Origin of the sequence: Bacillus sp. UNC437CL72CviS29 (genome assembly GCF_000482345.1) — a bacterium.
Lineage (GTDB): Bacteria > Bacillota > Bacilli > Bacillales > Bacillaceae_G > Bacillus_A > Bacillus_A arachidis.
The window spans coordinates 1-115,343 of record NZ_AXVB01000003.1 but is presented as its reverse complement, the minus strand read 5'-3'; the positions used below and the strand labels follow the sequence as shown (position 1 = coordinate 115,343).

Sequence of the window (115,343 nt, the reverse complement as noted above, 5' to 3'; positions counted from 1 at the left end):
TAACAGTAGGTCTTTTATAACATAGATTGTGAAAAGCTTTTCAGGTCAAGCTTTTCCCAGTATTTTTTTCCATTCCTATCTATTTGCCTATATAATGAACGAAGAGGTGATACATATGGCAAATATAAAACAAATTGCGAAAATCGCTGGGGTATCTATCACGACGGTTTCGCGCGTGCTAAATGACCATCCCTACGTCAGCGATGAAAAGCGAAAACGCGTTTTAGATGCGGTTGAAGAATTAAATTATGCAAAAAATATAAATGCAGTTCATTTATTAAGAGGGAAAACATTTACAGTGGGGGTAATGCTTCCTTTTATCAACTTACCCTATTTCAGTACCATTATTGAAGGGATTGGAAATGAAGCATTGGCTGCGGGCTATCATATTAATCTTTGTCAAACCAACTATGATAGTAAGGAGGAACTTCGTGTTCTAGAAATGATGAAAATGAAGCAATTTGATGGCATGATTATTTGCTCACGTACAAGCTCATGGGAGACAATTGAACCTTATGCAAAATTTGCTCCTATTATTTCTTGTGAAAAGATGATGCATCCACTTATTTCATCTGTTTATGTTAATCATTATGAAGGATTTCGTATTGGTACAGAATACTTATTACACAAAGGACATAGTCACATCGGTGTTTGTCTAGCTCGTGAAAATAGTGCCAACACAATGCAAAGAAAACAAGCATTTTTTGATGCACTCCATTCATCTGGAAAAATGGTACATAAAAACTGGATGTTCTATCAATGCTACACGATGAAAGACGGTTCCAAAGTTATGCAAAACATATTAAAAATGAAGGAACGCCCAACTGCTATCTTTGCTGCAAACGATCAAGTTGCAGCTGGTTTATTAACGGAAGCAAAAAAACAAGGTCTACGCGTTCCAGATGATATCGCAATACTAGGATTTGATAACCACGAAGTTTCTGAAGCACTAGAAATTACAACTATTGAACATCCGGGATTAAGTATGGGATTTCATGCATTTTCAATGTTTTATAAACAAATACAAAATGAACAAATGACTATTGATTCAAAAGAGCTCTCTTTCCGATTAATTGAGCGTCAAACCGTGTAAAGAGTACCAAATTAGGTGCTCTTTTTAGAGTTTTCCTTATTGACTTTATTTTTTCTTTCTTTTATACTCAAACTAACGAACGGTAGGTAGGGGATGAAGATGACAGCAAACCGCATTAAAGCTGTAGCACTTTCTCATTTCGCACGCTATGGCTATGAAGGGACTTCATTAGCAAATATTGCTCAAGAGGTCGGGATTAAAAAACCATCAATTTACGCACACTTTAAAGGAAAAGAAGAATTATATTTCACCTGCTTAGAAGCAGCCTTGCAAAAAGATTTACAATGCTTTACAGATGATATGGAAAATTTTTCAGAATCATCTACTGAAGCATTACTTGTAAACTTATTGAAAGGTTACGCAAAGCGATTTGGTGAAAGTGAAGAATCAATGTTTTGGTTACGCACTTCTTATTTTCCGCCGGATGCATTTCGCGAACAAATTATTGAAAAAGCAAATGCTCACATTGAAAACATCAGAGAACTTTTATTTCCTGTATTCAAACGAGCAAACGAACAAGGTGAACTGCATAACATTGAAATAAAAGACGCTTTAGAGGCTTATTTATGCTTAATTGACGGTCTTATGGTTGAACTACTATTCGCAGGTTTAAATCGCTTTAAGACCCGCTTAAACGCCTCTTGGAAAGTATTTTGGAATGGTCTTTCAAAATGACGGATTGCTTACTTAGCAATGCGTCGTTTTTCAGCCCTTTACCTAACGACTGGTAGGAAGGAGAAATAATATATGGCATGGATTTATGTAATTTTAGCTGGCATTATTGAAATTTTTTGGGTGATTGGACTAAAGCACGCAACAACACCAATTGAATGGATCGGTGTTGCTCTTTTAATCGCAATAAGTTTCGTCCTATTGTTTAAAGCTTATAAAGATTTACCTGTAGGAACTGTATATGCTGTGTTTACAGGAATCGGGGCTGGCGGAATCGTTCTTACAGAGATTTTTATTTTCGGAGAACCTTTTTCAATTATAAAAGTTTTATTAATTGGTTTAATTTTCTTTGGAGTAATTGGTTTAAAACGAGTAACAGGTGAACAAGAAGAGAAGGAGGCTGCATAAAATGGCATGGGTATTTTTAATTATTGCTGGTATTTGTGAGATTGTTGGTGTACTGTTTATGAAAGTAGCCACTGAAAAGAAAGGCTGGGCACCAAAACTTATTTTAATTGCTAACTTCGGCGTAAGCTTCTTCTTCTTATCACTAGCAATGAACTCGTTACCGATGGGAACAGCTTACGCGATTTGGACTGGAATTGGGACTGCCGGAAGTGCGCTGCTAGGCATTCTTTTATTCCGCGAATCAGCTGATTGGCGTCGCCTTGCCTTTTTAAGCTGCATTTTATGCGGGGCAGTTGGCTTAAAATTAATGAGCTAACGTGGGGTGATCGTCATGTGGAAAGCAAAAGGAAAACAAATCCTAACTGGGATTATACTCGGAATCGTTATTCTACTGCAAATAAGCTTTCATATTATAGAATGGCTATTTCATAAAGCAATTTCTGTTCTTACATTCCTTCCGAACATGGCGCTTGAAATTGCATCCATCGTTTGGTCGATAATTGCCTCTATTACAATTCTTATCATTTGGAGTATCGCCAAGATTTGGGGCAAATTAAGTAAAAAAGACAGTTCTTCCGAAAAGTGAAGTGACTGTCTTTTTTCACCCTTAATGATTCCTATATTTTGGATTTTTAAAGAAATTCGATACAATAAGGCATAGTATTCCAAGAATAAAAACACTAGTACCGATAATATTATTCACCTTTTTAAAATATCAATATCCGAGTAAAAATCAAGCATACTAAGATTTAAGGAAAGAACAATGCAGATTTCATTAATATTCTCCCTTTTAACCTCTGTTTCCTCATTACATGTCTCTTCCCCATTTTTTCAAATCTAACTATATCTTCACTCCTTTAGGGCATACTACACAAAAAGGAGCTGATTACATGCAAAATTCCATACATAAACATATCCTATTGTTATTTTTCTTATTTCTTTTCTTTGTTATATGTTTCAGCCTCATATTACATGCGCCAAAAGATATGCCGAGCACCGTTTCTGTTTATAAGTTACTTCTGTGTTATTTCTCTTATTGAAAAAAGGTGTCTTATAATGAGACACCTTTTTATAAAATCCCATCCAAAAACAACGCATATACATATAATTACATCAGCTATAGTAACAAACTCCTTATTTTGGACAAGAAAAAAAGACCAACAATTCCCTGTTGGTCTTCCATATATGTATCACTTCTCAAAGCGATCTAACATTTCGTCTCTCATCCCAAAACTAACAACCGCAATTCCTATGTACATAAAAATAAGAAATGCCGGATGCACCGCATTGTACCAGCTGCTATCAACAATTAAATATACCGTTAATGCCACAACAAGTACAAACGCTAAAATAAACATATAAAAGTGTCTTGTACTACCCATAATAAGCTCCTCTCTTCTCACTTCACCATTCAACAGTATATTTTATCGAATAATTCGATATGACTCAAGGTTAACTTTCTTTTATATAATCAAGTTCTACCTTTACAATGTCATCACAAGCTATTGAAATAATTGTTCCTTGTTTATCAATCGCCGTCACTTCTTCGTTATCCATTACACGATGTGCTACACGTTCTAACATTTTCCCATGATCTCGATAACAAAATTCCTTTATATCTTTAATCGTTTTACCGTTTTCTAAATGATACACCATCCTGTAACACTTATAGCCCATTTCCTCACCCCAAATTGTTCGTTTTTTCACATATACATAAAAATGAGTTATGTCTCTCTCATTACGCCCTCTTAATTTCAATAAAATTCTAACAAAAATACACAATTTTATCAAACCGACTTTTTCAACAAAAAAGCCTAAAAAACAACTTTCCTCTACACTGTTACATAAAACATAAAAATTATTTACATTATTTTCATAATTTCTGCACAGATTCTCCACAAAAAAAAGAACCCGCGTATAGCGAGTTCTTTTCATTTCACATGTACTCAAACTTGTACAGGAGCTGGCTTTTGATAACGTAACACTGGTTTACGAGCAGCCATTGTTTCATCAAGACGTTTAATTACTGTTGTATGTGGTGCTTCTTGTACAACTTCTGGATTTTCTTCTGCTTCTTTTGCGATTTGAATCATCTTATCAATGAATCCATCTAATGTTTCTTTTGATTCTGTTTCTGTTGGCTCAATCATAATACATTCTTCCACGTTTAACGGGAAGTAAATTGTTGGTGGATGGTAGCCAAAATCAAGCAGACGTTTTGCGATATCTAACGTACGTACGCCAAGTTTCTTTTGACGACGTCCTGATAATACAAATTCATGCTTACAATGTCTATCAAATGGAAGATCGTAGAATGGTGCTAATCTTCTCATCATATAGTTTGCATTTAATACAGCATATTCTGTTACTGCACGTAGACCATCTGGACCCATAGAACGAATATACGTATAAGCACGAACGTTGATACCAAAGTTTCCATAGAATGGTTTCACGCGTCCAATCGCTTGTGGACGATCGTAGTTAAAGTGATAGCCATTTTCTGTTTTCTCTAAAATTGGTTTTGGTAAGAACGGAATTAAATCTTCTTTTACACCTACTGGGCCAGAGCCCGGACCACCGCCACCATGTGGACCTGTAAATGTTTTATGAAGGTTTAAATGTACAACGTCAAATCCCATATCGCCAGGACGTGCTTGGCTTAATACTGCATTTAAGTTCGCACCATCATAATACAATTTCCCACCCGCATTATGAACGATTTCTGCCATTTCTAAAATATTTTCTTCAAATAAACCAAGTGTATTTGGATTTGTTAACATAAGTGCTGCTGTCTCTTCATTCACAACACGTTTTAAATCTTCTAAGTCAACAAGGCCATTTTCATTTGATTTAACTGTAATTGTTTCAAAACCTGCTACTGTTGCAGATGCTGGATTTGTTCCGTGCGCAGAGTCAGGAACAATAACTTTTGTACGGTTATAATCACCATTTGCTTCATGATATGCACGGATTAGCATTAATCCTGTCCATTCCCCATGTGCACCAGCTGCTGGTTGAAGTGTAACAGTATCCATTCCTGTGATTTCAATTAAATGTTCTTGTAAGTCATACATTAATTCCATTGCACCTTGCACTGTTTTTTCATCTTGAAGCGGATGAATGTGTGCAAATCCTGGGAAACGTGCCACGTTTTCGTTAATTTTTGGATTGTACTTCATCGTACAAGATCCTAATGGATAGAATCCAGAATCAACACCGTGATTACGGTTTGAAAGCGCTGTGTAATGACGCATAATGTCTAGTTCAGATACTTCTGGAAGCTCTGCATCTTCTGAACGAATATAATCGTTCTCAAACACATCTTCTAATTTCACTTCTTCTACATCTAATTGGGGTAAGCTATATCCTACGCGTCCTTTTCTACTCATTTCAAAAATAAGTGCTTGGTCTTGGTTCTTCATTGGATAGCCCCCATTTCGTTTACAAGTGTGTCAATTTCTTCTTTTGTACGAAGTTCTGTTACAGCTAGTAGCATATGATTCTCTAATTCTTTATAATCACGGCCTAGGTCGTAACCACCGATAATATTCTTTTGTACTAATGCATCATTTACTTCTTGTACTGGACGCTTGCAATCTACAACAAACTCATTGAAGAATGGTCCGGCAAATATTACAGTAAATCCTTTTTCTTCAAATTGGCGTTTTGCGTATTGTGCCTTCGAAATGTTTTGGCGTGCCATTTCTTTCACACCTTGTCTTCCAAGCGCTGTCATTGCTACAGATGCCGCTAATGCATTTAGTGCTTGGTTTGAACAAATGTTAGATGTCGCTTTATCACGACGAATATGTTGCTCACGAGCTTGTAATGTTAGTACGAAGCCACGTTTGCCATCTGAATCCACAGTTTGTCCTACAAGACGTCCTGGAATTTTACGCATAAATGTTTTCGTTGTTGCAAAATAACCGCAGTGTGGTCCACCAAACTGTGTTGGGATACCAAATGGTTGTGCATCACCGATGACAATATCAGCACCCAATTTCCCTGGTGGTGTTAAAGCACCTAATGATAATGGGTTTGAAGAAACGATAAATAATGATTTTTGCTGATGAACGATTTTTTCAATAGCAGCTAATTTTTCCACTTGTCCGAAGAAGTTAGGATATTGAACAATTACACAAGCTACTGTATCGTCCACTTCACTTTGTAATACGTCTAAATCTGTTACACCGTTTTTATAATCAATTTCAACAACTTCAAGATGTTGACCTTTTGCATATGTTTCAAGTACCGCTCTTGATTCTGGATGAACTGCTTTAGAAACAAGAATTCTCTTTTTACGAGTATGACCTGCAGCTAGCATCGCTGCTTCTGCTAATGCCGTACCTCCGTCATACATAGAGGAGTTTGCTACATCCATTCCTGTTAATTCACAAATCATTGTTTGAAATTCAAAAATTGCTTGTAATTCTCCTTGTGAAATTTCAGGTTGGTATGGCGTATACGCTGTATAAAATTCTGAACGAGAAAGAACATGATCAACAATTACTGGAGCATAATGATCGTATACACCTGCTCCTAAGAAAGATGCATATTCTTTTAAGTTGGCATTTTTACGAGCCATATCAGACAGTTCTTTTAAAAGTTCTGGTTCTGACTTTGCTTGTTTAATGTTTAAATCCCCTTTGAAACGAACACTTTCTGGAATATCAGAAAATAATTCATCGATCGTTTGAACACCGATCGTTTGTAACATTTCTTTTTTGTCTTCTTCTGTCATTGGAAGATAACGATGCAACATGAAATCTACCCCTCTCCCCGTTACTTTGAACGTTTGTAAAATGGTGTTGGAACAACTACTGCTTTAACACGTTTATTACGAATCTCAATTTCTACTTCTGTATCAACTGCTGCGTATTTTACATCAACTAATGCTAAACCAATACTTTTCTTTAACGTTGGAGATTGTGTACCACTTGTAACTTCCCCGATTTTTTCTTCGCCTACATATACAGGATAATGTGTACGAGGAATACCGCGTTCAATTACTTCAATGCCGACTAATTTACGAGGTGCACCGTTTTCTTTGTATTCTTTTAATGTTTCTTTTCCAAAGAAATCTACTTCCTTATTTGTTTTTACTGCAAAGCCAATTCCAGCTTCAATTGGTGTAATATCTTTTGATAGTTCTTGACCATAAAGTGGAAGCGTTGCTTCAAAACGAAGTGTATCACGAGCTCCTAAACCACATGGTTTTAAGCCGTCTTCTTCTCCAACTTCAAGAAGTTTCTCCCAAAGTTTTGCAGCGTCTTCACTCTTGCAGTAAATTTCAAATCCATCTTCACCTGTATAACCAGTGCGAGATACAAGTGCAGGGGTACCGTCTACAAGAACTTCGTTTTTAAATTTAAAGAACTTAATCTCTTTTAAATCTTCTGACACAACTTTTTGTAAAATGCCTTCTGCTTTTGGTCCTTGAATTGCAAGCTGTGCAATTTCACTAGAAACATTGACTACCTTCGTATCGCCAATTACATGACTTGCTAACCATTCGTAATCTTTCTCGATATTCGATGCGTTGATTACTAATAAATAGTCTTCTTCACCACGCTTGTAGATTAATAAATCATCTACAGTGCCACCATTTTCGTAACACATTGCTGTATATTGTGCTCCTCCTACCTTTAAGGTAGAAACATCATTTGTAACAACACGTTGTAAAAATGCTAAACTATCTGTACCTGTGACTTCAACTTCTCCCATGTGAGACACATCAAACAGACCCGCTGCTGTACGAACAGCCTCGTGCTCTTCTTTAATGCTTGAAAATTGAACTGGTAATTCCCAACCACCAAAGTCGATTGTTTTCCCACCATACTTCGCGTAAACATCAAATAGCGGTGTACGTTGTAATGTAATCATGTTCTTTCCCCCTTATGCTGTCTATGACAAATCATTAAAAGTTGGCTTCCCGTATCTAAACATTTTTTATTCAGAAAAGATGGGATATACGGAATCTCAATGTATTTTTTTATGAAAGCGTAAATAAAAAAGTACTTTCTTGGATAAAATACGAAAGATTCCACACATTTCACAACATTATCCTAACATTTTTCGATCTATTTCATCAATATTCTAGCATAAAAAATAATTTGGAATTTTTTAATCTTACACTTACGAAAATGACTTCACCTAAAAACGCTAGAAATTAACGTTCTGGTGAAGGGTATAACAATAACCGTTTTAGTTTACAGAAGGTGGGAGAGTTTTAATGAATGTCGATATTTCCGTAGATCGGACTTGGAAAAATAATTTTTTAAAACGAATTGATGAGGACGGTCCTTGGACAAATTGGGAACTGTATAATTTAGCTTATGAAACAGAAAGATCGTTGCTTGTCCCTACATTTGATGGCTTGCAAGCACCAAAACATTTATCCCACTTCACACCGCTTCCTCATCAGTTGGAAGTCGCACAAACTGTGATTGAACAAATGAATGGAAAGGCAATACTAGCAGATGAGGTTGGACTTGGAAAAACAATTGAAGCGGGTCTGATTTTAAAAGAATATATGGTGCGAGGTCTTGTAAAAAAAGTATTAATACTCGTTCCTGCTTCCCTTGTTTCACAGTGGGCATATGAGTTGAATACAAAATTTTTTATCCCCGCTGTTGCTCAGAGGAAAAGTTATTCATGGGAGCAAGCTGATGTTATTGTTTCATCAATTGATACAGCAAAACGTTCACCTCATCGTGACATCGTTTTAAACTTAGAATATGACCTTATTATTATTGATGAAGCACACAAACTTAAAAATAACAAAACAAAAAACTATGAATTTGCACAACGACTGAAAAAGAAGTTTTGCTTATTACTAACTGCAACACCTGTTCAAAACAAAATTGATGAAATTTTCAATCTCGTTTCCTTATTAAAACCAGGACATTTAGGCAATCAATCTAACTTCGAGGAATATTATGCATCGAAAAATCGCTCAGCAGAGTCAGATGAAGATTTAAAAGCGCTCATTAATAAAGTGATGGTAAGAAATCGGCGAAATGGTACAGGTATCGAATGGCCGAAAAGGCATGTTCGCACAATATTTATTGATTTTAATGAGGAAGAGCAAGCGTTATATAATGCAATTGAAAATTGGAAAGGACAAGACGCTTTTACCTCTGCCTTTTCATCATTAACTTTGAAACGAGAAGTATGTAGTAGCCGTGAAGCAGTTTATTATTCACTCAAAAAACACGTGGAAAAAAGGAAAAAAGAAAATGTGAATTATATATCAGACCCATATATCGATGTTTTAATGGACAAAATCAACCATATTCCTTTTAATTCAAAAGCAAATCAAGCACTAGAGCTTATAAAAGAAATTAATGATAAAGTCGTCATCTTTACAGAATACAGAGCAACGCAAATGTATTTACAATGGTTTTTAAAACAGCATGGTATTTCATCGGTTCCCTTTCGAGGTGGATTCAAACGAGGAAAAAAAGATTGGATGAAAGAACTCTTCCAAAATCATGCGCAAGTGTTAATCGCAACTGAAGCAGGCGGTGAAGGGATTAACCTACAATTTTGTAGCCATATGATTAACTATGACTTGCCTTGGAATCCGATGCGGCTTGAACAGCGCATTGGACGTATTCATAGGCTTGGTCAAAAAAATGATGTTCATATTTATAACTTAGCAACGAAACATACAGTTGAAGAACATATTTTAAAACTTCTATATGAAAAAATTAATTTATTTGAGCGAGTCATCGGTGAACTTGATGAGATTTTAACAAGAATCAATATGAAAAATATCGATGCACATATTCAAGAAATTTTTGCAGGGTCAAAGAGCGAAGGAGAAATTCGAATCAAGATGGAAAATTTAACATCTATCATCGACTTCGCGAAGAGAAACGAAGCTGAGGTGCAAGGTTATGCAGCAACATGAAATTCATAATTACTTATGGGATTTTTTCGAAGCAAACGACTGTGAGATTTCCCAGCGTTCCCCTCATCTACTAGATGTACAATTAACAATTGAGATGGATAAACTATTGATGAATCGACCTTTTTATTGGCATTACCTCGAGAAAACAGGTGGTATCCCAAATCCGATGAAACTTACTCTCATTACAAACCCAGAGAGTGACAGTGAGGAAGGTGAGCTTATTCACTATGGCTCCCCTCGTCTACATCAAATTTTTCAAACAACAAAAGAACTCGGTTCATACATACGCTTATTCGAAGAAGTGAATTTAGGTAGTACAACTCATACACCACTTCACCCATGGCTTGGCGTCAATGTAAAAGTATGTTATCAATGCGATCGAAAGAAAGACATGCTTCATTCCATCGGGATTCATCTTATTTCTGGAACGATGATTACAAACTTTCATGAAACATTAGCGAAAATTCGGCTCACACCAAAAATACCGGATTTCAGTTTTACACTCACTCCAATTATTAAACCGCAAAGTGGACTACAGCGAATAGAAGATGCATTAAAAAACTTCATCGCAGCAGATGATCATACATGGGCTGAAGAAGCACGGGTACGTTGGAACCATGATTTATCGCTTCTTAATCGCTTTTATGAGGGAAGTGAAGAGCTTCCCGAAAGCTATGAAATAGAAAAGCAAGCCTTACAAGAACAATACGAACCGCGGATTACAATGCAAATTATAAATGGCGGACTCTTCTATGTAACCGCTAAACATTTTTTTCATGAGAAAAGCCCCTTCATATGAGAAGGAGCTTTTCTTATATTTTCCCATTATACTTCCGGCCATCATTATGTTCTTGTTGCTGTTTTTCTGTCATTCGCTTTTGATATTCCCTATCTTTTGCACTCACATGGTTTGCATCTGTTGGAAGATTCTTTTTTGAACGTCCTACGCCATTACTCATTTTTTTCACCCCTTATGTTTTTCAAATTCATTCTTATTGTCAGCTAGTGGTGCAATCCTTATACAAAAATAAGAGAAGCTTTTCGCTCCTCTTATTCCTTCACATATTTTTGAAACATATCGTGTAAGCCTTGATTTACAAGATAAGAGATCTGTTCGTCAGATTTATGCGGATAACGATCACGCAACCTGATAGATGCTTTCACCATTAAATTTTCTAATACAGAACGGCCACCTTCACCATAAATAATTTCAGCATATTCTACAAGCCTTCCATCTTCTATTGTTGCTGGATTATGATTGAAGAAAAATTTACTCATTGTCTCCACCTCTCTCTTTGATAACGTTTACATTTATATAGATTATTTATGTTATTTATTTCACAATATTGTATGCATGTATAGATGATTAGTTTCATTATAAAACAACATGACGATAGGAATAACTTAAGTTTTCGTCAATTTTGTGAACAAACCCTTAAAAATGAAAGCGTTTTAATTATTATATACTAAAAAAGATTACCACGCTAGGGGCAATCTTTTTTATTTCTACTAAATTATGACTTTTGCTTCATTTCGTACACGCTCAAAACGTTTCCGAAACATTAACCTATCACTTGTATACAAGTTCTCAAATTAAAATCACCACCGCGAAGAAGGGAAGATGATTTCACGTGTTTGCTTCTTTTTCTGTTTTTACTTGACATGAGGTAGGAATAAACTCTAATTACTTCTATGCATCGCTAAATCCTCTCTTTCAACTAAAAAGAAGTGGGATATCGTTTATTAACTTTAATTATCAACTAATCCTGTACAATATTCAGAAATTATATTGTAAAATATATCTATTACTTAAGGAGGTCTATAATGAATCAAAATAAGAAAGCCATATTCGATATTGTCTTTTACCTCGTCTTCCCTTTTGTCATTTGGAAATTTGCAAAAGCACATATTGATCCTTATTATGCAATGCTTATTTCCTCGGTACCGGGAATTCTTTATACACTGTACTGCTTTAAGAAAGAAAAACAGTTCAACGTTACAGGGTTCTTTATTTTGATTACCCTCATTGCTAACACGACAGTAGACATACTATCTGGCTCTGCTGCGCGAATGCTTTGGAACGACGCATATTATCATATCGTACTCGGCTGCATTGTCATCTGTACAATCTTTATTAAAAAACCGCTCATGTTATATTTCGCTGCTGATATCGCAGTCTTGCAAGGACATGACCGAGATAAAAGTCGCGCTCTTTACCGTGACAAACGTATATATCCGGCCTTGAAATATTTAACACTATTTTTCGGTCTCCAATTCATTTTAAAAAGCTTTTTAAAAATCTATTTCATTTCTGTTTTTGGTGTAGAAGGATATGGTGAAATGCGAGCAATCATGACCGCTGTTGGCTGGGGGATCTCCATATGTATTGGAATAGGATTTGTATGGGTTAATAATAAAATATACGCAGTAACTGAACAAACAGAATCTACACAATAAGTTGGAAACTATCAAAAGAAATAATAAAAATTCCCCAGTGCAATATTGCACTGGGGAATTTTTATTATGTCTCTCTGTTGAATCAATGACAAGTATACACCCATCGCCAAAATTGCCCTATACCGCCCTAGTATATTTACTAGTGGTAAATCATTCCACTCATTTATTAACTTGATTGCTTTCTTTTCTTCTTTACGTTTTGATAAAACAAAGCAGCACTAAGTGGTATCATACCAAACCATCTGTTTAAAAATGGTGCTTTTTCAGAGCGGCGTTGTTGTTTTTTCTGCTTTCGATCCTCTTTTGGAGCATCCATATATGATACAAATTGTTGCGTTACAAAACGCACATAATCATTAGTAGACATATTATCACCTCTACTTGATTAGTATGTCCATTTTTTTATTCATTAATCTTTTTCTCTAGTTCTTCCATAATCTCTTTCACACTTTTATTTGTTGTATCAATATGTATATCTGCTTCTTCATAATATACTCGGCGTTTTTCAAACTTCTCTACAAACGCCTCTATATTCTCTTTTTGAAATAATGGACGCGTTGTATCCCCGCGAAGACGTTCTGCAATAACATACGGATCACAATATAAATACACAATCGTTCCATTCTCTTTCATCCACTGACGATTCTCAGCTCGCTCAACGATCCCTCCACCACTTGTAATAATTAAGTCACTCGTCGGTAAAGAGCGCAGCATTTCGCTTTCATATTTGCGGAAAGAGCCCTCCCCTTCTTCCGCAAATATATCGCGAATCACCTTCCCTTGCTTCTCTTCAATTTTTTGATCTGTATCTACAACTGGAATATGCAGTTTCTCACTTAGCATTCTCCCAATTGTTGTTTTTCCGGCCCCCATATAGCCTGTTATATATATGGCCCTCATTTTGTTACCTCTTTTCTACCAAGTTGGTCCTTGTTTAATTATTTGTATTATAACGAAAGATGAGCTGATGTGGTTTATTTTATATACTACTTGCACAAATTACTAAAAAAACGTTTTGTCCTCAATCTTGTATCAAGAACAAAACGTACTTGTAATTCAACTTCCATTTCCTCGCTCTTCCGTCCAATTCATAACCTTTTTATTTGTTTTATCGTACTGAAAGTTCACCTTATAAGAACGGCGCTCTTTCGTCATACACTGCAAGGTAACAAAGATAATGTCATTCTCAAATACATATCTCCCACTCACTTCACCATTTTCATATTGAAAGGCAAACACATCATTTTGTTCTTTCTCCTGCAAATCTGCCTTTATCGAGATGATCGCTTGATCTGTAATCTCTTCTAACAAAAATTTCTGCTGCGCCTCTTTATAAAATCTTTGATCAGATTGCAACATATTTATCTCATATATAAAGAATGAAAACAGTAAGAAAAGGAGAATTAATGTACTGGGCAAAGCAAAACCATCTTGATTTCTCATGACTTCATCTCAGGGAGTGTGTATCGCGTTACTACCCCATGATACTTTTTTCCACTTATATCTTGCACATGTATGGATAGCATATATGGTGTTAAGTTATAAGAAACTGAACTTACTTTTTGTAATATAATTTCCCTTCCTAGTGTATTTACTTTTCTCACAATATTATTTCCTAACATTTCATATGTGATATTATCACCATTACTCATTTGAAAAAGTATTATATTTCCTTCGTCCCCTAACTGAACATTACTCCTCAGTTGAAATTCTCGAAACTCTAATTGTACTTGCTCCATGAACACATCCCATTCCCAACTGTTTATCTGCTTCGAATATGGTTTCTCAATAAATAAACTATGAAGGCGCGGCACAAGAAGAAAGAAAATAGATAAAAACAATAAACATAACATCATTTCTAATAAAGTAAACCCTGCTTCTATCTTTTTATTTTTTAACATGGCGACATTGTTCTATTCTCCTTTGTTTCGTATCTCTCCAAATTGTACAAGCCTCTTCTCCTCGCAAATAGGTCACATACATAACGCCATCTATCATCTCCTCTTTTTGCTGCTTCAACTGATTTTGATGCATATATAATGCCGCTTCCCTTTTCAGCAATACATATGCTTTATATCGAAGTTGAATATTTTTTCTTTCTTGCATGATGAGAAGTGTTTGGGGAAGCACTAACGACACAGCCAACATCAATAAACTTAACGATACGATCATTTCGATCATAACTGACCCTTTTTGGCACTTCACGATAGGTAAATCTCCCTCTTCCAAGTTGAAATACAATTTCATAAGTGCGTGCACGATAAAAAAGTAGAATTGTACCACCTTGGTTTATATTTCCGTTTGCATTATAAGTCATTGGGTTCGGAAAAGTATTTAAATCAACCTTTATATCACGTTCATATTCCCGGAGCATAAGGGCACGTGCATCTCCTGATTCCCAAATACTGTACATATGTTTCTCAGGGACCCACCGCAACATATACAGATTCCGGTGGTTTATAGCTAACTGCTGCATATACAAAATATCTTGTGAGAATTGTCTAAAAAAACGTTCGACCTTTTGCCTCTCATATAACGGAGCAACGTTAAAATAAGTAACAATGCTTAATATAGAAATGATAGATAAGACGAGAAGCATCTCTAAAAATGTAAAGCCCTTTTGTTTCACGATTTACCAACCGATACTGTACCGTCCTCACTGGAAATACTAATTGGCTCCCCTTTTGGACACGTTGTAGAAGTAATGTATTTTTCGTTTATTAAATCATCTATTGTTGGTATCTTATTCTTTTCTAACTGGTACGCTTGTACTTGCGCTTCAACAGACTTCACATAAGCGTCACAACCTTTTCCTTGTACAGAAGAACGTTGTTTAATGACATTTGGAATAATTAATAACAGCAATACCGAGATAACAACCATCACTAATAACATTTCTAAAAGAGTAAATCCTTTTTCATTCTTCATGTAAACTACCTCCTAAATAGAATTCATCATTTGAAACATCGGCATAATCATCGCTAAATACATAAGAAGAACAATTATGCCAATACATGTAAACAAAAGCGGCTGAATAATAACTAAAATACGTTGAATCTTTTCTTCCATTTTTTCAATCGTTAATTCACTATAATCACCTAATTCTGTCGCTAAGTTTCCGTTTGCTTGTCCATGCGCAATAACGTAAGACAGTTCACGCTCATAATAACTGCTCTTCATAATAATAGAATCCAACTGTTCTCCCGCAATTAACAACTCTTCAATCCGAGTGGCTTCACATTGAAAAAACGAATGATGTTTTTGTTCCATCATTAATGTTAGAGCTTCAAGTACCGATAATCCTCCTTGTAGTAAGCCGCTTAATTGAACAGAGAAATAATGAGAATTTGTTAAAATAAGAAATGTATTTATAAGGGGAATACGCACCATAATATTTACCCTTTGAATCGGAGGAAGCTTTCGTAGATAAAACACGTATACACATACTCCAAGTGCAATAACAAGAAAAAATCCGCTCATTATACATGGAAGTATTTGGATAAAATTAATAATCTGATCAGTAAAAGAAGCAGAGGTTGCACGTAAAGAACTGTACAATGTCTCAAATTGAGGAAGCAAAACAAGGTTAAATACAGCAAGAATTCCTAGTAAAAAAAGAGATAAAAAAATCGGATAACGGAGAACTTTCATCATATCCTTTTGATGCTTCTCCTTTCTATGAAGGAGTACACTTCCTTGCTTTAAAGCAAAAGAAACATCACCGTGTTGCTGCGCATAAAATAAATAACTTAATATGTCTGGATGAAACATCATTTGATGAAAAGCATCGTGTAAACTTTGTCCATTTTTTAATTCTTCGATAATATGCTGCAGTTGTAGCCGTTTTGTAGAGGACAATTGAAACTGTAAAAATTCTAGCGCTTGTAAGAGAGGATAGCCTTTTTCTAACAATTCTCCAAGTCTTCTTAATAACAAGACTTGTTCATGTAATCGCCATCCTTTTCGCTCAAACATAAACATCCTCTTCTAAAAAACCTAGGGCATATCCTTTTCTTATACATGATTGCAATGTTTCATAATGATAAGTTACACGCTCTCCATTTGCTTCACGAATAGCCTGTTTCAATTCATGGCCATATAACAACTCGTAAATACTAGCTTGCCGTACCTGCCTCATCGCTTTACATAATGGCGAACATTTTCCTTTGCAAAATGGACACTTCAATTCCACAAGACGCTGCGCTGCCACTGCAAGCAATGATTGTTCAATTTCTTGCCGCGTAATCCCATAATCCATCAAACGTAGCACAGCCCCTTTTGCATCGTTTGTATGCAACGTTGTCATTACTAAATGACCTGTTAAACTCGCACGCACAGCTACTTTTGCTGTTTCTTCATCACGAATTTCACCGACTAAAATAATATCAGGATCATGGCGCAGAATCGCTTTTAAACCTGTTGTATATGTGATACCGGCCTTTTCATTAATTTGAATTTGTAATAAACCATCCTTTCGCTTTTCGATTGGATCCTCAAGTGTAACAATACGCCGCGTTTGTCCCTTTTTCGCTACCTCTAGCAAAGCATACATTGTCGTTGTTTTCCCAGATCCTGTCGGACCAGTAAACACGAGTAATCCATGAGAATGATGTAAAAAAGAGAGAAGTGTTTTTGCCGAACTTGGAAATAAAGAGAGATGGGAAAGTGGTTGAATCGATGCTTGCAAATGCAAACGAATAACGAGACTTTCTAAATTCATAGTTGGCAGTGTAGAGAGACGCAGGTGAACTTCTTGTCCATCAATTTGTAAATACAATGATCCATTTTGTGGCTTACGTCTTTCCCCTATATCCATAGACGCTAAAAATTTAAAATGTGAAACAAGTCTTTCCCCAAATTCTTTTCTAATACAATGCTTCGTTACCAAATCTTTTCCAATTCGCAATTGTATAACTGCATCTTCTTGCCGCGGCACAATATGTAAATCAGATGCCTGTAATGTACATGCTTCTTTCATAATTGTATTGGCAAAATGTTCAACACCATTCATCGTTATCCCTCCTCACAATGTATATATCACAAAGGAAAATATAAGAAAAATCGTAACTTTACCTTTTTCTCTACTAGAAAAAGGTAAAATATGTTTGTGAAATTATGAACAATTTCTGAATTATTGACTAAAATCACCTATATGCAACTTTATCTGTATTATAATGTTAATATCTTGGATAAAGTGATAAAGGTGGAGATCCTCATGGAACAAGCTTTAAAAATTACAGGTGTACTATCTGATCCAACTCGTTATTATATTTATAAATACATTTCTCAAAAGCATAGTTACGTAACCGTACAAGAAATTGCAGATGAATTTAATATCCATCCAAACGTAGCACGTCTACATTTATCAAAATTAGAAGATGTTAATATGTTGAAATCTGAAACGAAGAAAACAGGAAAAGGCGGAAGACCAAGCAGATTATATGTATTGTCTGAAGACTTAATTCAATTGCAATTCCCATTTCGCGATTATCAATTATTAGCGAAAATCACTTTTAATTCATTACTAAGCCTCGGTGCAGCCGGTGAAAAGGCACTATATGAAACGGGCAAACAATTTGGTAAAGAATTGATGGAACAACACATGCAGCGTTTAAATGTTAATAAAGATTCATTAACATTAGAACACAAAGTTCAAATTGCAAAAGAAGCGTTATCAACTGCTGGCTTATCCCCTTCCTTTGAATTAAGCACAGATGGCACACAAATTTTCTATGACGTGTACAATTGTCCATTTAAGGAAATTGCCGTTCATCACCCTGAAGAAGTTTGCCATATGCATAGCGATATGATGAAGGGGATTTTTGGAACTTTATTTCCGGACATGGAATTAACACGACATGAGAACTTATTAGATGGATGCAAGTCTTGTAACTACAAAGTCCAACTATAATTGTTTTTATATGAAATTATGTCAAAAAGAAGTCAATTTGATTTGGCTTCTTTTCTTTTTTTCGCAAATATTTACAATAATGAGAAAAATAAATTATAATGAGGAGAGGTTTACTTTTTTAGAAAAGGAGGGAGATTGCATGGAGCGCATGTTTCGCGTTCTCGGCTTTTGGACTGGAATTTTCTCGGTTATGTTTTACTTAGGGGATATGCATACAACTGCACTATTATTTTTAGGACAAACAGGATTTTTCGTACTTTTAAGTTATTTGAAATTAACAGAGCGTATGTATATATACGTATTCGGGGCCTATTTAACGGTTTTCTTCATTGGATTTACATACTACACAACATTTCTACTTGTCCCTGGCGCTGGGCATTAAAAGGATGGCAATTTGCCATCCTTTTTTTATTTTCCTCAATTACCTAGTTGACTTATAGGTTTTGTTGAAATATATTTTATATAACAGATGGAATTAGGGGGAATTATTATGAATACACTGCTAGTCGGAATTAACATAGTGGTCATGCTTATATTAGTTGGCATTTTATATTATATGCAACGTAAGCATGTATCTTTTAATAAACGCGTATTTACTGCTTTAGGGGTCGGAATTGCATTTGGTCTTATTTTACAATTCATTTATGAACCTACTTCTAAAGTTATCGTGGATTCAAATAACTGGTTTAGCTTAATTGGTAGTGGTTATGTGAAATTACTACAAATGATTGTTATGCCACTTGTTTTAGTTTCTATTATCTCAGCATTTACAAAATTAAAATTAACAAGTAACCTTGGTAAAATTAGCGGACTTATTATTGGCATTTTAATCCTTACAACTGGAATCGCTGCCGCTGTTGGTATCGCCGCAAGCGCAGGTTTTGACGTTCAAGCTACTGGTTTACAACAAGGTGATGCAGAAACAGCTCGTTTGAAATTAGTGGAAGAAAAATTTAGTTCAATTGAACAAACACCAATTCCACAAAAATTATTAGAATTATTACCTACAAATCCATTTCTTGATTTAACAGGTGCACGTCCAACATCAACAATTTCTGTCGTAATCTTTGCAGCGTTTATTGGAATCGCCTTTATTGGTGTAAAAAGAAAATATCCAGAACAAGCTGAACTATTTAAAAAGATGCTCGATGCTGTATATGCTATTGTAATGCGTATGGTAACGTTAATTTTACGCCTGACTCCATACGGTGTATTAGCTCTTATGACAAAAACAGTCGCTGGTAGTGATGTGAATGCCATTTTAAAACTCGGTAATTTTGTTTTAGCATCTTACGTAGCACTTATCGTTATGTTTATTATTCACTTATTATTAATCGCTCTATCCGGTTTAAACCCAGTTCAATATTTAAAAAAGGTATTTCCAGTATTAACATTTGCCTTTACTTCTCGTTCTAGCGCAGGTACAATGCCATTAAATATTGAAGCACAAAAAGAAAAACTTGGTGTATCCGAAGGAATTGCAAACTTTGCCGCTTCCTTCGGTGTATCTATCGGTCAAAATGGTTGTGCAGGTATTTATCCAGCTATGCTCGCAATGATGGTCGCTCCAACAGTAGGTATCGATCCATTACAACCACAATTCATTTTAACTTTAATCGCTGTTGTCGCTATTAGCTCTTTCGGAGTTGCCGGTGTAGGTGGCGGCGCAACATTCGCAGCATTAATCGTACTTTCAACAATGAACTTACCAATCGGAATTGTTGCTCTTCTTATTTCTGTTGAACCATTAATCGATATGGGCCGTACAGCTCTTAATGTAAGCGGATCAATGACAGCAGGTCTTATTTCTAGTAAATGGCTTGGTGAATTAGATCATGAGACATATAATCAAGAGGATGTAAAAAGTAAGGAAGTCGCTTCATAAGAAAGAGGGAACTTTCATGAAAAGGAATGCTAATTCATTTGCATTCCTTTTTTATTCCCTATAATCACTATTTTACATAACTAATCTGCTTCTTTTGCCCCAAAAGATCCAATTCCTTCACATTGTTTTCTGGATTTCCCATTAAAATATTTCGTTTCAATATTGCTACAATATTTCATTTCTTCTTTACTAAATAAACGTAAAAAAAGAGGATATACGCTCTTTTTTGAACATAATCCTTCTCAATATTGCCTATTGATGGATGTCAAAACTTCTTTCTATTATTCAAAGCGAACCTTTTCTCTTACAAAATAAAAATTAACGTTTCACTTCACAACCCGTCCTTTTTACAAATAGCCATTTTGCTCGCACCACTCATGAAATTGCCGCACATCTACCCCCACTAAAACAATATCTTTTAGTTCCACATCAACGATTTGTTCGTCAATAACAAGGAAAAAATTCGATCCCTCCTGCTTTCCTTTTTGCTTTACAATTCCAATTCGATTCCGGTACGGTCCGTCTTTTATATATGCTTTTTGCCCTATAATATCAAAATTCAAAATTTTCACCTCTTTTACTACGCTCAACTTCGGAATACTACCTTCTTTTCAGAAATTTCCCTTTCATTGCACTATTTCTGTATATATATGATAAAAAAGTAAAAGAGTCCTTCCTTTATTACAATTATTTTTTCTTTGTTTCATTTTGATAAATTATATGTAAAAAATATGCAAACAAGCAATTGAAAACGCTTTCTTTTGCCATTTTCATGTTATAATAGAAAAGCAGAACTTCGCAAAGAGGGAGAAAAATGGATATAACAATTATTACAAAAGTAATCGAAGCATTAAAATCATATGGATTTCAAGATGTAACATACTGTGAAGAAGCAAAACAATTTCTATTTCATAATCAAACAGATATCATGAGCGGCTATGCAGAAATCACATATAGTAGTCAATTTGAAAAGTTTAACGTGCAAATTCATCCGATTGAAACGCACCACCAAGCAGAGTTACAAGAAGTTGAAAAACACATTCAATCTTGTATACGAAAAGTCGAGTATTTGAATGCACTTCTTACAGGACAAAAAAAATTAACTGACAAAGTAATTATTATGTAAAAAAGAACGTGATCATCTCACGTTCTTTTTTATTTTCATTATTGTATATTCATCTTCTCTTTCAATTGTAAACTCGTCACAGACTCTAATGCATTCATTGCTTCTCCAATTGTCATATCAAAAATTGTCTTATCTTCTATATATGGGAACTGTCTAAAACGCTTTTCGATCATTTTTACTGCATCAGATGTAAATATTGCACTATCTATACCAAATTCTGTTTCAAGGAGAACGATCCAATCTAGAATATGAAATCCTAATCCATTTACAAATGAAATGAGCTTTTCCTCAGGTTGCGAAGATAAGAATACGTGACGTTCCATTTCACTAAAAAGTTCTTCTCCTAAAATCTCTGCAAGCTCTTCATCATGTTCACGATTTACAATTTCGTCATACCCGTAATCGTCTGCAAGTTCTTCTACTTCTTCCCCATCCACACAAAGTAACTGGCTACGCAGCGCACCTTTTTTGAATGCACTTGTTTGTACAACTTCTAAGAAGTTTGTTTCCCATCCTCGTTCTAGTTTCATATTCATAACTCCTTTATTTTTAAATATATCCTTTAATTACTTTTCTCTTTCGCTGTTTAATTACATCTTCTCAAATTCTTGGATAGAAGAGAAGCCTTACACATTAATGGCTATTCCAACAGCTTTCATTGTTCCCAGTTTTGAAATATTTTAAAATTATCGTATATCGTATTCGAAATCTGCGTTATACATCACCTTGATTCATAACGTAGGATACAAATCCCGCCACATCCCCCTCAAAAATCTTTACTTCTGGTAAATGGTAAAACGTTGTTTGTAGCAGATTATTTTTATGATACAGATAGACTTTCTTTTCTAAAGCAATTGCCATACCAAGTTCTATATGGCTACCATTTCCTCCATCTAGTAAAAGCAGAAAAACATCCGCAGCTTGAATTGCCTGTCTTTCTGCTTGACCAATCTTCTGTAATTGTTTCCTATTCGTTGCTCTTTCATTTTGAGTCCAATCATATGTATGGTGCCATCCTATTTCTTTCAGTTTACTCGCTACAAATTGAACAAGATGTTTATTTTGAAAACTCGATGCTATATAGAAATTCACCTTAATTAACCCCTTACCTTTATAAACCTAAAGGGAAACTCTTTTTTAGCGTTCATGATAATAAATATAGAAGGATTTCGCCAAAAGAAATCCCCACCTTTAAAACTTATTTTACGTTTAAGTGGTGGGGCACCTCATGATTTTCTCTTATTTTTTGTTTTTTATCACTTTCATCAGCTAACATTTCTAACTCAGCTGTTATTTCTGATTTCTCTAAGTTTCGTTCTTGTGAAAATTTTCTTGAAATGTAAACAATAACACTACCAACATACAAAACAAAACATATAATCAGAGCAGCATTTTCATAGAGACTCAGCTCCAACACAGTCACTCCTAATCCATTCGTATTTTCACGCTCAAAGAACTGAAATTCCCCTATTAAATCTCTGTTATTGTACCATAAATACAATAATTCTTCGAACCTTTCATTCTATTTAAAAAGGCATGATTTTTTTAAAATCATGCCTCCTCAATATATTTCACAATAGTCTGCACTGCTTCTTTTCCACTATATTTTTTTAATTCTTTTTTATACTTCTCATAATTACGATTTAAACTTTCTATCTGTTTTATAAGAGATGTCACTGTTACATTTTCTTCATATAAAACGGATGCATACCCTTGTCTTTCAAACGATTGTGCATTCAAAATTTGATCACCGCGACTTGCAGTTTTCGGTAGTGGAATTAAAATCATTGGCTTTTGCAATGTTAAAAATTCAAAAATCGCATTTGATCCAGCACGTGAGATGACAAAATCCGTTGCCCCTAATACATCTGGTAATTCATCCTGCACATATTCAAATTGCCTATACCCTTCTATACCTTGTAACTTCCCATCTAAATTTCCTTTTCCACATAGGTGAACAACTTGATAAATTTTAAGGAGCTGTGGCAATGCTTCTCGTACTGCCTCATTGATTTTCTTTGCCCCTAGACTTCCTCCCATAACCGTGATGACCGGTTTTCTAGTATGGAATCCAAGAAAGTTCAATCCTTTTTCACGATTTCCACGTAGCACTTCTTCTCTCACGGGTGAACCTGTATAAACAACCTTTTCTTTCGGCAAATGCTTCGCAGCTTCCTCAAATGTAACAAATATTTTCGAAGCAAAGCGGAGTACAATTTTATTCGCTAACCCTGGTGTCATATCAGACTCGTGTAGCAAAACTGGTACACGATTTAACCACCCACCAATCACTACTGGTACAGATACAAAACCACCCTTTGAAAAAATAACATCCGGTTTTAATTTTCGTATTCGTATATAAGAATCCATGACACCCTTCATAACAAGAAAAGGATCTTTTATATTTTTCAAATCAAAATAACGGCGCAACTTTCCGCTTGCTATCCCATAGTATGGGATTCCTTCGTTCTCTATAATCGCTTTTTCAATTCCTTGATGAGAACCAATATAAGAAATATCCCAATTCTTTTCTTGCAAATGTGGAATAATTGCTAAATTGGGCGTCACATGTCCAGCTGAACCACCGCCTGTAAAGACTATTCTTTTCATACCTCTCCCCCTTCTACACTATAGTACACTAAAATATCGTGCTTCGGGGTGAGCAAATACCATTGCCGTTACAGATGCTTCAGGTTCCATCATAAATCCTTCTGTTAGTGAGATTCCGATTTCCTCTGGCTGAATTAAACGAAATAGTTTTTCTTGATCAGCAAGTTCTGGACAAGCTGGATAACCAAAAGAAACGCGAATCCCTTGATATTTCGTACGAAATCGTTCTTCCATCGTCATCTCCGGTGAATCCGGAATTCCAAAGCGGTCACGAATCAACATATGTGTTTTTTCAGCAAGTCCCTCTGCTAGTTCCAGCGCTAATGATTGAATAGCGTGACTGCGTAAATAATCCCCCTTCTCTTTCCACTCCTCCGCGATTTCTCGAACACCTTGTCCAACTGTAACAGATAAAAAGGCGACATAATCCATTTCATCACCAATAGGACGTAAATAATCTCCTAATGTACGGTACGGTGCTTTTCCTTGTCTTGGGAATGAAAAACGCTCTAGTACACGTGTATGGTCTTCTGGATCATAAATAATAATAGTTTGTCTGTCACTTTGAGCAGGGAAGAATTGATACACAACTTTTGGCTTTAGCCAGGACTGTCCTTCTTGCAATAACTCATCAATTAAATCGTTTAATTCATGTGCCCTCTTATCACCTTCTTTTAATAACTTTTTCACATTTCCTTTTAAACCAAGATGATGACCAATTAACATTTGTCTATTTAAAAATGGTGCAAGGTGTGAAACTGGAATATCACGAAGTACGACCCGCTTTGTTGAGTCTGGCACCCTGACTTTCGCTCGTGGCAACGGTTCAATACCAACTGGTATCTCCACTTTTTTCTCCTCTTGTTTCACAACATGAATACGGCGATTTTTTTTATCCTGCTTCATTTTTTCTCGTTCTTCTTCTTTTTGTAATCGATTGATAAGGTCAAGCCCTATCATTGCATCGCTTGCATATAACACAAGTCCATTATAAGAAGGTGAAATACGATTATCTGTAAACTTTCTCGTCAATGCTGCACCACCTACAACAATTGGAATATCAATATTTGCCGCTTGTAAATCTTCGGCAGTTGCTACCATTTGTTGTGCCGATTTTACTAATAATCCCGAAAGTCCGATAATATCTGGCTTCTTTTCTTTCACTTCTTGAACAATGCGATCGGAGCGTACATTGATTCCTAAATTAACAATTTCATAGCCGTTATTCGATAAAATAATTTCTACAAGGTTTTTGCCAATATCATGTACGTCTCCTTTTACAGTTGCTAACAATACTTTTCCTTTTTTCGCACTATCACTAGATTCCATATAAGTCTCTAAATATGCAACAGCGGCTTTCATACTTTCAGCACTTTGTAATACTTCAGCAACGATAAGCTCATTGTTATTAAATAAACGACCTACTTCATCCATCCCGGTCATAAGTGGACCGTTAATAAGATCAAGTGGTTTTCTTCCTTCTGTTAGCGCAAGACTTAAATCTTCATGTAAGCCCTGCTTCGTTCCTTCTACAATGTAATTTGCTAATCTTTCATCAAGCGTTAATGTTTCTTGTATAATCACTTCTTTTTTCTTGGCAACTCGGTAAAAATTCGTAAATTCTTCTAGAGTTTCTTTCGTTGTTTCGAATAATAGTGCATCTGCTATTTCCTTTTCCTCATCTGGAATTGATGCATAGCGCTCTAGCTTTTCAGTATTCACGATAGCATAATCAAGCCCAGCCTTTGTTGCATGATATAAAAAGACCGAGTTTAACACCTCACGACCCGCTGGCGGTAAACCAAACGATATATTACTTACTCCTAAAATCGTTAAACATTCTGGCAGCGCTTCTTTAATAAGACGAATTCCTTCTATCGTCGCTGCTGCCGATCCAATATATTCTTCATCACCAGTTCCAACTGGAAAAACGAGTGCATCGAAAATAATATCCGAGGGACGTATACCGTATTTCTTCGTTAATAATTCATAACTTCTTTTTGCGATTTCTAACTTTCTTTCTGCACTAACTGCCATGCCCTCTTCATCAATCGTCCCAACTACAATTGCTGCACCATATTTCCGGAGAAGCGGCGTCACTTTCTCAAAACGCTCCTCTCCGTTTTCTAAATTAATAGAGTTAATAACACCCTTGCCTTGTATATACGTAAGAGCTTTTTCCATAACATTCTCATCCGTTGAATCTACCATAATCGGAACTTTTAATACTTTCGTTGCTTCTGCCAAAAAATTCTCCATATCTTCCACTTCATCACGATCTGGATCTGCCATGCAGATATCAATAATATGAGCATTTTTCTTCACTTGCGCCCTCGCAATTTCAGCAGCCTCTTCAAAACTCCCTTCAGCTACTAATCGTTTAAACTTTCTTGATCCAATAACATTTGTTCTCTCTCCAACAAATAACGGCCTCATAGAATCATCATATTGCAATGCTTCTAAACCACTAATCCCATGCCCCTCCCGCTCATGGTTCTCGCGTGGTTTAAGAGACTCGAGTGAAGATTTAATTGCTCTTATATGATTAGGTGTTGTCCCGCAACAACCGCCAATAATATTAATCCACCCTTCTTCAACAAACTGTTTCACCTTTTCTGCAAGTGAAGTCGGTGACTCATGATAATGTCCATCCTCGTCTGGAAGACCAGCATTTGGATAGCAAGAAATATAACACTCCGAAAGATCTGACAAAGAACGGATATGTTCTCGCATAAATTCCGGGCCTGTAGCACAGTTTAATCCGACAGACAATGGTTTCATATGCTCAACTGATAAATAGAATGCCTCTATCGTTTGTCCCGCTAATGTTGTTCCCATCGGTTCAATGGTTCCTGAAATCATAAGAGGAACAGTATAATTCACTTCTGTAAATGCTTGCTGGATCCCTAAATACGCCGCTTTTACATTACGCATATCTTGACTCGTCTCAACAAGCAACACATCAACGCCGCCCCGCAATAATCCTCGTGCTTGTCTCGTATATGCTTCAATTAATTCATTAAATGTTACACCACCCGTTACACTAATTGCTTTTGTCGTTGGTCCCATCGCACCGGCTACATATACTTCTTTACCACTCTCACTTACAGCTTGCTTTGCTAGCTGGGCTGCTCTTTCATTCAACTCTTCATCTAAATGAGATAACTCGTAATCATGTAATACAATATTTGTAGCACCAAACGTATTTGTTTCAATAATATCCGCACCAGCTTCAATATAAGCTTTATGGATACCTAAAATCACATCTGGCCTTGTTTTTACTAAGTATTCATTACACCCTTCATATTCTTCTCCGCCAAAATCTTCAGCAGTTAAATCCGCCTGCTGAATCATCGTTCCCATCGCACCATCTAATATTAAAATATCATGTTGTAATCTCTCTTCTATCAGTCTCATCAATAGATTCCCTCTTTCATTTCTTGCTTTTCTTTCACATACTTCACAAGATTTTCTGTAATTTCATATTTCAAAAATGGTGTAATGAGATAAATGCCGTTAAAGTATTTCATCGCAGCATCAATTAATTCTTGTGAAATGCGAATTCCTTCTTCAACTGCAGCTCCTTGTGTTTCATGCCCATCCATTCGCTGCCTTACTTCCTCAGGTAGAGTAATACCCGGTACTTCAAAATGAAGAAAATCAGCATTTCGTTTGCTCACTAAAGGCATAATTCCAATAAAAATCGGTTGTTCTAAATGTTTTGTTGCCTCATACACCTCTTCAATTAAAGCTACATCGTAAATAGGCTGTGTTAAAAAATATTCTGCACCCGCTGCGATTTTTCTCTCCATCCGCTTCACCGCTGCTTTTAAATGCCTTACATGTGGATTAAAAGCTCCTCCAACAGAAAATCTTGTCGCAGGACCAATAGATTTCCCTAATATGGATCGGCCATCATTCATTTCTTTAATCATTTTTATTAATTCAATAGAAGACAAATCATATACAGAAGTCGCTCCTGGAAAATCCCCAACTCGCGCCGGATCACCCGTTAAGGCTAGCACTTCTTCCATTCCTAAAGCTGATAAACCAAGTAAATGTGATTGTAAACCAATGACATTATGATCACGACACGTTAAATGCATTAGCACCGGAATATCATGCTTCGTTAATAATGCTCCCATTGCCATATTTGAAATACGCGGAGATGCTAACGAATTATCTGCTAACGTAATCACATCTGCTCCTGCTCTTTTCAATGCCCTTGCTCCCTCAAAAAAACGCTGTGTATCCAATGTTTTTGGAGGGTCCAATTCAACAACCACTGTTGTTTGCTTCTTCGCTTTTTCTGCAAGAGTAACATGAGTGCTAGCACGTTTTGTTTGCATATGAACCACTTGTTGTTTTTGAACAATTTGTTTTTCTGTAACAGGCGTTACATTCGCAATCGCACGCTTCATCCTTTCGATATGTGCTGGTGTTGTGCCACAACACCCTCCGAGCAAACGAATACCTTGTTCAATAAATTTCGGTGTCATCTCTTCAAAATAAGCAGGGCTTCCTTCATATACGTATCGTCCTTCTACATAGTTTGGAAGGCCCGCATTTGGATAAGCTGATAAATAACCATTTTTCGGAATCGATATCATTTTAAAAGCTTCCGTCATATGAAGCGGGCCTAACTGACAATTTAATCCGACTACATTCGCACCGTAATCTAAAAGCTGTTTTAATACTTCATTTACATCATTTCCATTTTGTGTTGTTCCTGCTTCATGAAGCGCCAGCTGTGCAATAATTGGAATATCTGTTTGTTTTCGTAGTACTTTTACGGCATGTAACAATTCAAATTCATCATAAAAGGTTTCTAATAATAATCCATCAACCTTTTCTTCTAATAATGCCCCGGCCTGTTCAAGTAGCATAAACTCTCGTTCCATATCAGTCGTTGTGACGGCTCCGATATGCTTCATACCACCAATCGTCCCTAAAATTGCATTCTTGTCTGTCACAGCCGCTTTTGCAAGTTTGACTGCGGCTTTATTAATTTGGGCGACCCGGTTTTCTAAACCATACATACGCAATTTCGCCTCATTTGCACCATATGTATTTGTTTGAATAAGATCTGCTCCAGCAGCTACATATTGTTTATGAATAGATATAATAAGATCTGGATCAGATAAGTTTAGTTCCTCAAAACTACTTTGCAAACCATGAGAATGTAATAATGTGCCAATTGCACCATCACCAATAACAATTCCTTTCGATAATAAATCTAGAATTTTCACCTATCTCCCTCTTTTCTATCAATATAAAAACCCCTCTTCACCTTGAAGAGGGGGACATCATGAATCCTCCTCTTATCATGCAAAACGAATTGTTTTGCAGGTATTAGCACCGTTTCAAACATTTCGTTTGAAGGTTGCCGGGTTTCACAGGGCCAATCCCTCCACCGCTCTCAATAAGAGTTTTTCTTTATTATTAATCTATTTTTAAAGGAAATACGTGTACCTTTTAACAATCTTTGTTAATTTTCTAATAAACTTAGCATGGCATAAACTGAAAGTCAATGTAATTAATTCAAAAATAAAAAATATTTAAAATTAAGTTGCAATTCAATTATCTTTTGTTGTAAAGTAAAAAGCATAATAAAATTTCATACAAACTATTCTTATCTAGAGAGGTAGAGGGACTGGCCCTACGACACCTCAGCAACCATTAACACGTTCGTTAATAAGGTGCTAATTCCAGCAAATTGTAAACAAATTTGAAAGATAAGAAGAAGACTATATTCGCATGAAAGCCTTCTTCTTAGAAGGCTTTTTTATTTTTATCCCGCTGATTAATTTTTCACTTTATAAAGGAGGCATTTCACATGTCAACAATCGAAACAAAACTAGCCCAAATTGGAAATCGAAGCGAAACTACAACAGGAACAGTTAACCCACCCGTTTACTTTTCCACCGCTTATCGCCATGAAGGAATTGGAAAATCAACAGGTTTTGATTATTCACGAACAGGAAATCCAACGCGCGGTCTTTTAGAACGCGCAATTGCTGATTTAGAAGAAGGTCAACAAGGCTATGCCTGTAGCTCTGGAATGGCAGCTGTTCTTCTTATTCTTTCCTTATTCCGCTCTGGAGATGAACTTATCATATCAGAAGATTTATATGGAGGAACCTATCGTTTATTTTCGGAACATGAAGAAAAATGGAATATTCGATGTAGATACGTAGATACACAATCTATAAAACAGATAGAAAAAGCTATCTCTTCTCAAACAAAAGCTATTTTCATAGAAACACCAACCAATCCATTAATGCAAGTAACCGACATTGCAGCTGTCGCAGCCGTTGCAAAACAACATGGGGTCCTTTTGATTGTTGATAATACTTTTTATACACCCTACATACAACAACCATTGACGAAAGGCGCAGACATCGTACTTCACAGTGCGACAAAGTATTTAGGTGGTCATAATGATGTACTAAGTGGCCTTGTTGTTGCAAAAGGTCAGGCACTTTGCGAAGAACTTGCCCACTATCATAACGCCTCTGGTGCTGTATTAAGCCCATTTGATTCGTGGTTATTAATTCGTGGTATGAAAACGTTGGCTCTTCGTATGAAACAACATGAAGAAAACGCAAAGAAAATCGTTTCTTATTTAAACGACGAAGAGGGTGTAACCGATGTTTTTTATCCAGGAAGAGGCGGCATGATTTCGTTTCGTCTTCTTGATGAGAAATGGATAAATTCTTTCTTACAATCTTTATCATTAATTACATTTGCAGAAAGTCTTGGCGGGGTTGAAAGTTTAATGACATATCCAGCAACACAAACACATGCAGATATCCCAGAGGAAGTACGTACAGCACGTGGTGTATGTAATCGTCTCCTCCGTTTCTCCGTCGGCATCGAAAACGGAGATGATTTAATTCAAGACTTGAAACAAGCTATTAAACATGTAAAAGAAGGTGTGAGAATATGAGTTATTCATTAGATACACTCTTACTTCATAACCAATATAAACATGATTCACAAACAGGAGCTGTTAACGTTCCTATTTATAATACATCAACATTTCATCAATTTGATGTAGATACCTTTGGAAAATACGACTACAGTCGCTCTGGGAATCCAACTCGTGATGCACTTGAAGACATCATTGCTTTATTAGAAGGGGGAACAAAAGGATTTGCCTTCGCATCTGGAATTGCAGCGATTTCTACTGCTTTTCTACTTCTCTCACAAGGCGATCATGTTCTCATTTCAGAAGATGTATATGGAGGAACGTATCGTATTGTAACAGAGGTCCTCTCTCGTTACGGTGTTTCACATACATTCGTTGACATGACAAATTTAGAGGCAGTCAAACAAAATATTAAACCGAATACAAAAGTATTTTACATTGAAACACCATCCAATCCTTTATTAAAAGTAACTAACATTCGTGCGGTTTGTGAATTAGCGAAATCTGCTGGGGCTCTTACTTTTGTTGATAACACATTTTTAACACCACTATTTCAAAAACCACTTGAACTCGGAGCAGATATTGTACTCCACAGCGCGACAAAGTTTATTGCTGGGCATAGTGATGTTACAGCTGGGTTAGCAGTTGTTAAAGATGAAGAACTCGCTAAAAAACTGGGCTTCTTGCAAAATGCATTTGGTGCTATATTAGGACCACAAGATTGCTCTCTCGTTCTTCGTGGTTTGAAAACATTACACGTACGTCTTGAACACTCAGCAACAAATGCCAATAAAATTGCTCATTACTTACAAAAGCACTCAAAAATTCAGAATGTGTATTATCCTGGATTAGAATCACACCTAGGCTATGACATACAACAGTCACAAGCACAATCTGCCGGTGCTGTTTTATCTTTCACGCTGCAATCTGAAGATGCTTTGCGACAATTCTTATCCCAAGTCAAACTGCCTGTATTTGCAGTAAGTTTAGGAGCTGTAGAATCCATCCTCTCCTATCCCGCAAAAATGTCACATGCCGCATTATCACAAAAAGCACGTGATGAAAGAGGTATTTCTAATTCATTGCTCCGTTTATCAGTTGGCCTTGAAAATATAGATGATTTAATTGCCGATTTTGACAACGCTCTTTCTTATGTAGAAGAACCTGTGAATGCATAAGAAATTTTTATTCAAACAGTTTTCATTCAACATTGAAATAAAGAAAAGGATAGATCAAGCATATCACAGCCACTTGGTCTATCCTTTTATATTTATTATTATGATACCAATGATTTACAAATTAAGATAATACACCATTCATATATCATCACCACTTATCGTTTTAAGTAAACCTCTAGGGAAATGAAAATGTTTTTTTAAACTATGTTATTCTATACCTTCATTTCATCCAGAATTACATTCTATAAAAACATACAAAATCCTTTTTCTTATTATTTTAAAAATTTTGTATATTCATTTGAAAGAACAAAAAATTCATGATAAAATCGTGTTATAAATGTATCTGTATCTTCAAACATATTGTGATTTTCAACAAAAAACATCGTGTTACAAAACGTACAAATTTAGCAAAGTTATTTACACCCTGGTCTCTTTTCTTACAATTTCTTTACTGTAGAACATTTTTTTTGCAACAACTATTTTCTTTTCTTTAGATTTTTGGTATGTATAGTATGGGTATAACAGCTCGCATGGAGGTGGAAAAAACATGTTAGAAACCTTTCAAAAGGAATTGGAACTATACGAAAATAATGCAGAATTATTGAAGGTTCTTGCTCATCCTGTTCGTTTATGTATTGTAAAAGGATTAATCGAACGCGGTCCGAGCAATGTTTCGACAATGTACACAGGCTTAAATATGCCACAATCCACAATTTCACAGCATTTAGCAAAATTAAAAAGTGCTAAAATTGTTTCTAGTGAAAGAAAAGGATTGGAAATTTACTACAAAGTAGAGAATGAAACAATCATTCAACTTGTTCGTGTATTACTAGGTTAGAGGTAACCAAACAAAAAGGGCGTATTCTATATTTTCTATCTCATATCTTTAATATAAATATATATCATGAGAGAAAATATACAATACTACATATCCTAAAGTCGTATCAAAAAACAAGACGCAGAATAATTCTGTGTCTTGTTTTTTCTATATATGTAAGTACTGCTTTAAATCAAAATGTGACATTCCTTTTTTTTGTATAACAACATCAAAAGCATCACTCATCCCTCCATGTAAAATCATTGAACGAATCGCCCGATTTTGCTTCTGTTTCTCAGAAAAAGGGTCGGAATCTTGATGAATAGCAAGTTGTTCTAATATACCTGCCGCAAGTAAAAACTCCCTTTGTTTCGTATGCCACACTGTATGCAGAGCACTCTCTTCTCCTATTTCTTTCAATTCATCCCAATGAATATGTGCTGTTATATCCATTTCTCCTGGATACTTCAAAGGATTTCGAATGAGCCTATGGTTATAATACCCCCTTATACTCCCTTCATGGTGAGCAGGATGCATCCACTCCGCCTTCGTATATCCATAATCAACTGTGATAAATAAGCCTTCCTCGAACCATTTTGCAACTTCTTGCAAATAAGTTTCCATTGCTATTGGTACCTCAAATCGCTGCCTATCAGAAAGTTGAATATGACGCCTTTGAAGGTAACTACTTACTCTTTCTTCTATCGGCCTTAATACTTCTGTAAGTTTTCCTTCATCTGTATACGTTATTCGTACTTCATACAAAATACTATCTCGCTTCTCAACTACTTCAACAGGAAATGCATCAAACAATTCATTTGAAAAAACAACTCCTGTAAAAGACTCACCTAACTCCTCATAGGATTTGTACTGCGAAACATTTGAAAATGAATCAAGTTGATGTTTTTGTACTTTTCTATGGAAAGAACTTACTTCAACGATAGAATACCGTAACTCTATAAAAGTCTCTGGAGAGAGGTGTTTCCATTCTTGTAAAACAGCATAAGCAAATCTTCCTGTTCCTCCACCAATTTCACAAATATTTGGAGGGATTTCTCCATTTTCAACAAGACGGATAAAAAAACGTGCAAATGTCTTTGCAAATACAGAAGAAATATTACTACTTGTAAAAAAGTCACCATTCCTTCCGATTTTCTCACGTTCTTTCATATAATATCCGCAATCTTCATCATATAGTGCAAGGTTCATATATGTACTATATGAAATCGAATAATCCTTTTCTTTTTCCATCCATTTTCTTAAAACGAACTCCATCCCCGTATAGCTCCTTATTGTAAAAATGGATTATTTTCTTTTTCGAAACCGATATTTGTTTCTGGTCCATGTCCACATAATACCGCTGTATCATCTGGCAGTACAAATAATTTTTCTTCAATGCTCCCAATTAATTCTGCAAAACTTCCACCTGGTAAATCTGTTCGACCAATACTCATTTGGAATAGTACATCTCCTGAAAATATAGCATTTGCCTCTTTACAATAATATGAAATACTACCCGGAGAATGCCCTGGCGTCTCAAACATTTCAAATGTAAAAGATCCAATTGTTAAAGTTCCTTCTCCTTTAATGATTTGATCAGCAGGTTTTGCTGTAATGCTTCGATTCATCATAAAAATTTGTGAACCATTGACAGTCGCATCTCCTAACCAATCTGCTTCCTCTTTATGTACATATACCGGGATATGAAAAGCCTCCCTCACTTCATCGACTGCACCAATATGATCAAAATGAGCATGCGTTAATAAAACTGCAAGCGGCTTTAATTGTTCTTCTTGTAAATACGTTACAAGCTTCTCTCCTTCACTACCTGGATCAAAAATAATACACTCTTTTTGATCATTGATTAAAATATAGGCATTTGTTTGTAATGGTCCTAACGGCATTTGTATCCATTTCATTTTTAAATCTCCTCCAGTTGTTAAACTTACTTTTATGATACAACATTTCTTCCCCTCAGGAAAAGAAACGGTGCTATCTCGACAATCATTTCTAAAACATGTACAATAAAAAAGAACAAATATTTCAAAAACTCAAACGAAAGAATGAGAGAGCAGAGGGGGATCATATATGGGTCTTGTTATTATTTTTGCGCTAGTCACTCTGTTAGCTGTATTCGCCACCCTTAGAACGTTACGTGAAAAAAATCTACTTGCAGGCGGCTTCGCTGTTGCAACTGTACTTGTTTTCGGATGGTTTACGTTTATGACTGTCCTTAATAGCGGATACCCACCAGCTCATTAATTCACTTACAGTTCTATTCTCCATCAAGATTTTGCATAAAAAGAGGAAGGGACTCCCCCTTCCTCTTCTCATTACCATATAAACATCAGTAGCCTCATCTTAATTTTCATTCAGCCTCACTGATTCTATTCTTTATTTCATAACTTCATATTTATACTTCTTCACAAGCCAGGCTCCGCCGATTACACCAGCATCATTACCAAGCCTTGCGATCGCTAACTTCGTGCTCTTAGCAGCACGTGAAAATGCATACTGTTTAAAATAGCGCTGAATTGGTTGTAACAATGCATCACCAGCTTTAGATACACCGCCGCCAATTACAATCTTTTCTGGATTTAACGTACTAGAAAGATTCGCTACAGCTAATCCTAAATAAGAAGCTACTTTTTCTACAACTTGTTCCGCTAAAGCATCACCTTTTCCAAGTGCTTCAAATACATCTTTAGATGTAATACGTCCCTCTTCTTCTAACATTGAGCGAAGTACACTTGGTTCATCTGTATTTTGTAATTTTTGCATAGCAACACGTACGATACCTGTTGCTGAAGCCACTGTTTCTAAACATCCAGATTTTCCACAGTTACAAGGAAATGCATTTTCTGTTACGACTGTAATATGTCCGATCTCACCAGCAGCACCACTTACACCGTGCACAATTTCACCGTTTGCAATTACACCGCCGCCAACGCCAGTTCCAAGTGTCATACAAACAAGATCTTTCGCTCCCTCACCGGCACCTTTCCACATTTCACCAAGCGCTGCTAAATTTGCATCATTATCAACTACAACAGGTAAGCCTGTTTCTACTTCTAATAAATCTTTTAATGGATAGTTTTTCCAACCTAAATTAACTGCTTCATAAATCATACCAGAAGCGACATGCACTGGCCCAGGCGCACCCATACCAATACCAATTAACTTGCTCTTTAATTCTTCTAATTCTTCTAACTTTTTATCAATTGCTTTCGCTACATCTAATGTAATATGTTTGCCTTGCTCACTTGTATTCGTTGGGATTTCCCACTTATGTAAAATTTCACCGTACACATTAATAAATGCTAATTTAATCGTTGTCCCACCAAGGTCAACACCAACTAACCACTTTTCTTCCATATTTGCTAACCTACCTTTATCTAATTCTTGCTCATTTCTTTTTGAATCTCTTGCTTCAATAAAAATAAAGCTGTTTGATAGTCTTTTGGCTCAATCAGCTGTGATTGATTTAATTCCCGCAACTCATCTTGCATTAATTGTAAATCAGCGATTCGATCACCTGTGTAAATGATTGTTCCAAATTTTTTTAGCAATTGCTGAATATCATAAATTGATATCATTTTATCACCCTCTATGCCCACTTATTATGGAAATATAATAAGAAAACGTTCACATATTTTATTATAATCAACAAGAAAAAGCCTCGTCAATTTTTATTTGTCTATACAAGTTCATTTTGAACAATTGTTTCTTTTTCTGTAATAATTTTTTGTACATTTTGATCAAATGGCTCTGTTGGAATATAACTTACAAGTTGAAAATCAAAAGCTAATGATAGCGTTTTCCCTTCATACTGCAACAAATAGCGATCATAATAACCACCGCCGTATCCAATACGTTCTCCTCGTCTTGTATATGCAACTCCAGGTACAAAAAGAAGATCAATTTCATTTGCTTCTGATTCTACTGTTAGCGCAGGAATGGGTTCACGCAAGTTCATATACACTGTTTCTAATTGATCAAAATTTGTTATTTGACGAAAGATCATTGTTCTTGTCTCTCGATTACACTTTGGAACAACGACTTTTTTTCCTTCTCGCCATGCTTGTTCGATAATTACATATGTATTAACCTCATGTTCCATCGAAAGAGTAATTCCGATTGTTTTCGCTTCTCTCCACTCTTTTTGTTTATATAAAGAAAATACGATTTGTTCTGATAAAGTTTTGTGCTGTTCTTTCGATAAAGAATTCATTTTTTCTACTATTTTCTTACGTAAACGTACCTTCTCCTCTTTCACGCGCTCTTCCCCCTATAAAGTAATCCTTACTCGTTTTTAAATTATCGCAAAATGAATTACGTTCTTGTGAACAGTTTATCATTTTTTTCGTGTATCATCACTTTTCTATAAGAGCTGCCAAAAAAAAGAAACAGTAGGAAATATTCCTACTGTTTACTTTGTTTCACGGTGTAACGTAGACTTCTTGTCACGCTTGCAATACTTTTTAAGCTCAAGGCGCTCCGTGTTGTTACGTTTATTTTTCTTTGAGATATAGTTACGATCTCCGCATTCTGTACATGCTAGAGTAATATTCACACGCATTCTTATTTCCCTCCAGTCACTAATAACTTAAATCAGACTATACTATAATACCACTTTTAAAACAAAAATTCTACACCTTTTGATATTGTCTAATCTTTTCTATAAGAGTTTTCATATTTTCCTTTGCTATTACTGGATTTCTCGCATGTGAATATACAAGAAATTTGGGATGTTTTGCATCAGAAACAATATAAGACCACTCTTTTTCCGTATATTTAAATTGAATTCCCTCTAATACTTCGACCTCCCTTTTTTCCATATCTTGCAATAACATTCCCATTACTTTCCCTTTTTCTTTCCACGAACAAACAACTTCATCACATAATAAGTAAAGGGGTGGCGATTGCTCTAACATCGTCAACAATGTATTTCCTTGACGAGCAATTAGTTCAAATAATTTTCCAATTCGATATAAACTATCTTGCTGCCATCTCATCTGAGATTCACTTTGTTCACCATACATATAAAAAAGAAGATAGCACTCTCCTAATTTTAATGATAATGGATAAACACTTTCTGTTGTCTCAAGTAATAAATCAGGTACGTCGATTTCTTCACAATTCACACTTTGGTAAATCCCACCATGATTGTCGTATAATTCAAAATTATTCCCTTGTTCATAAAACATAAGAGCCATATGAGCCCTACTTGATTTCATTAACAATTTAACATGTTCTTTTTTTTCACTAGCATGAACCCATGTAATTGTACAACCTAGCTTTTGCAAGAAGGATATAAGTAGGGACTGAAACATTTCATCTCTTTTATTAATAAGAAGGTGAAATGTTTGCTTCTGTATCGTTTCGATATCTAAAGACGCTAAAACAGATTCAACATATTTTTCTAAACAAATATGTACCGTTTCATTTCGTCCTATTTCTTTATCATACACGTAATGAAATGCTTCTGACGTATACAAGTGTTCCAATTCTTTTTGTTGTTTATACGATAGCCGTATACCTTCTTTACCATAGAGTTGAATGACAATTCCTTCTTCTTGTTCAAAGTGAATAAAAACGCCCCCGGTACACCCGAACTCATGAATTGCATATCGAAAAGCCGAATCGTTCATCTCTTGACATTCCATCGTATACAAGCCAACCCCATGAATTGCATGTAGAAATAACTTTTTAAAAATATCAATTTCTACATCCCTATATCCTCCAACTAATATGCGCTCCCCTTTCGAAAAAAGAGAACCATATGCCATTGCTACTTTTACAACAAATTGAGGTGTCATTTCTATATTCCCTCTGCCGACCACCCTACTTTTTTGTAACCAAACTGATGTTTTTTCATTTTCAGTGATTCCTGACGAAGCAATAATCGAGTGACTATCAATAACTTTACCCGGCCATAGTTTTCCATTTTGTTGTATCACTGTATTTTTTCCAATCTGACAATGATCTGCTACCACACTTTTCTCAAATAAAGTAACATCATCTTTGATCATTGTGTTTTCTCCAACGGTAGCCTCTAATAGCTCACAACGTTTTCCTACATGCGTATGAGCAAGAATAATACTTTTTTGAAGATTCGCGCGGTCCGATATAGTGCATTGCTTACCGATAATTGAATAAGGATCAATGATCACCCCTGCCCCAATAGTTGCCCCTTCTCCGATAAAAGACGGTCCTTGTATTTTTGTTCCCTTTTCAATCGTTACTCCTTCTCCCATCCAAACCATCGGTAGTACTTCCGTATAAGAAATCGGTACCCGTACTTTCTTTGTAAGTAAGTCAAACTGAGCCTGCCGATATTGATCTAACGTACCAATATCTAACCAATAACCTTCCGCTTCATATCCAAAAAGCCCTTTTTTATTTTCTAACTGTGGAAATACATGCTGACTAAAGTCAAAAAATTGTGCTGATGAAATATAAGAAAAAATTCCGGGGTCCATAATATAAATTCCTGTATTTACAATATTGGAAATCACTTCATTCCAACTTGGCTTTTCCATGTAACGCATAATTTCATGCTCTCTATTCATAACAACTGAACCAAATGACAGTGGGTTTTCCACTTCCTTCACGAACATCGTAACTAGTCTACCCCTACACTTATGAAATTCAATTCCTTTCGACAAGTTAAAATCTGTCAATGCATCTCCACTAATTACAACAAATGGCTCATCTAAAAACGATTCTGCTTGCTTAATACTCCCTGCTGTACCAAGTGGTGGTGAATCTTCGAAGTAGTGTAACTTTACTCCCCATTTACTCCCATCACCAAAATATCTCTTAATAGCCGCACCCATATATTGAACTGTAATTGCAATCTCATGAATACCATGCCGCCTTAGTAACTCAATATTATATTCCATAACTGGTTTTTCAAGTAATGGTAACATCGGCTTTGGAAGATTGCATGTTAACGGTCTAAGACGCTTTCCTTTCCCTCCAGCTAAAATAACCCCCTTCATATACATTCATCCTCCACTTTTATAATGTTGAACGATCTTGTATACCATATGTATGTCACTTATGTAGAAATTAACCTTTTCACTTCATTATAATTAATAGTAAGCGCTTACTTATTAATTTAATAAGAGAAAATCATAAAGCGAAACTTCAATCAATTCTCCTCCTTCACTAATTATTCATCTTCACAAATCGGGCTTTACTAAGTAGTAAGAATTTTACTCTCCTATAACAGCCAAATAAACAAATACCACCTATATTGTTTCATTTTTCCATATCGCATTATGATACATCTTATCATCATAAATAAAACAAGACAACGAGCCTTTTTTGTCATGTTTTGACTAAAAAAGCAAGCGATATCTCATCACTTGCTGATATTTTCTTCCTATTCATTTAACAAATAATGTTTCCCTTTCACCAAATAAAAAACATTCTCGGCAATATTTGTAATGTGATCTGCTACACGCTCAATGTAACGTGCAATAAAAGATAATTGTGTAATTTGCGTAATCGCCTCAGGATGTTCAGGGATAGAGGAAATAAATTCTCGAATCGCTCTCCCGTATATTTCATCAACAGAATCGTCCAATTCCGCAATTTGTTTTGCAAAGGTTAAATTTTCTTCTTGATATGCTTCTAACGATAAATTTAACATATCCGTAGCAATCGTAAACATCTGTTCTAGATTGTGCAAACTGACAGATACATCTTTTTCTCCGAGCCGAATTGTTGATTTAGCAATATTTACGGCATGATCTGCAATACGCTCTAAATCCGTCGCTGTTTTAATCGAAACAAAAATTCTTCGCAAATCGCTTGCAACAGGTTGCTGCTTTGTAATTAACATAAGTGCTAGGTCATTAATTTCTTCTTCTAAATTATCCATGCGATAATCACCATCAATGACTTCCAACGCCGTTTCTACATCTCTCTTCTGAAGCCCTTCCATAGAACGAGAAAGAGCTTCTCCTGCCAATTCTCCAAGTTCAATTACCTTTTGCTGCAATGTTTGTAGATCATAATGAAATTGCTCCCTTACCATGTTTCTTCCCCCTTTATTTATTACATACATAAAAAATGATAAATGCCCCTTTTAAGAGGGGCATTTACTCTTATATAAGCTGCTCTGATCATATTAACCAAATCGTCCTGTAATATAATCTTCTGTTCGTTTATCTGTAGGTGTCGTAAATAATTTGTTTGTATCTGTATATTCAACAACCTCACCACTTAAGAAGAAAGCTGTCTTATCAGAGATACGTGCTGCTTGTTGCATATTATGCGTTACAATGACAATACTAAAATCTTTCTTTAACTCTTGAATTAATTCTTCAACTTTTAGTGTAGAAATCGGATCCAATGCTGATGTCGGTTCATCCATTAAAATTACATCCGGTTCAATTGCTAAACAACGTGCGATACATAAACGCTGTTGTTGTCCACCAGATAAACCATATGCGTTATCATGTAATCGATCTTTTAATTCATCCCAAATCGCGGCACCACGTAAACTTTTTTCAACAATTTCATCAAGTGTTTTCTTATCACGAATACCATGAATCTTTGGACCATAAGCAATATTTTCATAGATAGATTTCGGAAATGGGTTCGGCTTTTGGAATACCATTCCAACATGCGTACGTAGTTCTTCAACGGGATATGACTTATCAAAAATATTTCGATCTCGATATTCAATGACTCCCGTCGTGCGAACGATAGGTACGAGTTCTACCATGCGATTTAATGTTTTTAAATATGTTGATTTTCCACAACCACTCGGCCCAATAATTGCCGTTACTTCATTCTCATGAATACTTAAATTAACATCTTTTAACGCATGATCTTCTCCATACCATAAGTTTAAGTTTTTTGTATCGAATACAATCTTCTTCGCCGCTGATTCAACTTTCGTTTCATTTTTCACCTGTACGTTTACTACTGTTGCTACCATTTTGAATTCCCCTTTCATCCACTACTTACGATTTCGTAACCATAAGACAACCGCATTCATAATAAGCAACAATCCTAATAAAACAATCATACCGGCTGCTGCCACATGCTGAAATTCCTCTTGCGGTCTACTCATCCAATTAAAAATTTGAATTGGTAAAACTGTAAATCTATCAAACATGTTAAGTGGGATATAATTAGCGAAAGCAAGCGCTCCAATGACTAATAGTGGTGCTGCTTCTCCAATTGCTCTCGATAAGGCCAAAACACATCCCGTTAAAATTCCTGGCAAGGCAGTTGGCAATACAATCTTATACATTGTTTGCCATTTTGTAGCACCAATGCCATACGAAGCTTCTAACAGAGAACGCGGCACCATACGAATCGCTTCTTGACTCGATACAACGACAGTTGGTAATACAAGAAGACTCATCGTAAACGCTGCGGTTATTATACTCTCCCCTAACTGAAGACCGTATACAAAAATTGTTAAACCAAGCAATCCAAACACAACCGATGGCACACCTGCTAATGTTTGAATATTTAATTCTACAATTCTTGTGAATACAGATTGCCTTGCATAATGTTCTAAATAAAGAGCTGTACCTACTCCAAATACAAAGGAAACCGGCACTACTATACTCATAAATAAAATTGTTCCTGACAATGCAGCGGCAATACCAGCTTGCTTTGGATTACGTGAAGCAAAGTTCATAAGAAAATCTATCGAAAGGTAACTTACACCTTTTTCAAAGATTTGATACAGTAATAAAATTAGTATGCAAATAGAGAATAGCATTGTCATATAAGAAATTGACTTATATATTTGATCCTTCCAAAAACGTATTACCATATTTTCTTTTATTTTCTCATGATTCAGCATTCGCATCTTATATCGCCTTTCTAAAACGGCGCATAACCTGCTGCGAAATTATATTCATCATGAATGTAAACATGAGTAACGTCGCTCCTACAGCGTACATGCTGTAGTACGTGGTCGTTCCATGGGGAGCATCACCTAAGCTTACTTGCACAATATAAGCCGTTAACGTTTGAATCGAATGCGTCGGATCTATCGATACATTTGGAGTTGAACCTCCAGCAACGACAACAATCATCGTTTCACCAATCGCACGTGAAGCCGCTAATAGGATTGCAGCCATAATACCGGTAAACGCCGCTGGAAACACAACCTTTCGCACAGTTTCAAAACGCGTTGCCCCTAGCCCAAGCGAAGCCTCTTTTATTCCTGTAGATACAGCCCTCATCGCATCTTCAGAAAGCGAAGCGATTGTCGGGACCATCATAATCCCTATAACTATGCCTGGACTAATTGCATTAAAGAACTGTAAATCTGGAATGACACGCTGTAAGGCCGGTGTAACGATTGTTAAAGCAAAAAATCCATATACTATTGTAGGAACACCTGCTAATAGCTCTAAAATAGGCTTTAGTATTTTTCTAACAAAGGGTGAAGCATATTCATTTAAAAATACGGCACATCCTAATCCAATTGGAATAGCTACTATCATCGCAATTGTTGTTACAAGTACGGTCCCACATATAAGGGGAAGTATCCCAAACTTAGGTTCTTCAAAAAATGGTAACCATTCTTTTTCAGTGAAAAAAGAATACAGTGGTATTTCACGAAAAAACATAATCGTTTCATTCGCTAGTGTAACGATAATGCCGATCGTTGTTATAATAGATACACTAGCAATTGCCTTTAATAGTAATGGAACTATTTGATTGATTCGCTGCGTTTTCTTTCTTTTGATTGTATTTCTTTCAATCAAATGTTGCACAGAAAATGTAATTTGACTTTTGTCATTTCGAGCCAAAGATGAAAACCCCTTTCCACCCTGACATTATCTTTTTATTTCTGTTAACATTCGCAGCTGTTCACTATATTTCTTTTGCGGTAACTTAACATATCCGACTTCTTCAGCAAGACTACCCGCATGTTGCATCATAAATGTCATATACTCTGCCACACTACTTCTATTTCGAATCGAAGCATGATTTACATAAGCAAACAGTGACCTAGACAATGGTTTATAAACACCAGATTGAATGGTTTCTTTCGTTGGTAGTACACCGTTTACCTTTATAGCTTTTACCTTATCTCGATTTGCCATATAATACGCGTATCCCACAAATGCAATTGCATTTTTATCATTCATTACCCCTTGCATAATGACTTGATCGTCTTCAGATAAAGAAGTTGTTTTTGCAAGGCGGTTGTCTTGCAGGACAACACTTTGAAAATAATCATAAGTACCCGAATCAACACCCGGTGCATAAAATTGTACCTCTTCATGCGGCCATTTCGGATGAATATGTGACCATCGTTTCGTTTTCCCATTTTCACTCCATAATAGACGTAATTCTTCTATTGTCATATTATCTACCCATGTATTTTGACGATTCACAATGATTGTGAGGCCATCATAAGCAATTTCAAATGGTGTAAACTGGATGGAGTTTTTTCTCATAAAATCTTCTTCTACTTGTTTCATCTTACGTGAAGCATTATTTATATCCACTTCACCTTTTCCAAAACGATGGAATCCTCCTCCTGTCCCAGATATACTAATAGAAATTTTTACACGTGGTTCTTTTTTTGTGTATTCTTCCGCTATCGCTTCCATAATAGGAAAGACGGTTGAGGATCCATCAACTCTCACTTCCCTCACATCATTAGCAGCGGATGAAGTAGACACATCAGAAAACATAAAACATGTCGATATTGATAAAATCTTGATACATTTTCTTGTCCACTTCACGTGTAGTCCTCCTAGAAGTATCCCGAAGTAACAGGATTACAGATATAAGAATACTGCCTAACTATTAATTCGGTTTTAATAATTTGTAAAAGTTTTGTAAAGTTCAACTTAATGTGAAGGATACGATACTCCTTTCTCTTATTTACTTCTTTTCTCAAAAGTAAATATATGACCGGTCATACTATGAGAAAGTTCATTTTTCAGCACCGAATTTTGTATATATGATATGCTCGTCCACAATTACTAAACTCTATGCACAAAATACAAAAAAAAGCACACTATCTTTTGAGATAGTGTGCCAAATTCACATATTTTTATTCTTCTTCTTTATTCTTCGGTGCTTCCCCTGTAACTTCTTGTTTTTTCAATTCAAAGTAAGCATCCATAATTTCACGACCAATGTATCCATTAATACCAGTTTTATCATCATGTACCCATGGAACAACAACAGAGAACGCCACTTCTGGATTATCCAGCGGTGCATAACCTACTAACGTTAAGTTATAAATGATTTTGCGCTGACCATTTGCATCTCTTCCAATTGCTTTATCACCGCCGTAAGGTATCTGAGCTGTTCCAGTTTTTCCAGCAGCTTTATATGGTGCACCAGTAAAGTATCTTGTCCCAGTGCCCCCCTGTTCATTGAACACTTGTCTAAATCCTTCTTGCACACGCTTAATTTGTTCTTCAGGCATATCAACACGATTTAATACTTTCGGTTCCATCGATTCAATTACTTTTCCAACTTCATCTGGTTTTGAGGTTGGTTGACGAATTTCTTTTACAACTTGTGGTTGCATACGATAACCACCGTTTGCAATTGTAGATACATATTGTGCAAGCTGAAGTGGTGTATAGTTATCATACTGTCCAATTGCTAAGTCTAATAAGAAACCAGGCGTATATTCTGGACCTTTAAGTCCTGCTGTTTCATTCGGTAAGTCAATACCTGTTTTTACTCCAAGACCAAACTGACTGAAATAATAACGCATATCCTCAAATGCTTTTTTCTTAATATCTAATGTACCACCTCTAACATATGGTACTCCAGCAATATTCATGGCTGTTTTAAACATGTATACGTTAGATGACATTTTCAAAGCGGTAAGGTCATCAATAGAGCCCATCGTTTTCCAAGAAGATTTTATTGGTGTACCTTTTAATTTAATTGGTTCATCTAGTAATACTGTTCCAGGTTGAATTGCTCCTGTTTGATATCCGGTAAGCACTGTTGCACCTTTTACAGTTGAACCCATCGGATAGGAACTTGTCATTGTTCCTAATGCATAGTCTTTCACTTCTTTTTTTCCATCTTCTTCTACGAGCTGTTTTCCAGCCATAGATAACACTTCGCCATTTTTCGGGTTCATCATCACAACAAATGCACGATCTAAGAGAGGTTCTGCACCTTGATATTTCATTAAGTTCTTTTCAAGAATTTCTTCTACACGTTTTTGCAATTCCATATCAATTGTTAAATTTAGGTCATTTCCTCGTTGCCCTTTAGATACATTTATCGTTTCTAAAATATTTCCGTCTTTATCTGTAATATTTCGCACTTCTGCTTTTGTACCGTGAAGCGTATCCTCATATTGCTGTTCAATATAACTTTTACCGACGCGGTCATTACGGTTATAGTCCCTAACAAGGAAATAATCTAGTCTTTCCCTTGGCAATCCTTCATCTGAGCTTGTTACACCACCAAGTACACTGCGGAACATGTCATCATAAGTGTATTTACGGTCCCAATCAACTGTCGTATCTATACCTGGTAACAACGCTAAATTTTCACTGATAATTGCATATTCTTGTGGTGTTACATCTTTTTTTATAATTTGCGGCGTCATTGCATATCCGCCGTCCATTTTACTCTTAATCGCAAGTATTTCTAAATCTTCCGCTGTTAACTGATTTATTTCTTCCTCTGTCACGCGATTACGCTGACGCTCTGCCATTTCTTTATCATCAATTTTCTTTGCTTTAAATTCCGCTTGGTCTTTCTTTGTAATCTTTTCTTTTGCTTCTTTTTCGTGTAAAGAAAGCCAATAATCTTTTTTATCACGTTCTGTTAATTTATCCGGCGATACTTCTATTAGCTTAGCAAGTTTTTTCGCTGTCTCTAAACGTTCTTCCGAAGTGGATCCTTTCATTCTTGTAAACGTAATTGTACGAACTGGATTATTGTCCACAACCGGTCGACCATATCTGTCAAAGATTTTCCCGCGTGGAACCGGATTACTTACTGTTGAATTTTCTTTTTTTTCAACCTCATTTTTATAATCTTCACCATGTACAATTTGTACCATTCCAAGCTTTACAATAATCGCTGAAAACATTAAAAACACACAAAAAAACAACACGTTAAGCCGGAACGGAACGTGGGTCTTCTTTTTTTTCTTCTTTTTACTCATACGAACCCCCTCTACCAACAGCTATGTAATAGGAAAGGGACACCTTGTTACAGGTGTCCTCACTGCTGTTTTACATGTCTTTTTATTCTAGCATAAAACTCAGAAGAAGTTAACCTTCTCGTTCGGTATGATTTTGTGTTGTTTCAGATGCTGGAACCCTTGTCTTATTTAGATTTCCTTCCCCATATTTGACATTTTTAACAGCAAAATAAATAAGTAAATGTCCAGCGCCGAGAATACATAATAAAACAGGTAAGCTTTTTTCTGGCGCAAAAAATGATACTGCACATAAGAAGCTTAAAATGGAACATATTCTCCCGCCGTTCAGCCATAGTTCTCGTACAACAATATACTCAACACGCCACTCTCTCGCCTGCTTTGCTCTTCCAATTACATCATATGTCATAGAACCGTATGGAACGAGCAAAATTGGATACGCAATAGCGATACATGCTGCATAAATGAGTAATTTTACATATGTAACATGAAAAACAACCAAAAATACAACGGCATACAAAATAATTCCACCAAGTAAAATCGATTTTTTTCTCCATTCCTTTTTTAGCATACGTGCAACTAAGTAATAACATACAAATGAAACAGCGGAATTGACTAAACTATACTTCCCTAATGCAAATTCACTTCCTGATGCTAAATAGACATATACAGAAATAACAAAAATAAACGTTCCTTCCCTTAATCCTTGAAAGAAATGTGCGCGTGTAATCCTTCCCCAGTTTTTATCAATCTTCCGCTCTTTCAAAACTTGAACAATTTCATAACGCCCTTCGCATTCTCTTTTCGATAAAAAGAAGCTTATAACAACAGCAATCGCAAATAAAGTTAATGAAAGAAAAAAGATGACTGTATAGCCGCTCCACTTTTCCATACGTGAAATTGTATATCCTGCTGTTATTGGTCCAATCATTCCTGCGAAAGATGTTAGAAGACCAAGAAAACCGTTAAAAAAATCACGCGTTTCCGGTTCCGTAATCTCAAACGTCAACAAATTGAATGCAAGCCAATAAAAACCATATCCAATTCCAAGAAGACCACCAAGTAATAAAATGTAATGTGAGGCATGCGTTCCTGCAAGCAAAACAACAATAAAAAAAGTCGCTAATGTTCCAACTCCTACTCGCAGTAAAATAGCACGATCTATTCGCTTTGCCAATTTCCCTGCAAAAAGGAATGTTAATGGCTGCAAAACAACGCTTGCTAAATTATACAAACCAAGGTTCACATAGTTTTGTGTCTGCTTCCATAAATAAATGTTAACAAACGTGTTGGATAAAGATATCGCGAGCGTGTATAATCCCCCCATTACAAGTAACAATATTAAATCACGGTTCACCTCGACATCGCCAATTACATGTTTCCACTTCATATATAACTCTCCTTTACTTCATGTTCTAGTCTTCCAAAGACCGACGCAATTATGTAAAAGAAAGCATACAAAAAAGCTAGGAGAATATTCCCCTAGCTTCTTCAATATCGACTTATATGAAACGGAATACGCGATATTATTTAGCTTCTTGGTAACGTTTTTCAGCTGCGTTCCAGTCTACAACGTTCCAGAATGCACCGATGTAGTCAGGACGACGGTTTTGGTAATGTAAGTAATAAGCATGTTCCCAAACGTCTAAACCAATAACTGGAGTTTTACCTTCTGTTAAAGGAGAATCTTGGTTTGGAGTGCTTGTTACTTCTAGCTCACCATTATTTACTACTAACCAAGCCCAACCAGAACCGAAGCGAGTTGCACCAGCTTTTGCGAATTCTTCTTTGAATGCATCGAAGCTACCGAATTTCGCTTCAATTGCTGCTGCAAGTTCACCTACAGGCTGTCCACCACCGTTTGGAGATAGAATTGTCCAGAAGAAAGTGTGGTTCGCATGTCCGCCACCATTGTTACGTACTGCAGTACGAATTGCTTCTGGTACTTCGTTCAAGTTTGCAACTAATTCTTCAACACTTTTGTCAGCTAGTTCTGCATGACCCTCTAATGCAGCGTTTAAGTTTGTTACGTAAGTATTGTGATGTTTTGTATGATGGATGTTCATTGTTTCTTTATCAAAGTGAGGTTCTAAAGCATCATACGCATAAGGTAAATTTGGTAATTCATGTTTCGCCATTGTTACATTCCTCCCATTTTATGTATTGCCTAAAATCACTTGGCATACAACTTCATTTTACCCTATTTACAATAGGGTGAAAACAAATTAAATCACATTGTCTTGCTATCAATAACGTAGCAAAATTCCCATTTCTTTTCAAACAAAATGCTCATATATTTCGTCAAAAAAGCTTCCTTCTATTAAGGAAGCTTCTTGTCTACATGATAAACATGTGAAATGGATATGGACCCTGTAGGACTCGAACCTACGACCGGACGGTTATGAGCCGTCTGCTCTAACCAGCTGAGCTAAGGGTCCAGAATTATGTATACAGCGGTGGCTAAATTTGAGATTGTACCACCAAATCTCCACTGAACATTCATAAAAGCTAAAAATCGTAAGATATATCGATTAAGAAATGTAAGATAAATTTACCATATAAAAAAGAAAAGTGTCAATTGTATTTTTACCTTTTCGAATCTTAAAGAGCTATCTTACTGCAAGCGAATAATTATATGAATCCATTTTGATTTTTCGACATCCCCCCTGCTACGAGATACAAAAAGTAACCTACACTCGTTTTCTCCCTTCGTACAAGGTAAGAAAAGAATGCGATCACCTCTATGCATAGCCGGATGATTTCTCCCATATAAAGAAAAATTTTATTAGTAGTAATTCCTCTCTATATAGCCAAATTACTGAAGTATTAACCTTATTTCGTGTGATATAGCTTGTGATTCTCCAGATTCGTACGTTACAATGATTTTATGCATCAATCTTTCATACATATAGCAAAGGAAGTGGATACATGTCCATATTTACGCAGCTAGTAAAAAGTTTATATTCGCCAAAAGACATGGCACTTTTTCGTTTTCAAAAAATCGGGAAAACAATTCTGTTTATCATGTTATTATGTTTAATTGCAACGATTCCAAAAACTTTTACATTTGGAAATTTCGTACAAGATGTCGTTTCTACTGTACACCAATCAATTGAAAAGGACCTTCCGGATTTTAAAATTGAAAACGGTGAACTTCATGCCGACATCAAAGAACCCATTATAAAAGAAGATGGGAATTTTGTTTTCGTATTTGACCCTAATGCGACAGATACAAATGCATATGCAAATAAACAAGGTGTATTCGTTTTAAAAGATAAAGTTGTATCTACTAATAACAACCAAACACAAATTCAGTCTTATAGCGATTTCGGTAATGGTACATTTGAGAAAAAAGATATACAGAATATTGTATCAGCCATTGATAATATTTATCCGTTTCTCATGTTCGGCGTTGGAATAGCCATTTACTTGATCCAATTATTTATTTCGTTCCTAGGCACAACAATTTTAGCCTTCATTGGTTCAGCCATGGTTGGTCAACGAAAATTATCTTACAAACAAGTTTGGACATTAACAGCTTACAGCTATACAATCCCGACAATTTTCTTTATGATTATGGATTTACTAAAGGTAAATGTACCATGGTCATTCCTTCTATACACTGCTATCATTTTAATTGTTCTGTACTTAACAATTAAAGAAATACCAAAACCTAAAGAAAAACACGAACTATAAAAAAATGCCATTTTGGCATTTTTTTTTTGGACAAGCATATATTTCCTAACAAAGGAGTGAGGAATATGAAGAGACTTAGCGCACTCTTACTTGTGCTTGTTCTCGGTTACGTGTTTTATTATGATATTAAAATTGGTACTTTACCAATGTTAAGTTCATACAAAAAAACAACAGCTACTCAAACTGTAAAAAAAGAAAAAGTAGATACAAAATCCAAAAAAGAAACAAATATACAATATAAAGCAATTGAAGTAAAAACAGGAGATACTGTTTTATCCATTACAGAAGCAATTAACAAGAGAAAGATTCCTTCTATTGAAAATGTAATCGATGATTTTAAACAATTAAATACAAATACATCTTCTACAAAAATTCAAATCGGGAAATCTTACAAATTCCCGTTATATCAGTGAATCATCACTTAATCCTTGTCAATTACATAAAGGCGCTGATACAATAGTAAAAGTGAAACCGAGCATATAGGTTTCTATCGTTCCATATCACATATACTATTTTTGATATGGAAGGAAAAATAAGAAACTTCTTTTATAAGGAGAGCGATCTATTCGTGAATGAAATGACTCATCGTACAAAAACACGTCCTGTTAAAGTCGGTAATTTAACAATTGGCGGTAATAATGAATTAATTATACAAAGTATGACAACAACGAAAACGCATGATGTAGAAGCAACCGTTGCTGAAATCAAACGGTTAGAAGAAGCGGGTTGTCAAATTGTCCGCGTTGCTGTCCCAGACGAACGCGCAGCAAATGCGATTGCTGATATTAAAAAACAAATTAACATCCCACTTGTTGCTGATATTCATTTTGATTATCGTCTTGCTTTAAAAGCAATTGAAGGTGGCATTGATAAGGTACGTATCAATCCAGGAAACATCGGTCGTCGCCATAAAGTAGAAGCTGTTGTAAATGCAGCGAAAGAACGCGGTATTCCAATTCGTATTGGTGTAAATGCTGGCTCATTAGAACGCCACATTTTAGAAAAATATGGCTATCCTACTGCTGATGGTATGGTTGAAAGTGCCTTGCATCACATTAAAATTTTAGAGGACTTAGATTTCCACGATATTATCGTATCGATGAAAGCCTCTGATGTTAACTTAGCTATTGAAGCATACGAAAAAGCAGCTCGTGCTTTTGATTATCCATTACATCTAGGCATTACAGAATCTGGAACACTATTTGCTGGGACAGTAAAAAGCGCCGCTGGTCTGGGTGCGATCTTAAGTAAGGGTATCGGAAATACACTTCGTATTTCATTAAGTGCTGATCCTGTTGAAGAAGTTAAAGTTGCTCGTGAATTGTTAAAATCATTCGGTCTTGCATCGAACGCTGCAACACTTATTTCTTGCCCAACATGCGGTCGCATTGAGATTGACCTTATTAGCATCGCAAATGAAGTAGAAGAATATATCTCTACACTGAAAGTACCGATTAAAGTCGCTGTACTTGGATGCGCAGTAAACGGACCTGGTGAAGCTCGCGAAGCTGATATCGGTATCGCTGGCGCACGTGGAGAAGGTTTATTATTCCGTAAAGGAAAAGTCGTACGTAAAGTACCAGAAGAAACAATGGTAGAAGAACTCAAAAAAGAAATTGATGTAATTGCTGCTGAAATGGCTGCGAATCAAGAAAAAGAAAAACAAGAGCAATAATAAAAAAGGCTGTCTGGATATTACCAGCAGCCTTTTTATTATACCTTAGTAGTGAAACTAAAAATAAAAGCTCGTCAGTTTCAAAACTGACGAGCCTTTATTTTGTACACTTCGGGCAACGACCATATATTTCAAACTTATGCCCCGTTACCTCGTACCCTTTAAAATCTTTATTCATAAAATCCATTGGACAAGAAGTAATTTCTTTTGTCCCACCACAATCCAAACAAATAAAATGATGATGATGTTCCATAATTGAACATGTAAATCGGAAATGTTTCTCCCCATTTAGTTCTGTTTGTTCTAAAACACCAATTTCAGCAAATACTGTTAAATTACGATAGATTGTATCAAAACTTAGTCCTGGATAATCATCCTTCATATGCTCTAAAACGTCCTTTGCGGTTAAATAACGATTATGAGCCGCAAATAACCGCAACATTTCTTCCCTTTTTCCAGTATGTTTATAGCCTTTTTCTTTCATAAGGCGTAAAGCTTCTGTCAGATTCATAACTATCCCTACTTTATGCAGTTTTTTTCTTCTTCCATAAGATTGCACCGATTAAAATAAGAACTGCTAGCATAACAATTGTACCACCTGGAGCTAAATCAAGCTGATAAGAAGTAAACAGTCCACCTATCACAGAAATTTCACCAAATAAAATGGAAAAGAAAATCGCTTGTTTAAATCCTTTTGCGATGCGGATACTTGCGGCAACTGGTAACGTCATTAAAGATGATACAAGAAGAACCCCAACAACTCGCATCGATATCGCTATAACAAGCGCAACTAAAATAATAAAAACAAAGTGGATCCACTTCGCACCAAGCCCTGTTGATACAGCATATTCCTCATCAAATGATAATAAAAATAACTCTTTATATAGTAGAATAATCGTTGCAATAACTACGATTGCTACAATACCAATAAGAATTAAATCTGTGCTTGTTACAGCGCTAACGCTACCAAATAAGTAACTAAATAAATCCGTATTAAATCCATTAGCAAGCGAAATGAAAATAACTCCAATTCCCATCCCAGCTGAAAGAATAATCGGAATCGCTAATTCTTGGTAATGTTTATATACAGTACGTAACTTTTCGATTAATAGCGCTCCACCTATCGAAAAAATCATCCCCATATATAACGGATTTAAAAATCCACCTGTAAAAATGGTTTTTTCAAGCAATAAACTTGCAGCAATTCCCGATAATGTCACATGGCTTAACGCATCTGCAATCAGTGACATACGGCGAATTACAACAAATACACCGATTAATGGGGCAACCAGCCCTATTAAAATACCAGCGTATAAAGAATTACGTAAAAAATCATATTGTAAAAAATCCTGTATCATTATATCCTCCCGTGATGCTCATGATCATGCTCTAAACGATGAACATGATGTCCATATAAAATCGACATTTCTGCATCTTCTAACTCTCGGAATTTCTCAACGTTTCCATGGAAATGTAAATGTTGATTTAAACATGCAACATGCGTCACTTTCTCTGTTACAGCCCCCATATCATGTGTAACGAGTATCAGTGTGATCCCTAGTTTTTTATTTAAATCTTCTAGTATCTCATAAAAACTCTCCACACTCTTTACATCGATACCCACTGTAGGCTCGTCCAAAATCAGTAATTCTGGGTTACTTACAAGCGCACGCGCAATAAATACACGTTGCTGTTGTCCACCGGAAAGCTCTCCGATGTTACGATTTTGAAATTCACGCATCCCTACGTCTGCGATTGCCTTAGCTACTTTCGCTTTATCGTCTTTTGTTAAGAAGCGAAACAATCCTCTTTTAGAAACCAGTCCCATTGAAACAACTTCAAATACAGTCGCTGGAAAACCAGAATTAAAGCTGTTTGCCTTTTGAGATACATAGCCAACCTTGTTCCAATCTTTAAATTTTTTGCTATCAACATCGAATAACCGAACACTTCCCTTTTTCGGTTTCAAAACACCTAATATACATTTTAGCAAGGTCGATTTACCAGATCCATTCGGCCCAACCAAACCTAAAAAAGCTCCCTGCGGAACTTGCAAATTAATATCTTCTAGTACATTTCGCTCTTCATATCGAAATGTCAATCCTTCGATTTCCAATATATTATTCATAGCATCTCACCTATTTTAATTCAGAATGATTCCGATTTATTCCTACTTGAATTATAGTATAGCTTATTATAGTTGTAAACCAATCTGCCCTAAAATAAAGAATATGTTTTAGGGCGACCTTATTATTATAACAAAAAGCAGAGAAAATCTCTCTGCTTTTTAAGACTATTTAAAAACCACAACAAAGATAACTATCACATTTTTTCATATTTCAAAACCGATTAGCTCTCTTTCCTTTTCGTTTTTGAACATCCGCTTTTAATGAATAGCAGATTTAAATTTACCACCATTCGTCTCTTGCGTACTCATAATTGTAATAAAGGCATTTTCATCAATTTCATGAACAATTGATTTTAATTTCGTTACCTCAAGACGTGTAACAACAGCATAAATTACTTCTTTTTCTTTATCCGTATAACCACCCTTAGCAACAAGTTTAGTTGTCCCACGACCAAGGCGGTGTAAAATGGCATTTGATACTTCTTCATACTGATCTGATACAATCAGTACTGCTTTCGTCTCATCCAACCCTTGAATAACCGTATCAATTGTTTTAAATGCAATATAGTATGTCATAACGGAATACATTGCCTGTTCAACACCAAATACAAATGCCGCCCAAGCAAAAACAAATAAATTCACAAACATAACAAATTCACCGACAGAAAACGGTAATTTTTTCGTTAATAAAATCCCCATAATTTCTGTTCCGTCTAATGAGCCACCGTGTCTAATAACAAGCCCTACACCAAGCCCTAAAATAAGCCCTCCAAAAACAGTCGCTAAAATGGGTTCAGTCGTAAATGGTTTAATAGAATGTAATGTTGACTCTATAAAAGCTAAAGCCACAATCGCAAAAGCAGAAGATAACATGAAGGTTTTCCCAATTTGTTTATATCCGGAATACATGAACGGTAAATTGAGGATGACAACTAAAGTAGAGAAACTTAACCACCAAATGTTTGGTGTAAGGTAATCTAGTATGAGGGAAATACCGATAATACCGCCATCAATAATTTTATTCGGTATTAAAAATAATTCAATGGCTACCGCAGCACATGCCGCTCCAAAAACAATCATAACTAAACGATACAATAAATGAATAACACTTTCTTTTCGATGTTGTTTTTTCTCCATACGCCCTCCTTATACATTCTATATGCAGTTTCATTCTTCTATTATAACACACTCCCCTTTTTCTTTTTAAAAAGCAATTAGAGTGTGAATATACACAAGCATCCTACACATATATTTCGGTATAAGAACCACTGAAGGAGGACGACATCATGAACCTTATCAAGCACATTGTAAACAAAAAATTAAATCACATGACCACAAAAGAATTATTAAAATATAGTACAGAATATGGAGTTTCCATTACAACTGAACAAGCTGAACAAATTGTCCCTTTAATAAAAGGAAAAAACATCAATATTTATGATACGGGAGAAAGACTAGAACTTTTGAAAAAGATTGCTAAAGTAACTTCTCCATCTACTGCTCAACAAATCAATACATTATTCCAGAAACTATTAAAATAAGGAGGGAAAATTCCCCTCCTTACTGTTCTTTAACCTTCTCTAGAAGATTTTCATCAAATGAACCATTCTTTAACATTTCAATCTCAAACTTATATGGTGGTTTTTTATCTTTCTTATCTTCACCTACATACGGCGTTTCAAGAATTTTCGGTACATGCTTTAGTTGCGGGTGGTGCACAATGTAGTGCAACGCTTTATATCCAATATGACCGAAACCAATGTTTTCATGACGGTCTTTTCCAGCTCCGCGTACATTTTTACTATCGTTAATATGCAACACTTGCAAGCGGTCAATTCCAACAATCTTATCAAATTCATTTAGTACGCCGTCAAAATCGTTAACAATGTCATAACCTGCATCATGTGTATGACATGTATCGAAGCATACAGATAGTTTTTCGTTATATTTAACGCCTTCGATAATTTTTGCAATTTCTTCAAAACTACGCCCACATTCTGTACCTTTCCCAGCCATTGTTTCTAATGCAATATTCACTGTTTGTTCTGGTGTTAACACTTCATTCAACCCTTTAATAATCTGAGCAATACCAGCATCAGCACCCGCACCAACATGAGCTCCCGGATGAAGTACAATTTGTTTCGCTACCCCTAGCGCTTCCGTTCTTTCAATTTCCAAACGAAGGAAGTCCACACCTAATTGGAATGTTTCAGGTTTTATCGTATTACCGACATTAATAATATAAGGTGCATGGACAATAATTTCTTCGATGCCACTCAGTTCCATATGTCTTCGTCCTGCTTCTATATTCAAATCTTCAATTGGTTTTCTTCTCGTATTTTGCGGTGCACCGGTATAAATCATAAACGTTGTCGCACCGTATGAAACAGCCTCTTCACTTGCTGCTAATAACATTTTCTTACCACTCATAGAAACATGAGATCCAATCTTTAACATCTAATCACCTCTTCAATATACAATAGCTATAATAATAGCATAATTTGTAGAAATATGTAGTGAATTGTTTGCTAGCACAAGAAACCACTATAAAATAAACTTTCCTAGATCACTTCTACTACGAGCGAATAGCAATAAAAAAAGATAAGGGATCCTTATCTTTTTTTATTGCTATATTTTTTCTTCACTTTTTCACGTTCAGTGGCAAGCTTTTTCTTATATCCCGGCTTAACCTTTTTCGGTTTTTTAACAACTTTAGTCGCCATAATATCTAATTCATTATTCGGCTTTTTGCGACTTTGACGACGACGGCGATCGCCTAAGTCCACCCATTCATCTCCACGTAAATCTACATGGTTAAATGTGATATTCCGTTGTTTCTCTAAGCTATCTAATGCTTCTTCATTTGCTGGGTCATAAATCGTCACTGCAATACCTGAATAGCCTGCACGAGCTGTTCTTCCAACGCGGTGAACGAAGAAATCTAAATCAGAAGGAAGTTCGTAGTTAATTACATGACTGATTCCCTCGATATCAATACCACGTGCTGCTAAATCCGTCGCAACAATATATTGGAATTCTAAATCACGAATTTGTTTCATCATTTTTTTACGATCACGCGGAGATAAATCACCATGAATACGTCCAACTTTTAATCCACGCTCCGTTAATCCATTCGCAACTTCTTCTGCCATCTTTTTCGTATTTGTAAAGACAATTGCTAAATACGGCTTAAATTGAAGTAACATTTTGTTCACTAATTCAATCTTATTACGATGTCTAGAAGGAACTAAATAATGCTCAATATTTCCCGCCGCAACTTGTTTCGGATTAATATGAATGTGCTCTGGATTCTCCATGTATTTTTTCATAAACGGTTTTAATTTTTGAGGAATCGTTGCAGAAAAAACGAGCATTTGCAAGTTTTTAGGCATACGTGCTGCAATTTTATCAACATCTTGAATGAATCCCATATCAAGCATCAAATCTGCCTCATCGACAATGATAGTAGAAGCCGTGTGCACAAATAGTGCTTGTTCTTCTACTAAATCTTTAATACGCCCTGGTGTTCCAACAACAACATGAGGTTGCTTCTTAAGCTTTTCAATGGATCGTTGTTTGTCTGTTCCACCAATTAAACAACGCGCTGTAATCATTTGACCTTCTGCACAAAACTTTGTTAACTTTACAATCTCTTGATAAATTTGTTGTGCTAATTCACGAGTAGGCGCTGTAATAACTAATTGTACCTCTTCTCGTTTTGCATCAATTCTGTTTAAAGTTGGAAGTAAGTATGCGTGTGTTTTTCCAGAACCCGTTTGAGACTGTCCAATTACACTCACACCTTTTTTCACAACAGGAAAAATTTTCTTTTGAATTTCTGTCGGCTCCGAAAAGCGTAGTTCACGAACTGCATCTATTAAAAATGGTTGAAAATTATATTGTGTAAATGTTTGTAGTGTCATAAGTTACACCTTCTTTCTAAAATTTCTACTGCGCGCACAAATCAGTCAAGTCTACATTATATCGAAATCTAATAGTAAAATCCATCTTTAGTTTAGGTTTTTACTTCAAAAACTAACCTTCTTTCTTTTCATTGCATATTGTATGTGTATATACCTAACTAAAGAAAGGAGGATTTCTCTTATGTATCCGAAACCCCCTATGGGGCAAATGTATGCAGGACAACAGCAACCATACAGCCCATATCCCATACCTAATTTACCGCCTATGATGCAAAAAAAGAAAGGATTTCTCGCTAGACTATTCAAAAAACACGATCCAACTCAGCCATTTATGCAAATGGCTCCCCCCTATCGACAAATGGAAGGGCAACCGATGATGCATCAACATCAGCAACCCTATATGCAGCAACCTCAACAAATGATGCCGCCTCAAATGAACGATCCGAATGAAATGCGCGGCTCAGCACCGGTAGCACCTAGCGGCGGTATAGGTAGCTTTTTTTCCAATTTAATCTCCAATCCTACAGGCATGTTAAATAATATTGAAAAGGTTGCTCAAGTCGCTCAATCTGTTGGACCTGTCGTGCAACAATACGGTCCCATTGTCCGCAGTATACCGAGCATCGTAAAAATTCTCACTTCTGGAAAAGGTACTGCTGAAGAATCGGCGGAAGAAGTGGAAGTAATCGCTACACCTCCACCACCTTCACAAGGGAAAAAAAAGAAGAGAATAGTTTTGGAGCCAGTTATTGAAAAAGAGCCCATGAAAGAGAATATCCCGCGTACGGCACCAAAACCCAAACTATATGTCTAACAATCCTTTGTTTTCTGTCCGCTCCTCCTTTATAATGGAAAAGACTATGTACAAAAAAGGATCTCTTGTTTAGAAGGAGAGGATTACTCACATGAAGATTGTAAAAATTTCCCCTCGTGGTTATTGCTACGGTGTTGTTGATGCAATGGTCATTGCACGCAATGCCGCACTAGATAAAACATTACCGAGACCAATTTATATTTTAGGTATGATTGTTCACAACAAGCATGTAACCGATGCTTTCGAAGAAGATGGCATTATTACATTAGATGGCCCAAGTCGATTGGAGATTTTAGACAAAATCGATTCTGGTACTGTTATTTTCACAGCGCATGGTGTTTCTCCAGAAGTTAAACAACGTGCAAAAGAAAAAGGATTAACGACAATCGATGCAACATGTCCAGATGTTACGAAAACACATGACCTCATTGAAGCAAAAAAAGCGGAAGGATACCATGTGATTTACATTGGCAAAAAAGGACATCCAGAACCAGAAGGCGCGGTTGGTATCGCACCTGATATCGTTCATCTTATTGAAAAAGCAGCGGATTTAGAGACACTGGAAATCCCAACAGAGAAAATTTTAGTTACAAATCAAACAACAATGAGCCAATGGGACGTTCAGCACCTTATGGAGGACATTCAGAAAAAATTCCCAACAGCTGAATTTCACAAAGAAATTTGCTTAGCAACACAAGTACGTCAAGAAGCTGTTGCTAAGCAAGCTGATGTTGCTGATTTAACGATTGTTGTTGGTGATCCAAAAAGCAACAACTCAAACCGTTTAGCTCAAGTATCCGAGGAAATTGCCGGTACAAGGGCATACCGCGTTGCAGACGTAAGCGAAATTCAATTAGAGTGGCTACAAGGTATTGAAAACGTCGCTATTACCGCAGGTGCATCTACACCAACGCCAATTACAAAAGAAGTAATCGCCTTTTTAGAACAGTACGATCCGATGAATCCAGCAACTTGGGAACGCAAACGGAATGTACCGCTTCAAAAAATCTTGCCGCGTGTAAAAGCAAAAAAACAATAAAAAAAATCCGTTGCTAATGAGCTAGCAACGGATTTTTTTATTTTACTTATACAAAAGTAAACGGATCTGTATGTAACTGAGAAGCATGAATTTGCACAGCAAATTTTTTCTCATCTACCTTTTGTTGTAATTGTTTTTGTACACCTTGTTTCATCACTTTTTCCACATTATGTCCTGGGTCAACAATATTTAATCCAAGCATCATCGCATCGTGTGCAACATGATAATACATATCGCCTGTCACATACACATCTGCTCCTTTATATTTTGCTTGCGTAATATATTTATTCCCATCACCGCCAAGCACTGCTACTTTCCGTACTTTATCGTCTAATTTCCCAACAACTCGCGCTCCGTTTACATCTAATGCCGATTTCACATGTTCAGCAAACTGCCCTAGTGTCATTTCTTCTTGCAAGTATCCAATCTTTCCAAGCCCCAATGTCTCCCCCTTATTATCAAGCGGGTATACATCGTAGGCAACTTCTTCATATGGATGTGTTGTTAACATTGCTTTTACTACTTTTCGCTCCAGTGAAGCTGGAATAATTGTTTCGATCCTTATCTCTTCCACACGCTCTAACTGTCCAGTTTCGCCTATATAAGGATTTGTTCCGTCCTGAGGTATAAATGTACCTATTCCTTCGCTATTAAACGTACAGTGGCTATAGTTACCGATATATCCAGCTCCAGCATTTCCGAGAGCTTTGCGAACATCTTCAGCATGTGTTACAGGCACAAACACAACAATTTTTTTCATTTCTTCCGAGTATGTCGGAACAAGTACTTCTGTATTTTGCAAGCCTAATGCATCTGCAAGTAAATCATTCACCCCACCTTTTGCGACATCGACATTTGTATGCGCCGCATAAACAGCGATATCATTTTTGATGCAAGTTTCAATAATCCGCCCATACGCCTTATCTGTATGGATTGCTTTTAATGGATTAAAAATAAGCGGGTGATGAGCAATAATTACATTTGCTCCTATTTGAATCGCTTCTTCTACAACCGCTTCTGTAACATCCAGTGCAATCAATACATGCCCGACCTGCTTATTTAACGCCCCAATTTGTAAGCCTATCTTGTCACCTTCCATTGCTAGATGTTTTGGATACATGCTTTCAAATAAAGAAATCACTTCATGACCATTTGGAATTTTACTCATGATAAAACCTCCTCTATCATTTTCATTTTCTCGACTACTTCAATCCGTTTCGCTTTTGTATCTTCCGATTCTGTCGCACGTTCCAGCTGCTTCAAGATATTTTGAAAGTTTTTTAGTTCATTTTCCCATTTTTCTACAAACGCATTACTTTTTTCCTTCATCAAAAATGGTCCGATAAATAGCTCAGCTTGTTTGTCTTCATGATAAGGAGTGAGTGGATCACCTTTTTCTCCCACTAAAATCTCATAAATCTTTCCATCTTCTTTTATAATTTTCTCATGGATAAGCTCCCAGCCATTTTCAATAAACCATTCACGAATATGATGCGCTGCAATATTAGGTTGTAAAATCAAGCGAGTTACACCACTTAGCTTCTCTTTTCCACTCTCTAAAATATCACGAATTAACGCTCCACCCATGCCAGCAATTGTAATAACATCGACTTCTCCTGGCGTAATAACAGCTAGACCATTCCCTTTACGAACATCTACTTTTTCTTGCAAGCCGCTCTCAGCTACCGTAGCTTGCGCAGAACGGAACGGTCCATCTACCACTTCTCCTGCTACTGCCTTTGTAGCAATATTATTTATAATTGTATAGCACGGTAAATACGCATGATCAGAACCAATATCCGCAACTGTAGATCCTACTGGAATCTCCCGTACTACTTCTTCTAATCTTTTGGAAAGCTTCACTTCATTCATTTATTTCCATTACTCCTTCTCTTGTCAGTCTGTCTCCATGATAATGAATTTACAGTAGTTGTTGCAAGTAAAGAAATAAAACAATTCCTTTATCTAATCGTATTCTAGAAAGAAAAGACAAGAAAAACAAGCCTTTTGCTATAAGCAAAAGACTTGTTTTTTAAACTTTATTTTTTCTTCGCTAACCAGTCTGCTACTTTAGAAGCTTGATCTGCCGGAATTAAATTCGGTGGCATGTTTCCTTTTCCTTTTGAAATCACTTCTTTAATTTCATCTTTAGAGAGTTTTCCGCCAATTTTTTGTAAATTCGGCCCCACAGCACCTTGCAACTGATCACCATGACAACTCGTACAATTTTGCTTCACAATGTCCTCTGGTTTTGATGCCGCTTGTGTAGTTTTCCCTCCATTTTTTTTCGCTTCAGCTAGTTCTTTTGATTTATACAATCCCTCAAACGAAAATACAAACATAATAACAATTCCTAGTACAGCAATGAGTGCAAACGGAATCAACGGATTACGTTTCATATTTCTTCTCCCCCCTCTATGCCCCCTAATAATTAGATGATTCAGTTATTTCCATTGTACTTGAAAACGCTCTATCAGAAAAGACAAAACTATCAGTTGTTACAAATATTCCATAAATTCAGTTTATTTACTTTCTTCCTTTTATCACATATTATTTTGATAAATATCAACGCTTTTCATCATATTTTTTGTTTTTCTACATATATTTTTGTATAGAATAAACGAAATTAATCGAAAAATCGAAAAATGAGCATTTGCAAATCAAAAGACAATTCTGTAAAATAAATTACAAGAATTGTAATCGTTACTGACAACTAAATTTTAACAAAAATTAACAAAATAAAAAAGTTTACTTCACAAATGTGAAGTAAACTTAGAAAGAACCCTATTCTAAGAAATCTTTTAGACGTTTGCTACGGCTTGGATGTCTTAATTTACGAAGCGCTTTTGCTTCAATTTGACGAATACGCTCTCTCGTTACGCCGAATACTTTTCCAACTTCTTCAAGCGTACGAGTTCGTCCATCATCTAAACCGAAACGAAGACGTAGAACATTTTCTTCACGATCTGTTAATGTATCTAACACATCTTCTAATTGTTCTTTTAGCAGTTCATACGCTGCATGATCTGCAGGTGATGTTGCTTCTTGGTCTTCAATGAAGTCACCTAAATGGGAGTCATCCTCTTCACCAATTGGTGTTTCAAGAGAAACCGGCTCCTGTGCAATCTTTAAAATTTCGCGTACTTTTTCTGGAGCAAGATCCATTTCTTCACCAATTTCTTCTGGAGATGGTTCACGTCCTAAATCTTGTAACAATTGACGCTGTACACGGATTAATTTATTAATTGTTTCAACCATATGAACTGGAATACGAATTGTTCTCGCTTGGTCTGCAATGGCACGTGTAATCGCTTGGCGAATCCACCAAGTTGCATACGTACTAAATTTAAATCCTTTACGATAATCGAACTTTTCAACCGCTTTAATTAGACCCATATTCCCTTCTTGAATTAAGTCTAAGAAAAGCATACCTCGGCCAACATATCGCTTTGCAATACTTACTACCAGACGTAAATTCGCTTCTGCAAGACGGCGCTTCGCTTCTTCATCGCCTTCTTCAATACGCGTTGCAAGTCGAATTTCTTCTTCAGCAGATAGTAAGTCAACGCGGCCGATTTCTTTTAAATACATGCGAACAGGGTCATTGATTTTCACACCAGGTGGTACGCTTAAATCATTTAAGTCAAATTCTTCTTCTGTCTTTGAGATTTGATGAGTATTAGGACCTTCATCGTTGTCGTTGTCACCAACTAGGTCAATCCCTTGTTCACCTAGATATTCATAATATTCATCCATTTGATCGGATTCAATTTCAAATCCACTCATGCGTTCTGCAATCTCTTCATATGTAAGAACGCCACGTTTTTTTCCGAGCTCAGTGAGTTGTTCTTTCACTTGCTCAAGGGTCATTTCAGTTTCAATTTGTTTAGAACGAGCTGGTTTGTCAGCCATCTGTTCCCCTCCTTACGCGAGATACAAACATTCATTATACTAAAATTTTATCGAAAAAGCTATTTTCTTGCTTTTTGATTTTGTAAATATGCTGCATAATATTTAGCAGCCTCTACAGGATCTGTTTTTTCCATTTGCTTTAATTCAAAGATAATTTTCATCTTTTCAAGCTTTTCCTTATGACGTTTTAACGCCTCTAAATGACCTTGTAACACTTCTTCTGTGTATTCTGGATTAATAAATTCATCCGTTGAAATGTTAGTGATAATATTTTTCAACTTTTCATCAGAGAGCCAGCTTAAGAAATTTCCGATTGAAGGTTCATTTCCCTTTTCATAATATGCGTATAGTTCATATAAAATCCCTTTATGTTCTTCTGTATGAAAATCTTCTATATGAGGTTCAATGCGGAAAGCAACTTCTGCACTTTGTAGCATATGGTAAATGAGCTCTCTTTCTGCCCTTTCAAAACCTGAAAATTTCGGTTTCGCCTGAACAATTTGAGTCAGCTTAGAAATTTGCTTCGTTTGTTTTTGCTGTATCTTTTGTTCTTTGCGATATTGGTGCAATTGGCCTAAAAGTGTTTCCATTGAGTAAGCAAATTCTTGTGATAATGATTTTAAATATGACTCCGCTTGCATTGCATCTTGCAATAATGCTAACTCTTTTAAAACACTTTTCACATATTCTTCTTTACCAGACTCATCTTGCAAATTTTTCCCTAAACGCAAGTAATTTATTTTGAATCCAACAAAACTTATACTAGCCTTTACAAGATTTTCAAACGCCGCTGTTCCATATTGTTGCACATATTCATCAGGATCAAGCTTATCTGGCAATGAAGTAACCTTTATTTGACAACCAACTTGTAATAACAATTGGCCTGCTTTCATTGTCGCTTCTCTTCCTGCTTTATCACCATCATAGCAAAGAACAACAGTTTCAACATTACGCCGCAGAAGTTTCGCTTGTTCTTCTGTTAAAGCTGTTCCCATCGTTGCAACTGATTCTTCAACCCCGCTCTTTACAGCAGCTAATACGTCAGCATATCCTTCAAATAGAACAACTTGCCCTCTTTTTCTGATAAACGGCCTTGCTTGATGGAAGTTATACAGCAACTTACTTTTGTAAAAAATAGGTGTTTCTGGGCTGTTTAAATATTTCGGAGTATCATCTCCTAACGCCCTTCCACTAAACGCTGCAACTTTCCCTTGCAGTGTGTGAATTGGAAACATGACCCTTCCACGAAAACGATCATGATGACTGCCATCCCTCTCACTTCTTACAAGAAGACCTGCTTGTTCCATAAGAGACAGCGAAAAACCTCTTTTTTGCAATATTTTCGCTGCATCATCCCAAGCTGGTGATGCATAACCAATTTCAAACTTCTCAATCATCTCTTTTGTAATACCACGTTTTAATAAATACGAAAGAGCTTCATTCCCCTCTTCTGTATTTACCAATAAATGATGATAATACTTTTTCAGAAGTTCATGTGCTTGTAACATGATGGCATTGTCATCAGATATATTTTCTTGTTGCCCTTGCCCTGATGTATACTCTGCAACCGCAACGCCATTTCTTTCTCCAAGCTTTTGCACAGCTTCTATAAAAGAAAGTCCTTCCATTTTCATAAGAAAAGAAAAAACATTTCCACCCTCTCCACATCCGAAACAATGGAAAATTTGCTTGTCGGATGAAACTGAAAACGAGGGAGAATTCTCACCATGAAATGGACAAAGTCCAAAATAATTGCGCCCCTGCTTTCTCAGCTGAACATACTCACCAATCACTTCTACGATATCGGATGATGTCCGAATCTGTTCAACAACTTCTTCGGGAATTCTGTTCCCCATAACTCCATCTCCGTGTCGTATTTTGTATTCGATACAAATTAAAAGATTCCTTTATAATTCGACAATATTTTTTCTAAATTTGTTAGAAAGTACTGTCGATCACGCTTTGTAAATGATTTTGGACCTTTTGTATAAGTCCCTTGTCTGCGTAGCTTCGCAGATACATACCTACTATATAAAATTGTATCCATTTGCTCATCTGTCACAAATGTACCCCGTGGAGATAATACATATACTCCTTTTTTGACAAGAAGACCAGCAAGTCCCATATCCTGTGTGATCACGAGATCCGAAGCTTTGGCATGTTTATAAATATAAAAATCCACCTCATCTTGCTCAGAATCTACATAAATCCAATTCCCTTGCTGTTTTCTCGAACGATGGGCGTAGGATGCGACAAACAAAATTTCGACATGAAATTTTGTTCCCACTCGCACAATTTCATCCTTCACGGGACATGCATCTGCATCAACTAATATCTTACTGATGTTTTGCATATTTCTGTATTCTACATCCCTTCTGTGAATCCTTCCATAATGTGCGTTTTCTTGTTCAGATTTTTGTCGATTTTACGTAAATATATACCTTTTCCGTAAATCCTATCCCTAGTTTATTCTGAAAAATTAAAGTCTAAACGTAAAATGTACGTTTTTATCACAATTTTTTATTATAATATATTTTCTCTAACTTCGCTACATATCCTTTAAAATTTTATTATTCTATTGATAGGCAATAAATTTTCCTATCTAACATGAATACAGAAGAAAAGAATATAGGTTCAATCATTCTAGCGTGAAATAAAAAATACTAAGAATGCATGCCCTTTATTTTGAGCGAAAAAAGCACATTCACCTTTGGTAAATGTGCTAAAACATTCTTTGGTTTTGCACTGCATTCACAATAATATTCGCCGTTTCCTCAATCGCCTTATTAGATACATCAATTACTTGACAGTTTATTCTACTTACTACTTTCTCAAAGTGATCAATTTCTTCTTTAATACGATTGATATTCGCGTATGTTGCTCCATCACTTAACCCAAGTGATTTTAATCGCTCTTTTCGAATATGATTTAACTTATCCGGCGTAATTTTCAAACCAAAACATTTTTCTTTTGCAACTTGATATAATTCTTCAGGCGGATCTACTTCTGGTACAAGAGGTACATTCGCAACCTTCAATCGTTTATTATGAGCTAAATACTGTGAAAGTGGTGTTTTTGATGTACGGGACACCCCAATTAAAACGATATCAGCCTTTAAAATCCCGCGTGCATCTCTACCATCATCATATTTAACAGCAAACTCGATTGCTTCAATCTTTTTAAAATATTCTTCATCTAATCTGCGGACAACACCTGGTTCATACCTTGGAACTTGTCCTGTAATTTCTTCAATTTGATCAATAAGAGGGCCAATAATATCATAGGCCTCTACTCCCTCTTTTGCCGCTTCTGTTAACAAATATTGACGCATGTCAGGTTTTACTAACGTAAAACAAATCAGCGCTTGGTTACTCTTTGCAATTGAAATTACTTCTTTTAATGTCCCCACATCTTCCACATAGGGTACACGTCTAATATCAGGAGCGAATGGAAACTGTCCCATTGCAGCTCGAACAACTAAATCAGCCGTCTCTCCAACAGAATCAGATACGACATATACGATTTTATTATCCATTACATTACCTCACTTTAAACAAATTACATTTAATCATTGTTTACTAAATTTACAAACGCTCGCGTAATATTTGTTTTTGTAATTCTACCAACAACTTCTAATCCTTGTTTTGTGTCTTTTACAACTGGCATCGCATCAATCTGTCTTTCTATTAATTCCATCGCAACATCATATAGAGAGTCCTCCCTACGACACATTGCGATATTTGGCATCCTAGTCATGATAATATTAACCGGAAGTGATGTTAAATCCTGCTTTCCTAAGCTTGCACGTAATAAATCTTTACGAGAAACTACCCCAACTAGAAGCGTTGCTTGCTCTACAATAAACAAAGTACCTACGTCTTCTAAAAACATAGTGCAAATCGCGTCGTATACGGAAATATTTTTATCAACAACTACCGGCCTAGATTGATAATCTTGCACCTTAACTTTCTTAACTGCTTCTGATAATAACTGTCCCCCAGTTTTCCCTGTATAAAAATACCCCACACGCGGACGTGCTTCTAAATAACCTGCCATCGTTAAAATCGCTAAATCAGGTCTTAACGTTGCACGTGTTAAATTTAACTGTGCCGCAATTGATTCCCCTGTAATAGGACCGTGATCTTTTACAATCTGAATGATATGTTCTTGCCGTTTATTCAGTTCTATGATAATCACCACCTTCAATGCAAAACGAAAAAAGTTATACTATCTCTTAAATATTATATACTAAATATGCTTTTCGAAAAAGAAAGTATGTAAAAAGGACCTACATATGGTCCTCGTTATATCCGAAATTTATCAAGTTGCTCCAGAAAACGTCTTGATTTCAAATAGATGCCACAATATTCATCATAATATGTATTTAATACTGTACGCATTTGTCGCTTCGTTCCATCTTTGACAGATACATTGCCAAGGCGAGCTAAATCAAAATGATAAAAGAGACGTAACAATTTATGAACGGCCTCTCCCACTGGAATACGGTACGGATCTTGCTCAGCATGACGCGAGCACAGAAAACCGCCTTCTCGGACAGAGAAGGCGACAAAATCTGTTTCTTGGTGACAAATGGCACATGTATCAAAATATGGATGCATCCCGAGTACAGGGAGCATTTTCGTTTGATAAATTAACGACAATACTTCGGAATCAACACCCTCACACATATAGTGCAACGTTTGATATAACATTTCAAATAAGTACGGATTATGTTTCTTATCTTCAGTTGCTTTATCAGTCAATTCAACGATAAATGATGCATATGCAGTTAAAAATATATCCTCACGAATTTCTTTCATCGATGAAATTATTTCACCTTGCTGCAAAGTCCCAAGTCCAGACCCCATTTGAATCAGAAAGTGACCATGTGTCATAAGTTGCGAAATAGATGCTAACCTACTTTTCGGTTTTTTCGCCCCTCTTGCCATTGCACTTACCTTTCCAAGTTCACGGGAGAATATCGTAACAATTTTATTCGTTTCTCCGTAATCTGTTGTCCGGATGACAATTCCCTCAACTTTTTGAAACATGTTCGTCACCATCCAAGGTTTGAACAAAACGGGTCAAGAAATTGGAGAATCTAGATGCGCTAGCTCCTCTTCATGTTGATCCATCTCATCGTTTACGTCTTTTTCCATTTCCTTCAAAAGCAAATACGTTTCAATGCTTCCTGTCTTGGAGAAAAACTTCCAGGTAAAATCTAGCATAAGAATCCACCTTTCTCAGTAAGAGTAGCATATAAACCAATTTCTTTTGTTGTTATTAAAATGACCCATTTTGTCCATTTTCATGTGAGAAAAATTTTTCCTAATTTTTATTAATACTCATCTTCACGGAAACCAAGATCACGAAGCTGGGACATTTTATTGCGCCAATCTTTTTGCACTTTTACCCATACTTCTAAGAATACTTTTGAACCGAGAAGCGCTTCAATATCAAAACGAGCCCGCTTCCCAACTTCTTTCAGCATCTTCCCTTGTTTTCCAATAATAATCCCTTTTTGTGAAGGGCGCTCTACAATAATTGTCGCGTTCACATAGACCGCTCCGCCTTCACGCTTTTGAATCGCATCGATAACAACCGCTACCGAATGCGGCACTTCCTCACGTGTTAAATGGAGCACCTTTTCGCGAATCAGTTCTGCAATAATAAACCTCTCCGGATGATCTGTTACTTGGTTGTCCGGATAGTATTGCGGCCCTTCTGGTAAATACTTCTTAATCGCTCCAATTAACGATTCAACATTATTACCTTCTAACGCAGAAATCGGTACAATTTCTGCAAAATCATGTAACTTACGATATTGATCAATTAATTCCAGCAATTTCTCTGGATGAACTTGGTCAATTTTATTGATTACTAGAAATACTGGTTGTTTTGTTTCTTGTAGTTTTTCGATAATAAATTCTTCACCACGCCCAAAACCTTCAGCTGCGTTGACCATAAACAGCACAATGTCAACCTCTTTTAATGTCGTTTGTGCCAGTTTCACCATAAAGTCGCCTAGTTTATGCTTCGGCTTATGTATTCCTGGCGTATCAATAAAGATGACTTGTGAATCATTTTCTGTGTATACACCTTGAATTTTATTACGAGTTGTTTGTGGTTTGTCACTCATAATCGCAATTTTTTGACCGATAATACGATTTAAAAATGTAGACTTTCCAACATTCGGTCTTCCGATTATAGAGACAAAACCTGATTTATAACCTTTTCTATTCATGTAAATCCTCCGCTAAAAATGCTCCTGGTAACAATTCCCCGACCGTCGTCTCCTGAATGTCACCATGTAAATTTGATAAGTATACTTTCGTATCCTGTTTACATAATTCTATCATAACTTGACGGCATGCTCCACATGGAGGTACCGGACGGTTCGTATCTGCTACGACCGCTATCGCTACAAATGCTTTATCTCCTTCAGAAATCGCCTTAAATAAAGCGGTTCTTTCTGCACAATTACATAATCCATATGATGCGTTTTCAACATTACATCCTCGGTATACCTTTCCGTCCTCCGTTAATAATGCCGCACCTACTTGAAATTTAGAATATGGTACGTACGCCTGTTTACGCGCTTCGATTGCTTCTTGAATTAATTCTTTGCTGTTCATGCTCTCGCATCCTTTCCGCTTTCAATTGTGAAAAGATAAAATGAAACTTTTATTAATGGTGTTTTGAACGCTACCAAAGCATAACAAAAACTTTGGAATGCAACTATACCATATAAGGTAAAAAGATAATAGCACCAATTATAACAGCGATAACAGTAAATAACAGTACTGATCCAGCAGCAACATCTTTTGCAATTTTAGCAAGTGGTTTAAAATCTTCAGTAGCTAAATCAACCGTTTTTTCAATTGCCGTATTAACCATTTCCAAACTCATTACAATTCCAATTGTAATGAGTAATATGAGCCATTCCGTTATCGTTACATGGAAATAAAAGCCGCAGCATATAACAATAACTGCGGCCCCAAAATGAATTTTCATATTTCTTTCGTGACGAAGACAAAAGTATATGCCAGCTATAGCATATCCGAAACTATTTATAAGCTTTCCTTTTTTCATCGCCCTAATCCAAATACCTCTAAAATTTCCTTTTGCTTTCCAAACATTTCTTTTTCGTCTTCATCTGTCATATGATCATAACCAAGTAAATGTAGGAATCCATGTAACGCTAAAAAACCTAGCTCACGATCAAAGGAATGTCCATATTCTTCAGCCTGTTCTTTCGTTCTTGGGATAGAAATAATAAGATCCCCTAACATACGTGGCATTTCCGCGCCAACGATCTCCATCTCTCCCTCTCCCATATCCTCCATCGCAAAAGAAATAACGTCTGTCGGTTGATCTTTATCACGATAATCACGATTAATTTCTTGAATACGTTTATTATCAACAAATGTAACAGAAAGCTCTGTTCCATCTTCTACGTTCTCCATTCGTGCGGCTTGCTCTAACAAATCGCGAATCATATTCACATATTCTTCTTTCACTTCTTCTGTTTCATCAAAAAAATCTATTAACAAACTCATTCTTTCACCTTTTCTTCCGGCGGCTCCGGATATTTAATACGAGAATGGAAAATACCGTTTAACGTTTCACACAAAGTTTTTCCAACAATTTGTAATTCTTTAAATGTCAAATTACATTCACTAAATTGGCCATCCTGCAAGCGATCTTTTATAATACTTTGTACTAAATTATTAATTTGTTCTGGTGTTGGATGGTTCATGGAACGCACTGCCGCTTCAACGCTGTCAGCAATCCCAACAATCGCAGATTCTTTTGACGTCGCTTTTGATCCTGGATAACGGAACATTTCTTCTGTATATTTCTCTTTATCTTCTTTAATTGCTTTATAGTAAAAATATTTAAGTAATGTTGTTCCATGATGCTGTCCTGCAATATCAATAATTTCTTGTGGAATATGATGTTCTTCTAACATTTTTACTCCATTTGTCACATGAGCAATGATAATATCTCTGCTCGTTTCAGGATCTAATTTATCATGCGGGTTTTCAATCCCCATTTGGTTTTCTATAAAGAAATGAGGTTGCAGCGTTTTTCCGATATCGTGATAATACGCACCAACACGTGCTAAAACTCCATTTGCTCCAACCGCCTCACAAGCTGCCTCAGAAAGATTAGCAACCATAACGCTATGATGATACGTTCCCGGTGCTTCTAATAAAATCTTACGAAGGAGTGGATGATTCGGGCTTGAAAGCTCCATAAGCTTCATACTTGATACAATACCAAGACCACTCTCTAAATACGGTAAAATACCCATAGCTAAAATAGATGAAATGATACCAGAAGCTGCAGCCATTAATAATTGCGAACTAATTTCAAGCGGTGAGAAATTTCCATTTCGTAAAAGTAATAGCGCAGCTAATACAACTACATTCAAAACGGAAACAAGGATACCAGCTTGCAAGATCATTGTACGTCTGTTTTTCTCTCTCAAAAAGATGCTAACAGATAAAGAACTCAGTAAAACGTAAATACCTACACTATAATTCAGTGTACTCGTTACACCTTCATTAAACAGGATACTCCCACATACAGAGAAGATCATACTTGTTATAAAAACAAAACGATCACCAATCATTAATTTTACCAATATTGTTCCCATCGCGACCGGAACAACATACGCGATTCCTGCATATTCCAACTTTTGAAACAAACTAATAATTTTCATCAAGACAACTGTAATTGCTACAATTGTTGTATACGCTAAAATATACGGTTTTTCTTCTCTTTTCAATTTTAAAAACGATTCAAATTGTTTATGCATAAAGAATACGAGTACACCAATAATAATTGCTAATCCTACAAATGGTTGGAATGTATTCCCTTGTTCGAGAAGTCCAACCAATTTTAACTGATCGTATACTTCTCTTGTAATTGTGTCGCCTTCCTTAACCAGAATTTGTCCTTGTAAAATATACACTGGTGCTACCGCATCCATCGCCATTTGCTTTCGTTCTTTTGTAGCAACTGAATCATAGAAATAATTCGCTTCAATTGCATATTTTCCAAGTACATTAAGTGCTTCTTTCAAATCACTATTTACATTAACATTGCGTATTTCATTAACAAATCGTTCTCTCGCATCATTTTCTTCATTCATTTTAATGTGCGTACTCATAATATTATTAATTGCTGTTACCACAGCATCCCTCGCCAATGACAATTGATCTGGCTCAGCATTTACAAACTGCAACAGTACAGAATCAGATAAACTTTTTGTCAAATCAGCCGGCAATTTCTTTTTAAGCTTTTCTAATCGTTCCGCAGCAGAAATCTTTTTCTGTTCATCAGGACCGGCAGGCTTCGTTTCAGCTTCCACTTCTTTTATCGCATCAAAGACAGAATTTACAATATCCACTTTATTTTGCTTATATTCGCTTCGATATGTATATTGATCTTCAATCTTTTGAGCGGCTTCCCTCTTTTTTCTATCTGTCGTTACTTTATCTTCAATTTTGATAGGAGAGTGGATTGTTTGTTTAGAAATAGATAGCATTTTAACATCTAGTTGTTCTGGTTTCACATTGTTCATAAGTGCAAAAAACAGTACCGCTCCTAATAAAATATAAGAAATCCAGCTTAATTTTTTCGAATGTTGTATGTTACGAAACCACCTAGAAATTTCTTGAGATCTTGACATGATTTCAATACCTTCTCCTCTCCAGACATAAAGTGAAACTTTAATTAATCGAGAACTTTCTTCATCTCCACTAATGATTAATCCTCACCAATCAAGCTTTTTACAAGCAGGCTTTTAAATTGTATTGTACACTCACAAATACATAAATCTACTTGTCCATCCTTTAATGATAGTAAAAAATAAGCTATTCGCCAACCCTTTCCTCTATCTCTATCATACAAAAAGAAATGATCCTTACAAATAGGATCATTCCATTTTATCATATGCCTCGATAATCCGCTGCACAAGGGGATGTCTTACAACATCTGATTGTTCTAATATAACAAATGAAAGACCTGATACTCCTGATAAAACGTTTGCAGCAATTGAAAGACCTGACTTTACTCCCTTTGGTAAGTCAACCTGTGATGGATCGCCAGTAACAACCATTTTTGAGCTAAAGCCTAGGCGAGTTAAAAACATTTTAATTTGAGCACCAGTTGTATTTTGGGCTTCATCCAAAATAACGAATGAATCATCCAACGTACGCCCCCTCATATACGCAAGAGGTGCAATTTCAATCGTTCCTCTCTCTAGCATACGCTGCGTATATTCTTGCCCAAGAATATCATGAAGTGCATCGTATAAAGGACGTAAATAAGGGTCTACCTTTTCTTTTAAATCACCTGGTAAAAAACCTAAGCTTTCCCCTGCTTCTACAGCTGGTCTCGTTAAAATAATCTTTTTTACATACCCTTGCTTTAATGCTCGTACAGCCATTACCACAGCTAAATACGTCTTCCCTGTACCAGCAGGCCCTATTCCAAATACAATATCATTCTTCTTCATCGCATGAATGTACTGTCTTTGCCCCATTGTTTTCATACGGATGGATTTACCTTTTGCTGTTTTAAAAAGTTCCTCTTCATATAGCTCTTCAAAATGAGTTATTTTTCCTTGCCGACCAAGCTGAATTGCATATGCAACATCTCGTTCAGAGATTGATACACCTTTACGAATAACAGCAAGTAATTGCTGTAAGATTTTTTCAACAAGCACCACCGCTTCATCTGTTCCAGATACACGGACAGATTCACCTCGCGTTACGATAGATACAGCAAGTTCTCGCTCAATTACTTTCAAATGTGCATCATTCACTCCAAATAGAGCAATTGCTTCATTATGATTTTCCACTTGTTGATTCATTTCTACTAATTGTTCTGCCATTACTCAGTCTCCTTGAATGTCGGATTCAGATATCGGTTGTGGCTCTGCAATATTTTCAATCACTGTATAATGTAATGTCACTCTTAGATGATCTACCTCAACCTCTTTACGCAAAATCTTATCACTTACAATCATAGCATGTTCATCCAATTTTTTCTTTAGTTCTTTTGCAGCCATTTCCTTTGCTACTTGCATCGCTTGTTTTTCTGTATATTCACGGTTCGCTTCTTCCTCTTCACGCACAATTTCCTTCTCATAAGAAATAGGCAATGAAAAACCGAATAGTTTCACATCATGTTTGATATTCTCAGTACGAGGCCGCTTATACTTATCATGCTGAAATCCCCATATTTTTATTTTAACACTTCCAAAACGAAGATAATGCTCATTATATGAATTTCCTGTATACACTTGAAACGTTGTTTTTAAAGGAACTGTCACTTCAGATTCATACCATGTTTCGCCATATACAATTCCTTTAGCAGAAACAATCGTTGGATTATCCTCTTTTCCAAACATTCCTGACACAAGAAGTTGTCCCTTTTGCACATAATCATTTTTCATTACAACTGGTTTTCCAGTTTCCACAAATGTTTTTGTAACTATCGCCTCTTTTTTTGCAACTAAATGTTGTGGCTTTTGCTCTTTCTCCTTCTCCGGCTCATTTTTTTCAACGATTTTAAAATGATATGTTGTTCCCTTTATCTCTAAACCAGCCCACGTAATTGCATTAATATTATCTGTTAAATGACGTTGAACATCCTCTACACTCGGCATTTGAAATTGCAATCTTCCTTTTTTAATGCCCATTTTGTCCAATTCTTTCATAAGAATATATTCTGTTTCTGGTTTCGCCCCTGTAATCTCAATTTTCCAGACCATGTTTGATAAAGCAATCATACCGAAAAAAAAGATAAGAAACCCAATTAGAAAACCACTATTCTTAAGCAATCGCTTATTCCAAAACGGAAAACCGAAACGTCCAATAAAGTATAGCTCGCATTCATTTTTTCGATAAATCGGTCTCAGCCGTTTCACATCACGAAGTAACATAAAAAATACTAATGTATCTTCTGCAATCTTTTTTACATCCCATACAACTAAATTTCTACGCACACATTCATTAATAAAACGCTCCGCTCCTCTACCTTCAATTCGAACCTTCACATATCCAACCCATCGTGTAAACCATTGATTTTTCATCGTCAGCCCCCACTACCTTTCTCAAAAGCACAGGTGTTATGCGACTATTTTCATAGTGCTTTTTTCAACTTTTAACATTCAAATAGCTCGTACGAAGCGAGATAAGAAGAAAAACTTCACTAATGGAAGTTTTATTATGGTGTATCTTTCTTCTCACTTTCTAAAAACATTACTTGTTCAATATTCCCCTCCAACAAAAGTTCTTCTGGAAGAATCGTTTTAATCACAAATGATTGCCCTTTTATTAATAATTGACCATGTTTTAATAACAACCGTACTTCTTTATCTGTAAATACTAATAATCCTCGATGATTTTCTATATAAATATGCACTTGCCCGACAAGAGTAATACGAGGTAGATCCATTAACACATCCACTGGTAGGTCTATTTGCTTCGTTAGCCAATTTTTCATTTGCACTAATTTCTTCATCTCCAAGACCCCCCTCTCATCCCATATGTATGAAAAAAGGGCTTGTAATATCACGTCCAAATAGAAAAAAAGCATAAAAAAACGTCTCATTTCTCATGAGACGCTTTTTTATGCTAATAGCTGTGCAACCAGCTTATTCACTTGTGATCCGTCTGCTTTACCTTTTACTTTCGGCATAACAGCACTCATCACTTTACCCATATCTGCTTTAGAAGCAGCACCAACCTCAGAAATTACTTGCTTAATTACATTCGCTAGCTCTTCTTCTGTTAGTTGTTCAGGTAAATACGTATTTAAAATCTGAATTTCACTTTGCAGTTTATCAACAAGGTCATCACGACCCGCTTTTTTAAATTCAAGGAGGGAGTCCTTACGCTGTTTTACTTCACGAGTTAAAACTGTTAATTCCTCTTCTTCAGTAAGAGTTTGTTGCAGTTTAATTCCTTCATTTTGCAAAGCAGCCTTAACCATACGAATAACGGTTAATTTTTCTTTTTGTTTATTCTTCATCGCTTGTTTCATATCATCGTTTAAACGACCGAGAAGACTCATAACTTACACCCTCTCTTAGAATTTACGCTTTCTTGCCGCTTCAGATTTCTTCTTACGTTTTACACTTGGTTTTTCATAAAACTCGCGCTTTCTTGCTTCAGCAAGTGTACCAGTTTTAGAAACCGATCTTTTAAAACGGCGAAGTGCATCCTCCAAAGACTCGTTTTTACGAACGACTGTTTTTGACATTCTCTTTCCCTCCCTCCGAAACATCACACTTACATACTAACTTCAGCATGCAAAAAGAAACACTTCTTCAGCATGTCTTTTACGATTATAATACATTTTGTCACTTCAGGTCAACTATTTGACAGAATAAAAGAAGAGTATCAGCTTCAATACCCTCCAATTCTGAACGAACAACTTCCACTTTTAAATTAATAATCCGTTGTTGCTGTTTTTCCACTCACTAAAGCTACGCCTGCACTTGTACCGATACGCGTCGCTCCTGCTTCTACCATTCTATCCATATCTTCTCCGTTACGAACACCACCAGAAGCTTTCACACCAATTTCTGGTCCAACTGTTTTTCTCATTAGTGCTACGTCTCCCACTGTTGCTCCACCTGTTGAGAAGCCTGTTGATGTTTTTACAAAATCCACACCTGATTTTACAGATAATTTACAAGCACGAACTTTTTCTTCTTCTGTTAATAGGCACGTTTCAATAATAATTTTCACAAGCGCTTTTCCTTTTGCAGCTTCTACAACCGCACGAACATCACGCTCTACTAATTCATCATTTTTATCTTTTAATGCACCAATGTTAATTACCATATCAACTTCCGTTGCACCTTTTGCAATTGCATCTTTTGTTTCAAACGCTTTTGTTTCTGGTGTATTCGCCCCAAGCGGGAAGCCGATTACTGTACAAACTTTTACATCTGTACCTTTTAATAATTCAGCTGCAGTCTCAACCCAAGTAGGGTTTACACATACAGACGCAAAGTCATGCTTTTTTGCTTCTTCACATAACGTAACAATCGCTTCTTTTTTTGTATCCGGTTTTAATAATGTGTGGTCAATTAATTTTGCATAGTTCATTTTTCATATGCCCCTTTCTTCACTACACGGTCGTCTGACAACCATAACGGTTAGCATTATAGCATGAAATATTACATCTTCATATCTTAACTTCTCCAGCAAAGAAAAAAGCATGCAAACCCTTTTTCGTTTGCATGCTTTCCTATTACGCGCTTGCTGATTCTTTTTTCACATCATCTTCAAGAACACGAACAAATTGCGCTTCGTTATATGGATAACCAGCTTTTGTAATCTTCACTTTTACTAGTTTACCGATTAATTCTTCAGATCCTTCAAACACAACTTTTAAGTAATTATCTGTATAACCTACATATAATCCTTCGCGATCGCCATCTTTGAAAGGCTCTTCTGGAATAATTTCAAGAACTTCCCCTTCAAATTGAGAAGCATACTCTTTCGCCAATTGATTTGATAATTCAATTAGGCGGTGCACACGATCATTTTTGACTTCCTCAGGAATTTGGTCATCCATACGAGCCGCAGGTGTTCCTGTACGTTTCGAATAAGGGAACACGTGTAATTCAGAGAAACGGTTTTCTTTAATGAAATTATATGTTTCCATAAACTCCTCTTCCGTTTCACCAGGGAAACCAACAATTACATCAGATGTAATCGCAAGGCCTGGTAACGCTTCTTTTAAACGATCTAAACGCTCTTGGAAAAACTCCATTGTATACTTACGGCGCATACGTTTTAGTACAGTGTTAGAACCTGATTGCAGCGGAATGTGCAAGTGACGCACAACTACTTCAGATTTATCTAGCACTTCAATTACTTCATCTGAAATTTGACTCGCTTCGATTGAAGAGATACGAAGGCGTTTTAAACCAGTTACCTCTGCTTCCATATCGCGAAGTAATCCAGCTAAGTTATAATCCTTCATGTCTTCACCGTATCCACCTGTATGAATACCAGTTAATACGATTTCTTTATACCCTGCATCAACTAATTGCTGCGCCTGATGAATAACTTCTTTTCCATCACGAGAACGCATTAAACCACGTGCCCAAGGAATGATACAGAACGTACAAAAGTTATTACAACCTTCTTGTATTTTTAAAGATGCACGTGTACGATCAGTGAAATACGGTACATCAAGCTCTTCATATACACGTGTTTTCATAATGTTGCGGACGGCATTGATTGGCTGACGTTCTTTACGGAACTCTTCAATATACCCTAGCATTTTTTCACGATCTTGTGTACCAACTACGATATCTACACCTGGAATCGCCATGATTTCCGCTGGAGATGTTTGTGCGTAACATCCTGTTACACAAATAACAGCGTCCGGATTTTGACGTACCGCACGTCGAATAACTTGACGGCTTTTTTTGTCTCCAGTATTTGTTACTGTACATGTATTGATTACATATACATCAGCTTTCTTTTCATACTCAGTTCTTTCATAACCACCCTGTTTAAATAATTGCCAAATTGCTTCTGTTTCATAGTGGTTTACTTTACAACCTAACGTGTGAAACGCAACAGTTGCCATTAATCATCACTCCATCAATTCAAAATGATAAGAAGCAGCACTTAACGCGTAAAGCGGCGCCGTTTCCGTTCGTAAAATCCTCGGTCCTAAACTACATGGTACAAATTTATGTTCACGAAGCGCAGAAATTTCTTCCTCAGATAGACCACCTTCTGGGCCAAATACAATCAACAGCCTTTGACCGCGTTCAAGTGCTGCTAAAGCCTTCGCAAAATTAGCTTTTTCGCCTTGCTTTGCTTCCTCTTCATACGCAACAAGACAAGCATCATAATCACTACTCATCGCAAGCAATTGTTTAAATGATGCCGGGGCCTGTACATCTGGAATTTCACTTCTATGCGATTGTTCTGCCGCTTCTTTCACAATTTTTTTCAAACGCTCAACTTTTTTATCTGCTTTTTTCGCATCCCATTTTACGATAGAACGAGATGCTTGAAATGGTAAAAATGCAGCTGCTCCAAGCTCAGTTCCTTTTTGGAAAATAAGCTCTAACTTGTCTCCTTTAGGCAGTCCACTTGCAATCGTTACGAACACTGGCAGTTCGCTTGACGCCTCTACCCATTCTACAATAGCACTATCCACAAATTCACTGGTAATTTCAGCAATTGTACACATTGCCGTTTTACCGTTTACACAGCAATAAATGTGATCACCTGCTGACATGCGCATCACTCTTGCGATATGATGTACATCATCGCCTACAATGCGAATACTTGCATTATTTACATATTTTTCTTCTACAAAATAACGTTGCATCTCATCACCTTAGCAAAGTTTCGTTCCTTTCGTAAGTCCATACTTACGAAAAGAACGAAACGTTATCATTTTCATATAACAAACGGCAAGTCCCTCGCTTTATACAGCGAGAGACTTCTACGTTTATTATAAATATAAATTATATATTACGCATTTCGTGCAATGATTGCTACCCAATCTTCCATTCTTAAAACTTCTTCAATTGTAAATCCAGCTTTTTCTAGAGCTTCAGAAATTATTTTTTCTTTTGCTGCAATAATACCAGATGTAATAAATAGTCCGCCCTGCTTTACAACTCTCGCTGCATCTTCAGGGAATAAAAGAATAATTTCCGCAAGTAAATTCGCTACAATTAAATCTACTGGGCCTTCAATACCTTCTAATAAACTATTTTGTCCTACAGATACGACATCGTCCGTTTTATTTAAACGAACATTCATCTCTGCACTTTCAACTGCAACTGGATCTAAGTCATATGCCTGAACAGACGCTGCACCTAATTTTGCTGCTGCAATACTTAATACACCTGAACCTGTTCCAACATCAATTACTGTATTACCTGGCTGAACTGTTTTTTCTAACGCACGAATACACATCGTTGTTGTTGGATGCGTCCCTGTACCAAACGCCATACCTGGATCTAACTCAATAATTTTTTCATTTGGAGAAGAAGGTGTATATTCTTCCCATGTCGGCACAATTGTGAATGTATCAGAAATTTGAACTGGATGATAATATTTTTTCCAAGCAGTCGCCCAGTCTTCCTCATCGACTTCATTAATCGTGATATTTCCTGTACCAATTTCGATGTCGTAAGATGGAAGTACATCAATAGATGATTTTACACTTGCAACTGTTTCATGTAAAGAATCCGTTTGTGGGAAGTATGCTTTTATTATCACGCCATCCTCTGGATATTCAGCTGGATTCAACGCATAAATTTCTCCATACTGTTGCTCACGCTCTTTTGTTAATTCTGCCGGATCTTCAATCGCTACGCCACTAGCACCTGCTTCATGTAAAATATGAGAGACAGCTTCTACTGCTTCCTCTGTTGTATGAATACTAATTTCTGACCATTTCACAATTTACCAACTCCATTTTTTATTTCCATTATTCCCCTTTGAAAGCCCGTTTAAGCTTTCCAAATAAGCTATCATCTTGATCTTCCTGTCCTGCAAATTCACGCAATAATTCTTTTTGATGCGCTGTTAATTTCGTTGGTACAACAACACGAACTACTACGTATTGATCTCCTTGTCCATACCCACGTACATTTGGAGCCCCTTTTCCTTTTAGACGGAATTCCGTTCCAGTTTGTGTACCCGCTGGAATTTTTAGTTTTATTTTCCCATGAACCGTTGGGACTTCCACTTCAGCACCAAGTGCTACTTGTGCGAATGTTAATGGCATTTCACAAATAATATGATCCCCATCACGCTCGAAGAATTCGTGATCTCTTACCTGAACAACAACATATAAGTCCCCAGCTGGGCCTCCGTTCACACCCGCTTCACCTTTACCAGACACACGGATTTGTTGGCCATTATCAATACCTGCTGGAATTTTAACGTTAATTTTTTTACGTTTACGTACTTTTCCAGATCCATGACATGTTGTACATTTCTCTTTAATCATTTGTCCCGTTCCTGAACAATGTTTACACGCTTGACGATTTACAATGCGACCAAACGGCGTATTTTGTTCTACACTCACTTGCCCTGTTCCTGAACAGTGTTTACATGTCTCTTTTGAAGTTCCTGGTTTTGCACCGCTACCATGACATGTATCACAAGGATCTTCCACTGGAATTTCGATATTTAATTCTTTACCAAAAATAGCTTCTTCAAAATTTAAAGTAACTTGATATTGCAAATCAGCGCCTTGGCGTGGTGCATTTGGATCACGACGTCTGCCGCCACCTCCGCCAAAGAATGAGCTAAAGATGTCTTCAAATCCGAATCCACCACCAAAATCTCCACCGCCAAAGCCACCAAAGCCTTGATTTGGATCCGCATGACCAAACTGATCGTATTGCGCACGTTTTTGATCATCACTTAACACTTCATACGCTTCTTGTACTTCTTTAAATTTTTCAATTGCATTTTCTTCTTTACTTACGTCTGGATGATATTTTTTCGCCAAACGACGGTATGCTTTTTTGATTTCATCTTTTGATGCGCCCTTGCTAAGGCCAAGCACCTCATAATAATCTCTTTTATTCATAAATTTGTAACCCCCGAATCTTTCACATAAACGTAATTTTAACACCGAAAGAAAGTGCTTTGCAACAAAGTTTCCTTACTTACAGTATGCAAAAACAAAAACGTAAGACCCTTAACTAAAATACTTAGTTCATACTAAGCCCTTTTCTTATTCGTGAAAAAAGCCAAAGTCAAGGCACGCTTGACTTTGACTTTTTGTCATCTTACTTATTTTGTTTTATTACTTGTCTTCTTTTACTTCTTCAAACTCAGCATCAACTACATTGTCATTTTTTGCACCAGCGTTACCTTGTGCACCTTCTGCTTGCTGAGCACCAGCAGCCGCTTGAGCTTGCTCATACAATTTTACAGTTAGTTGTTGTACGATTTCTTGAAGAGAATCTTTTTTCGTACGGATTTCATCAAGATCATTTTTCTCGATTGCCGCTTTTAATGCATCTTTCGCTTCTGTTGCTTTCGCCACTTCAGCTGCATCTACTTTACCTTCTAAATCTTTTACAACTTTATCTGTTTGGAATACAAGTTGGTCAGCTTCATTACGAAGTTCAACTTCTTCCTTACGTTTTTGGTCTGCATCAGCATTTGATTCTGCTTCTTTTACCATACGCTCTACTTCTTCATCAGAAAGACCTGAAGAAGATTGAATTGTAATTGTTTGTTCTTTGCTTGTTCCTAAGTCTTTTGCACGTACATTAACGATACCGTTCGCATCAATATCGAATGTTACTTCAATTTGTGGAATACCACGTGGTGCTGGTGGGATATCAGTTAATTGGAAGCGACCTAATGTTTTGTTGTCAGCTGACATCGGGCGCTCACCTTGTAGTACGTGAATGTCTACTGCAGGTTGGTTATCAGCAGCAGTTGAGAATACTTGTGACTTACTCGTTGGAATTGTTGTATTACGTTCGATTAATTTTGTAAATACGCCACCCATCGTTTCGATACCTAAAGAAAGTGGAGTTACATCTAATAGTAGAACGCCTTCTACATCACCAGTAAGCACGCCACCTTGAACTGCAGCACCTAATGCTACAACTTCATCAGGGTTAACACCTTTGTATGGTTCTTTACCAGTTTCACGTTTAATAGCTTCTTGTACAGCTGGGATACGAGTAGAACCACCAACAAGGATAACACGATCTAATTCGCTTGCAGATAGACCAGCGTCTTTTAATGCACGACGAGTCGGTTCTAACGTTCTTTCAACAAGGCTTGCTGAAAGCTCTTCGAATTTCGCTCTTGTTAATGTTAATTCTAAGTGTAATGGACCAGCAGCCCCAGCACTAATGAATGGTAATGAAATTTGTGTTTGTGTTACACCAGAAAGATCTTTTTTCGCTTTTTCAGCTGCATCTTTCAGACGTTGAAGCGCCATTTTATCTTGGCTTAAATCAATGTTGTTTTCTTTTTTGAATTCAGCTACTAAGTGATCGATGATAACTTGGTCAAAGTCATCTCCACCAAGACGGTTGTCACCAGCAGTTGAAATAACCTCAAATGTTCCATCAGCTAACTCAAGGATAGATACGTCAAATGTACCGCCACCTAAGTCATATACTAAGATTTTTTGTTCTTCATCTTGTTTTTCCAAACCGTAAGCAAGCGCTGCTGCTGTTGGTTCGTTAATAATACGCTCAACTTCTAAACCAGCAATACGACCAGCATCTTTTGTTGCTTGGCGCTCTGCATCGTTGAAGTATGCAGGTACTGTAATAACAGCTTTCGTTACTGTTTCACCTAAGTATGCTTCAGCAGAAGCTTTTAAGTTTTGTAAAATGATCGCAGAAATTTCTTGAGGCGTATATTCTTTACCCTCAACTTCTACTTTGTAGTCTGTACCCATATGACGTTTAACAGACATGATTGTGTTTGGGTTTGTAATTGCTTGACGTTTCGCAACTTCCCCAACTTGACGCTCTTCATTTTTGAAAGCTACAACAGAAGGCGTTGTACGGTTTCCTTCTGGATTTGGGATAACCTTTGGTTCTCCACCTTCCATAACAGCTACACAAGAGTTTGTTGTACCTAAGTCAATACCGATAATTTTACTCATGGCGAATCCTCCTACTTTTATGTAAATTATTGATTTACTTTTACCATTGATGGGCGAATCACACGGTCTTTTAGTCTATAACCTTTTTGGAATTCTTCCACAACCGCGTTTGATTCAAATTCACTGTCTTCTACTTGCATAACAGCTTGGTGTTCATGAGGATCAAACTGTTTACCAACAGCTTCAATCGCTTCCACACCTTCTTTTGTCATCGCTTCTACCAATTGACGATACACCATTTCCATACCTTGTAATAAGGACTTCATTTGCTCGTCATTTGCTTCCACTTGCATTGCTCTTTCAAAGTTATCAAGAGCTGGCAAGATATCTGAAACAAGACTTTGTGCTCTATATTTTTCAGCAGCCTGTTTATCCATTTGAACACGGCGCTTATAATTTTCAAAATCAGCTTGTAGACGTAGCATGCGCCCTTCCGTTTCCGTCAGTTTCACTTGCAATTCATCTACCTTTTCTTGTAAAAGAGCCGCTTCACTTTTTTCTTCTACCACAGTTTCTTCACTGCTCTTTGCTGTAATAGTTTCTTCATTTTGCGCTTCTTCAACTACTTGTTCGTTACGCTCTTCCACAACTTTCACCTCCTTAAAAGGCACCTGGGCTCATGCTAAGCATGAGCACCCAAGCATATTTTATGTTACACACCAGCAATGATTATGTTCACCGCTTGAGCGAATTTATTATTTTGATTTATACAATCCGTTTAAGCCGTCTGTAAATTGTCTTGTAAACAATTGTAACAGACTAATCACACGAGAGTATTGCATTCTCGTTGGTCCTAAAATTGCAATGGTCCCAATCTGTTCTTCACCAATGGAATAAGTTGCAGAGATTAAACTACAATCCTCCATAGCAATCGAAGAATTTTCTCGACCAATTTTCACTTGAATACCGACTTGTTTATTACGCAAAATATCGTAAAATGCGGCTTCATTATCAATCATAGTTAGCAAGGAACGTACCTTTTGGATGTCATGAAACTCCGGTTGCGAAAGCATATTGGCTTTCCCGCCAAAGTATATTTTTTCCGATAAAGGCACTTGAAATGTACCATCCAACATTTTTATTGCACTATCATAATTATGGACGTAGCCACGCAGAACCGTCACAATCTCTTTGAAAATTTTATTATGCAATTCCGCCATCGGTACACCCGATAGTTTTTCATTTAAAATATTAACCATTTTTTCTAAATCTGATAAATCAACAGATTTCGGAACGGTAATCGTTTTGCTTTGCACATGCCCTGTATCTGTTACAATAATTGCGACTGCTGTTTGATGATCAAGCGGAACGATTTGTACATTTCTCAACTTATTTGTACTCACTTTCGGCCCAAGAACTATCGCCGTATAATTTGTGAGTTCTGATAAAATTTGAGCTGATTGCTGTGCAACCTTCTCTGCTTCAAAAATTCTTTCAGCAAATAAATCTTTAATCTGTACAATCTCCTCGTTTGGTAAATTCTGTGGCGCTAAAAGATGATCTACATAAAATCGGTATCCCTTTTCTGAAGGAACCCTTCCTGAAGAACTGTGTGTTTTTTCAATAAAACCTAGTTCCTCTAAATCAGCCATTTCATTTCGAATAGTAGCGGAGCTAAATGTAATTTCATCTTTTTTAGCCAACGTCCTTGACCCAACAGGCTGCGCTGATCCAATAAAGTCATCAATAATTGTTTGTAAAATTAAGAGCTGACGTTCCGTAAGCATCTCATCATCACCTCTGTTAGCACTCTTTGTCTTCGAGTGCTAAATCTATTAATAACTTACCAAAATTGACATTCAATTGTCAACGGAAACGTCACGAAATATTAAAACTTTTTCATATACATGAAACATCTAAGTTAATCAACTAAAAACGATTGAAACACTTCATTACCTAATAACTTCCCTTGTCTCGTTAAACAAACATGACCATCTTTTTCCTCTAGCAATCCATGCTCTTTGTTATATAGTAACTGTCTCGCAAAGATTTCATCCATCTCCACTCCAAATTTCTGTTGAAATCCTATTCTAGAAACACCTTTTGTTTTTCGAAGTCCTAAGAATAATTCCTCTTCCATTTTTTCTATTTTTGTTACCTCATGGACATCTAAATAAGGAAATCCTGTCTCATCGATTTTTGAAAAATACTGTTTAAGGGGCCCGACATTTTGAATACGCTCACCATTTACATAACTATGAGCACCAGCTCCAAAACCATAATACGTTTCATTATTCCAGTATGTGAGATTATGCCTACTTTCATAGCCTTCTTTTGAAAAATTACTAATTTCATACTGATGGTAACCGTGCTTCTCCATCTCATCCATTACTATTTCATACATTCGTGCCTCATGATCTTCCCCTGGAAGCCTTAATTTCCCCTTATTCATTAAATTATAAAAAACGGTTTTGGGTTCGACAATTAATGAATATGCAGAAAAATGTTGAACTCCAAGCGTAAAAGCAATGTCCAATGTGTCTTTCACGTCTTCTATCGTTTGTCCTGGCAGCGCGTAAATTAAATCAACATTAATATTCGTAAAGCCAACTTCCTGCGCCTCACGAATCGCTACAAATGCATCTTCCCTCGTATGCTTACGTCCAATCTTCTCTAGCAATTCATCTCGAAACGTTTGCACACCAAAACTGATTCGGCTCACGCCACCTTCTAATAATAGGTTTAATTTTTCTTTCGGTAAATCTCCAGGATTCGCTTCAAACGTTAATTCACACTCTGGAGCGAACGGACGTAAATGACGATTAATAATAGCAAGCAACTTTTTAGTCTGCTCCATATTTAATGCTGTTGGTGTCCCGCCCCCAACAAAAATCGTTTTCATATTTTCAAACGGTACCTTTTGAACCGTATTTATTATCTCTTTCTCTAAATACTCCAAATATTGATCAACTGGCTGACGTTCAATAAAAACTTTATTAAAATCACAATAGTGACAAATATGCTGACAAAACGGAATATGAATATATGCAGCTTGCATCAAATTTCACTCCTACCTTTCTAAAAAGAAAACCTCCGCATTTCGGAGGCCCCTTTACTTCTCTAACCCATTACGAATTTGCTTCATCCGCATTTTCCCCCAATCATACATCATTTCGACGATTGGTAAAAGCGACATGCCTAAATCCGTCATAAAATATTCTACGCGCGGAGGCACTTCTGGATATACCGTCCGATCAATAATCCCATCTTCCATTAATTCTTTTAGTTGATTAGACAATACCTTATGAGAAATGTTCGGGAATAAGCGTTGCAACTCACTAAAGCGATGTGGTCCTTCTATACCTAAATGCCACAAGATTACAACCTTCCACTTCCCACTAATAATAGAGAGGGTTAATTCTTTTTCACAATTAAAATCACCATTTTGCATTTTTTCTTGAATATCTTTTCGAATATTTTCAGACATCATTCGTCTCCTAACTCTATAGCAATCCTTACTTTCTTCCTTGTACGAAAGATACAGAAAAAGAAGCCGCACAAACGGCTTCCTTTCTTATTAGTTATCATCCATTTTCAACACAGCCATGAATGCTTCTTGTGGTACTTCTACAGAACCAACAGACTTCATACGTTTTTTACCTTCTTTTTGTTTATCAAGAAGTTTACGCTTACGAGAAATGTCACCACCGTAACATTTTGCAAGTACGTTTTTACGCATCGCTTTAATTGTAGAACGCGCTACAACTTTGTTCCCAATTGTCGCTTGAATTGGCACTTCAAACTGTTGTCTTGGAATTAATTCTTTTAATTTTTCTACGATTACTTTACCACGGTCATACGCTGAATCACGATGTACGATAAATGATAATGCATCAACTTGTTCAGAATTTAAAAGAATATCCATCTTCACAAGTTTAGATGGTTTATAGCCGATTAACTCGTAGTCAAATGACGCATATCCCTTCGTATTTGATTTTAGTTGATCGAAGAAATCATATACGATTTCAGAAAGTGGGATTTCATATGTCAATGTAACACGTGTTTCATCTAAATATTGCATATCAATAAACGTACCACGTTTACCTTGGCAAATTTCCATTACAGCTCCAACATAGTCATTCGGAACCATGATTGCAGCTTTTACAAATGGTTCTTCTACACGGTCAATGGACTGCGGATCTGGCATGTTAGATGGGTTATCGACAATCAAATCTTCACCGCTTGTTAAATATACTTTATAAATAACACTTGGTGCTGTTGTAATTAAATCAATCTTGAATTCACGTTCAATACGTTCTTGAATAATTTCCATATGAAGTAAACCTAAGAATCCACAGCGGAAACCGAAACCTAATGCTTGAGATGTTTCTGGTTCAAACTCAAGTGCAGAATCATTTAATTCCAATTTTTCTAATGCATCACGTAAATCATTATAACGCGCAGAATCAATTGGGTATAAACCACAGAATACCATTGGGTTTAATTTACGGTAACCTGGTAATGGCTCTGCTGCTGGGCGTTTTGCATGTGTGATTGTATCACCAACGCGTGTGTCTCCCACATTTTTAATAGATGCTGCTAAGAATCCTACATCACCTACTGTTAATTCTTCACGCTGCGTTGTTTTCGGTGTGAATACACCTACTTCTGTTACTTCGAACTCTTTACCAGTTGCCATCATACGTACTTTATCGCCAACTTTTACTGTCCCATTTACAACACGGATATACGCAATTACACCGCGGTACGGATCATATAAAGAGTCAAAAATCATACATTGAAGCGGCTCTTCTGGGTCGCCGTCTGGAGCTGGTACTTTTTCAACAATTTGTTCTAAAATGTCTTCAATACCAATACCAGCTTTCGCCGAAGCAAGTACAGCTTCCGATGCATCTAAACCGATTACATCTTCTACTTCTTGACGAACACGTTCTGGATCAGCGCTCGGTAAATCGATTTTATTAATAACTGGTAAAATTTCCAAATTATTATCAAGCGCTAAATATACGTTTGCTAATGTTTGTGCTTCAATACCTTGCGCTGCATCAACAACAAGGATTGCACCTTCACAAGCCGCTAAACTACGAGATACTTCATACGTAAAGTCGACGTGTCCTGGTGTATCGATTAAGTGAAGAATATATTCTTCACCATCTTTTGCTTTATACGTTAATTGAACTGCATTTAATTTAATTGTAATACCACGCTCACGCTCTAAATCCATAGAGTCAAGTAACTGAGCTTTCATTTCACGTTGTGTTAAAGCGTTTGTTTTCTCCAAAATACGGTCTGCTAACGTTGACTTTCCGTGGTCAATATGAGCAATGATGGAGAAGTTACGAATGTTAGACTGCCTTTTTGCTCTTTCTTCTTTATTCATCTATGTTCTCAACTCCTAATAGTCTCGCCAATATACACTAGCACTGATTATATCAATAGAGCAGCAAAGATTCAATGAAAACTAGTGCTGCTTATCAGACAAATCTTTCTCTCTTTATCTTATGCGAGCAAAACATAAGAGACAAACCTTTTTGTAACAAAAAATGGTTGTCTTACAAAATTATAAGACAACCATTTTTTATTCTCCCAATTAATTAAAAATATCTTTTATTTTTCCAACTACTACATCTGTACTAAACTTAGTGATACTTCGCATACATTCCGCAATTCCCATTCCCAACCCTTCTACAACATTAAAGCTTCTGAGATTTTCTAACTGCTTTTGTTTTTCACGTGCCGAAAATATGCCTCCTAAAATTTCAGGATTAACATCCCCACTCCCAGTTCCCGTCATTTGGGCAACTTGTTCATACGTTGGTTGCCGATAACCTTTCATGCTTTTTAAGCCATGATTAGCCATCCCAATTCCCATTATCATAAAAAAAAGAAACAGAATCACACAGCTCATACACTGAAGCGTAAATCGACTCAATTTCGGCCGCCCCTTTTCATCAATGCGTATATGCACCTGTGTTATCTTGATCAATTTGATGATGGAGTGCGGCATTTAAACCACTCGCGATTACATTTGCCATATCTTCAATAAACGCATCTACTTCTTTTGGGGTCACCATTAAATTATGTCCAAGAGGTGATAATACCTCATAAATTAACTTTCGCTTTTCTTCTTCTTCCAATGTACCGACTGCTCCTAAAAACATATTACGGCTTTTTTCATCCGGCATATCTTCCTCTGTTAATTTTTTCTTTTCTCCAAATGTAAAGCCGGCTGGTAATAAAGAACGAGACGGTTTATCGCCTTCTCTCATTTCACGACCAAAATGTTTTAAAATAAAATCAATTGTATCGCTCGTAATGGAAACAGCATCTACAACCGTCGGAACACCAATGGCAATTACCGGGATTCCGAGCGTCTCTTTACTCAGTTCTTTTCGTTTATTTCCTACACCAGACCCAGGATGAATTCCCGTATCTGAAATCTGTACCGTACTATTTACTCGTTCAATAGACCTAGCAGCAAGTGCATCAATCGCAATAACAAAATCTGGTTTTGTTTTTTCAATGATGCCGTAAATGACATCACTCGTTTCAATCCCTGTAATCCCCATTACACCTGGGCGAATTGCACTAACGGGACGATACCCTTCTTCCACGCTTTCAGGCTGTAATTTAAAAAGGTGACGTGTCACAAGCACATTTTCTACAACGATTGGACCGAGCGCATCTGGTGTTACATTCCAATTCCCTAATCCGACGATTAAACAGCTTGCCTCTTTAGAGACTCCAATTTCTTCCAAAAAATGAGAGAATTCTTTTGCAAAAATACGTTCCACTTTTTGTTGTAATTCTGTATCTTGTTGACGAATCCCCTGCACTTCAAGCGTTAAATAATTTCCAGGCTTTTTACCCATCGCTTCCGAAGCACTCTCATCGATGATCACTTTCGTAATCGTAACCCCTTCTTCTTCACGCTCTTTTACAACAACACCTTTAATTCCCGTTTGTTCTTGCTGACGTTCTTGCAACATTTGATGAGCTTCTACCGCAAGGTCTGTTCTAACACTGTATTTACTTAAATCTAATGGTTCTTTCATCGTATCTCCTCCGCAATTCATAGTAAATATAGTTAGATTCCCCAAAATTATATAAGGTCATTCTTTCCTTTACATGAAATTTCATTGATCTCGCTATTGCAATTCTCTTCTTCGTTTGATAGAATATCACTTGTTCTATGTAAGTATCGAGTCACTCGATCGCACCAGGGAGGTGAAAAGTATGGCAAACATTAAATCTGCTATCAAACGCGCTAAACTTAGCGAAGAGCGTCGTGCACATAACGCTTCTATCAAATCTGACATGCGTACAGCTGTTAAAACTGTAGAAGCTTTAGTTACTAATAACGATCTTGAAAATGCTAAAGAAGCTTTCAAAACTGCTTCTAAAAAACTTGACAAAGCAGCTCGTAAAGGTCTTATCCACCAAAACGCTGCAGCTCGTCAAAAGTCTCGCTTAGCGAAACAAGTAAACGCGTAAGGCGTTTAAAAACGATCCATTCGGGTCGTTTTTTTATATACAAAAAAAGTTCACGCAGCAAACGGCATGAACTTTTTTATTTTATCCAGCTACAGCAACTAGAAACTCCAGCCATTTCACACTCTCGGTCGAAGCCAAAAGCGCTTCTCAGTCGAGTGCTCCAATGCCTTACGCTTCTTGGCAAGCTGCCTCCGCTTTTATTTTATCCAGCTACGGCAACTAGAAACTCCAGCCATTTCACACTCTCGGTCGAAGCCAAAAGCGCTTCTCAGTCGAGCGCTCCAATGCCTTACGCTTCTTAGCAAGCTGCCTTCGCTTTTATTTTTTATCCAATATGATTTAAACGCATTAAGAAAAACTCTAAGACAAGTTTCTTATCCATTTTCCCCGTTTTCATACTATAATCAGCTTCAGCTAATTCTAAAATAACCTTTTTTAATTCTTCAAACGAGAAAAGTTTCGTTTGATTCATCGCCAACTTTACTCGGTATGGATGAACACCAATATGCGAAGCAATTTGATTTTGTCCGTATCCGCGTTGCTGCAATTCTTTTACTTGGTATAGCAAACGAAATTGACTTACTAATAATGCCAATAATTTAATCGGTTCCTCTTGCTGCGTAAATAATCCATCTAAAATTTGCATAGCCCCAGCAATATCTTTTTTCACTACCTTTTCTGTTAACGCAAACACATTTTGTTCAACCGATTTTGGTACAAGTTCTGCCACAAGTCCTGTTGTAATTTCTCCTCCCATACCAACATAAAGGGTCAACTTGTCCATTTCCTTTGCTAACATCGTTACATTGCTTCCTACAAGCTCTAACAGCAAACCAACAGCTGTTTCCTCAATATGTACATGCACTTCATCCGCACGAGCCACAATCCATTTACGAACGTCCTGCACTTGCATCGCATTGGCTTCTACCACATCTGCAGTTTTCTTTAATAATTTTGTGATTTTTTTCCGCTCATCTAATTTTTCATAGGGGGCCACAAATACAACAAGCGAAAATGGAGATGGTTCTGCAATATACTCCTCTAAAATCTTTATATTTTGTTCTAATTTCTCTTTTTGTGAAGTTAAAAACAACGGGGATTTAATTAGTAATATTTTACGTTCTCCAAAAAAAGGAAGCGTCCGTGCATCTTCTACTACATCTTCTAAATACGCTTCTTCTAAGTCATACGTTACAACATTAAATTCACGATCTTCTTCAGCTAGCGATTCATTCGTTATAAGCTTTATTGTTTCATTTATAAAATAAGCTTCCGTTCCATATATTAAATACAGCGGCGCAAACTGTTTCTTTTTAATCTTCTTATGTATATCACTCATATTTTTTCCTACTCCCTAACTTGGCAATATATCTATATACTAATGCGGTATCTTTTGTTTTACAAGTACAAAGGAACAGGCTTAAGGCCCGTCCCTTTATCTATATAAAACGCCACGCAATAAGTCCCGGGATTCTTATTGGTGTGCGGTAACCGCTTTACTATTATTATTCGCAACTGCCTGATAAGTATAATTGTTAACTGTTAACATGCATGGAAATCAAATTCCCGCCTTTTACTCACATAAGATTCAACACTTACCTCTACTCATATCTTCTCTATTTCTTTCGCTATTTGCGAGTAAAACCCTCACTCAAAATTTAACGAAAGAAAAGAAGTTAGATACAGGATCAAACGCTCAATTAGTTAAGAGAGATAATGACTAAGGGCGAAAGTATCACTGATTAAAACCTCCCTTTATCTTCATATGGAAATTGTAGATTTTTTTCTGACAATATTTTATACTAAAATGGAATGTTGGGGAGGGATTCTAAATGAATGAATTTGAGCAAAACGTTCAAAGTAAACGCAATGACGCTATTGATTCAGGGGTAGGTTTTATCGTCTCATTTGGTTTTTTCGCAACACTTTTCATTATCGCAACAATTATTAAATTTATTGGTTCTTAAAGGCTGCTACTTGCAGCCTTCTTTTTTCACTTCATCTTTTCTATCATTCATCATATGTCATTTTACTTTGAAACGTTCCCTTTTCACCTTCAAAAACATAGGAAATAGCTCCTTGCTTGTCCGTTCGCCATATTTCAATATCCATTTCTAACAAACGTTCTAACACTTGCTGATGCGGATGACCATATCGATTATGTTCTCCAGCGGAAACAATTGCTTTACGGGGCTGGATGAGTTGCAAAAAAGATGATGAGGTTGATGTCTTACTACCGTGATGCCCAACCTTTAAAATATCAGCTCGCAATTCTGGGTACTGTTCTACAATTCGACGCTCGCCCTTCTCTTCTAGATCTCCAGTAAACAGCCATGCAAGTTCACCTATCTTTGCCCATAACACAATTGAAGAATCGTTATCCCCATTTTCTCTGCCCTCTGGAGATAACACAACAAATTCCGCTTCATCTATTTGCCACCTATCCCCTTCTCCCACGATGTTCGTTCGTATATTCTTTTGTTTTGCCATATGCTTCAATTCTTTTTCTAACACCGTATCCTCTAGCTTCCTTCCAAACACAATTTCTTCTACAGTAATAGATGATACTACTTCTTCTGCCGCTCCCATATGATCTGTATCACCATGTGTCACAATCAACTTATCAATTTTTCGAATACCTTCTTTTTGTAAAAATGGGAGAAGAATATCATGTCCAACAGAAAACTCATGTTTTTTCTTCTGCCACACTTCTTTTTTTACAGGAATCGTCCCTCCTGTATCAACGAGATAAATTCCCTTGTCATATGGAAGACGAATCAAAATTGCATCCCCTTGTCCAACATCAATAAAAGTCACACTTCCGCTAGCACGGAAATAAGGCGAAACATAATGAAAAATACACATAGAGAGGAAAATTCCGGCGACTAGGAACAAATAACGTTTTTTGGCCGCTTTTTCCCAGACAACAAATATACCAATAATACTAAAACAATATAAAACCATAAGAAATAGAGGTGTTTGTCCAAAAGTAAGACGAAGAAGCGGGAGGGTTTCACAATATTGAAGAATCTCATTCGAAAGCGTTAAACAGACTGATAATCCGTGCGCCATCCATGTCGATATAAAAGGAACAAATAACATACAAAGAAACATAACGATGCTACATGGTAACACAATACAAGATAAAAACGGGACATATATAAGATTGAGGAAAATACTGTATGGGGAAAAATAACCAAAATGATATAACAAAATAGGAATACTAGCAAGTTGTGAAATCAATGAAAGATAGATTGTATTTTGAATTAGACCGTTATCCTGTTTTAATAAACGATTCGTTGAAAGCAATAGCGCAAAACTACCAACAAACGAAAATTGAAATCCAATATCAAAAGCCATATAAGGATCATATAAAAACATCAATATAGCCGTCATACTAAGTGCATCTAAACTCGTAACACGGATAGAATGCATGAGTGCTAGCAACAACATAACACCCGTTACAGAAGCTCTCACGACAGATGGAGATGCCCCAGCTAAAAACATATAAAGGGGAATACAAACAATGAGACATATTGTTGTCATTTCCCTAGTTATTCCAATCCTAAGCAAAACAAAGTAGCCAATTGCCGTTAACAGCACAATATGCGACCCCGAAATCGCCAATAAGTGAATAAGGCCAAACTGTTGGTATTGTTCTTCTACTTCAAATGTCATCTGTTGCCGATCACCAAACAACAACGCATTCATAAATGCTCCAGGTTGCCCAGGAAACATTTCTGTAACTATCGACACTGCGTTTTGGCGTAATAAAAAAAACCACTGTGTGAACGTCAAAGATTTTTGGGTACAATTCGAAATCTCTTTTGCTTCAAATAAAAAATGAATCTTTTGCTTATACAAATAGTCACGATAGTCAAATCCATGAAAATTCCTTGCTTCTGATGGTACTTTCATTTCTCCTTTAAATGTACAACTCATACCCGCATGTAATTGCTCCAACTGTTCTTTTTGTTTAGCTGACTGAATTTTGTAAAATAATTGCAACGTATCCCTCTCATTGACCTCTATTTGAAAAGAAAGCCGATCACCATTTATAAGAGGTGTCGTTTGAATTACACCATCTGTCATTTCAAATTCTAACCCTTTTGAAGGCTGATTTTCCAGTTCCATATATGAGGTATAGAGGAAACCACATAAACCTGCCAGTATACAAAAAATGAGGACTTGGTGCGAAGTACGATATATACAGAATAAAATATAACAACCAAACACACTAACAGACAACAACTGAAACGAGGAACAGGAAATTGCAATCCCCATAGCAAACGAGATTGCAACATAGCTCCATTGTCCACGCAACTTATACTCACCCCTTATAGTGGGTGTTCGAAAAGGCCGGTAAAGATGACTATTACATTTCTTCACCTGCACCGCCAGTCCGGTACTCATGTAGTCCCACCTACACTCCGCACTCTCCTAGCTTCCGTGCCTCGAACCACCAGCCTCTCTTTATCCTCCTTTTTGAACACACATCTATATGATCTCTTTTGCTTTAGCGAATACTTGTTGTAATTCATTCATTGTTAAATCATCTTTTTCTAAAGATGAAAACAGTTCTTTTAATTGTACATTACGCTTTTGTTGCTCTATTGATGTAATATCATATTCTAGTGGAACATGTTTCACTTTCACATTTGCTTGCTCAAACAATTCTATAGCGTAAGGGTGATTTTTATAATCTTGTGCATAATAAACAGCTGTAATACCACTTTGAATAATGGCTTTACAACATTGTAAACAAGGAAAGTGCGTGACATACATCTCCGCATCTTCTGTTTTCGCACCAAATTTCGCACATTGCAACAGTGCATTCATTTCAGCATGAATTGTACGAACACAGTGATTATCAATGACGTAACATCCATCATCTATACAATGCACACCACCCTTGATTGAACCGTTATATCCGCCCGCGATAATTCTCTTATCACGGACAATTGTCGCTCCTACCGCAAGCCTTGTACATGTGCTACGCAGTGATAACAAGTGACTTTGCGTCATAAAATATTGATCCCAAGAAATTCGTTCCATATGTTCACCTACTTTTTCATCTACTTGTAGTGTAGCGAAAGAAGAAAAAGTTCGTCAATCCTTACGGAATAATTATTTTATTTTTTATTTTTTCAAGAGACTTCTCTCCGATACCATCTACCTCCAGTAAATCTTCTATTTTTTGAAACGGGCCATGTTCTTCTCGATATTTCATAATATTTTCTGCTTTTCGAGGTCCAATTCCCGTTATTTTTTCGAGTTGCTCTTTTGATGCAACATTAATTTGAACTTTCTCCTCCTGCCCTGAAGGTAGATTGGCTCCCTGAACCTGCTCTCCTTTTTTTGGGACATAAAGTAGCATTTGATCTTGCATACGCTGTGCTAAATTTACTTTTGCACGATCCGCTTCAGGTAAAAAACCACCTGCTTTTTCAATCCCATCTTTTACACGTGCATCCATCTCTACCTCATATACCCCTTCACGGTGCACTGCTCCTTTTATATCAATCATCATTGTTTTTTTCTTTTCTTTTGAATCTGCTAATTTCAATTTTCCTTTTTTCTCTTCACTCTTTATATTTGTGTCAATTTTCACAGCCGATTGCATAGCTTGCTGCTTCGTCTGCCACATAAAAAGGATACCTACAACACCAACAACTCCTAATAAAGCGAGCCACTTCTTTTGAAAATTCCGCATGATTTTAATACCTCCAATTCATAAATTCACAACATGGTTCATATTGTTTAGGAGAAAGATGTTACGAAGGAGGGATGAAACATTGAACATAGGAATTATAGGGACAGGAAACATGGGGAATATACTGATCGATGCATTTTTAGAAACCCATGCTGTCAAACCTTCGTGCCTTACTATTATTAATCGTACGCCTGCCAAAGCATATCATACAAAAGAGAAGTATCCTTCTGTTCATATAGCAAAGACTGTGGAAGAGGTAATTGAACGCTCTCAACTTATTTTTATTTGTGTTAAACCTTTAGACATTTATCCAATTTTAAAAAAACATGCTGACTACTTTACTGATGAAAAATGTTTAATTTCTATTACAAGCCCCATATCAGCAGATCAAGTAGAAAAGGTTGTATCTTGTAACGTCGCACGTATTATTCCGAGCATCACAAACCGAGCGTTCTCTGGCGCCTCACTATTTACATTCGGCAAAAACTGTTCGAAGGAATGGAAACAAAAGTTACTTCGCCTATTTGAAAATATTTCCACACCTATTGTAATTGAAGAAGGTATTACACGGGTTTCATCTGATATCGCAAGCTGCGGGCCTGCATTTTTCAGCTACTTACTACAATGTTTCATTGATGCTGCTGTAGATAAAACAAATATTACCAATGAAGAAGCAACTATTTTAGCAAGTGAAATGATTATCGGGATGGGGAAACTACTAGAGAAAAAAGTTTTCACATTACCAACTCTGCAAGAAAAGGTATGTGTAAAAGGCGGCGTTACAGGAGAGGGTATTCGGGTTTTAGAGGCTCATGTCGGAAATATGTTCCATAAATTATTCGAGCGAACACACGAAAAATATGATGAAGATTTAGAAGGCGTTGAACAACAATTTAAGAAGCACACGTAAATAATACGCCGCAATGATACAAAACCCTCTAAAAAACGATGATCTTTTCTCATCCTATTTTTTATCAAACTTTTATTTTTATATTTTCTAGGTATTACTTTTCTACTTTTCTATAAATAAAATATCATATTCTAAACAAGACAAAAGCAACCTAATCGGTTGCTTTTGTTTTATCTATTCTTTTTCACCATAAAAAAGATACGTTCCGTTTGTTCAGTTACTTCTATTCGTTCAAAATCACCTGTTACACGAAGGGTTGTAAATCCAGCTTCTTCAAGCCATTTTGTTACTAATTCAACTGAATAAGCACGTTGCATATGGCATTCATCAAAGCGATGATATACACCTTCCTCTGGATCCTGTACAAAAAATGACAAGTCATGTTCTACACTATCTGATTCTTCATCAAGGAAGCAGTTCCAAATAAGAGCTATCTCTTCCCCATTAACTGTGTACGTTTCATTTTGAAATACATGATGAATTTTATATAAAGAGTGTATATCAAATAAGAACAAACCATCTTGGCGCAAGTGATGATATACGCGTCTGAAAGTCTCTTGTATCCCTTCTTCTTCCAGTACATAATTCAATGAATCACAAAAGATTGTAATACAATCAAATTCACCTGGAACATCCAGCTCTCTCATATCTTGTTGATAAAAAGGAATAAAAAATCCTTCTCCTCCAAGTTTTTGTTGTGCAACTGTTAACATTTCTTCTGAAAGATCGACACCAATCACGTCATAACCTTTTCGCACAAGCGGAAGTGTTACATTCCCAGTCCCGCATGCTACATCGAGAATCTTCGCCTCTTTCATACCTGCCTGCTGTAAGCTTTCTTCTGTGAATTCTACCCATTTATCATATGGAACATCATTCATAAGTTCATCATACAACAAAGCAAATTGCTCGTACCTCATTGACCTAACTCTTCTGTAATATCTTCACGTGGTACATCGCCCCATAGGCGCTCTAAATTATAATGATCACGCTCATCTTTATGGAATACATGTGCAACTACATCGCCAAGGTCCACTAAAACCCAACGTGCTTCATCAAAACCTTCCATGCGTTGTACGTCGATTTGAAACTCATGTGCCTTCGCTTTAATTTCACGTGCAATTGCTTGTACCTGCTTATCTGAATTTCCGTGACAAATAATAAAATAATCTGCAATTGGTGAAATACCTTGCATGTTTAGTACAACCATATCTTCTGCTCTTTTATCATCAGCTGCTTTTGCTGCTAACACTAATAACTCTTTATCTTTCATTCCGTAATTTCCTCCTTGATAACTGCGTTGTATGTTTGAAATGTTAACGGATAGATCGTTTGATCTTTTTCCATTAAAAATTGAATTGTGCGCTTTAATGCAAATAATAAGGCTTTATTTATATCTTCTCCTGCTAACTTCCGCGCTTCTTCCACACCTGGAAATTTGCGGCCTGGTTCAATATAATCCGCCACATAAATAACTTTATCAAGCATTGTCATCTTTTCATGACCACTTGTATGATATGTAATAGCTTGCAGGATTTCTGGATCCGTAATGCCGACTTCTTTTTCTACTAAGTATGCCCCAACTGGCGCATGCCATAACTCTTTGTTGTAGTGAAGTAAATCTTTTGGCAACTCTTCCTGCTTAATAATATCTTCCATTTCTTGAATCGGTCTACATTTTGCATAATCATGAAATATAGCAGCCATTTCCGCTTTTTTCTCATCCACACCATATAACTTAGCAAGTTTAATTGCCGTTTCCATCACACCAATTGTATGTATATAGCGCTTTTCATGCATTTGTTGTTTTACAATCTTAAGTGCTTTCTCACGATTCATACAACCCATTCCTCTCGATATATACGTGTACTTGTTCTGGAAGCAAATATTTACACGTTTTCTTCTCCTTATATCTCTTTCGTAATAAGGAGGAAGAAACCGCAAATTCCGGAATCTCTACTGTAACGATTTCATAAGGTGTATGTAATGTATATCCCGGTCTTGCAACTCCAACAAAGGTTACAAGCTGCAGTAATTTCTCAATGTTATACCATTTGGGCAAATACTCAACCATATCTCCGCCAATAATAAAATAAAACTCTACATCCGGATGCTTCTTTGTTAATTGTAACATAGTGTCATATGTATAGGATGGGCCCTCTCTTTTTAGCTCTTCTAAACAAACCGAGAAATACTCCTCTTTCCCAATTGCTAACTCTAGCATGTTTAATCGATTTTCCACACTTGTAATATTACGACCCTGTTTATGAGGTGGAATTTGATTCGGCAAAAACCATACTTCATCAAGAGCGAGTGTATCATACACCTCATTTGCAATTAACAAATGTCCATAATGAGGCGGATCAAACGTACCGCCAATGATTCCGATCTTTTTCAAAGGAAACGCCTCCTTTAGTTCACAAGCAGTAATCTTTCCGAAACAACATGAGGAAAGATTACTGCCCGTAAAAGTTCAATTGGTCTAAACCCTATTAACAAGAACAAATCCCGAACATAGCGGGCATAAACTATGGAAACGACCTACACCATTCTAATTACTATTGTGGAAGTTTGATTTGTTTATTTTCTCTTGATTCTTTATATAAAACAATTGTGCTTCCAATTACTTGGACGATTTCTGCTCTCGCACCTTTAGATAGTTCTTCTGCAACTTCACGACGGTCAAATTCACAGTTTTGTAGTACGCTCACTTTAAATAACTCACGAGCTTCTAATGCATCTGCAATTTGTTTTACCATATTTTCATTTACGCCGCCTTTTCCCACTTGAAAAATCGGTGTTAAATGATGTGCTTTTGCACGTAAAAATCTTTTTTGTTTTCCTGTTAACATATAGTTAGCCTCCAAGCTTTCTCATTACTAATTGTTTCATTCTTTCGATATTTGGCATACGTCCTGTCCACATTTCAAATGCAAGTGCCCCTTGATAAACAAACATATCAATTCCATTTTGTACGATTGCTCCTTTTGCCTTCGCCTCTTGCAGAAGCTTTGTCTCAAATGGATTATAAATAATATCCGAAACAATCGTCCCTGGTTTCAAGGATTGAATTTGCAGTGGTGTATTTTGGACATGTGGATGCATACCTATTGTTGTCGTATGAATGATAATATCATAATTGTTTTGTTTTTCTGTTGCTTGCTCCAACGATAGTGCATACGACAGAATTCCCTCTTTACATCCAGCAATTAACTGCTCTGCTTTCTCTATTGTTCGATTAGCAATATCGATTTCTTTTACACCTGCATCTACAAGTGAAAAATAAATACCACGACATGCCCCACCAGCACCAAGTAATAAAATACGCTTTTGATAAAGTGGCTCTTTACTAATTGATTGTAAAGAACGAACATAACCAATTCCGTCTGTATTATAACCAATTAATTTTCCATCTCTATGAACTACCGTATTCACAGCACCAATTTGCATTGCTAACGGATCAATTTCATCTAAGTATTTCATAATCGAGACTTTGTGTGGAGTCGTTACATTAAATCCCGAAACTCCTAATGCCTTTAATCCTTTCACTGCTTCCCCTAGCGTCTCTTCTTCAACAAGAAAAGCATGGTAATGGGCATCTATACTTAAATGCTCAAATGCATCGTTATGCATCAGCGGTGATAATGAATGTCCAATTGGATTTCCGATCACACCATATAATTGTTTCATAAATTCCTCTCCATATTAAATTAAAGATTTACGTAATGAAACACTAACTCCTTTTGGTACATGAGCAACAATCTTTGCCCCAGGCTCATTTACAGTAACCCATCCTAAGCCAGAGAATACAACATCTGTTTTTGGCTCACGAATATTAAATTCGTATTTCACAAACTCAGGCATATTTTCTAGTTCCTCTGGGGTTGGTGGATTTAATAATTCCCCTGCATGTTTTTCATACAATTCATCTGCTTTTTCAAGCTTTGTACGATGAATCGTTAAGCGATTTGAGAAATGGCAAGTGAATGCACGACGACCGCCACTCACGTAATCAAAGCGTGCTAATCCACCAAAGAATAACGTTTGTTCTTCGTTTAATTGGAATACCATCGGCTTAATTTCTTTTGTCGGTGTAATCAGCTTTAAGCTTTGTTTTCCAACATAATGTGCCATTTGATGATGATTAATAATACCTGGTGTATCATATAAAGACGATGTTTCATCTAGCGGAATATCAATCAAATCAAGCGTTGTTCCTGGGAAATGAGACGTTGTAATCACATTCTCAGTTTCTTCACTGAATTCCTTAATCATACGATTAATAAATGTAGATTTACCAACGTTCGTACATCCAACAACATATACATCTTTACCATCACGGTACTCTTCAATTGCCTCAGCTAGTTCACGAATACCTTGTCCCTTTGCTGCACTAATTAAAAAGACATCTTCTGGTTTTAAGCCAAGTTGTTTTGCACTATAGCGCATCCAATGTCTCAGTTTATCGTGTTTCACTGATTTTGGAATTAAATCCGCTTTATTTCCAACAAGCAATACTTTGTTGTTCCCTACAAAACGATGTAAACCTGGTAACCAGCTACCATTGAAGTCAAAAATATCTACAATTTTAACAACAAGCGCATCTGACTGACCAATTCCATTTAAAATACGCAAAAAGTCATCGTCTGTTAACGACACATCTTGAATTTCATTATAATTCTTTAAACGAAAACAACGCTGACAAATCACTTGTTCTTTTTCTAAAGATGAAGCTGGTGCATATCCTACTTCATTTTTATTTTCTGTTTGAATTTCTACACCGCAACCAATACATTTAATTCTTTCAGTCAAACTTTATTCCTCCCAGTTAATCAAGCCTTTTTTCTTCATATTTCTCATAATTCTTCGTTCAATCTTTCGATTAAAGCGCGTTACTAATCCATCTGTTTGCGCTACTGGTACAACTAAAATCGTATGAAGACCAACACGATTTCCACCCAGTACATCTGTTAGCAATTGATCTCCAATTACTACTACCTCATCAGCAGTTAAATTCATTTCTCGTATTGCACGTTTAAAAGCACGAACAAGCGGTTTACGTGCACTATGGATAAAAGGAATACCAAGTGGATCAGCGAAATCCTTTACACGTTGCTCATTGTTATTCGAAACAACCGTTACTTGAATGCCCTGTTCTTTCATTTTTAAAAACCACTGTTCAAGCTTAGGCGTTGCATTCGGACGATCCCATTCAATTAAAGTATTATCTAAGTCAGTAATAATACCTTTAATTCCGCGTTTCTTTAAATCTTCTGGTTGAATATGATATACGTTTTTTACGTATTCATTTGGTAAAAACAATTTCAATTTCTTTCACCTCTTTGAGGAGTTTTCATAAAATTTTTCGACAACATTTTTCGATATCGAGCTTGTGGATAACATTGTACACATTTTCCACATTATTTTTTCAGTCAATTAAGAAATTATTAACATTTCATACACATCTTATCCACGGTGTTATGTGGATAAACAGCCGTTTGTGACTGTCATATTTTTTTGGTACATTAGATGCAACAAAGAACCTATCCTTAATTATCGGAGGTGGCTCACCTTGAAAATGAAACATATGGAACAGTTATCTACTGAGTTACTCACTGAGTCTTATTATAAAGCAAAAGAACTAAAATTAAATCCTGACTTCATTTTACTTATAAAACAAGAAATCATTCGGCGATCATTAGAGGACAAGCTTGCCAAATCGTCTTGAGTACATATAGATGACTACTTCACCTGTAAAAAGAGCCATCTTGAAGATGGCTCTTTTATAAAATGAAACTTCCATCCAGAGGAACTTTTCACCCTGCACATAAGCTCATCTAACTTCTTCGTGCCCTTATAAGTTCGTGATAAAACTTTTACTGTACGTTACCATTAGATAAGCGAGTTGCAATTTTTTCACCAAGGAGAAGTTCTTGGCCACTCGTTAACGTTGAAACAACTTCAACCATTCCTTTTTCAAACAGTAACACGACTGTAGAACCAAATGTAAAGTATGCCATCTCTTCACCTTTTTGAACAGTGTTTCTTTCATGAAGAAGCTCAATACTATTTACAAACATCGCTCCTACTTTTACAAGTGACATATGCTGACCTGCACTATCAACCTCTGTAACAGAACGATAATTCTTTGACAATGGCTCTTTTCCATACTTCATCCCTGCTGCGTTGACTGGATATGATTTTCTTCCAAGTACAAATCGCTCTGTCACAGTACCTGTGAGAGGACTATGAATACGATGATAATGACTTGGACTTAAATAAATAACCATATATGTACCGCCAGCATAGCGGCTTGCTCTCTCTTCATTACCTAGCATGTCCACAATTGAATAACGCTTGCCTTTAATATCAAATGTTTTCGTTTCTTCGATAGGTCCATAATCAGCAAATACTCCATCAACAGGACTAACAATACTTGATGGTGCCGCATCAATTTCTCGCTTTCCTTCTTGTAACTTACGTGTAAATAATTCATGCAGCGTCTTATATTCCTTTAAATCTTTTTCCATCTCATCTTGATTCAATTGAAACACTTTCGCATAAGAGGAAATAATAATGGAACTTAAACGAGACTGTGCAAATTTACGTAGTATATAAGAAGTAAAACGTCCATTTGTAAGTTCGATCATAAGTCGATATAATTTACGTCGCAAACCGCGAAACCTCCTAATAATTCTTCATGTAACAATTAAGTTTAGCTTTCCCTTCTTTTCTTTCTATATCATACAGTAGAACTCCTGAAAATAGTTTTTATATTCAATTATCGTAAACAAAGCTGATGATAAAAAAGAAAAGGTATGTACTATTTCATTCTTAAATTCGTTAGCACCTTTTAATATTACAGATAGAACCCATCATTTTCAACAGTGAACGTATATTTCTTCTTAGAGTTTCTTGTTTTATTCCCTTTTCATTAAAAGAATAACGGCTGCGTTTCAACCGCAGCCGTTTCATGCATCTTTATGCTTTTCCTTTTTTCTCCTTTTCTGCCCGCACAAATTCATGAAACATTTTCATCAGTGCCCGCTTCTCAATCCGTGACACGTAACTTCTTGAAATCCCTAGTGCTTTCGCAATTTCTCGCTGTGTTTTTTCTTTATCCAATCCAAGCCCAAAGCGCTTCACAATGACTTCTTTTTCGCGCTCATCTAAAATATCGATATACTCTTTAATTTTTTCTAATTCCATACTAAGCTGAATCATATCAATGACATCTTCAGACTCAGATTTCAAAATATCGATAAGTGATATTTCATTTCCTTCCTTGTCCTGTCCAATCGGGTCATGAAGTGAAACGTCTTTTTTGGTTTTCTTTAGTACACGCAAATGCATTAAAATTTCGTTTTCAATGCAACGAGCCGCATATGTCGCCAACTTCGTCCCTTTCCCTGCTGAATAACTTTCAATTGCTTTAATAAGCCCAATCGTTCCGATAGAAATTAAATCTTCCGCATCTTCACCTGTGTTTTCAAATTTCTTAACAATATGAGCCACAAGCCGTAAATTATGTTCAATTAACAAATTTCTCGCATGAGCATCACCTTGTTCCATCAGCTCTAAGTACTTTTTTTCATCATCTGATGACAGTGGTTGTGGAAATGCATTGTTTTTAACATAAGAAACAAATATAAACACTTCGCGAATCATGTATCCAATTGCGGCGAACAGACTCAAACTCTTCACCTCCGCAAAAATAATGGTCTTTACTATATGTATGTGGGCGGGTGGTTGTTTGTGTCTGTACCTACTTAAGAATAGCGATGCATAAAAAAATTCTTGTGACATAGCCACAAGAACTTTTAAAAACTTATCCTATGTACTCCAAATCACCTCTCCAGTATGTGCATCAGTATAGCGAATTCCTCGTCCCATGGAAGAAATAAAAAAACAGCTAGATTTCTCTAGCCGCTTTACTTCGTTTCACGATGCAACGTCACTCGCTTTAAACGTGGACAGTATTTTTTTAGTTCAATACGTTCCGGATTATTTCGCTTATTTTTCTTCGTAATATAATTACGATCACCGCATTCTGTACAAGCTAATGTAATATTCACGCGCATATGTAGGCCTCCTTTTCTTAAAAAATCACAACTAAAACGTAATCATTACGATTTATATAATAAATGCTATTATTCTTTTTGTCAATTTCCCTATTATAAACTCTATCCAAATGATTTGTTGAAATCATTCTAAAAAGACAAAAAACTGAAACAATTAGTTCATACGAAATTCACATCAATCTATTATTATTAGAGCTGTACATAATCAATTTACTAACAATCCATTTTATTGATATATGAAATTTAATTAGAAAGGAGATACAGAAATGAAAGCCAAATACCGTTTTATGATCTCATCATTTGCTGCATGTGCTTATATGATCTGGTATTTAGTATAAATAAGCAACCTTATTTGCAAATATGAAAAGGTGTGTATATAAATGAAATATAATCAATCAACCGTTAACTATTGGAAGGCATTTGTATTACCTTATACATTCGCTTTAGAAGAGTTGAAAACAAAATTCGAAATTATGAACCGGGAAGCTCAATTTCTAGAGGACTATAACCCGTTTGAACATATAAAAACAAGATTAAAACAACCTGACAGCATCGTTAAAAAACTCGAGCGCAAAAATTTAGCACCAACTATCGAAAACGCGCAAACGCATTTGCAAGACATTATCGGCATCCGGATTACATGTTGCTTTGTGGAAGATATTTATCACTTAAAGCAAGTCATTGAAAATCGTGAAGATATGGAAATTGTAGAAGTAAAGGACTACATCGATAATCCAAAATCCAATGGCTATAAAAGTTTGCATATGATTATTAAATATCCATTAGCGTTAAATTCTGGTACAAAAGAGGTATTTGCAGAAATTCAATTGCGTACACTCGCAATGGACTTTTGGGCAAGTTTAGAGCATAAACTCTACTATAAATATGAAGGGAATATTCCCGATTATTTAAAAGATGAACTTCACGATGCTGCCATGAAAGCAGAAGAACTAGATAATAAAATGGCGACCATTCGCCAAGATATCGATGAGATTGAAGCATGTTCAAGTCAAATTTTACTCCCATTATAAAGAAAGGTTCTCCTCATATGAGAACCTTTCTTTCTTTATGTCTTTTCTATCGTCCGAACTTCTTCAATTCTCCAATGTTCTTCTTCTTTCCCAAGTGCATACTGTACCTTTTTCTGAAAAGATCTTCCACCATCTATTTCTTTCTCCGCTGTTTCAACAACAACATAATCCCTCTTGAAGTTTTTCACCTGCACATCATTCAACTCAATTTTCTTATTTTCTCTTTGAAATGCAGCTGCCTTTTGTGTTCGTAAGTCTTCAGCACCAACTATTTTGTCCGAAAACAGAGCCATATGTTGATCGAATTTTTTTTCGTTTGTCGTCTGTACAAACGCCTCTATTACATTATGAATTTCTTTTTCTTCTTCTGGTGTTACATGTATCTTCGTTTCTTTTTGTACCATTACTCCTTTCTTCTCTCCATCTATTTTCTTCATTTCCTGCTCTGATTGACATCCCATTAACAATAGTCCCACTATACTAACAAATCCTATTTTCTTAGTGAAATTTCGCATTCAATATTCCTCCCAAAAAGAAAAAGCAAGGCAAAACGCCTCGCTTTACTCCATAACTATTGTCTGCCTTTATTAGGGTCACCGCCACCAACAATATCGAAGACACGTTTTGCTATGTTTGTATTTTCTTGAACGCCTGTGAATAGATATTTACCTGGTCCAAATGCATATACATTCACGTCTTCCCCAGTATGTCCACCTGTTGTCCAGCCTGTAAATGAACGTTTATTGAAGATTTCCTCAATCGCATTATCAATTTTTGTTACATCTTTTGATGACGCAATATCATTCACAGCTTTAATTTCTTCTGGTGTTAATTGTAAATCAATGTATGTTTTCAACGTTTCTTCTACATTTGCACCTTTTGCAATTTCATTTGCCATAAAGTCCGGTGTACGTTTTGCCGCTTTAATTGCATTTGCATCAAAGTTATATTCACCATTTACACCAAGAGAGAACCCACCTGTAGAATGATCAGCTGTTGCAATAACTAATGTATGTTTATCTTTCTTCGCAAATTCAATCGCTGCTTTAAATGCTTTCTCAAAGTCTTCCATTTCACTCATCGCACCAACAACGTCGTTATCATGTCCAGCCCAGTCAATTTGGCTACCTTCTACCATTAAGAAGAAACCTTTATCGTTTTTATTTAAACGATTGATTGCTGCATTTGTCATTTCTTCTAACGAAGGTGCTTTTTCATTACGATCAATCATTTTATCTAAGCCACCTGGTGCGAACAAGCCAAGAATTTGATCACTTTTATCATTCAATAATTGCTCACGATCTGTTACATAACTATAACCTGACTTCTTAAATTCTTCTGTAAGATTACGATCTTTTCTTACAAAGTTATTTACACCACCACCAAGAAGAACATCTACCTTGTGTTTCCCGTTAATTTTCTCATCGAAGTAATCATTTGCAATTGCATCCATATTTTTACGGCTAATATCATGCGCTCCAAAAGCAGCTGGCGTTGCATGTGTAATTTCAGAAGTGGCAACTAAACCTGTTGATTTCCCTTGCGCCTTTGCTTGTTCAAGTACTGTTTTTACTTCTGCCTTATCATTATCCACCGCAATTGCTGCATTGTATGTTTTTACACCTGCCGACATTGCTGTTGCAGCTGATGCAGAATCTGTAATATTTTGATGCTCATCTTCTGGATATGTTTTTTGTGTTCCTACAAGATGTTTATCAAATTCTGTTGACTCCATTTCAAATGTTTTTGGATTATCTTTCATATAACGATGGGCAGTCATATACGAAGGTCCCATGCCATCTCCAATTAAAACAATTACATTTTTAATTTTTGTATCACCTGCTTTTCCATCCGCTTTAATTACATCTGAACGTGTTACGCCCCACGTTACAGCTGAAGTAAGTGCTAACGATGTCACAACCGCAAATGGCCATGCTTTCTTCATAAACTTTTTCACTTTTCATGTCCCCCTAATAGGTTATTAGTTATTAAGTTCCCAATACCCAATTTAAAGGAAGACTATTAAGGAAAAGTTAGCTTCATGTAAACATTTTGTTAAGTTGTGTAAATTTTCGTTCTAATTTGTATATCTTTGTCTTATATTATCTAGTTTGGTCACCTTTACAAAAAAGAAAGGTGATCATGTGTATTTTTCAATACTTTACATTCTCTCTATTTATAATTGAATATTTATTTTTCATGATAAAATATTTCTACTAGATTAGAAATGTGGTGATTCAATATGCAAATACAAAAGCTAAACGACTCAAGTATTCCACAGCTCATTTCTCTTTGCGAAGCTGTTGAATGGTTACAACCCCGATTATTTATGCAAAAACAATTTAAAATGTACCTATCTATCGGAAATTTATTTGGCTATACACATCATGAAAAACTAATTGCTACTTGTGGGGTATTCCCTTCTGAATCTGGATTTTCTTCTATCGGTATGCTAATGGTTCATCCCGATTTTCAAAAACAAGGGCTTGGTCGTACTTTACTCGATATTTGCATGCAGCAAACATCCGCTTCCCTTCCTGTTATGCTCATTGCAACAGATGCTGGTATACCTTTGTACCAAACATGCGGCTTTACGACCGTTACAACAATCCATCGCTTTGAAAAATTTGTTACGAACACACCTACGAACCACTCCCATTTAAAGCAGATTGAGCCATATGATCTTAACTCTCTCATTAAGCTTGATCAAACCGTGACAGGGGCGCATCGTCCAAAGCTCTATTCGATATTACTATCTAGAGCAACACTCGCATTCAAAATTGAAAAAAAACATAGAATCGAAGCTTTTGCACTGTGTATACAAAAAGGAAATACACTCTGCATTACCCCTCTTATAGCTAAGCGTGATGAAGATGCAATCCAATTATTACAATCCATTTGCATGAGCTGGAATGGAACAGTCCGTATAGATGTTCCACACTCACAATTCACATTTCGAGCACACTTGGAATCGAAAGAGTTTCAAGAAACACTTCTTTCGCCGCTTATGATAAAAAATGGAAGTCACCCATCTGGAAATCGCGACCATTTATTTGCTATGATGGATACAGCGTTATGTTAGAAAGGGGACACCTGCTTGAAACGAATGAAGTGTTATATGGTAAGTTGCCTTGCTATTACATTATTAGTGGGTTGCAATGCAGCAGACAAGCCAGTAGAAGCAGTAAAACAAGTTAAAAATACAATTGAAACAAAGCTAACAACAGATGAAAAAATGGTCGAGATAGACGGGCAAACTATTTACTTTAAACAAATTGGGGAAAAGAAACCACCATTACTTATGCTTCATGGGTTTGGCGGTTCATCCAATGGCTTTAGCGATATTTATTCAGACTTAGCAAAAGATCATACAATTATCTCCGTTGATGTTTTAGGATTTGGCCATTCTTCTAAACCAATGGATTTTCCATACTCTTTTCCTAATCACGCCAACCTTTATTATAAGTTAATGAAAAAACTAGGATATGATACTTTTGCAGTACTAGGTCACTCTATGGGCGGGGAAATTTCCCTTAATTTAACATATTTATATCCAAGTGCAGTTACCCATCTCATTTTAACGGATGCTACAGGGGCTATATCATTAACAAATAGAAATGCTTCACCTAAACCACAGTTATCCACTGATTTGAATACTGTATCTTCTATTACGGATTATGATGAAAGCAAAGTGAAATTTAAACGCGATGATACAGAACATTATAACCAAATGAAAATGTGGCCAAGGCGACTTAAGATTAATGCTAGTGAAATCAAACTTCCGACTTTAATTATTTGGGGCAGAAATGATAGTAGTGTATCATGGAAAGAAGGCGAATCTTATCATCAGTTTTTAAAAAACAGCACCTTCCATATTATTGAAAAGGGTTATCATGCCCCATTCCGCCAAGAACCGAAAGAATTTATAGGCTATGTAAAAGAATTCTTTGAAAAGAATCCAATCGAAACAACAAAGCAATAAAAATGGGTATCTCATCTTTGAGATACCCGTTTCATATGTTAAGCAGCTTGCTTCTGTCTTTTTTGCCTTTTTGATCCTAGTAATTTAGGTACAATCCAACCATCCACTCCAAGTTTTCCAGCATTCATGCCAGCAACTAAAACGAACATAGATAAAATAACCATTTGTGGATTTACACCTAGAGACCCACTAAACATATAGGAAAAGTTCATTACAAGGCCAAAAAAGACAGCTGTTTTCGTTAAACAACCTACAATTAAACCTATTCCAACTAGAATTTCTCCCCACATTACAAGCGTGTTAAACATATCAACATTCGGAATTGCGAAGTCTTGCAAGAATGACGCCCACCAAGATTGTACGGCTGGTTGTGCTCCTTTTGACTTTTCAATAGCCCCCTGTAAATAACCTGTCGCATCAAATCCTTTCCCTTGTAACTTTCCGATTCCAGCCATCAACCATGTGTACCCCAGATAAACACGGATAACTGCTAATACAAAAGAAACTGCTTTGTTTTCTCTTAAAAATTGAATAACCATACTCTCCTCCTCAAGATGTAATTAAGTTAGTTACAGGTAATATAATAACATTAGTTACTTATTTTTTAAATATTAATTATGAATAATTTGTGAAGATTACACGAAATGTTAAAAACTAACATTTATATAGTTACTTTTATTCTCCTGTAAAAACTTGAAAATATCATACCATAATTGATAATGATTTTCATTATTTTTCACAAAGAAACTATGCGGTAAATGTGAAACGTGCTTATCCAATATTCGGATAAGTACGTTTCATTCTCTATATAATTCAAATGTCAAAGTCTCATCATCTAATAATTTCGCATCTTGAAATGCATCATCTATTGTTTTTTGATGATTAATAAGCCCGTAAAATAAACGTATTGTAAACATAAGTGCTGCATTTCCATCCACATAATCTGTTGAGCCTATATAAACTTTTACACCACTATTTAAAAATGCTGTTGCAAGTTTTGGATCTCCTAAAGTACACCCGCTATTGATAATATACTTGTTATGCAATTTTGCATATTGTTTAATTTCAGCTACACCAAAGTTCCCTCTTGGTTCATCTTCTTCATATATATCTTCCCCTAATTCCCCCATTACAAATTCGCCTTCTTCACCATGAAAGCAAAAAATAATATAATCCATATCTTCATACAAACTTTTCCCCGAAAGAACATCCATCAAATCTTGCGGTCGACCAATCCAATATGTAATAACTCTTGCTCCAAAATACTCAAGCGTCGCTCGAAGCGATTGTGCTTCTAAATCTGAATTATCGCCAACTACTAATGCAATATTCAAATAAAAAACCTCCATTCATACGTTTATTTCATACACACCTGTTTCTTCTAAAAAATCCTCTCTTGTTAATCTCTGCTTTTGTAAATATTGTCTATATGCTGTAATTGTTCCATCATGGGAAACGATGCAGATCCTTGCAACCTTTAATGTATAACACCAATTGATAAATTCATCTGCTCTATTCTGAAATTCCTTCTCTGAAATCGTATTTATTCCCTGATTCCATAACATATCGTTTGTACTTTCTCTTAAAGAAAAACTAGGAAATAACTCTTGGATTACCTTTGTACTTAACAACCTGTCACATGGTAATGTTCTTGCTCCTTCACGATAAGGAAAAATATGCGGGGAAATATACGGATGTGTTATTTTGCGGCAAACTACTTGTGAGCTCCATATCGCTGCAGTTTGTAATGTTCGAAGCGTAGGGCTTGCGATTAATACATCATTTTCTTGTAGTGGTAAACTGCTTTGAAGTAACAATGCTTGTTTTTCGCCTTCTTCTGTTAAAGGTGGATTTTCTAATTGCAAGCTCATAGGTAAATCTTTTGTATGTTTCCCTTCACCATGTCTTATGAAAATAAGTTTCATAGTTTTATCTCTCCTACTACTAAATGAATATGTATATTTTTTGCTACACTCTCTACTCTTCCATATCTTTTTCTCAATTCCTTCTCCCTTACCTGTAAAAAATCTTTGACATATAACTTGGAAATTATTATGATAATATATGTAAAAAACCTTTTACAACACTTATTTTTAATAAGGAGGAACTTACCAATTATGAATTGGGTAATCTATTTTATTGGAATGATAATATGGGGATACATAAATGGCTTCTTTACAAGCGATAAAGCTTCTACACCTTGGATGAAAGACGATGAACGCGAGACGAAAATTAAACAGAAAGCTATTTCAGCAAGTTGGTCCGCCGTTTTTATGTTTTGTATCATTAGTCTCTTTAATAAACTATTAGGCCTAAGTGGCGGAGGCAAATCTCCTTATTTACCAGATCCTTTAGCAACAATTTTAAAAGAGAATGTAGAATTACAAGTTTTACTCATCCTTTTCCTAATGTACGGAATGTATTATTTATATTATCGAAAAAAAATGAGTGCTTGAATATACGAAAATTAGCGTGATACAAAACGAAGTCTTTCTTACTCGATTTATCTCTAATTCAACCGAGTCAATTATTTTTAAATACAGAAAAAACCATACAACCTTTTAATTTTCAACTTATGATTCCTTCCTAAATGGATATAGTAAAAAAGATAAAACGAAACCTACGGGAGGATTCATTAATGAACAACTCAAACGATTTTTTAGATACAATACACGAAAAACAAGCAAAAGACGAGCAGAATAGAAAGCGTCAAGGGAATGGAAAGCCTGGAAAAAAGAAACCAAACAAAACACATAAATAATTGTGAAAAAGCCACCTAAAAGTATCTTTGAACTGCACCCCAATTATTAGACATAGTCTAACAATTGGAGGTGCAGTTTTTTTATGACAAAATTTACGAAGGATTCAAGGTTAAAGCTCGTTCAAGGATTTAATCCAAAAACAATTTCTCAAGCAAAATATGCAAAACAGATGCATATTACAAAGGCGCAATTTCAATACTGGTTGCGCTTATACGAACTCCATGGAGAAGAAGGTTTACACGAGGTCTATACAAATTACACCGTAGAGTTTAAACTAAACGTACTAAATTTTATGGCTCAATCGGGTATATCGTTAATGGATACAGCGGCTATATTCATGATTCCTTCTTTTACAACGGTTTATCAATGGAAGAAGCAATTTGAATTAGGTGGCTTAGAT

General features: G+C 36.2%; 129 protein-coding genes, 1 tRNA gene, 1 pseudogene and 2 riboswitches. Of the genes and pseudogenes, 33 read left to right on the top strand and 98 right to left on the bottom strand.

What is annotated here, in order from left to right; translation table 11 throughout:
- The first annotated feature begins 115 nt into the window (after nucleotides 1–115).
- The 5 genes from M014_RS0100655 (at nucleotide 116) to M014_RS0100635 (ending at nucleotide 2,759) form a co-directional block, all read left to right on the top strand.
- Nucleotides 116–1,093 carry a LacI family DNA-binding transcriptional regulator gene (locus tag M014_RS0100655; RefSeq protein ID WP_026589963.1) on the top strand — a complete coding sequence of 326 codons (978 nt, stop codon included), beginning with the start codon at nucleotides 116–118 and terminating at the stop codon, nucleotides 1,091–1,093.
- A gap of 93 nt (nucleotides 1,094–1,186) precedes the next feature.
- A complete protein-coding gene (locus tag M014_RS0100650) occupies nucleotides 1,187–1,768 on the top strand; it encodes a TetR/AcrR family transcriptional regulator (protein WP_026589962.1) in 582 nt (193 codons plus the stop codon).
- 72 nt (nucleotides 1,769–1,840) lie between these two features.
- A complete protein-coding gene (locus M014_RS0100645; RefSeq protein WP_026589961.1) occupies nucleotides 1,841–2,173 on the top strand; it encodes a DMT family transporter in 333 nt (110 codons plus the stop codon).
- A 1-nt stretch (nucleotide 2,174) separates the two neighbouring features.
- Nucleotides 2,175–2,489, top strand: a complete 315-nt coding sequence (locus M014_RS0100640) for a DMT family transporter (protein WP_026589960.1) — start codon at nucleotides 2,175–2,177, stop codon at nucleotides 2,487–2,489.
- Between the two features lie 15 nt (nucleotides 2,490–2,504).
- Nucleotides 2,505–2,759 carry a DUF3975 family protein gene (locus M014_RS0100635; protein ID WP_026589959.1) on the top strand — a complete coding sequence of 85 codons (255 nt, stop codon included), beginning with the start codon at nucleotides 2,505–2,507 and terminating at the stop codon, nucleotides 2,757–2,759.
- A 604-nt stretch (nucleotides 2,760–3,363) separates the two neighbouring features.
- Here the strand turns inward: M014_RS0100635 and M014_RS0100630 are convergent.
- From M014_RS0100630 to gcvT, 5 genes are all read right to left on the bottom strand, one after another.
- Nucleotides 3,364–3,555 carry a hypothetical protein gene (locus tag M014_RS0100630; RefSeq protein WP_026589958.1) on the bottom strand — a complete coding sequence of 64 codons (192 nt, stop codon included), beginning with the start codon at nucleotides 3,553–3,555 and terminating at the stop codon, nucleotides 3,364–3,366.
- 70 nt (nucleotides 3,556–3,625) lie between these two features.
- Entirely contained in the window at nucleotides 3,626–3,850 is a 225-nt protein-coding gene (locus M014_RS0100625) for a DUF3929 family protein (RefSeq protein ID WP_026589957.1), read from the bottom strand.
- 269 nt (nucleotides 3,851–4,119) lie between these two features.
- The gene (gene gcvPB / locus M014_RS0100620; RefSeq protein ID WP_026589956.1) at nucleotides 4,120–5,595 is read right to left on the bottom strand and encodes an aminomethyl-transferring glycine dehydrogenase subunit 2; all 1,476 of its coding nucleotides are present in this window, start codon (nucleotides 5,593–5,595) and stop codon (nucleotides 4,120–4,122) included.
- Nucleotides 5,592–6,935, bottom strand: a complete 1,344-nt coding sequence (gcvPA, locus tag M014_RS0100615; protein WP_026589955.1) for an aminomethyl-transferring glycine dehydrogenase subunit 1 — start codon at nucleotides 6,933–6,935, stop codon at nucleotides 5,592–5,594. Before gcvPA ends, gcvPB begins: the two co-directional genes overlap by 4 nt.
- A 20-nt stretch (nucleotides 6,936–6,955) precedes the next feature.
- A complete protein-coding gene (gene gcvT / locus M014_RS0100610; RefSeq protein ID WP_026589954.1) occupies nucleotides 6,956–8,056 on the bottom strand; it encodes a glycine cleavage system aminomethyltransferase GcvT in 1,101 nt (366 codons plus the stop codon).
- 349 nt (nucleotides 8,057–8,405) lie between these two features.
- Here gcvT and M014_RS0100605 point away from each other — a divergent pair, with 349 nt between their 5' ends.
- Nucleotides 8,406–10,088: a DEAD/DEAH box helicase gene (locus tag M014_RS0100605; RefSeq protein WP_026589953.1), complete on the top strand. Its 1,683-nt coding sequence runs from the start codon at nucleotides 8,406–8,408 to the stop codon at nucleotides 10,086–10,088.
- A complete protein-coding gene (locus tag M014_RS0100600) occupies nucleotides 10,075–10,887 on the top strand; it encodes a YqhG family protein (RefSeq protein ID WP_026589952.1) in 813 nt (270 codons plus the stop codon). The genes M014_RS0100605 and M014_RS0100600 overlap by 14 nt, the downstream gene beginning before the upstream one ends.
- A 13-nt stretch (nucleotides 10,888–10,900) precedes the next feature.
- Here M014_RS0100600 and M014_RS29475 read toward each other — a convergent pair whose 3' ends face one another.
- Complete coding sequence (locus M014_RS29475; protein ID WP_000064866.1) at nucleotides 10,901–11,047, bottom strand: hypothetical protein; 147 nt, start codon at nucleotides 11,045–11,047, stop codon at nucleotides 10,901–10,903.
- A gap of 91 nt (nucleotides 11,048–11,138) precedes the next feature.
- Nucleotides 11,139–11,366, bottom strand: coding sequence for a hypothetical protein (locus M014_RS0100590; RefSeq protein WP_026589951.1), 228 nt, complete (start codon nucleotides 11,364–11,366; stop codon nucleotides 11,139–11,141).
- An 84-nt stretch (nucleotides 11,367–11,450) separates the two neighbouring features.
- Between M014_RS0100590 and M014_RS30410 the strand changes: the two genes are divergently transcribed.
- Together M014_RS30410 and M014_RS0100585 are read left to right on the top strand one after the other, a co-directional pair.
- Nucleotides 11,451–11,558, top strand: a complete 108-nt coding sequence (locus M014_RS30410; protein WP_307802265.1) for a GTP pyrophosphokinase — start codon at nucleotides 11,451–11,453, stop codon at nucleotides 11,556–11,558.
- Between the two features lie 354 nt (nucleotides 11,559–11,912).
- Nucleotides 11,913–12,545: a VC0807 family protein gene (locus tag M014_RS0100585; protein WP_026589950.1), complete on the top strand. Its 633-nt coding sequence runs from the start codon at nucleotides 11,913–11,915 to the stop codon at nucleotides 12,543–12,545.
- 166 nt (nucleotides 12,546–12,711) lie between these two features.
- Here the strand turns inward: M014_RS0100585 and M014_RS0100580 are convergent, their stop codons facing one another.
- The 9 genes and pseudogenes from M014_RS0100580 to comGA all read right to left on the bottom strand — a co-directional run bounded on the left by M014_RS0100580 (nucleotide 12,712) and on the right by comGA (nucleotide 17,556).
- Entirely contained in the window at nucleotides 12,712–12,912 is a 201-nt protein-coding gene (locus tag M014_RS0100580) for a YqzE family protein (RefSeq protein WP_026589949.1), read from the bottom strand.
- Between the two features lie 35 nt (nucleotides 12,913–12,947).
- The gene (locus M014_RS0100575) at nucleotides 12,948–13,445 is read right to left on the bottom strand and encodes a shikimate kinase (RefSeq protein WP_026589948.1); all 498 of its coding nucleotides are present in this window, start codon (nucleotides 13,443–13,445) and stop codon (nucleotides 12,948–12,950) included.
- Between the two features lie 156 nt (nucleotides 13,446–13,601).
- Nucleotides 13,602–13,988, bottom strand: coding sequence for a competence type IV pilus minor pilin ComGG (comGG, locus tag M014_RS0100570; RefSeq protein WP_026589947.1), 387 nt, complete (start codon nucleotides 13,986–13,988; stop codon nucleotides 13,602–13,604).
- The gene (comGF, locus tag M014_RS0100565) at nucleotides 13,985–14,446 is read right to left on the bottom strand and encodes a competence type IV pilus minor pilin ComGF (protein WP_026589946.1); all 462 of its coding nucleotides are present in this window, start codon (nucleotides 14,444–14,446) and stop codon (nucleotides 13,985–13,987) included. The genes comGG and comGF overlap by 4 nt, the downstream gene beginning before the upstream one ends.
- Nucleotides 14,433–14,792, bottom strand: coding sequence for a competence type IV pilus minor pilin ComGE (gene comGE / locus M014_RS29835; protein ID WP_231503886.1), 360 nt, complete (start codon nucleotides 14,790–14,792; stop codon nucleotides 14,433–14,435). The genes comGF and comGE overlap by 14 nt, the downstream gene beginning before the upstream one ends.
- A pseudogene (gene comGD, locus M014_RS0100555) lies at nucleotides 14,731–15,174 on the bottom strand (competence type IV pilus minor pilin ComGD); the annotation flags it as partial. The gene comGE and the pseudogene comGD, both read right to left, overlap by 62 nt.
- The gene (comGC, locus tag M014_RS0100550) at nucleotides 15,171–15,473 is read right to left on the bottom strand and encodes a competence type IV pilus major pilin ComGC (protein WP_026589944.1); all 303 of its coding nucleotides are present in this window, start codon (nucleotides 15,471–15,473) and stop codon (nucleotides 15,171–15,173) included. The pseudogene comGD and the gene comGC, both read right to left, overlap by 4 nt.
- A 12-nt stretch (nucleotides 15,474–15,485) precedes the next feature.
- Entirely contained in the window at nucleotides 15,486–16,526 is a 1,041-nt protein-coding gene (gene comGB, locus M014_RS0100545; protein ID WP_026589943.1) for a competence type IV pilus assembly protein ComGB, read from the bottom strand.
- Complete coding sequence (gene comGA, locus M014_RS0100540) at nucleotides 16,513–17,556, bottom strand: competence type IV pilus ATPase ComGA (RefSeq protein ID WP_026589942.1); 1,044 nt, start codon at nucleotides 17,554–17,556, stop codon at nucleotides 16,513–16,515. The genes comGB and comGA overlap by 14 nt, the downstream gene beginning before the upstream one ends.
- Nucleotides 17,557–17,760: 204 nt before the next feature.
- Between comGA and M014_RS0100535 the strand changes: the two genes are divergently transcribed.
- The 3 genes from M014_RS0100535 (at nucleotide 17,761) to M014_RS0100525 (ending at nucleotide 20,341) form a co-directional block, all read left to right on the top strand.
- Nucleotides 17,761–18,456: a helix-turn-helix transcriptional regulator gene (locus M014_RS0100535; RefSeq protein ID WP_026589941.1), complete on the top strand. Its 696-nt coding sequence runs from the start codon at nucleotides 17,761–17,763 to the stop codon at nucleotides 18,454–18,456.
- Between the two features lie 139 nt (nucleotides 18,457–18,595).
- Nucleotides 18,596–18,838 carry a DUF2626 domain-containing protein gene (locus M014_RS0100530; protein WP_026589940.1) on the top strand — a complete coding sequence of 81 codons (243 nt, stop codon included), beginning with the start codon at nucleotides 18,596–18,598 and terminating at the stop codon, nucleotides 18,836–18,838.
- An 87-nt stretch (nucleotides 18,839–18,925) separates the two neighbouring features.
- The gene (locus tag M014_RS0100525) at nucleotides 18,926–20,341 is read left to right on the top strand and encodes an L-cystine transporter (RefSeq protein ID WP_026589939.1); all 1,416 of its coding nucleotides are present in this window, start codon (nucleotides 18,926–18,928) and stop codon (nucleotides 20,339–20,341) included.
- Between the two features lie 347 nt (nucleotides 20,342–20,688).
- Here the strand turns inward: M014_RS0100525 and M014_RS0100515 are convergent, their stop codons facing one another.
- Nucleotides 20,689–20,904, bottom strand: coding sequence for a DUF3912 family protein (locus M014_RS0100515; RefSeq protein ID WP_026589938.1), 216 nt, complete (start codon nucleotides 20,902–20,904; stop codon nucleotides 20,689–20,691).
- 251 nt (nucleotides 20,905–21,155) lie between these two features.
- On the opposite strand from M014_RS0100515, the gene M014_RS0100510 reads away from it, so the two are divergent.
- Nucleotides 21,156–21,467: a hypothetical protein gene (locus M014_RS0100510; RefSeq protein WP_026589937.1), complete on the top strand. Its 312-nt coding sequence runs from the start codon at nucleotides 21,156–21,158 to the stop codon at nucleotides 21,465–21,467.
- 38 nt (nucleotides 21,468–21,505) lie between these two features.
- Here M014_RS0100510 and M014_RS0100505 read toward each other — a convergent pair whose 3' ends face one another.
- The 6 genes from M014_RS0100505 to M014_RS0100480 form a co-directional block, all read right to left on the bottom strand.
- Nucleotides 21,506–21,997, bottom strand: coding sequence for a hypothetical protein (locus tag M014_RS0100505; protein ID WP_026589936.1), 492 nt, complete (start codon nucleotides 21,995–21,997; stop codon nucleotides 21,506–21,508).
- A 184-nt stretch (nucleotides 21,998–22,181) separates the two neighbouring features.
- Entirely contained in the window at nucleotides 22,182–22,559 is a 378-nt protein-coding gene (locus M014_RS0100500; RefSeq protein ID WP_026589935.1) for a nucleoside 2-deoxyribosyltransferase, read from the bottom strand.
- Nucleotides 22,560–22,665: 106 nt separating this feature from the next.
- Entirely contained in the window at nucleotides 22,666–22,968 is a 303-nt protein-coding gene (locus M014_RS0100495) for a DUF3966 domain-containing protein (RefSeq protein ID WP_090687494.1), read from the bottom strand.
- A 50-nt stretch (nucleotides 22,969–23,018) separates the two neighbouring features.
- Nucleotides 23,019–24,077, bottom strand: coding sequence for an undecaprenyldiphospho-muramoylpentapeptide beta-N-acetylglucosaminyltransferase (locus tag M014_RS0100490; protein WP_026589933.1), 1,059 nt, complete (start codon nucleotides 24,075–24,077; stop codon nucleotides 23,019–23,021).
- Between the two features lie 18 nt (nucleotides 24,078–24,095).
- Complete coding sequence (gene metH / locus M014_RS0100485; RefSeq protein ID WP_026589932.1) at nucleotides 24,096–27,494, bottom strand: methionine synthase; 3,399 nt, start codon at nucleotides 27,492–27,494, stop codon at nucleotides 24,096–24,098.
- Nucleotides 27,494–29,326 (bottom strand): bifunctional homocysteine S-methyltransferase/methylenetetrahydrofolate reductase, encoded by a 1,833-nt coding sequence (locus M014_RS0100480; RefSeq protein ID WP_026589931.1) that lies wholly within the window; start codon nucleotides 29,324–29,326, stop codon nucleotides 27,494–27,496. Before M014_RS0100480 ends, metH begins: the two co-directional genes overlap by 1 nt.
- Before the next feature lie 69 nt (nucleotides 29,327–29,395).
- Nucleotides 29,396–29,506, bottom strand: a riboswitch (SAM riboswitch).
- 200 nt (nucleotides 29,507–29,706) lie between these two features.
- A riboswitch (SAM riboswitch) is annotated at nucleotides 29,707–29,819 on the top strand.
- 94 nt (nucleotides 29,820–29,913) lie between these two features.
- Between M014_RS0100480 and M014_RS0100475 the strand changes: the two genes are divergently transcribed.
- The 3 genes from M014_RS0100475 to M014_RS0100465 all read left to right on the top strand — a co-directional run bounded on the left by M014_RS0100475 (nucleotide 29,914) and on the right by M014_RS0100465 (nucleotide 33,024).
- Entirely contained in the window at nucleotides 29,914–31,026 is a 1,113-nt protein-coding gene (locus M014_RS0100475; protein ID WP_026589930.1) for a methionine biosynthesis PLP-dependent protein, read from the top strand.
- Nucleotides 31,023–32,186: a cystathionine beta-lyase gene (metC, locus tag M014_RS0100470; RefSeq protein ID WP_026589929.1), complete on the top strand. Its 1,164-nt coding sequence runs from the start codon at nucleotides 31,023–31,025 to the stop codon at nucleotides 32,184–32,186. Before M014_RS0100475 ends, metC begins: the two co-directional genes overlap by 4 nt.
- A 547-nt stretch (nucleotides 32,187–32,733) precedes the next feature.
- Nucleotides 32,734–33,024 (top strand): ArsR/SmtB family transcription factor, encoded by a 291-nt coding sequence (locus M014_RS0100465; RefSeq protein WP_000894376.1) that lies wholly within the window; start codon nucleotides 32,734–32,736, stop codon nucleotides 33,022–33,024.
- A 147-nt stretch (nucleotides 33,025–33,171) separates the two neighbouring features.
- On the opposite strand, the gene M014_RS0100460 is transcribed toward M014_RS0100465, so the two are convergent.
- On the bottom strand, nucleotides 33,172–34,278 hold the full coding sequence (locus M014_RS0100460; protein WP_026589928.1) for a class I SAM-dependent methyltransferase: 1,107 nt from the start codon (nucleotides 34,276–34,278) through the stop codon (nucleotides 33,172–33,174).
- Between the two features lie 14 nt (nucleotides 34,279–34,292).
- Nucleotides 34,293–34,922 carry an MBL fold metallo-hydrolase gene (locus M014_RS0100455; protein WP_026589927.1) on the bottom strand — a complete coding sequence of 210 codons (630 nt, stop codon included), beginning with the start codon at nucleotides 34,920–34,922 and terminating at the stop codon, nucleotides 34,293–34,295.
- A gap of 169 nt (nucleotides 34,923–35,091) precedes the next feature.
- Between M014_RS0100455 and M014_RS27655 the strand changes: the two genes are divergently transcribed.
- Nucleotides 35,092–35,265, top strand: a complete 174-nt coding sequence (locus M014_RS27655; protein WP_026589926.1) for a DUF2759 domain-containing protein — start codon at nucleotides 35,092–35,094, stop codon at nucleotides 35,263–35,265.
- A gap of 132 nt (nucleotides 35,266–35,397) precedes the next feature.
- Here M014_RS27655 and M014_RS0100445 read toward each other — a convergent pair whose 3' ends face one another.
- From M014_RS0100445 to M014_RS0100380, 14 genes are all read right to left on the bottom strand, one after another.
- Complete coding sequence (locus M014_RS0100445; protein ID WP_026589925.1) at nucleotides 35,398–36,378, bottom strand: ROK family glucokinase; 981 nt, start codon at nucleotides 36,376–36,378, stop codon at nucleotides 35,398–35,400.
- A 20-nt stretch (nucleotides 36,379–36,398) separates the two neighbouring features.
- A complete protein-coding gene (locus M014_RS0100440; protein ID WP_016116335.1) occupies nucleotides 36,399–36,599 on the bottom strand; it encodes a YqgQ family protein in 201 nt (66 codons plus the stop codon).
- A gap of 101 nt (nucleotides 36,600–36,700) precedes the next feature.
- Nucleotides 36,701–37,279, bottom strand: coding sequence for a 5-formyltetrahydrofolate cyclo-ligase (locus tag M014_RS0100435; protein ID WP_026589924.1), 579 nt, complete (start codon nucleotides 37,277–37,279; stop codon nucleotides 36,701–36,703).
- Nucleotides 37,280–37,432: 153 nt separating this feature from the next.
- Nucleotides 37,433–37,582 (bottom strand): 50S ribosomal protein L33, encoded by a 150-nt coding sequence (rpmG, locus tag M014_RS0100430; protein WP_001265618.1) that lies wholly within the window; start codon nucleotides 37,580–37,582, stop codon nucleotides 37,433–37,435.
- A gap of 70 nt (nucleotides 37,583–37,652) precedes the next feature.
- The gene (locus M014_RS0100425; protein WP_026589923.1) at nucleotides 37,653–40,007 is read right to left on the bottom strand and encodes a sugar phosphate nucleotidyltransferase; all 2,355 of its coding nucleotides are present in this window, start codon (nucleotides 40,005–40,007) and stop codon (nucleotides 37,653–37,655) included.
- 386 nt (nucleotides 40,008–40,393) lie between these two features.
- Nucleotides 40,394–41,050 (bottom strand): phosphate signaling complex protein PhoU, encoded by a 657-nt coding sequence (phoU, locus tag M014_RS0100420; RefSeq protein WP_026589922.1) that lies wholly within the window; start codon nucleotides 41,048–41,050, stop codon nucleotides 40,394–40,396.
- Nucleotides 41,051–41,143: 93 nt separating this feature from the next.
- Entirely contained in the window at nucleotides 41,144–41,959 is an 816-nt protein-coding gene (gene pstB / locus M014_RS0100415; protein ID WP_026589921.1) for a phosphate ABC transporter ATP-binding protein, read from the bottom strand.
- A gap of 21 nt (nucleotides 41,960–41,980) precedes the next feature.
- Nucleotides 41,981–42,847 (bottom strand): phosphate ABC transporter permease PstA, encoded by an 867-nt coding sequence (gene pstA, locus M014_RS0100410; protein ID WP_026589920.1) that lies wholly within the window; start codon nucleotides 42,845–42,847, stop codon nucleotides 41,981–41,983.
- A 1-nt stretch (nucleotide 42,848) separates the two neighbouring features.
- Nucleotides 42,849–43,799: a phosphate ABC transporter permease subunit PstC gene (pstC, locus tag M014_RS0100405; protein WP_026589919.1), complete on the bottom strand. Its 951-nt coding sequence runs from the start codon at nucleotides 43,797–43,799 to the stop codon at nucleotides 42,849–42,851.
- A gap of 27 nt (nucleotides 43,800–43,826) precedes the next feature.
- The gene (locus M014_RS0100400) at nucleotides 43,827–44,744 is read right to left on the bottom strand and encodes a PstS family phosphate ABC transporter substrate-binding protein (RefSeq protein ID WP_026589918.1); all 918 of its coding nucleotides are present in this window, start codon (nucleotides 44,742–44,744) and stop codon (nucleotides 43,827–43,829) included.
- Nucleotides 44,745–45,058: 314 nt separating this feature from the next.
- Nucleotides 45,059–47,155 carry a peptidoglycan D,D-transpeptidase FtsI family protein gene (locus tag M014_RS0100395; protein WP_026589917.1) on the bottom strand — a complete coding sequence of 699 codons (2,097 nt, stop codon included), beginning with the start codon at nucleotides 47,153–47,155 and terminating at the stop codon, nucleotides 45,059–45,061.
- A 109-nt stretch (nucleotides 47,156–47,264) separates the two neighbouring features.
- The gene (locus M014_RS0100390) at nucleotides 47,265–48,542 is read right to left on the bottom strand and encodes an MFS transporter (protein ID WP_026589916.1); all 1,278 of its coding nucleotides are present in this window, start codon (nucleotides 48,540–48,542) and stop codon (nucleotides 47,265–47,267) included.
- 136 nt (nucleotides 48,543–48,678) lie between these two features.
- On the bottom strand, nucleotides 48,679–49,290 hold the full coding sequence (gene sodA / locus M014_RS0100385; protein ID WP_026589915.1) for a superoxide dismutase [Mn]: 612 nt from the start codon (nucleotides 49,288–49,290) through the stop codon (nucleotides 48,679–48,681).
- A 226-nt stretch (nucleotides 49,291–49,516) separates the two neighbouring features.
- A tRNA-Ile gene (locus M014_RS0100380) sits at nucleotides 49,517–49,590 on the bottom strand.
- Nucleotides 49,591–50,080: 490 nt separating this feature from the next.
- Between M014_RS0100380 and M014_RS0100375 the strand changes: the two genes are divergently transcribed.
- The 3 genes from M014_RS0100375 (at nucleotide 50,081) to ispG (ending at nucleotide 52,523) form a co-directional block, all read left to right on the top strand.
- Nucleotides 50,081–50,848 carry a DUF1189 domain-containing protein gene (locus M014_RS0100375; RefSeq protein ID WP_026589914.1) on the top strand — a complete coding sequence of 256 codons (768 nt, stop codon included), beginning with the start codon at nucleotides 50,081–50,083 and terminating at the stop codon, nucleotides 50,846–50,848.
- 65 nt (nucleotides 50,849–50,913) lie between these two features.
- Nucleotides 50,914–51,261: a hypothetical protein gene (locus M014_RS0100370; RefSeq protein WP_026589913.1), complete on the top strand. Its 348-nt coding sequence runs from the start codon at nucleotides 50,914–50,916 to the stop codon at nucleotides 51,259–51,261.
- Nucleotides 51,262–51,425: 164 nt separating this feature from the next.
- The gene (gene ispG / locus M014_RS0100365) at nucleotides 51,426–52,523 is read left to right on the top strand and encodes a flavodoxin-dependent (E)-4-hydroxy-3-methylbut-2-enyl-diphosphate synthase (RefSeq protein WP_161785268.1); all 1,098 of its coding nucleotides are present in this window, start codon (nucleotides 51,426–51,428) and stop codon (nucleotides 52,521–52,523) included.
- Nucleotides 52,524–52,620: 97 nt separating this feature from the next.
- Here the strand turns inward: ispG and M014_RS0100360 are convergent, their stop codons facing one another.
- The 4 genes from M014_RS0100360 to M014_RS0100345 form a co-directional block, all read right to left on the bottom strand.
- The gene (locus M014_RS0100360) at nucleotides 52,621–53,034 is read right to left on the bottom strand and encodes a Fur family transcriptional regulator (protein ID WP_026589911.1); all 414 of its coding nucleotides are present in this window, start codon (nucleotides 53,032–53,034) and stop codon (nucleotides 52,621–52,623) included.
- Between the two features lie 13 nt (nucleotides 53,035–53,047).
- Entirely contained in the window at nucleotides 53,048–53,881 is an 834-nt protein-coding gene (locus M014_RS0100355; RefSeq protein WP_026589910.1) for a metal ABC transporter permease, read from the bottom strand.
- On the bottom strand, nucleotides 53,881–54,651 hold the full coding sequence (locus tag M014_RS0100350; RefSeq protein ID WP_026589909.1) for a metal ABC transporter ATP-binding protein: 771 nt from the start codon (nucleotides 54,649–54,651) through the stop codon (nucleotides 53,881–53,883). Before M014_RS0100350 ends, M014_RS0100355 begins: the two co-directional genes overlap by 1 nt.
- Before the next feature lie 258 nt (nucleotides 54,652–54,909).
- Nucleotides 54,910–55,788, bottom strand: a complete 879-nt coding sequence (locus M014_RS0100345) for a YitT family protein (protein ID WP_026589908.1) — start codon at nucleotides 55,786–55,788, stop codon at nucleotides 54,910–54,912.
- Between the two features lie 149 nt (nucleotides 55,789–55,937).
- Here M014_RS0100345 and M014_RS0100340 point away from each other — a divergent pair, with 149 nt between their 5' ends.
- Nucleotides 55,938–56,192, top strand: coding sequence for a DUF2624 domain-containing protein (locus tag M014_RS0100340; protein WP_026589907.1), 255 nt, complete (start codon nucleotides 55,938–55,940; stop codon nucleotides 56,190–56,192).
- Between the two features lie 19 nt (nucleotides 56,193–56,211).
- Here the strand turns inward: M014_RS0100340 and M014_RS0100335 are convergent, their stop codons facing one another.
- Both M014_RS0100335 and M014_RS0100330 read right to left on the bottom strand, forming a co-directional pair.
- Nucleotides 56,212–57,108, bottom strand: a complete 897-nt coding sequence (locus M014_RS0100335) for a deoxyribonuclease IV (protein ID WP_026589906.1) — start codon at nucleotides 57,106–57,108, stop codon at nucleotides 56,212–56,214.
- A gap of 155 nt (nucleotides 57,109–57,263) precedes the next feature.
- Nucleotides 57,264–58,574, bottom strand: coding sequence for a DEAD/DEAH box helicase (locus tag M014_RS0100330; protein WP_026589905.1), 1,311 nt, complete (start codon nucleotides 58,572–58,574; stop codon nucleotides 57,264–57,266).
- A 181-nt stretch (nucleotides 58,575–58,755) separates the two neighbouring features.
- On the opposite strand from M014_RS0100330, the gene vrrA reads away from it, so the two are divergent.
- Both vrrA and M014_RS0100320 read left to right on the top strand, forming a co-directional pair.
- A complete protein-coding gene (gene vrrA / locus M014_RS0100325) occupies nucleotides 58,756–59,388 on the top strand; it encodes a VrrA/YqfQ family protein (RefSeq protein ID WP_026589904.1) in 633 nt (210 codons plus the stop codon).
- Between the two features lie 91 nt (nucleotides 59,389–59,479).
- Nucleotides 59,480–60,427 carry a 4-hydroxy-3-methylbut-2-enyl diphosphate reductase gene (locus M014_RS0100320; RefSeq protein WP_026589903.1) on the top strand — a complete coding sequence of 316 codons (948 nt, stop codon included), beginning with the start codon at nucleotides 59,480–59,482 and terminating at the stop codon, nucleotides 60,425–60,427.
- A gap of 46 nt (nucleotides 60,428–60,473) precedes the next feature.
- On the opposite strand, the gene M014_RS0100315 is transcribed toward M014_RS0100320, so the two are convergent.
- The 33 genes from M014_RS0100315 to gpr form a co-directional block, all read right to left on the bottom strand.
- Nucleotides 60,474–61,595, bottom strand: a complete 1,122-nt coding sequence (locus M014_RS0100315; RefSeq protein WP_026589902.1) for a Nif3-like dinuclear metal center hexameric protein — start codon at nucleotides 61,593–61,595, stop codon at nucleotides 60,474–60,476.
- Nucleotides 61,592–62,299, bottom strand: a complete 708-nt coding sequence (locus tag M014_RS0100310) for a tRNA (adenine(22)-N(1))-methyltransferase (RefSeq protein WP_026589901.1) — start codon at nucleotides 62,297–62,299, stop codon at nucleotides 61,592–61,594. The genes M014_RS0100315 and M014_RS0100310 overlap by 4 nt, the downstream gene beginning before the upstream one ends.
- A gap of 167 nt (nucleotides 62,300–62,466) precedes the next feature.
- Nucleotides 62,467–62,826, bottom strand: coding sequence for a cytochrome c550 (cccA, locus tag M014_RS0100305; RefSeq protein WP_026589900.1), 360 nt, complete (start codon nucleotides 62,824–62,826; stop codon nucleotides 62,467–62,469).
- A 385-nt stretch (nucleotides 62,827–63,211) separates the two neighbouring features.
- Nucleotides 63,212–64,339 (bottom strand): RNA polymerase sigma factor RpoD, encoded by a 1,128-nt coding sequence (rpoD, locus tag M014_RS0100300; RefSeq protein WP_026589899.1) that lies wholly within the window; start codon nucleotides 64,337–64,339, stop codon nucleotides 63,212–63,214.
- Between the two features lie 59 nt (nucleotides 64,340–64,398).
- Complete coding sequence (gene dnaG, locus M014_RS0100295; RefSeq protein ID WP_026589898.1) at nucleotides 64,399–66,195, bottom strand: DNA primase; 1,797 nt, start codon at nucleotides 66,193–66,195, stop codon at nucleotides 64,399–64,401.
- A gap of 38 nt (nucleotides 66,196–66,233) precedes the next feature.
- Nucleotides 66,234–66,692, bottom strand: a complete 459-nt coding sequence (locus M014_RS0100290; protein ID WP_026589897.1) for a YaiI/YqxD family protein — start codon at nucleotides 66,690–66,692, stop codon at nucleotides 66,234–66,236.
- Nucleotides 66,693–67,061: 369 nt separating this feature from the next.
- A complete protein-coding gene (locus M014_RS0100285; RefSeq protein ID WP_026589896.1) occupies nucleotides 67,062–67,874 on the bottom strand; it encodes a pyruvate, water dikinase regulatory protein in 813 nt (270 codons plus the stop codon).
- A 29-nt stretch (nucleotides 67,875–67,903) separates the two neighbouring features.
- The gene (locus tag M014_RS0100280) at nucleotides 67,904–68,536 is read right to left on the bottom strand and encodes a helix-turn-helix transcriptional regulator (protein WP_026589895.1); all 633 of its coding nucleotides are present in this window, start codon (nucleotides 68,534–68,536) and stop codon (nucleotides 67,904–67,906) included.
- Nucleotides 68,537–68,643: 107 nt separating this feature from the next.
- Entirely contained in the window at nucleotides 68,644–69,390 is a 747-nt protein-coding gene (gene recO / locus M014_RS0100275; protein ID WP_026589894.1) for a DNA repair protein RecO, read from the bottom strand.
- 33 nt (nucleotides 69,391–69,423) lie between these two features.
- Nucleotides 69,424–69,567 carry a YqzL family protein gene (locus M014_RS27650; protein WP_000883924.1) on the bottom strand — a complete coding sequence of 48 codons (144 nt, stop codon included), beginning with the start codon at nucleotides 69,565–69,567 and terminating at the stop codon, nucleotides 69,424–69,426.
- A 110-nt stretch (nucleotides 69,568–69,677) separates the two neighbouring features.
- Nucleotides 69,678–70,583, bottom strand: coding sequence for a GTPase Era (gene era / locus M014_RS0100265; RefSeq protein ID WP_026589893.1), 906 nt, complete (start codon nucleotides 70,581–70,583; stop codon nucleotides 69,678–69,680).
- The gene (locus M014_RS0100260; protein ID WP_001085019.1) at nucleotides 70,576–70,974 is read right to left on the bottom strand and encodes a cytidine deaminase; all 399 of its coding nucleotides are present in this window, start codon (nucleotides 70,972–70,974) and stop codon (nucleotides 70,576–70,578) included. Before M014_RS0100260 ends, era begins: the two co-directional genes overlap by 8 nt.
- Nucleotides 70,975–71,077: 103 nt before the next feature.
- Nucleotides 71,078–71,431, bottom strand: a complete 354-nt coding sequence (locus tag M014_RS0100255; protein WP_026589892.1) for a diacylglycerol kinase family protein — start codon at nucleotides 71,429–71,431, stop codon at nucleotides 71,078–71,080.
- The gene (gene ybeY, locus M014_RS0100250; RefSeq protein ID WP_026589891.1) at nucleotides 71,428–71,898 is read right to left on the bottom strand and encodes an rRNA maturation RNase YbeY; all 471 of its coding nucleotides are present in this window, start codon (nucleotides 71,896–71,898) and stop codon (nucleotides 71,428–71,430) included. The genes M014_RS0100255 and ybeY overlap by 4 nt, the downstream gene beginning before the upstream one ends.
- Nucleotides 71,895–74,039 carry an HD family phosphohydrolase gene (locus M014_RS0100245; RefSeq protein WP_026589890.1) on the bottom strand — a complete coding sequence of 715 codons (2,145 nt, stop codon included), beginning with the start codon at nucleotides 74,037–74,039 and terminating at the stop codon, nucleotides 71,895–71,897. Before M014_RS0100245 ends, ybeY begins: the two co-directional genes overlap by 4 nt.
- A gap of 246 nt (nucleotides 74,040–74,285) precedes the next feature.
- Nucleotides 74,286–75,245 carry a PhoH family protein gene (locus M014_RS0100240; RefSeq protein ID WP_026589889.1) on the bottom strand — a complete coding sequence of 320 codons (960 nt, stop codon included), beginning with the start codon at nucleotides 75,243–75,245 and terminating at the stop codon, nucleotides 74,286–74,288.
- A 3-nt stretch (nucleotides 75,246–75,248) separates the two neighbouring features.
- On the bottom strand, nucleotides 75,249–76,448 hold the full coding sequence (yqfD, locus tag M014_RS0100235) for a sporulation protein YqfD (RefSeq protein ID WP_026589888.1): 1,200 nt from the start codon (nucleotides 76,446–76,448) through the stop codon (nucleotides 75,249–75,251).
- A 134-nt stretch (nucleotides 76,449–76,582) separates the two neighbouring features.
- Nucleotides 76,583–76,879: a sporulation protein YqfC gene (gene yqfC / locus M014_RS0100230; RefSeq protein WP_026589887.1), complete on the bottom strand. Its 297-nt coding sequence runs from the start codon at nucleotides 76,877–76,879 to the stop codon at nucleotides 76,583–76,585.
- A gap of 108 nt (nucleotides 76,880–76,987) precedes the next feature.
- Nucleotides 76,988–77,431: a GatB/YqeY domain-containing protein gene (locus M014_RS0100225; RefSeq protein WP_026589886.1), complete on the bottom strand. Its 444-nt coding sequence runs from the start codon at nucleotides 77,429–77,431 to the stop codon at nucleotides 76,988–76,990.
- A gap of 15 nt (nucleotides 77,432–77,446) precedes the next feature.
- On the bottom strand, nucleotides 77,447–77,620 hold the full coding sequence (gene rpsU / locus M014_RS0100220; protein WP_000048061.1) for a 30S ribosomal protein S21: 174 nt from the start codon (nucleotides 77,618–77,620) through the stop codon (nucleotides 77,447–77,449).
- A gap of 188 nt (nucleotides 77,621–77,808) precedes the next feature.
- The gene (deoC, locus tag M014_RS0100215; RefSeq protein ID WP_026589885.1) at nucleotides 77,809–78,474 is read right to left on the bottom strand and encodes a deoxyribose-phosphate aldolase; all 666 of its coding nucleotides are present in this window, start codon (nucleotides 78,472–78,474) and stop codon (nucleotides 77,809–77,811) included.
- 145 nt (nucleotides 78,475–78,619) lie between these two features.
- Nucleotides 78,620–79,972 carry a tRNA (N(6)-L-threonylcarbamoyladenosine(37)-C(2))-methylthiotransferase MtaB gene (mtaB, locus tag M014_RS0100210; RefSeq protein ID WP_026589884.1) on the bottom strand — a complete coding sequence of 451 codons (1,353 nt, stop codon included), beginning with the start codon at nucleotides 79,970–79,972 and terminating at the stop codon, nucleotides 78,620–78,622.
- 6 nt (nucleotides 79,973–79,978) lie between these two features.
- Nucleotides 79,979–80,728, bottom strand: a complete 750-nt coding sequence (locus M014_RS0100205; RefSeq protein WP_026589883.1) for a 16S rRNA (uracil(1498)-N(3))-methyltransferase — start codon at nucleotides 80,726–80,728, stop codon at nucleotides 79,979–79,981.
- A 146-nt stretch (nucleotides 80,729–80,874) separates the two neighbouring features.
- The gene (gene prmA, locus M014_RS0100200) at nucleotides 80,875–81,813 is read right to left on the bottom strand and encodes a 50S ribosomal protein L11 methyltransferase (RefSeq protein ID WP_026589882.1); all 939 of its coding nucleotides are present in this window, start codon (nucleotides 81,811–81,813) and stop codon (nucleotides 80,875–80,877) included.
- 28 nt (nucleotides 81,814–81,841) lie between these two features.
- Nucleotides 81,842–82,954, bottom strand: coding sequence for a chaperone protein DnaJ (dnaJ, locus tag M014_RS0100195; protein WP_026589881.1), 1,113 nt, complete (start codon nucleotides 82,952–82,954; stop codon nucleotides 81,842–81,844).
- A 219-nt stretch (nucleotides 82,955–83,173) separates the two neighbouring features.
- On the bottom strand, nucleotides 83,174–85,009 hold the full coding sequence (gene dnaK / locus M014_RS0100190) for a chaperone protein DnaK (protein ID WP_026589880.1): 1,836 nt from the start codon (nucleotides 85,007–85,009) through the stop codon (nucleotides 83,174–83,176).
- Nucleotides 85,010–85,035: 26 nt separating this feature from the next.
- On the bottom strand, nucleotides 85,036–85,596 hold the full coding sequence (grpE, locus tag M014_RS0100185) for a nucleotide exchange factor GrpE (RefSeq protein ID WP_026589879.1): 561 nt from the start codon (nucleotides 85,594–85,596) through the stop codon (nucleotides 85,036–85,038).
- Nucleotides 85,597–85,704: 108 nt separating this feature from the next.
- Complete coding sequence (hrcA, locus tag M014_RS0100180; protein WP_026589878.1) at nucleotides 85,705–86,736, bottom strand: heat-inducible transcriptional repressor HrcA; 1,032 nt, start codon at nucleotides 86,734–86,736, stop codon at nucleotides 85,705–85,707.
- Nucleotides 86,737–86,870: 134 nt separating this feature from the next.
- Nucleotides 86,871–88,010, bottom strand: coding sequence for a radical SAM family heme chaperone HemW (gene hemW, locus M014_RS0100175; RefSeq protein ID WP_026589877.1), 1,140 nt, complete (start codon nucleotides 88,008–88,010; stop codon nucleotides 86,871–86,873).
- A gap of 51 nt (nucleotides 88,011–88,061) precedes the next feature.
- Nucleotides 88,062–88,436 (bottom strand): winged helix-turn-helix transcriptional regulator, encoded by a 375-nt coding sequence (locus tag M014_RS0100170; RefSeq protein WP_026589876.1) that lies wholly within the window; start codon nucleotides 88,434–88,436, stop codon nucleotides 88,062–88,064.
- Nucleotides 88,437–88,526: 90 nt separating this feature from the next.
- A complete protein-coding gene (gene lepA, locus M014_RS0100165) occupies nucleotides 88,527–90,350 on the bottom strand; it encodes an elongation factor 4 (RefSeq protein WP_026589875.1) in 1,824 nt (607 codons plus the stop codon).
- A gap of 210 nt (nucleotides 90,351–90,560) precedes the next feature.
- Entirely contained in the window at nucleotides 90,561–90,878 is a 318-nt protein-coding gene (locus M014_RS0100160; RefSeq protein WP_081810949.1) for a DUF3679 domain-containing protein, read from the bottom strand.
- A gap of 43 nt (nucleotides 90,879–90,921) precedes the next feature.
- Nucleotides 90,922–92,025, bottom strand: a complete 1,104-nt coding sequence (gene gpr, locus M014_RS0100155) for a GPR endopeptidase (protein ID WP_026589873.1) — start codon at nucleotides 92,023–92,025, stop codon at nucleotides 90,922–90,924.
- 181 nt (nucleotides 92,026–92,206) lie between these two features.
- Between gpr and rpsT the strand changes: the two genes are divergently transcribed.
- Nucleotides 92,207–92,464: a 30S ribosomal protein S20 gene (rpsT, locus tag M014_RS0100150; RefSeq protein WP_001274013.1), complete on the top strand. Its 258-nt coding sequence runs from the start codon at nucleotides 92,207–92,209 to the stop codon at nucleotides 92,462–92,464.
- 325 nt (nucleotides 92,465–92,789) lie between these two features.
- Here the strand turns inward: rpsT and holA are convergent, their stop codons facing one another.
- Nucleotides 92,790–93,803: a DNA polymerase III subunit delta gene (gene holA, locus M014_RS0100145; RefSeq protein ID WP_026589872.1), complete on the bottom strand. Its 1,014-nt coding sequence runs from the start codon at nucleotides 93,801–93,803 to the stop codon at nucleotides 92,790–92,792.
- A gap of 493 nt (nucleotides 93,804–94,296) precedes the next feature.
- On the opposite strand from holA, the gene M014_RS27645 reads away from it, so the two are divergent.
- Nucleotides 94,297–94,431 (top strand): YqzM family protein, encoded by a 135-nt coding sequence (locus tag M014_RS27645; protein WP_001001652.1) that lies wholly within the window; start codon nucleotides 94,297–94,299, stop codon nucleotides 94,429–94,431.
- Nucleotides 94,432–94,474: 43 nt separating this feature from the next.
- On the opposite strand, the gene M014_RS0100135 is transcribed toward M014_RS27645, so the two are convergent.
- From M014_RS0100135 to M014_RS0100125, 3 genes are all read right to left on the bottom strand, one after another.
- Nucleotides 94,475–96,787: a DNA internalization-related competence protein ComEC/Rec2 gene (locus tag M014_RS0100135; protein ID WP_026589871.1), complete on the bottom strand. Its 2,313-nt coding sequence runs from the start codon at nucleotides 96,785–96,787 to the stop codon at nucleotides 94,475–94,477.
- 174 nt (nucleotides 96,788–96,961) lie between these two features.
- Nucleotides 96,962–97,519 carry a ComE operon protein 2 gene (locus M014_RS0100130; protein ID WP_026589870.1) on the bottom strand — a complete coding sequence of 186 codons (558 nt, stop codon included), beginning with the start codon at nucleotides 97,517–97,519 and terminating at the stop codon, nucleotides 96,962–96,964.
- Between the two features lie 61 nt (nucleotides 97,520–97,580).
- Entirely contained in the window at nucleotides 97,581–98,177 is a 597-nt protein-coding gene (locus tag M014_RS0100125) for a helix-hairpin-helix domain-containing protein (RefSeq protein WP_026589869.1), read from the bottom strand.
- A gap of 82 nt (nucleotides 98,178–98,259) precedes the next feature.
- On the opposite strand from M014_RS0100125, the gene comER reads away from it, so the two are divergent.
- Nucleotides 98,260–99,087 carry a late competence protein ComER gene (gene comER / locus M014_RS0100120; protein WP_026589868.1) on the top strand — a complete coding sequence of 276 codons (828 nt, stop codon included), beginning with the start codon at nucleotides 98,260–98,262 and terminating at the stop codon, nucleotides 99,085–99,087.
- 170 nt (nucleotides 99,088–99,257) lie between these two features.
- Here comER and M014_RS0100115 read toward each other — a convergent pair whose 3' ends face one another.
- The 8 genes from M014_RS0100115 to M014_RS0100080 all read right to left on the bottom strand — a co-directional run bounded on the left by M014_RS0100115 (nucleotide 99,258) and on the right by M014_RS0100080 (nucleotide 104,415).
- Nucleotides 99,258–100,007: a methyltransferase domain-containing protein gene (locus M014_RS0100115; RefSeq protein WP_026589867.1), complete on the bottom strand. Its 750-nt coding sequence runs from the start codon at nucleotides 100,005–100,007 to the stop codon at nucleotides 99,258–99,260.
- A complete protein-coding gene (gene rsfS / locus M014_RS0100110) occupies nucleotides 100,004–100,360 on the bottom strand; it encodes a ribosome silencing factor (RefSeq protein WP_026589866.1) in 357 nt (118 codons plus the stop codon). Before rsfS ends, M014_RS0100115 begins: the two co-directional genes overlap by 4 nt.
- Nucleotides 100,357–100,926, bottom strand: a complete 570-nt coding sequence (yqeK, locus tag M014_RS0100105) for a bis(5'-nucleosyl)-tetraphosphatase (symmetrical) YqeK (RefSeq protein WP_026589865.1) — start codon at nucleotides 100,924–100,926, stop codon at nucleotides 100,357–100,359. Before yqeK ends, rsfS begins: the two co-directional genes overlap by 4 nt.
- Nucleotides 100,916–101,485 (bottom strand): nicotinate-nucleotide adenylyltransferase, encoded by a 570-nt coding sequence (locus M014_RS0100100; protein ID WP_026589864.1) that lies wholly within the window; start codon nucleotides 101,483–101,485, stop codon nucleotides 100,916–100,918. Before M014_RS0100100 ends, yqeK begins: the two co-directional genes overlap by 11 nt.
- 160 nt (nucleotides 101,486–101,645) lie before the next feature.
- The gene (yhbY, locus tag M014_RS0100095; protein WP_026589863.1) at nucleotides 101,646–101,939 is read right to left on the bottom strand and encodes a ribosome assembly RNA-binding protein YhbY; all 294 of its coding nucleotides are present in this window, start codon (nucleotides 101,937–101,939) and stop codon (nucleotides 101,646–101,648) included.
- 4 nt (nucleotides 101,940–101,943) lie between these two features.
- A complete protein-coding gene (gene aroE, locus M014_RS0100090; protein WP_026589862.1) occupies nucleotides 101,944–102,777 on the bottom strand; it encodes a shikimate dehydrogenase in 834 nt (277 codons plus the stop codon).
- A gap of 15 nt (nucleotides 102,778–102,792) precedes the next feature.
- Complete coding sequence (gene yqeH / locus M014_RS0100085) at nucleotides 102,793–103,899, bottom strand: ribosome biogenesis GTPase YqeH (RefSeq protein WP_026589861.1); 1,107 nt, start codon at nucleotides 103,897–103,899, stop codon at nucleotides 102,793–102,795.
- A gap of 3 nt (nucleotides 103,900–103,902) precedes the next feature.
- Nucleotides 103,903–104,415 carry a YqeG family HAD IIIA-type phosphatase gene (locus M014_RS0100080; protein WP_026589860.1) on the bottom strand — a complete coding sequence of 171 codons (513 nt, stop codon included), beginning with the start codon at nucleotides 104,413–104,415 and terminating at the stop codon, nucleotides 103,903–103,905.
- 244 nt (nucleotides 104,416–104,659) lie between these two features.
- On the opposite strand from M014_RS0100080, the gene M014_RS0100075 reads away from it, so the two are divergent.
- Entirely contained in the window at nucleotides 104,660–104,815 is a 156-nt protein-coding gene (locus tag M014_RS0100075) for a sporulation histidine kinase inhibitor Sda (RefSeq protein WP_026589859.1), read from the top strand.
- Nucleotides 104,816–104,963: 148 nt separating this feature from the next.
- On the opposite strand, the gene M014_RS0100070 is transcribed toward M014_RS0100075, so the two are convergent.
- The 3 genes from M014_RS0100070 to rpmG (M014_RS0100060) form a co-directional block, all read right to left on the bottom strand.
- On the bottom strand, nucleotides 104,964–105,761 hold the full coding sequence (locus tag M014_RS0100070; protein ID WP_026589858.1) for a phosphatidylserine decarboxylase: 798 nt from the start codon (nucleotides 105,759–105,761) through the stop codon (nucleotides 104,964–104,966).
- 307 nt (nucleotides 105,762–106,068) lie between these two features.
- Nucleotides 106,069–106,782, bottom strand: a complete 714-nt coding sequence (sigK, locus tag M014_RS0100065; protein ID WP_026589857.1) for an RNA polymerase sporulation sigma factor SigK — start codon at nucleotides 106,780–106,782, stop codon at nucleotides 106,069–106,071.
- 236 nt (nucleotides 106,783–107,018) lie between these two features.
- Nucleotides 107,019–107,168 (bottom strand): 50S ribosomal protein L33, encoded by a 150-nt coding sequence (gene rpmG, locus M014_RS0100060; protein ID WP_001265619.1) that lies wholly within the window; start codon nucleotides 107,166–107,168, stop codon nucleotides 107,019–107,021.
- Between the two features lie 380 nt (nucleotides 107,169–107,548).
- Between rpmG (M014_RS0100060) and M014_RS0100055 the strand changes: the two genes are divergently transcribed.
- Nucleotides 107,549–108,199 (top strand): GTP pyrophosphokinase, encoded by a 651-nt coding sequence (locus M014_RS0100055; RefSeq protein ID WP_026589856.1) that lies wholly within the window; start codon nucleotides 107,549–107,551, stop codon nucleotides 108,197–108,199.
- Nucleotides 108,200–108,234: 35 nt separating this feature from the next.
- Here M014_RS0100055 and M014_RS0100050 read toward each other — a convergent pair whose 3' ends face one another.
- Both M014_RS0100050 and M014_RS0100045 read right to left on the bottom strand, forming a co-directional pair.
- On the bottom strand, nucleotides 108,235–108,714 hold the full coding sequence (locus M014_RS0100050) for a hypothetical protein (RefSeq protein WP_026589855.1): 480 nt from the start codon (nucleotides 108,712–108,714) through the stop codon (nucleotides 108,235–108,237).
- 56 nt (nucleotides 108,715–108,770) lie between these two features.
- A complete protein-coding gene (locus M014_RS0100045; RefSeq protein WP_026589854.1) occupies nucleotides 108,771–110,156 on the bottom strand; it encodes an alkaline phosphatase in 1,386 nt (461 codons plus the stop codon).
- Between the two features lie 285 nt (nucleotides 110,157–110,441).
- Between M014_RS0100045 and M014_RS0100040 the strand changes: the two genes are divergently transcribed.
- The gene (locus tag M014_RS0100040) at nucleotides 110,442–111,281 is read left to right on the top strand and encodes a GNAT family N-acetyltransferase (RefSeq protein ID WP_026589853.1); all 840 of its coding nucleotides are present in this window, start codon (nucleotides 110,442–110,444) and stop codon (nucleotides 111,279–111,281) included.
- Between the two features lie 24 nt (nucleotides 111,282–111,305).
- Entirely contained in the window at nucleotides 111,306–112,181 is an 876-nt protein-coding gene (locus M014_RS0100035; RefSeq protein ID WP_372440519.1) for an alpha/beta fold hydrolase, read from the top strand.
- 38 nt (nucleotides 112,182–112,219) lie between these two features.
- Here the strand turns inward: M014_RS0100035 and M014_RS0100030 are convergent, their stop codons facing one another.
- The 3 genes from M014_RS0100030 to M014_RS0100020 all read right to left on the bottom strand — a co-directional run bounded on the left by M014_RS0100030 (nucleotide 112,220) and on the right by M014_RS0100020 (nucleotide 114,106).
- On the bottom strand, nucleotides 112,220–112,720 hold the full coding sequence (locus M014_RS0100030; protein ID WP_026589851.1) for a DoxX family protein: 501 nt from the start codon (nucleotides 112,718–112,720) through the stop codon (nucleotides 112,220–112,222).
- A 258-nt stretch (nucleotides 112,721–112,978) separates the two neighbouring features.
- Complete coding sequence (locus M014_RS0100025) at nucleotides 112,979–113,530, bottom strand: delta-aminolevulinic acid dehydratase (RefSeq protein ID WP_035414319.1); 552 nt, start codon at nucleotides 113,528–113,530, stop codon at nucleotides 112,979–112,981.
- Nucleotides 113,531–114,106: a histidine phosphatase family protein gene (locus M014_RS0100020; protein ID WP_026589849.1), complete on the bottom strand. Its 576-nt coding sequence runs from the start codon at nucleotides 114,104–114,106 to the stop codon at nucleotides 113,531–113,533. It abuts the gene before it with no gap.
- 192 nt (nucleotides 114,107–114,298) lie between these two features.
- On the opposite strand from M014_RS0100020, the gene M014_RS0100015 reads away from it, so the two are divergent.
- From M014_RS0100015 to M014_RS0100005, 3 genes are all read left to right on the top strand, one after another.
- Complete coding sequence (locus M014_RS0100015) at nucleotides 114,299–114,637, top strand: hypothetical protein (protein WP_026589848.1); 339 nt, start codon at nucleotides 114,299–114,301, stop codon at nucleotides 114,635–114,637.
- 182 nt (nucleotides 114,638–114,819) lie between these two features.
- Complete coding sequence (locus M014_RS0100010; RefSeq protein WP_026589847.1) at nucleotides 114,820–114,942, top strand: DUF4023 family protein; 123 nt, start codon at nucleotides 114,820–114,822, stop codon at nucleotides 114,940–114,942.
- 83 nt (nucleotides 114,943–115,025) lie between these two features.
- Nucleotides 115,026–115,343, top strand: a 318-nt coding sequence (locus M014_RS0100005) for a helix-turn-helix domain-containing protein (protein WP_026589846.1), incomplete at its 3' end; no start/stop codon positions are given.

Coding starts and splice junctions, on each gene's coding strand:
- M014_RS0100655 (WP_026589963.1), top strand. CDS start 116: ATGGCAAATATAAAACAAATTGCGAAAATCGCTGGGGTATCTATCACG.
- M014_RS0100650 (WP_026589962.1), top strand. CDS start 1,187: ATGAAGATGACAGCAAACCGCATTAAAGCTGTAGCACTTTCTCATTTC.
- M014_RS0100645 (WP_026589961.1), top strand. CDS start 1,841: ATGGCATGGATTTATGTAATTTTAGCTGGCATTATTGAAATTTTTTGG.
- M014_RS0100640 (WP_026589960.1), top strand. CDS start 2,175: ATGGCATGGGTATTTTTAATTATTGCTGGTATTTGTGAGATTGTTGGT.
- M014_RS0100635 (WP_026589959.1), top strand. CDS start 2,505: ATGTGGAAAGCAAAAGGAAAACAAATCCTAACTGGGATTATACTCGGA.
- M014_RS0100630 (WP_026589958.1), bottom strand. CDS start 3,555: ATGGGTAGTACAAGACACTTTTATATGTTTATTTTAGCGTTTGTACTT.
- M014_RS0100625 (WP_026589957.1), bottom strand. CDS start 3,850: ATGGGCTATAAGTGTTACAGGATGGTGTATCATTTAGAAAACGGTAAA.
- gcvPB (WP_026589956.1), bottom strand. CDS start 5,595: ATGAAGAACCAAGACCAAGCACTTATTTTTGAAATGAGTAGAAAAGGA.
- gcvPA (WP_026589955.1), bottom strand. CDS start 6,935: ATGTTGCATCGTTATCTTCCAATGACAGAAGAAGACAAAAAAGAAATG.
- gcvT (WP_026589954.1), bottom strand. CDS start 8,056: ATGATTACATTACAACGTACACCGCTATTTGATGTTTACGCGAAGTAT.
- M014_RS0100605 (WP_026589953.1), top strand. CDS start 8,406: ATGAATGTCGATATTTCCGTAGATCGGACTTGGAAAAATAATTTTTTA.
- M014_RS0100600 (WP_026589952.1), top strand. CDS start 10,075: ATGCAGCAACATGAAATTCATAATTACTTATGGGATTTTTTCGAAGCA.
- M014_RS29475 (WP_000064866.1), bottom strand. CDS start 11,047: ATGAGTAATGGCGTAGGACGTTCAAAAAAGAATCTTCCAACAGATGCA.
- M014_RS0100590 (WP_026589951.1), bottom strand. CDS start 11,366: ATGAGTAAATTTTTCTTCAATCATAATCCAGCAACAATAGAAGATGGA.
- M014_RS30410 (WP_307802265.1), top strand. CDS start 11,451: ATGATTAGTTTCATTATAAAACAACATGACGATAGGAATAACTTAAGT.
- M014_RS0100585 (WP_026589950.1), top strand. CDS start 11,913: ATGAATCAAAATAAGAAAGCCATATTCGATATTGTCTTTTACCTCGTC.
- M014_RS0100580 (WP_026589949.1), bottom strand. CDS start 12,912: ATGTCTACTAATGATTATGTGCGTTTTGTAACGCAACAATTTGTATCA.
- M014_RS0100575 (WP_026589948.1), bottom strand. CDS start 13,445: ATGAGGGCCATATATATAACAGGCTATATGGGGGCCGGAAAAACAACA.
- comGG (WP_026589947.1), bottom strand. CDS start 13,988: ATGAGAAATCAAGATGGTTTTGCTTTGCCCAGTACATTAATTCTCCTT.
- comGF (WP_026589946.1), bottom strand. CDS start 14,446: ATGTTAAAAAATAAAAAGATAGAAGCAGGGTTTACTTTATTAGAAATG.
- comGE (WP_231503886.1), bottom strand. CDS start 14,792: ATGAAATTGTATTTCAACTTGGAAGAGGGAGATTTACCTATCGTGAAG.
- comGC (WP_026589944.1), bottom strand. CDS start 15,473: ATGAAGAATGAAAAAGGATTTACTCTTTTAGAAATGTTATTAGTGATG.
- comGB (WP_026589943.1), bottom strand. CDS start 16,526: ATGTTTATGTTTGAGCGAAAAGGATGGCGATTACATGAACAAGTCTTG.
- comGA (WP_026589942.1), bottom strand. CDS start 17,556: ATGAATGGTGTTGAACATTTTGCCAATACAATTATGAAAGAAGCATGT.
- M014_RS0100535 (WP_026589941.1), top strand. CDS start 17,761: ATGGAACAAGCTTTAAAAATTACAGGTGTACTATCTGATCCAACTCGT.
- M014_RS0100530 (WP_026589940.1), top strand. CDS start 18,596: ATGGAGCGCATGTTTCGCGTTCTCGGCTTTTGGACTGGAATTTTCTCG.
- M014_RS0100525 (WP_026589939.1), top strand. CDS start 18,926: ATGGAATTAGGGGGAATTATTATGAATACACTGCTAGTCGGAATTAAC.
- M014_RS0100510 (WP_026589937.1), top strand. CDS start 21,156: ATGGATATAACAATTATTACAAAAGTAATCGAAGCATTAAAATCATAT.
- M014_RS0100505 (WP_026589936.1), bottom strand. CDS start 21,997: ATGAAACTAGAACGAGGATGGGAAACAAACTTCTTAGAAGTTGTACAA.
- M014_RS0100490 (WP_026589933.1), bottom strand. CDS start 24,077: ATGAAAAGAATAGTCTTTACAGGCGGTGGTTCAGCTGGACATGTGACG.
- metH (WP_026589932.1), bottom strand. CDS start 27,494: ATGAGACTGATAGAAGAGAGATTACAACATGATATTTTAATATTAGAT.
- M014_RS0100475 (WP_026589930.1), top strand. CDS start 29,914: ATGTCAACAATCGAAACAAAACTAGCCCAAATTGGAAATCGAAGCGAA.
- metC (WP_026589929.1), top strand. CDS start 31,023: ATGAGTTATTCATTAGATACACTCTTACTTCATAACCAATATAAACAT.
- M014_RS0100465 (WP_000894376.1), top strand. CDS start 32,734: ATGTTAGAAACCTTTCAAAAGGAATTGGAACTATACGAAAATAATGCA.
- M014_RS0100460 (WP_026589928.1), bottom strand. CDS start 34,278: ATGGAGTTCGTTTTAAGAAAATGGATGGAAAAAGAAAAGGATTATTCG.
- M014_RS0100455 (WP_026589927.1), bottom strand. CDS start 34,922: ATGAAATGGATACAAATGCCGTTAGGACCATTACAAACAAATGCCTAT.
- M014_RS27655 (WP_026589926.1), top strand. CDS start 35,092: ATGGGTCTTGTTATTATTTTTGCGCTAGTCACTCTGTTAGCTGTATTC.
- M014_RS0100445 (WP_026589925.1), bottom strand. CDS start 36,378: ATGGAAGAAAAGTGGTTAGTTGGTGTTGACCTTGGTGGGACAACGATT.
- M014_RS0100440 (WP_016116335.1), bottom strand. CDS start 36,599: ATGATATCAATTTATGATATTCAGCAATTGCTAAAAAAATTTGGAACA.
- rpmG (WP_001265618.1), bottom strand. CDS start 37,582: ATGCGTGTGAATATTACTCTAGCATGTACAGAATGCGGAGATCGTAAC.
- M014_RS0100425 (WP_026589923.1), bottom strand. CDS start 40,007: ATGAAGGGGGTTATTTTAGCTGGAGGGAAAGGAAAGCGTCTTAGACCG.
- phoU (WP_026589922.1), bottom strand. CDS start 41,050: ATGGTAAGGGAGCAATTTCATTATGATCTACAAACATTGCAGCAAAAG.
- pstB (WP_026589921.1), bottom strand. CDS start 41,959: ATGGTAGCAACAGTAGTAAACGTACAGGTGAAAAATGAAACGAAAGTT.
- pstA (WP_026589920.1), bottom strand. CDS start 42,847: ATGCGAATGCTGAATCATGAGAAAATAAAAGAAAATATGGTAATACGT.
- M014_RS0100395 (WP_026589917.1), bottom strand. CDS start 47,155: ATGAGTAAAAAGAAGAAAAAAAAGAAGACCCACGTTCCGTTCCGGCTT.
- M014_RS0100390 (WP_026589916.1), bottom strand. CDS start 48,542: ATGAAGTGGAAACATGTAATTGGCGATGTCGAGGTGAACCGTGATTTA.
- sodA (WP_026589915.1), bottom strand. CDS start 49,290: ATGGCGAAACATGAATTACCAAATTTACCTTATGCGTATGATGCTTTA.
- M014_RS0100375 (WP_026589914.1), top strand. CDS start 50,081: ATGTCCATATTTACGCAGCTAGTAAAAAGTTTATATTCGCCAAAAGAC.
- M014_RS0100370 (WP_026589913.1), top strand. CDS start 50,914: ATGAAGAGACTTAGCGCACTCTTACTTGTGCTTGTTCTCGGTTACGTG.
- ispG (WP_161785268.1), top strand. CDS start 51,426: ATGACTCATCGTACAAAAACACGTCCTGTTAAAGTCGGTAATTTAACA.
- M014_RS0100360 (WP_026589911.1), bottom strand. CDS start 53,034: ATGAATCTGACAGAAGCTTTACGCCTTATGAAAGAAAAAGGCTATAAA.
- M014_RS0100355 (WP_026589910.1), bottom strand. CDS start 53,881: ATGATACAGGATTTTTTACAATATGATTTTTTACGTAATTCTTTATAC.
- M014_RS0100350 (WP_026589909.1), bottom strand. CDS start 54,651: ATGAATAATATATTGGAAATCGAAGGATTGACATTTCGATATGAAGAG.
- M014_RS0100345 (WP_026589908.1), bottom strand. CDS start 55,788: ATGGAGAAAAAACAACATCGAAAAGAAAGTGTTATTCATTTATTGTAT.
- M014_RS0100340 (WP_026589907.1), top strand. CDS start 55,938: ATGAACCTTATCAAGCACATTGTAAACAAAAAATTAAATCACATGACC.
- M014_RS0100335 (WP_026589906.1), bottom strand. CDS start 57,108: ATGTTAAAGATTGGATCTCATGTTTCTATGAGTGGTAAGAAAATGTTA.
- M014_RS0100330 (WP_026589905.1), bottom strand. CDS start 58,574: ATGACACTACAAACATTTACACAATATAATTTTCAACCATTTTTAATA.
- vrrA (WP_026589904.1), top strand. CDS start 58,756: ATGTATCCGAAACCCCCTATGGGGCAAATGTATGCAGGACAACAGCAA.
- M014_RS0100320 (WP_026589903.1), top strand. CDS start 59,480: ATGAAGATTGTAAAAATTTCCCCTCGTGGTTATTGCTACGGTGTTGTT.
- M014_RS0100315 (WP_026589902.1), bottom strand. CDS start 61,595: ATGAGTAAAATTCCAAATGGTCATGAAGTGATTTCTTTATTTGAAAGC.
- M014_RS0100310 (WP_026589901.1), bottom strand. CDS start 62,299: ATGAATGAAGTGAAGCTTTCCAAAAGATTAGAAGAAGTAGTACGGGAG.
- cccA (WP_026589900.1), bottom strand. CDS start 62,826: ATGAAACGTAATCCGTTGATTCCGTTTGCACTCATTGCTGTACTAGGA.
- rpoD (WP_026589899.1), bottom strand. CDS start 64,339: ATGGCTGACAAACCAGCTCGTTCTAAACAAATTGAAACTGAAATGACC.
- dnaG (WP_026589898.1), bottom strand. CDS start 66,195: ATGGGGAACAGAATTCCCGAAGAAGTTGTTGAACAGATTCGGACATCA.
- M014_RS0100290 (WP_026589897.1), bottom strand. CDS start 66,692: ATGCAAAACATCAGTAAGATATTAGTTGATGCAGATGCATGTCCCGTG.
- M014_RS0100285 (WP_026589896.1), bottom strand. CDS start 67,874: ATGGATAATAAAATCGTATATGTCGTATCTGATTCTGTTGGAGAGACG.
- recO (WP_026589894.1), bottom strand. CDS start 69,390: ATGTTTCAAAAAGTTGAGGGAATTGTCATCCGGACAACAGATTACGGA.
- M014_RS27650 (WP_000883924.1), bottom strand. CDS start 69,567: ATGCTAGATTTTACCTGGAAGTTTTTCTCCAAGACAGGAAGCATTGAA.
- era (WP_026589893.1), bottom strand. CDS start 70,583: ATGAATAGAAAAGGTTATAAATCAGGTTTTGTCTCTATAATCGGAAGA.
- M014_RS0100260 (WP_001085019.1), bottom strand. CDS start 70,974: ATGAACAGCAAAGAATTAATTCAAGAAGCAATCGAAGCGCGTAAACAG.
- M014_RS0100255 (WP_026589892.1), bottom strand. CDS start 71,431: ATGAAAAAAGGAAAGCTTATAAATAGTTTCGGATATGCTATAGCTGGC.
- ybeY (WP_026589891.1), bottom strand. CDS start 71,898: ATGAGTTTGTTAATAGATTTTTTTGATGAAACAGAAGAAGTGAAAGAA.
- M014_RS0100245 (WP_026589890.1), bottom strand. CDS start 74,039: ATGTCAAGATCTCAAGAAATTTCTAGGTGGTTTCGTAACATACAACAT.
- M014_RS0100240 (WP_026589889.1), bottom strand. CDS start 75,245: ATGGCAGAACAATTAGTAGAAATGAATCAACAAGTGGAAAATCATAAT.
- yqfD (WP_026589888.1), bottom strand. CDS start 76,448: ATGAAAAATCAATGGTTTACACGATGGGTTGGATATGTGAAGGTTCGA.
- yqfC (WP_026589887.1), bottom strand. CDS start 76,879: ATGAAGAAATTAGTGCAAATGAAAAATTGGCTAACGAAGCAAATAGAC.
- M014_RS0100225 (WP_026589886.1), bottom strand. CDS start 77,431: ATGAGTCTTCTCGGTCGTTTAAACGATGATATGAAACAAGCGATGAAG.
- rpsU (WP_000048061.1), bottom strand. CDS start 77,620: ATGTCAAAAACAGTCGTTCGTAAAAACGAGTCTTTGGAGGATGCACTT.
- deoC (WP_026589885.1), bottom strand. CDS start 78,474: ATGAACTATGCAAAATTAATTGACCACACATTATTAAAACCGGATACA.
- mtaB (WP_026589884.1), bottom strand. CDS start 79,972: ATGGCAACTGTTGCGTTTCACACGTTAGGTTGTAAAGTAAACCACTAT.
- M014_RS0100205 (WP_026589883.1), bottom strand. CDS start 80,728: ATGCAACGTTATTTTGTAGAAGAAAAATATGTAAATAATGCAAGTATT.
- dnaJ (WP_026589881.1), bottom strand. CDS start 82,954: ATGAATAAAAGAGATTATTATGAGGTGCTTGGCCTTAGCAAGGGCGCA.
- dnaK (WP_026589880.1), bottom strand. CDS start 85,009: ATGAGTAAAATTATCGGTATTGACTTAGGTACAACAAACTCTTGTGTA.
- hrcA (WP_026589878.1), bottom strand. CDS start 86,736: ATGCTTACGGAACGTCAGCTCTTAATTTTACAAACAATTATTGATGAC.
- M014_RS0100170 (WP_026589876.1), bottom strand. CDS start 88,436: ATGTCTGAAAATATTCGAAAAGATATTCAAGAAAAAATGCAAAATGGT.
- lepA (WP_026589875.1), bottom strand. CDS start 90,350: ATGAATAAAGAAGAAAGAGCAAAAAGGCAGTCTAACATTCGTAACTTC.
- M014_RS0100160 (WP_081810949.1), bottom strand. CDS start 90,878: ATGAGCTGTGTGATTCTGTTTCTTTTTTTTATGATAATGGGAATTGGG.
- gpr (WP_026589873.1), bottom strand. CDS start 92,025: ATGAAAGAACCATTAGATTTAAGTAAATACAGTGTTAGAACAGACCTT.
- rpsT (WP_001274013.1), top strand. CDS start 92,207: ATGGCAAACATTAAATCTGCTATCAAACGCGCTAAACTTAGCGAAGAG.
- holA (WP_026589872.1), bottom strand. CDS start 93,803: ATGAGTGATATACATAAGAAGATTAAAAAGAAACAGTTTGCGCCGCTG.
- M014_RS27645 (WP_001001652.1), top strand. CDS start 94,297: ATGAATGAATTTGAGCAAAACGTTCAAAGTAAACGCAATGACGCTATT.
- M014_RS0100130 (WP_026589870.1), bottom strand. CDS start 97,519: ATGGAACGAATTTCTTGGGATCAATATTTTATGACGCAAAGTCACTTG.
- M014_RS0100125 (WP_026589869.1), bottom strand. CDS start 98,177: ATGCGGAATTTTCAAAAGAAGTGGCTCGCTTTATTAGGAGTTGTTGGT.
- M014_RS0100115 (WP_026589867.1), bottom strand. CDS start 100,007: ATGAGGTACGAGCAATTTGCTTTGTTGTATGATGAACTTATGAATGAT.
- rsfS (WP_026589866.1), bottom strand. CDS start 100,360: ATGAAAGATAAAGAGTTATTAGTGTTAGCAGCAAAAGCAGCTGATGAT.
- yqeK (WP_026589865.1), bottom strand. CDS start 100,926: ATGAATCGTGAGAAAGCACTTAAGATTGTAAAACAACAAATGCATGAA.
- yhbY (WP_026589863.1), bottom strand. CDS start 101,939: ATGTTAACAGGAAAACAAAAAAGATTTTTACGTGCAAAAGCACATCAT.
- aroE (WP_026589862.1), bottom strand. CDS start 102,777: ATGAAACAATTATATGGTGTGATCGGAAATCCAATTGGACATTCATTA.
- rpmG (WP_001265619.1), bottom strand. CDS start 107,168: ATGCGCGTGAATATTACATTAGCTTGTACAGAATGCGGTGATCGTAAT.
- M014_RS0100055 (WP_026589856.1), top strand. CDS start 107,549: ATGAAATATAATCAATCAACCGTTAACTATTGGAAGGCATTTGTATTA.
- M014_RS0100050 (WP_026589855.1), bottom strand. CDS start 108,714: ATGCGAAATTTCACTAAGAAAATAGGATTTGTTAGTATAGTGGGACTA.
- M014_RS0100040 (WP_026589853.1), top strand. CDS start 110,442: ATGCAAATACAAAAGCTAAACGACTCAAGTATTCCACAGCTCATTTCT.
- M014_RS0100035 (WP_372440519.1), top strand. CDS start 111,306: ATGAAGTGTTATATGGTAAGTTGCCTTGCTATTACATTATTAGTGGGT.
- M014_RS0100030 (WP_026589851.1), bottom strand. CDS start 112,720: ATGGTTATTCAATTTTTAAGAGAAAACAAAGCAGTTTCTTTTGTATTA.
- M014_RS0100025 (WP_035414319.1), bottom strand. CDS start 113,530: ATGGAGGTTTTTTATTTGAATATTGCATTAGTAGTTGGCGATAATTCA.
- M014_RS0100020 (WP_026589849.1), bottom strand. CDS start 114,106: ATGAAACTTATTTTCATAAGACATGGTGAAGGGAAACATACAAAAGAT.
- M014_RS0100015 (WP_026589848.1), top strand. CDS start 114,299: ATGAATTGGGTAATCTATTTTATTGGAATGATAATATGGGGATACATA.
- M014_RS0100010 (WP_026589847.1), top strand. CDS start 114,820: ATGAACAACTCAAACGATTTTTTAGATACAATACACGAAAAACAAGCA.